Source organism: Candidatus Kryptoniota bacterium, from assembly GCA_036567965.1.
In the GTDB taxonomy this organism is placed as follows: domain Bacteria; phylum Bacteroidota; class Ignavibacteria; order Kryptoniales; family JAKASW01; genus JAKASW01.
Genome location: DATCTN010000031.1, coordinates 288,357 through 403,699, shown reverse-complemented (window position 1 = coordinate 403,699; position 115,343 = coordinate 288,357). Strand labels below are relative to the sequence as shown.

Below are 115,343 nucleotides of genomic sequence, written 5' to 3'. Positions count from 1 at the left end.
CCTCCTTCCTTAACCACCTTACCACAGCAGCCTCCACATCGAGAGGTTCTCCTTTAAACCTCTTTACCTTGATGATGTCCTCTTGGGGAAATGGCTTATCGCAGATCGCTTTCGGATGGAGGTGCTTGAAACCGCTTTGCTTCAAGTATCGATTAACATTCGGGTAAGTGGAGACGAGATTTTTCCGCCTCTGAGCACCCTTGTCGTATAACATCATCTGGTCGAGATAAGCCACTCCGTAGGGTCTCAGGAATTTGACCTTCAGTTCAACAACTCTTTCTTCACACTGACATATTTGACGACCCAAAACTCCGAGTTGACCGAGCGATTCAGGTTTGATGCCGTAGTAGAGCAATTCTATTGTTGCCCTTTGTCTATCGCCTGCAGCTCTTTATTCATCCACATCTCCGCCTCCTTCTCATTCTTTTCAATCGCCATCTCGACGCCACGCTTGGCAATCTCAAGAAGACGCTTTGAGAGTGCCCTGGTTTCATACATTTCTGTAATTTTGGACCTGATAGCTTGCTGTACCTTGACAGGAATAAGCGGAAACGGTAAACCTAAAATGTCGGTCTCGTCAATAACGGGATATGAGGTGCCTGCATTATACTTCAAAGACAGGTTTAAAATGGGAGCAGACTTAAAAAACACATAAGCTGTCTCTTTGTTAATTTTCTTGGACTCCTGCAACACAGTGAAAGCTCCACTTCCGATGAGGTCGTCACTCTGGACAATCGCAACCGCACCTCGATAAGTGCGAACCTTCGAAATTATCAGATCACCTTTATTCAATTTGATTTTTGCATTTGCCGGCAAATCTTTTTCGTACAAAGAAAGTGGCTCGATTTGTCCTGAAGAAGTATCTACCGAGCCGATTTCCACATACTGATACAGTGCATCCCGTTTTACTTTGAAACCGGCTTTGTTTGATTTGAATAACTCCGATACGAATCCAAACCCGTGTCTGTAATTCTTAATTGTTCTTAGAGTCTCATCGTACATTGGCTGGAAGTACTCGGCGTCGATACGATGACCTTCAGTCGACATGGAGAAATTCCGGACGAATGAGAGTTGCTTTCGAGGTCTCCAATTTGCAAACCCTAACAGCTTCAGTAGACGTTGCTCTTCGGCCTTGTACACTTGGGTTGAACTGGCAATCATGGAGTGCGCCTTTGTGGCAACTTCGTGAATCTGACACTCAAACTCTTTTTCGAATCGAACGACCACAAGTTTCTTCAAATCCGGCAAAATCAGACCAGTCTGACCACCTCCGCGAATTGACCTAAACACTTGGCTCTGGCCATACCTGCCTGCGAGAAACGAATAAAGATAGCCGGGAAGAATACTCTTCGTGGGTCTGATTATTCCGAGTTTACAGCTTGCGACGAGTTTTTGCGGCGGTGAGAAAACTAGGCCAACAAGGCCCGTGTTCGCCCCAACAATTGTAATCAGAATATCATTTCTAAATATGTGTGAACGCTTGAGCCTACGGAAGAAGTCGTCTGGAATAAACACAACGTTCCTATCACTCAATACCATATCCGTAGATAGATCCTGTCCTCGCAGGTACCTTACTCCAGGAGAGTCGGTAAACTCTTCGGCGATTTTCAAGTGATTCCCATCCGAAACAGAAGCGACCGACCTAATACTATCACACCGCTTTCCCGAGACCATCGATACGTCTTTGACGTAATCGTCCCTGAAGAACTCAGAGTCAATTCTATCATTTCTTGAGGATTCAGAAAATCGAGCAACCGAGACTTTCATTGATTACTTCCAGAAGCTCAGTTTTTCTTTCTTCGCCCACTCGACAAACTCTTCCGCAATTCCCTTTGGCAACTCCCCTCCCTGATCGTGGAGGTCATGATCCACTATGAAGTGTCCGTTTAGATCTAATTTGGGTTTGCCTTCGCCGTTCTTGACATAGACATACTCACCCGAATTATCCTTGCCGGACTTTTCCGATACGGCAAAGAAGATCGGGTAGTCTTCCTTCTTCGGGCAGAGCCTTTCGTCCCACTTCTGCAGGAACAGAACGCTCGTCTTCGTTCCTGTGTGAGGCTTGAAAGTATTCACATGTAAGCCAACCACGGCGATGATGCGTGCGCGTTCAGAAATGAATTCCCTTATCTCTTTGTCCGAAGTGTTGTTGAACCTTCCCTGGGGCAGGACTATCGCCATCCGGCCGCCTGGTTTTATCAAGTCAAGGTTCCTTTCGATGAACAGGATGTCGCGCCCAACTTTCGACTTCGGCTTATTCTTTTCATTATAGCCGAGCTCGTATTTGTGAATGATGCGAGATTCTTTTATGTCGCCAGCAAATGGTGGATTTGCCATAAGCATGTCGAACTTGAATTCTTTGTATCCGCTTGGATCCTTTCTGAGCGCTTCCAACCTCTTGAACCCTGAGCCATACGTCGCCGACCAGTCGCGGTTGTTAACGGTCTCGTTTCACCTGTCGTAGTCGAGAGAGTTGAGGTGAAGAACGTTCGTCTCGCCGTCGCCGGCTATCAGGTTCAGCGTCCTGGCAACACGCACGACTTTTTCGTCAAAATCGATCCCGAACACCTTCAACACATCTTTCTTTTCCTCTTCGGATATATCCCTGCTGTCGAAGAGATGGCCCGTAATCTTGAAGATCGTGTGTACCGTGAACCCGCAGGAGCCAGCTGCCGAATCTATCATGTACTCACCTGGTTTCGGGTTAAGCATCTTGATGCACATGTCTATCACGTGGCGCGGAGTGAAGTATTGGCCTTTCTCTCCCTTCGCCGATTTGCTCACTAAATATTCGAAGGCTTCATCGATCACCTGCAGGTTTGAATTGAACAGCTTGATGTCCTGAAGACTTGCAACGCAAACGGAAAGATGAGAAGGGCTGAGATCAATCTTGCTGCTGTCCGGAAATACACCCGGCCATTTCTGCTTCGCATCGTCAAACAGTCTTTGAATCTTATTTTTCAAATCCCCTTCTGACTGCCCTGTGTTTCTAAACTCAAGCACTCGGAACGTGGTATCGTCAATCCTTTCGACGACCTTTTTCATCGACTCGAATGAATCGTTCTTGTTCCTGCTGGTGGACCGGCGGCGCTCTGAAACCCTCGGAGCAGAAGCACCATTTAGATTCCAGTTGATGACGGCTTTATCTTTCTGACTGAGGTATTCGTCATACAGTTTTGTGAAGATGAGCTTGAACACTTCTTCGAACACATCGACGCCCGCATTCGCGAGTACCTCGTCTTCCATCTCAGTTATGATGTCTTTGAGCGATTTCCCTTCGTTAGGAATCTTGTCCCGGATCACCAAATCCTTGAGCGTGAATCGCTCCTTCAAAATATCCTGGAGAGTCTGATCTGATTTGGGAATATCCGTAATGTCCTCGAAGAAATTGGGGTCTTTGCGGTTATAGTGAGAAATCTGGCCGCCGTTTGTCCAGACACCAATAGGCGCCCCGGTCGCGTTGCAATAAGAACGGAGCTGTTCCTTTCCGTCCTTGAGTTTGGGCTTTTTAACCTCTACGATGATATACTCGACAGTTGGCCTGTCCCTGTCAAAGACCACAATGTCAGCCGATTTTGTTTCCCTTCCAAACTGCACGGGATGCTCAAACCTGATGCGTTTCTTAGGATAACCATAATCCTTCATCAACTTCATTGTGTAAAGCTGGCGAACAATTTCCTCCGGCTTAAGCTGGACATCCTTTTCACGAATTATACACTCGACATAAGGTTTGCTCTTCACTACTGTGATTTTTGCTTCCAACCCTTTGATGTCCTCGTCTGCAAAGATGGAAAGATTGTAATCTGAGTCCTTGAGGATTTGTGCCAGCACCGTCGTAGTTGCTTCAGTTTTCATTGTTCGCCCCCAAATTTTGCAACGTGTTGAGTTTCAGTCACCCAAGTTACAAACAGTGCCATTTCCACTTTATCAAACTAACCCGCATTGCCTAAGAAATCAACCTTGCGGTCATCTCTCCCATGTCGCTTCAGCCCCTCGGCAGTTCGATTTGCACATCATAAAAATTTTTCCGTTTCATTCTCCATAAACCGTCACGACTACTTCCCTGTTCCGCGGCTTGATGTCCAGCTCAATCAAAAAAATCTGTTGCCAAGTCCCGACTAATAATCTTCCATCGCTTATCGGCAGAGTTAAACTCGGCCCGAGCATCGTCGCCTGCAAATGCGAGTGTCCGTTTCCATCGTGCCACGCCTGTTCGTGCCCGTAGTTTCTCCCTGGCGGTATCAGCCTGTCAAGAAGTTCCGGCAGATCGCGTTCCAGTCCCGGCTCAAATTCTATTGTTCCCACTGCAGCCGTGCTCCCGACAACAGAAACGTTTACGGTGCCGACAGAAATCTTTGATTCAGAAACTATCGACTGTACTCTTTCGGTCAGATCGTGCATTTCAGAATGCCGACGTGTAGCGATTTGAATTTCACGTTGAACGAACATTTATAGTCTACAATTCAAGATTTGTCACCCGGCGAGAGCCGTCCGTCTTCAATTCCATCTTTATTCGTCAATCAATTTCCCCTGACACCATATGGATCATAAATCGTAAATTAAGAGTTATGGATTCGTTTTAGAAATACTCGCCTTTCTCGTCGAACCGAGGCAGCGCTTTGTCTTTGCTGGAGACTACCGGGTTGAAAACACGCCATTCGATTGCCAGCTTCGGGTCGTCAAATCTGATTCCGCGCTCGTCTTCACGCGAATAAAACTCGTCGACCTTGTAAACCACCTCCGCAATATCAGAGAGCGTGGAGTAGCCGTGGGCAAAACCTCTCGGAACGTGGAACATCTTCTTGTTTTCTTCAGAGAGAACCAGACCGTACCATTCACCGAAAGTCGGCGATTTCATCCTCAGATCTAGCGCCACGTCGAATATTTCGCCCCGAACGCACCGGACCAGCTTCGATTGTTCGCTCGGGTCTACCTGATAATGAAGTCCGCGAATCACACCCTTGGCGGATCTCGAATGGTTGTCCTGGATAAACTTGTCTTCGATGCCCGCTTTCGCAAACTCATCCTGACGATATGTCTCCATGAAGAACCCGCGTTCGTCACCGAACGTGTACGGTTCGATTATCGTCAGCCCTTCCGGACTTCTTACCGATGTAAAATGAAACGGCATTTTTGAGGCTCAACTTTTCATGTTGACAAATTGGAGCGGTATCCCGAGGTCGTGGCCGCGAAGCATCTTAATCACATCCTGAAGATCATCGATCTTCTTGCCGCTGACACGGACTTGTTCGTCCTGGATCGCCGCCTGCACTTTTAGTTTCTCATCTTTGATCATCTTTACAATTTTCTTCGCGATCTCCGTCTCGATTCCTTCCTGTATAGTTATATCTCTCTTCACATGACCCTGTGACGTCGGCTCGATAGCTTTGAGCTTCAGCACCTTCGGGTCGACTTTTCGTTTTATCAAATGAGTCATCAGCATATCCATTACCGCGTCCATCCTCATCTCGTGTTCAGCTACGACATGGATCACCTTTTCCTTCTTGTCCAGGTTGACCTCGGCGGGCGAGCCGCGAAAATCGTAACGTGTCGCAATCTCTTTCTTCGTATTATTTATCGCATTGTCGACTTCCTGCAGGTCAACGCGGTTCACGATATCGAATGAAGGCATAAGTCCTCCGTATAAATCAAATTGAAAAAGTCAAAATGTGGACGAATTGAAAGTAAGGAGAGCATTGACGGCTCGCCGTCGACTATTTGATTGCCTGATAGTTCTGTTCAAGTTTGGCGAGACTCCCTTTCATTGAATCGAGTTTAATCTTTTCCTTATCAATTACATTTGCCGGTGCGCGCTGTACGAACTGTTCATTCTTCAGCTTCGCCTCAATTCCAGAAATGGCGCTTTTCAGGCGATTCATTTCCTTTTCCAGCCGGCTACGCTCCGCGTCGGCGTTCACGAGACCCTCGAGGGAAACAAAAATCTCAGTGCCTCTGATGACCGTGCTGGCAGAAGTCGCGGGCTTATGCAAAGTGAAACCGATGCTCAGCGACTCGACCTTCGCGAGTCGCCTGATATACGCCTGGTTAACTGACAACGTATCCAGGGTCGAATCATCATTAGGTTTTATCACTATGTCCACCAGAACACCAGGCGGCACGTCAGCTTCTTTTCGGATCGATCTTATCGCAGTGATAGTCTCCTGCACGAGACTCATTTCGTTATCTACAGCATCGCTGATGAATCGCCCATCCGCCTCGGGAAATTCGGCTACGGTTATGCTTTCCTGTCCGGTCTGCATAACGTTGTACAGCTCTTCCGTTATGAAGGGCATGATCGGATGCAGGAGCTTAAGCGCGTTTTCAAATACAGAAATTGCATTGGCAGTAATTATGGCTCGCGTCATCGCGGCAGGTTCCAGGTTCAACCGTTCCTTAACCATTTCTACATACCAGTCACAGTAATCATGCCATACGAAGTCATAAATGATCTTCGCCGCTTCGTTGATCCGGAAAACCCCGAGCGCGTCGTTGAGGTCGCGGATCGTGCGGTTCATTCTGCTGATGATCCATCGGTCGGCGAAATCAAAAACGGAATTATCGGGTGCCGCAGATACTTCAAGCTTGTCGCGGTTCATAAGAAGAAATCGCCCGGCATTCCAGATCTTGTTAGCAAAGTTGCGACCGATCTCGCACTTCTCGGCTGAAAACAAAACGTCCTGACCGAGTGGGGCGAGATAGAGTATTGTGAACCTGAGCGCGTCGGCTCCGTACTTTTCTATCACATCGAGCGGATCGGGAGAATTGCCGAGCGACTTGGACATCTTTCTCCCCTGCATATCGCGGATGATACTCGTGAAATAAACATCTTTGAACGGTATGTCGCCCATGAACTCGATCCCCGACATCACCATCCGCGCAACCCAGAAGAAAATTATGTCCGGCGCGGTGACCAGCGTGTCGGTCGGATAGAAATATTTTACATCGTCCATTTTGTCCGGCCAGCCAAAAACGGAGAACGGCCACAGCCACGAAGAGAACCAGGTGTCCAGAACATCTTCGTCCTGCTTGTAAGATCTTTTTCCGCATTTCGGACATGCCACCGAAGGCTCGCTTGTGCTAACAGTGAGTTCACCGCACTCCTTGCAGTACCAAACCGGGATCCTGTGGCCCCACCAGAGCTGCCGGCTTATGCACCAATCCCTTATATTTTCCATCCAGTTTTCATATGTCTTCAGCCAGTGCTCCGGGTAGAATTTGATTTTCCTCTCACGAACGGCTTTCAACGCCGGCTCCGCGAGAGGGCGCATCTTCACGAACCACTGATCGGAAAGATACGGTTCTACGACAGTGTGGCACCTGTAGCATTCACCGACTGACAAATTGTAATCGACGATTTTCTCAACGAGTCCGAGTGCATCGAGATCCTCGACCACCTGTTTTCTTGCTTTGAATCGATCCAGACCTCTGTATTTTGCGGGAGCATTCTCATTGACCTTAGCCGAGATATCGAGGACCACAACCTTCTCAAGGCCGTGGCGTTCAGCGACCCGGAAATCGTTCGGATCGTGAGCGGGAGTGATCTTGACAGCGCCTGTCCCGAACTCCCTGTCAACATAGTCATCAGCGATTACTCTCATCTTTCTGCCGACCAGGGGAAGGACGAGATTTTGTCCCACATACTTCTTATACCGTTCATCGGCGGGATTAACCGCAACCGCTACGTCTCCAAGCATCGTCTCAGGACGAGTTGTAGCGACAGTGATATGCCCGCTTCCATCCTCAAGCGGATACTTCAGGAAATAGAGTTTGCCGTTCTTTTCCTGGTATTCGACTTCGTCGTCACTTATCGCCGTATGATCCTTCGGGCACCAGTTGACGATGTATTTTCCACGATAGACAAGTCCCTTCTTGTACAATCTCACAAAAACTTCCTGAACCGCATGCGACAAACCGGAGTCCATCGTAAATCTTTCGCGTGTCCAATCGCATGAAACGCCGAGCTTTTTCAACTGTTTGATAATTGCCCCGCCGTAATTCTCTCTCCATTTCCAGACGAGCTCGACAAATTTCTCTCTTCCCAGTGCGTGGCGATCCTTCCCCTCTTTAGCGAGACTTTTCTCCACGACGTTTTGAGTTGCTATGCCTGCATGATCGGTGCCCGGAACCCAGCAGGCCTCATAGCCCTTCATTCTCTTCCAGCGGACAAATGCATCCTGGATGGAATTGTTGAGGACATGTCCCATGGTAAGGATGCCGGTGATGTTAGGTGGGGGGATGACTACTGTATATGGTTTCTTTTCAGGATTTACTCTCGCTTCGAATAATTTTTTGTCGAGCCAGAATTTGTACCACTTGTCTTCGATTTCGGAAGGTGAATATGTTTTGGGAATTTCTCTGCTCATTTAAAAACGTCTTTCGAATTATTGCGGCCCTTTGGAGTTTATCTCTCCAGTGCGATGCCGAGGGCGGTAGTCACTTTCAGCAAATCGTTATTCGTCTTGTTGAGCCGATCGCTCAACACCCATGCCACATTGAGCATGGTTCTGTATCCGATTTCATAATCGGATTCCGCCAGCTTGACGAAATCCGCGAGATTGATCACGGCGAACCTGGACGGGGCCGAAGTACGAACCGTTGCGCTCCTCGCGCTCTCCTTATCGAAGAGAGACATCTCTCCGAAGAACGGAAAATTTTTTGCCGAGAGCCGGAGCAGCGACTTGTCGCGGGGATCGACCGCGGCACCGGATGAGTGAATGACGAGCGACTTGGAAACTTCGACTTCACCGGAAAGAAGGATGAAAATGCTGTCGCCGCTTTCGCCTTCCTTGAAAACCAACTGGTCGGCCGGAAAGTTCTTTACTGTGACGATGCTGGCGATCTTCGCGAGCTTGTCTTCGGCAAGACCGGCAAACACCGTTGTCTTGCCCAGATCGATATCAAGCGATTGAGTTCTCATCCTATCACGATCGCGTCTTCTTTTTCCTGTACGACATAATCGAGAGGCGGATTCAGATTCAGGCGGACGCCGCCCTTCTCGAGCATATCAAGACCCGCGGCCTTGAATTTTCTTTCGATGAATGCGTCTATCGCGCTGTAATCCGCCGATAAAAGATCGGTCAGCTTCACGGACTCTTCTTCCACAACCATCCCGATGGCTATGCTGTTCTGATGCGACTTGAAATAATCCTGGAGCTCGCGAAAACTTTTTCCGACAAGCTCCCGCGGGACGTGGACTCGCGCCAAACTCGTCCCGGCTTCACTGCTCAATAAAATCGCGGCTGTCTGTGCCACGCCTGGCGACGATATGTCCGAAGCCAGGAGGTAGCCGATATGATCGTCGCTGACAATAACGTCGTCGACATTCGCTCGCCGCAGATGCGAGAGGTTCTCTTTGTCGATAATGTGCGCGTAAACTTTCAAATCTCGCTTCATCGACTTAATGGCTAGCGCGGCGGGAAGCGTTTTGTCGTCACGAGGAGAGGAAGTCGTCGACATGTCCGGGATTATTATCGCCGCCCGCGCTTCTTTGATATTCGCCCTTGAAAGCGTCGGTTCTTTCGTGTAGTCACCGTGGACATACTTGACTGTCAGATTACGATAACCGGACATGACTTCCTCCATACGCTCCGGAGGCATCTCGTTAACAAGAACGACGGTATCCTTCCTTCCGGCCGACGTCCTGTCGAGCGTCTCAAGGAGGCTGTCGAGCCTCTCGTTCCACCCGCAAACGATTATGTGTCCTTTAATCTTTACCTGTCTCAATCCCTGGCTCTCTCTTATTCTTTGCGCTACGAATAACGAGGAGATCGTCGCCGTTAGAAGCGAGATGACGGAAATTCCCGCCAGCATTACGAACATCCCGACGATCCGCCCGAGGACGGTATGCGGAACGATGTCGCCGTAACCCACTGTCGTCATGGTGACCACCGCCCACCAGATCGCGTCCCAGAACGAATGAATCTGACCACGATGCCATTCGGCAAAATACGCGAGGCACGCTCCGACGAGAACCAGCCCGATGAGTGCGGCGGTAACCGGAACAAGATTTACACTTACTCCAGTGTCCCGTCGTTTCCAGAATCTTTTCATCAGACCCTTTTCCCAAAGGAACCCGCTCTCGTCCTAGATACGATCCTTCTCTCATTCCCTGCGTTGTCATGTACGGACAATTCCACCTTTTTCGCCGCCAGCAGTCTTTCTCTGCTCACACTGCAAAATGCTGAATGCTTGTCGACATCGTACTCACACAAATATGTCCGGTCACCGACTTTGAGTAATATATGGTCCGTGTCGACTCCTGACATGCTGTCTGACACTTTAAAATATACAAAAACTCGACTTAAGTCGTTCGGCGCGACGGAAATGTAAAAGGGATTCTTCCTGGCAAACCGGATTTTCCCCACCGTCGGCGGCGTTTTATCTTTTTGCAACGAGAATTCGCCTGTTTTGTAGGCAATTTCAGCGGTGAGGACTTTTCCGTCGTTCTTGCTGAAGACCGGTGTCCAATGATTTCTAACTCTGCGAAAGAGAGTGACATCGCGATCATCAACTTTCCAGACGACGTCAATTCTTCTTCTGAGCTGCCGGTTTGCCGGGAGAATCGAAAAGGATGTAGGAGAGTTCTGGTCGACAGTGACATCCACGTCTCTATCGAAGCAATTCGTCGGGAAATTCAAAGTCAGGCTGGTTGAAGGCGAAATAGTTCTCTCATCGAAAGGTTGGAGGGACAGCATGAAGTTCCCGCCGGCGTTGGCGTTCTTACCAGCAGAGGAGGGAATATCAAGGAAGAACGTTCCCGCCACGCTTACCCTGTTGCCGTCCTCGTCTTCGATGGAAATTTCGTAGGTGTGTTTTCCGTTTCTGAAATTTCCGCCGATGACTCCGCTGCCGGGCGAACCGGGAGTAAAAACGGAAAACGGGATCGCGCGGTCCACGCAAAGTTTGTAGTACGTCTTAGATCGGCGGGAGAGGGAGAGATCGACAAGAGAACTTATGTCGAGATCGTCATCGACATCAACCCGCGTCAGATCGAGGCTGAGTACCTGGAGATCGTCGACTTTCAGCTGTATGAACTTCGGCGGACGCTTGTAAGCTCCATGCCCGTATGAATCCGCCGCGTGAACAATAAAGTAAAAGGGTTCCCGCATTCGGAACTCACCTCGTGATCGATATTCCTTCCCGGATCTCACTACGCGTGCGACTCTTGCTACGTCCGAATTGAATCCACGAACGGCAACTCCGAATATTTTCGGGGTCCGGAATCCGGACACATCAAGGGAACTGTAGATCAGCGGATCGATCGGAGAAAAATCTTTTCCCCTTATTTCAAAATGAAGATGGGGACCTCCTACACCGGTCGCTCCTGTGCGAGCAATTATTTTTCCGCGTTCAACCTTTATTTCGGAGGATGAGAGATAGATATTCACTCCGTACTTCCCTGCCTCGCTTTGTTTAGCGTCAACTTTCTTTTCGATATCGCTGCTGAATTCCGAGAGATGTCCGTAAACCGTGAAAGTCGAATCATCATGCCTGAGGACGATCATCTTTCCATACCCGAACGGAGACACAGATATTCGGTAGACATATCCCGCTCTCGCGGCATACACGGGATAACCGATCTTCCTGTTCGTGGAAATATCTATCCCCGCGTGAAAATGGGAGGAACGATAGTCGGCAAACCCCGAGTTTATCTTATGTGAAGCGTCAGTCGGAAATAGATAAGAATTGCCTCCCGAATTGGAGATGATGTGATTTGTCGAGGCGACGGGGTCAGCGACAGTTAAGGAAAGACAGAGGAATAGGAGACCGCGAGAAGCAACACCCATCAGGCGGGATTCACCCCTGAAGCGCCCGGGCTCTCATTGGCTGCCACCGCCGGGATCTCGCCCGTTCCGGCAGAGAGAGATTCACGCGAAATGAGTTCAGTGGCAAGTTCAAAGTACGCTTGAGCCCCTTTGGAATTTATGTTGTACAGAAGCACAGGTCTTCCATAGAATGCGGCTTCAGCAAGCGTTGAATTTTTCGGTATGACAATCTTGAAAAGAAATTTGGAATACCTTGAACGCAGCTCGCGCCCGGTTATGTCGGAGATCTTAGTGTTGGGCTCGAACATCGTGAGGAGAATACCCTCGACAAAAATCTGCGGGTTCGCCACTTCGCGAATCCATTTGAGGTAGCGCATCAGCCGCATCACCGCATCGAGCGAAAAATGACTGGCGCGCATAGGGATGATGACTGAGTTCGACGCACATAGAGCGTTCGTTGTGATCCCGCGCAGAGTGGGCGGACAATCGATGATGACATAATCGTACTGGCGTTCTATATCCCTGAGCGCCATACGCATGACAGTCCTGTTCTCGCTCAATCTTAGGAGGCGTTCCTCCATTTGGACCGTGGATATATTCGATGGGACGAAATCGAGATAAGTCAGCTCGGTTTTGTAAATGACGCGGCTGAGCGAATGGGTATAGTTGAACACGTCGTATAATCCGCTCTTCACCTGGTCCGCTGTGTAGCCGAGTGAGATACCGCTCGCGCCCAGCGTATCGGCGTCTATGAGGAGAGTTTTCTTTTCCGCAGCGGCCAGACTTGCCGCCAGATTCACTGCTGTCGTGGTTTTGCCCTCTCCCCCTTTGGGAATTGCAATAGAAATTACGCGCATGATCAGATAACCGACATATCCAGTGAAGTCAGACCGACTAGTTCCGCATGAAGCCTGTCACCCGCCACGAGCCGGGAAACACCTTCAGGCGTGCCCGTGAATATCAAATCTCCCCTTTCAAGCGTAAACAGTTCGGAGATAAATGCGATGACATCCTCAATCTTGAAAATCGTATCGGTATAATATCCGTGCTGACGCTGCTGGTCGTTGACTGAGAGCTGAAGTTGAAGTGAATTGAAATCAAGTCCGTCAGTTGGGACGGCGTCGGATATGGGCGCCGATCCGTCGAACCCTTTTGAAATCAGCCACGGATTCCCTTTTTCTTTTAGCTCGTCTTGAATATCACGGAGGGTCAGGTCAAGTCCGATCCCGACGCCGGATAAATATGATCGCGCGTCAGATTTTTGAATCTTTCTTCCCTCTCTACCGATCACGAAAAAAATTTCGGTCTCGTGGTGAAGGTTCTTTGTCATTGCAGGGATCTTGACTTTTGCGCCGTTGTGTACGATCGCGCTCGAGGGTTTCATGAAGACAACAGGCCGACCAGGAACCTCGGACTTCATTTCGGCTGCATGTTTCGCGTAATTCTTGCCGAGACAGAAGATCTTCGGCACGATCACATCTTCATTAAATTTAGAGAGATGCACGGTTTTCATCAAGTGGAATATAAAAGAGGGTGGGTTATAGTTCAAGAATTCGTTGGCTCATTCCGCTGTTTCTGCTGCTGACTTCATTGCCAAGCTGTGATGTTAATGCAGATCGAACCCCAATTCCGGCGGAACCGCGAACTTAGAATTTAATGTCGACCTGAGAATGTATTATCAAACCAGTTCTTTCTTGTAACATCGCCGCCTCTTGTGCTGTCGTCGCTGGAAGAACTTCCATTGTGCCTGAACCTTTGTGTTCCCTTCCAGCTCGCGGTTCGTCTCGACAGTCTTTATCCCGTTTTTTATGAACGTCTCCATGACCTGTTTCATGAGGATCGCATTGACTCCTTTGTTCTGCAAGTCGGGGCGCACAGCGGTCAGGTAGAGATCTGCCTTCGGGTTCTTTTTCATGGCCCTGAGCAACGGGATGAATCCCAGCGGGAAGAGTCTTCCCCTGTTCTTCTGGAGCGCCGCGGATAGTGACGGCATAGTGATGCCAAAGGCGACTACGTTGTTGTTCGCATCCAACACGATCGGAACATACTCGGGTATTATGTAGCCGAAATATTGCTTGACATACACGTCGATTTGTTTATCCGACAGTTCGACAAATCCATAGAGATCTTTATATGCCGCATTGAGAACATAGAAAACCTCTTTAGCGTAGGGAAGCATTTCTTTCGGCTTCTTCGCTACCAGAACGTGGAGGTTATTTCTCTTGAGTGCAATGTCGGCGACGCGCGCGATCTCATCGTTGAATTCGGTTGGGGTCAAGACTTCGTACTCCACCCAGTCAGCGTCTTTACAGTAACCGGCCGACTCAATATGGCCAGCATAATAGGGATAGTTATAGAGAGCTCCAAGCGTACTGACCTCTTCGAATCCCTCGATGAGTACGCCCTCACCGTCCATGTCGGTGAAGCCCAGCGGGCCGTGGATCGACTTCATTCCGTTTTCCCTGGCCCATTTTTCAGCGGTGCTTAGAAGTGCCGAAGAAACCTCCCGGTCGTCTACAAAGTCGAACCATCCGAATCGCGCCGACTTAGCGCACCATCTTTCGTTGTATTTCTTGTTGATTATGCCTGCAATCCGGCCGACGATCTTGCCATCTTTATAAGCAAGCCAGTATCTCGCGTCACAGAAATCAAACGCCGGGTTCTTGTCGGGTCTCAGGGATTTCAACTCGTCGCCCCATAACGGGGGGACCCAGTATTTGTTGTCGCGATAAAGAGAATATTGGAACATGACAAACCGTTTCATGTCCCTGATGCCATCTACATCCTTTATTTGCATCCGACTGCCTCCATTTCATCCAGCCACAGAAATGTCCCGCGGCCTCATTACAAAGTTAAGTCGAATTCATTTAAGAATCCTTTCATAGAATAAAATTTTACAGGGCCCGGACTTAGACTTGTTCCAAAGATGACGGGGAAAGTTCGGAGCGCTATGGCAAAGACAGAGGGGTGAGAAGTAAAGAGCGAAACGTTAAAAATTTATAAAGCAAAGAAATGTGTAAGTGACTTGGCAAAAAGGCTCAGCGAAAAAAGATTTGAAATTCACAATCAAATGATTTTTCGGGGTGGCGGTTCAAAGAGAACCGAGTCGGATGCGATCGAGATCCGCTCCCGTTGTCTCTCATTCTTCAGCCGAGATGAACGGAACTCAAAGTATCGGATAGTTTCTCCCTCCAGAAATCGAAAGTGAGCCAGTCGTCGATGATCTGCGCGTCGGTTTCGTTGGGCTCCAGATAAAATTTCCTCACGGTCGTGTCCAATGAAACATGGTCATACAGCTCGCATTTCTCCACATCAGTCGAGTGGATTCTATCCAGAATAAATTCGCGCAGAAGGAGAAGCGTATTAAGACGGAACGATCTTTCCGTCTCGTGATTGCGCGATAAGAATTCTCTCTTGATTTTTCCAATCAACCTCGACAGTGAGATATTTCTGCAGGTCCAGTATGGCACCACGACACCATAGCTGAGAAGTGGAATCTTTGTAAGTCGTTTGTCGCCTTCTAAGATCATTTGCCGGTTGATCCTGTTATTCCTTCTTTTTTGGAGCGCGATTGAGAAAGATGCATTCAAAATCGACGGCTGTGCAAATGGCATGTAGTTAGGTATATGTGAATCATAAAGTCCCTGGCTGCCGCCCGCATAATTTTTCAGCCTGTACCTGAGATGAAACAGGTCTATCCAATTTTCAGGATCGTCCTCCAGCTCGTGGGGCATAGAGCGAATCGCATTTTCCATTTGTGCCATGATCGCATGACCAAAGGTCTCGCGGATTTCCCGCGCAAAGAACGCGGACCTTGGTGAGGCAAGGCGATTAATCATGGGCAGGAAGTTATTCTCCCGGAGAGCCAGTTTAACGGCCGGAAGAAGTGTATGTCCGTAAGATCGGCGGAGAAGCTCGCCATACGCGCCATCGATCATCCAGAAGCCGCGCCTGCCCATGTCGTCAAAGAGATCCAGCTTCGGATAACCGAACGGAGAGTCGGACATCTCAGTCCTCATTGAGTAGTCGCGAAGTTTAGCCGCAACTTTCTCCGCGGAATCGTTCTGGTTGGGCGTGTAATAGCAGATTTGATGTTTGACCGCGAACTCTTTCGCGAGCATTGCGGCGACAGAGATATCCCGATTATTTGTATCGCCAATCGAATGTACCTGCCAGGTTTCAGCCGGCGAACCCAGCAAAATTGCAAGGAGAGTCCTCGAATCGATTCCTCCGGACAATCCAAGGGTAAGTCTTTTCCCGTCGCGCAAAGGAAGCGCGACCATTTCCCGCAAGAGTGAAGTCACGTCAACTTCAGGAGATACTGTCGGAGTCCAATGGTGCCATGTATGATTCAAGCTGCCATTGATTATCGAAAGATGCCCCGACGGACCAAGCCTACTCACGCCGCGAACAAAACACTTATCGGACAGTGAATTGATCAGGGTCCAGGCGCTTGCGATTTCTTCAGGATCAATTGAGCATCCGGGTAAAAGCGAAACCATCCAATCGAGTCTCGAAGAAAAGGCGTGAAGATTTCCGATCCTGGTGAAATAGACTCTGCTCAGTTCCAGGACATCGCAAAAGATTTCAATGCGATTTTCGCTCCAACTGATAGCGGTGAAATGTCCGCCCAGGGCATGGACTTTTTCCTCCGACGGAGCGCCGGAAAGGAGCGCGTCCCAATCCTTTTCGTGCATGAGTGAAGGAACGCTGTCACCGCTTCTAATTCCGACACCGCCTGCAAGCCAGCCGGCGTTTGTGTCAGGCGTGATTTGGGATTTGAAGAGGTCCGGGAGACCGCCACCCAGAAGCAACAACCTGTCGTTCGAGACGGCAAAGACAGGATCTTCGCCCAACAATTTGATCAAACGATTTTTGAGGGATTTTCTTTCCGAGCGATCAATTATTCCGGTCGCAGGCGTCAACCCGATGAACCAACCCATTTACACGACTCGCTTTTTGAGAATTGCCCTGGTCAAATCTAGCGAGTCGGAATGAATTTTCAAATCCCTGCGTGCGATGCATGCCTCAGTACGTGAGGCGGTGATTGAAATGTGAATTTAGTCCGACTTGGCGGCGCAGAAAAATTACTTCGAGCTGTCCGGTACGAAGATTAAGGCGGCCGAATTCATGCAGTAGCGCTTGCCGGTGGGCGGCGGGCCGTCATCGAAAACGTGACCGAGGTGGCTTCCGCTTCTGTCGAGGACCTCCAGCCGCGGCTCGCCCGGAACGCTGTAATCCCATCGGAGCACAACTATGTCGGGGCTGATCGGCGCCCAAAAGCTCGGCCAGCCTGTGCCCGAATCAAATTTCTGCTCCGAGCGAAAGAGCGGCTGATGCGTCGCCGCGCTGTAGTACGTTCCTTTTCTCGTTTCGTGATCCAGCGCGCCCGTGAACGGCGCTTCCGTGCCGGCCTCTCGCAAAATATAATATTGCATCGGAGAGAGAACTTTTTTCCATTCCGCGTCGGTCCTGAATTGAGTAGAATCAAACGTGCCCGACACAATTTTGCCTCCCGGGTCCGATGGTCCCCCGGATTTCGCCGGGTGCCTGTATAGCCCCGCCGCTACTGCCGCAATAATCGTGACGCCGAGAATCAAACCCAAATTCTTTTTCATGCTCTTCTTCCTTTCCTCAACCAAACGTGAACGCAAAAGCTTCGATTCCGGGGGTCTCGAATTTCAGGAGTAGAATATGTCCACCCGATTTTCCCTTGAGATCGACAAGATTGTACAGCCGGTCGGCATTCACCGTTACTGTACCATCATGCACATCGGCACCTGCATTAGTGACATCGACCGGATTGCCGTCCATGAGGACCCGGACCTTTGCTGCTGAACCGGCGCTCCCGGGGCGGAGAACGAGATACACTTTGTCCGCGTAGAAATGATAGTTGAGCTCTGCATTTTTACCCGCCACGGCGTCTTCGCTCCGGATTTCCCATTCTCCGCCGAGGGTAAATGAATCTTGTTTCAAGCGATCCGAAAGTACAAACGTCCTCTTCCCGGTGTCGAGTTTATGAGACGGGAAAAAATATTCCATTCTTTCCGCGCCCACGTACGTTTCGGGCGACTGCATTCCGGTCGGTGTCTGATCAGGCATGTTGTCTATCGAAGACGCCAGCGACTGGCCGTTTTCTTTCAGGAGCTCCTGGATCGCGAGTTCCATTTCGTCATATTCACCTTCACCAAAATGTGTCCTCCTGATTTTTCCGTTCGCGTCGATCAAATATTCAGCAGGCCAGTACTCGTTGTTGAAATTGTTCCACGTCGAATAATCGTTGTCCTGAGCGACGGGGTAATGGATACCGTACATTTTGATCGCATCCTCCACATTACTGGTATTGTGCTCGAACTGAAATTCGGGAGTGTGGACGCCGACCACTACGAATCCCTTATCCTTATACTTCTCGTACCATGACGTAATGTGGGGAAGAGTCCTGATACAATTAATGCAGGTGTAAGTCCAGAAGTCAACTAGCACAACCTTCCCGCGGAGATCTTTCATGGTGAGCGGCTTGTCGGTGTTCAGCCATTTCGTTACGCCGACAAAATCGGGAGCCGGCGTATCCGCGTTGAAGTACAGGCTCTTCTTCGCCACGGGTATGATTTCCGTTTCGTTTTTTCCCTTGAGAACATTTAACTGCTGTGCGACCGCCTCATTAGACTCGAACCCGCGCAGGCTCGCGCTGAATTGCGGAAACGCATTCAATAATTTTGTCTCTATCAGCCTGTCGTAGCTCGTGTAAATTGCCAGGGCAGTCAGTACCATGATGACTCCAAATCCCTGCTGGATTCGCCCGAGATGCGCAGAAAGAAATCGTGTCCTTGTAATTACTTTCTGCCCGCCATAAGCGAAGAGGAACAGCGGTATTCCGACTCCTGTCACGTAGGCCACTGTGACTAATACGACTGCGAAGGTAACCTTGCCGGTAGCGGCAAGAGTGGCGATAGCTGCGAGTATCGGTCCTGCGCACGGAGACCAGACTATTCCAAGCGATAGGCCCGTCAGGAATCCCGCGCCGAATCCGCTCCCCGCTTTACCCCTTTGACCGAAATAGCTGCTAAGCCGGCTTATGAATCCCTCGATCACCTTGGAAAGTGCCGGAATGATCATAGTCAGCCCGAGAAAAGCGATCACGACCACCGCGAGGAAACGGAGTGCGTTCGGGTCGAAATGGAAAACTTTCACGAGGTATGATATCGCCAATGTAAAGAATGCGAAGCTGAGCATGATCCCAAGTGTGATGCCCATTGGCCTTTTGTGTCCCTTGGCCGCGACCGACGAAGAGAGAATTACAGGCAGAATCGGCCAGATACAGGGCGCGAGGATCGTAACCAATCCCGCAAGAAAAGCAAATCCGAGAAGTATAAGCATTATAATTTCTCTAACTTTGTTTTCAGATTAAAGTTCCGCCGTTCGGCAGGTGGAACGGCTCACTATCATATTTGTCGATGAATCGGCCCGCATCCTTACACAAAGCGATGCTTCTAATAATTCCAGGTCGACGAATTTCTGAGATCTTCCTTCTCATTTGACAGGAAGAAAACGAACTCCTGCTTTCACTCCTTTTCGAGGAGCTTGCGGATGGATTTGAGTTCCTCTCGTCTTTCGCGTGACGTTTTCGGATAATCCGATTTGAATGACCTGAGCGTATCAACGACGATCTGCGAAACAATTACGCGCGCATTTTCCTTGTCGTCCGCAGGAACTATGTACCAGGGAGAATCATTAGTACTCGTCGCACTTATGCATTCCTCATAAGCCTTCATATATTCCTTCCAGTGGCGCCTCTCTTTGATGTCCGCCTCACTGAATTTCCAGTTCTTTTCCGGATCATCGATTCGTTGGAGGAAGCGATTCTTTTGCTCGTCTTTGGACAAATGCAGAAAGAATTTGACAATCCTTGTTCCGTTCCTGTAAAGATGATTCTCAAATTGAGTTATCGACCGATAGCGGTGTTCCCAGAATTTTCCTTCGGAGGCAATATTCTCAGAAAAGCCTTCGCCATGGAGAAGGTCCGGATGGACTCGCACGATCAAGACTTCTTCGTAATAGGAACGATTGAAGATACCGATCTTCCCTTTTTCGGGGAGACATTTCGTGGTTCGCCACAAAAAGTCGTGATTAAGCTCCTCGGCGCTCGGTTGCTTGAAGCTGAAAACCTGGCAGCCTTGTGGATTGACTCCGGACAATACGTGTCGGATGGTGCCATCCTTCCCGGCAGCGTCCATCGCCTGGAAAATAAGGAGAACGGCATTTCGGCCCGATGCATAGTGGACATTCTGGAGCGCGCTTAATTTGGCCACATGCTCATCAAGCAGATTTCGATATTCCTTCTTAGATTTATAAATGGGATTCACCCTGGTCGGCCATTTCCTCAAATCTATCGTTTCGCCTTCAGGCGCCCGAAAGTCAGCTGATCTGATTTTCATTTATCTCCCTTCGTTCTTTCAAGTTTTTTCCACTAAAATATGATTTTGGTCAGCATCACACCCTGTAATTTTTCCAAAACATTACTCATGCTTTTCCGTTGGAACTAATGTCGTGTTTCATTTTGCGAATATGAAAAATACTTACGAGGGCAACCATGAAAGCAATTTCCTTCATCGTCGTGTCTTTTTTTATTTCAATGAGCGCGTGCGCACAAGAACAGACTCTGATCAGCGGGCCGATTGAAAGCGGCGGTTACGGCGGACCAGCTGTTAGGTTCTCGACCATCGACAACCATTTCGCGGTGATGGTCGGCGGGTACGGAGGATGGCTCATCAACCATACATTTCTCCTCGGGGGCGGCGGATATGGACTCGTGAACAGCATTTCCGCGCCGCAGGCCGCTACACTCTATTACAGCGCCGGACAGGATTTCCGTTTCAATTTCGGGTACGGAGGACTTTTCCTCGAATACATCGGAGCGCCGGATAATTTGTTTCACTTTTCCATCTCAACTCTTATTGGTGCAGGCGGAGTCGGATACGGCTATTGGAATAACTATTCGAATTCCTTATGGGGGATAAGTTCACCCACATCGGCCTTTTTTGTCCTCGAACCCGGCGCCGGAGTTGAATTGAATATTACACCATTCTTCAGGTTGAACGCCGGAGGGAGTTACCGGCTCGTGAGAGGAAGCGACCTTGTAGGCATAACTGATTCCGAATTGTCGGACCTTTCGATTTACCTTACTTTCAAGTTCGGGAAATTCTGAAGAAGTCTTCCATTAAGCGGAATCGACCGACGAGCCTGGTCGAAGGTGATCATATTATCAAGTCAGCCATTCCGGGCGGATTCATGATCTGATGAAAGAATTTTTTCGGTCAAATCGTCATCGGCGCTCAACAGAATCGCGACAAGCGACACACCGTAGTACATGAACTCATGGACAAGGGTTCTCCCGACAAAATGTTTGCGGTCTGACGCGCCTAGAGAAATGTAGAGCGGGTTAAGATTCCCTTCCGGCGCTGCAGCCCGGAAGAGCGACGGGTTGTCATCGCGAATCCTCAATATCTTTTCGAAATCACCAGCCGCGACGGTTTCTATCAGCTGATTGTCGAGCTTCTCGCCGGGCTCAAATCTGTCAGGACCGTAGTAACCGAATCTTATAAGATCAAGCCTGTGAAGAGGCGATCCCGTTCCTATAACGGCGGCAGTACAATCGCTCTTTTCAACTGCGCTCTTAATTGCATCGCCGAAGAGGAAATGTTCTTCCGGAGACCGGCCGGTAATCGATACCGGAACAACCTTCACGTTGCTCTCAGGGAACATGAAATAAAGCGGCAGCCACGCACCGTGATCAAGTCCCCACGAGTCCGAACCGGACACGGCTATACCTTTCGACGCCGCCTCACTCTCGATCAGAGCGACAAGAGTCAGATTGTTCTTCGCATTATATGAATATTTATAAAGCTCGTCGGGAAATCCATAATAGTCCTGTATGCAGGGTATATCCTCCCGCGATTCAATTTGGAATTCACTTTTTGACAGATAGTGCGGCGAGGAGATGACAATGGTGTCGACACCCTTTTCGACGAGGGCGTGACCGAATTTGGTATACACATCGTGAATCTTTGTTCTCTCGATGAGCGAAGTCGGTGCGCCGTGAGAGAGGTATGACGTCAGAACGACATTACCCATTTTTCGCACCGATCCCGGAACCATCGATGAACTTCTTTAATTCCTCTTTTGCGTTCCGTATCAACCATCGTCCCCCGTGACCGGCCAGGATGAATTGAAAATCATACTCGAGAATTTTTCTCCCGCTCAGAATTTGCAGTTCATAATCGTATGTCCACGAGAAATCCTCGGCGACAGGTTTGCCCCCGTCGGCGGTTATATGATCACCCGTGAACATGACGCGACCCGCCGGAAAATAGAGACAAGACGAGCCGGGAGAATGACCGGGTGTATGAATTATTTCGACGCCATTCAATTTCAAGGAGTTCTGGAATGTAATGTCCGGCGATTTAACGGCATATTTCTCAGACTGATGAATAATGAGTTTCGTGCCGAATTCTCTCCTGAATAAGTCTGCATCTGCGACGTCGTCTCTGTGAGTGAGAAATACAAATTCGGGAATCCCGGTGTTTTCAATGAAGCCGATATTCTGACGAATATACTCGGGTACATCGACCATAAAAGAGTTTGACTGAGTCTTGACAAGATATGAAATTCCGCCGAAACTGTCCGGATTCGGCGGAAAAGCAAATACTCGCGGAATCAACTCTTTCGGAGGAAGAGGAGATTTTGTGTCTATCGCTCCACCGCTCCTGGTGAGTGTCCCGTAGTTCGTTTCGAAAGGATTCATGTACTCATAAAACTGTTGACGATAGCTTAACGTTCCCCAGGTGAATGGGCCTTTCGTCCAAGAGTCTCGCGCGCAGAAAAATCAGGCCGCGTCTGATTCGAGTCGCGGATAGCGGCTCACTGGCTTAGTGTTCATGTTCCTCCACCGATCGTAGCAGATTTGTATCGAGACTTCACCTGGACTCCATTCCGATTTGTTAAGTTTAATTCCATCTCTACCGAATCACAAAAACAAGTTCACTTTGGTCAATATAAGAATCGAGCATTAGAAGAGTTTGAAGATCCGATGGTGTACCACGATGTAATTAGAAGAAAGCTCTTACTTCTGCCGTCATTGTGTGAATGGGCGCACCGCCCGGTTGGCTCCTCCCGGTGTAATCGGCGTTCGCCTGGATAAACGAGCTGATCCTGTATTCGAATCCGACTTCCCAGATATAGGTCTGCCCCGGAAGAAATCCGCCCGTCAACTCGAACGGGAGATAAATGTTTTGCGGCTGGTTGCTGATCGCGACTTCATCCCTCTCGAGTTGAAATCTCAATCTTCCTTTTGTCAGGATCGAGTAGGCAATCTTCAGCAACTCGGTATTCATCGAATTGGTAAGACCCGACCGGTAATCATCCACCGATTTCGAGAGCTGGACTCTGAAGGACGATTCCACGTTTATGTCTGGACGATAAGACAATTCGGAAGAGGCAGTAGAGGAGCCGATTTCATGTGCCCTATCGGTGTAAGTGGTGCGAACGTTGTCGTCGTTGAGCGCTACATCGAGCTCCTCGTAAAACGTGTCCGTTAATTTGGTTCTCAGCCTCGCACTTTGCTCGCGTTTGAAGCCGCGCTCGGTTGAGATCGAATACTGGTTCAGCGATTTAGTCTGAAGAAACCGCAGCCGCAGTGAAAAGTCACGGTTGTTCTGTAGAACGTAAACGTCCTGTTGAAACAGCTGCGAGCCGTTAATCGTCAGACTGTCGTTGAGGAACTTAGAAAGTCGAAGAAGATAAATATCGCTGACGTTCGAGGTCTGGTTATTCTCGGCTACCTGCCACATAGTGACCGTCGAGAGCGCTCGCAGGATCGAACTGGAGATGCTGCCGTTATTGTTAACAAATCTTTCCGGCGTCAATCCGACCCTGAAATTTGTCTTCAGGTCGACTACCGGATAGAGAGTTGCTGTCGGCCTGGTTAGCAGCGTATAATCTCCGTTGAAGTTGACTTGCTGGAAGTCCAGTGGGTTTGTAATATCGACCTGCCCATTGTGGTTTCCATCGATCCATTGGTACTGTCCTTGACCCGGCAGAACCTTCCAGAAGATTTGTTCGAGCCGGGCTGCCCGCTCGGTGGTTACCTGGTAGAAGAGATTGGTCTCAAGCCCGCGGGCGAGCGGATTGTAGTTGGTTTCCCACTTTGACAACACCGATTCGTTGTCGGAGTTGCCGAGATTTCTAAAACTCTCCGTGTATGTTTTCTTCCTGTAAGTCAATGTGAGATTTGACGAGAGGTCATTCCATTCGTTGAGGCGGACAGACAACTGGTCGGTCAAGGAGTTTGACGACGGCAATAGCGAGCCGCCGATGATGCCGCTCTCCTGTCTCTCGTAGATCTCTGCATCGAAATCGAAATGGTAAATCTGGCTTAACGTTACGCTCGGGCCGTACTCGACATACTTGTAGGAATTCGACCACAGCGAATCCGTGCCGGTCCCGGCAAGTCGCCTGTCCTCCGATGAAAGTCTGAAGCCGGGCGAGAACTTACCGAAAGAGAATTTCACGTCTCCGTTTTGCCTGAACCATTTTCCGGTATTGGAGAGCGCTTCGTCTTTGCTGTCAACGATAGTCGCCTGGTAATTGACGGACGGTATCCAGGCGGAGTCGCCGCCGAGGCTGGCGAGCGCAGAATACCTCCCCGAGCTGAAATCAGTGCCGCGGGTAATTCTGCCGACGTCGCCGCCGATTGTGAGCTTCGCAGCTTTCATGGCTGGCGAGAAATCAAGATGAGCTTGATTCAACAATTCATCTTCGGGGAGAAGGGAGTCGATCCCCCACTCCCGGTTAAACTCGACGTCATTGGTGCGGTCCATCGGGTTGAAATCCCGGTTCACAAATCTGGTCAACTCGTTGAAGTTGAGTGCGCCGATGTCCGCATCTCCCAGTTGAAGTCGCTTTGGAGAGTAACCGAATCCGAATTTCATTCCGTACCCGTCGGAAGTGACTCCGGGAAGCGAAGAGAGGCGGTTGACATCAAGACTGCTCGCGGAATATTCCAGGCTTAAAGAACCTTCGCTGTTGAATCTGTAGGTGGCGGCAACGTCCGCGAGCTGCTGGAACTGCGGCATAGGGAGAATCTCTATCGGGGCATAGTCTCCCTGCCCGACGCCGACAAAGTCAAACTCGCCGAACCCGACGGACTGGTAGTCGCCTTTTCCGCTGCCGACCTCGGAGAATGCGACGCTATACACAGCGTTATCGAGATTTGCCGTATCGGTGGGTTGCACAAATCTGTAGATATAGTATGGCTTGCCGGAGATCAGGAGAGAGTCGCTCCGGTACTGCCCCTTCCCGACTCCAGTTATTGAATCTCTACCGGCGTAGCTCACTCCGCTCCTGGACGCGGCGATCCTGTTCTTTCCCGCCGTGCTCAGGAGCGCTTTATCGGAGTCCGACAGGGTCACGCCGAAAGAAGTTGTCGGATCGTCTCCCTCCTGATAATACGAGACGTCGAGCTCGAGTTTGTTGTCCGCTAGTTTCGTTGAAGCATTTCCACCGGCGAAGGTTCTCTGGAAATCTCCGTTAGAGTACTCGAAGTCGACGAAAATCCTGCTTAGGTTAGTGATTAGATGTTTCGGTGTGAATGTGAGCTGCGCGTTTGAGTAGTCAATCACGTAATCGTTCGTTTCTCCCCTGGTCATCTGGATTCCGTCAAGATAGACTTTTTCAGTTCCCGCGATGATTATTATTTCTGCGCTTCCGTCGTCCCCAACAAGCTGGTACGGCCCCTGGCTTCCGTCGATAGGAGTTACCTGCTGCGTCCGGAATTTCCCCCTGCTCACGGCGCCGCTCAGCATGACTGACGATTCGCCGTAATTCGCGACACCCATTGCTCCTTGCAGCTTTCTGTGAATTATCCCGAACTCCGTACCGGTCTGAGTCATCTCAAAATCGCCGAGCGTGCCGGAGATATGAGGGGACTTTATATTCACAAATACTTTGTCGAACTCCTGCAAAGTTTTCGTGTTCCCTTCCGGCTGGATCGGACTCGATTCGTCCGTCAACGCCGCAGTAACCTCAACATCATTCGTGAGATTGCCCGCAAGCTGCATACGGAAACCCGAATTCAGGGTGAGGTCCTGGTTCGATCCGATGGTAAATCCGCGCACGATGCTTCCGCTCTTCTGTATCCCGCCTCCGAAAAGTTCGGAAGGACTGAGGGGTGCACTCTGCTCAATATACGTTACGTTTTTTTTCGAAGTCGTGTCGTACCTGACAATTGTCGTGTGCATGCTGTATTCGGTCGGGATGTCGAAGGGAAAATTCCTGTAGCTTATGCGGATCGTAAATGCGGAATCTTTTCTTCCTGAAAAGAATATTCCCGTCTTCTTGAATCTAATTGTGCCCGCGGTATAATCCATGACGTAATCCGAATCGCGCCTGAGCGTTATGGAATCCACAACCACGCAGTCGGAATTTCTGAATATGAATTTCTGCGGAAGGCGGATGAGGGTATCCGCGGAGGAGATGTGAGCCACGATCGAGTTGGATGTCGCCTGCCCGAAACACACGCCGAGCGCGCCCCATAGCGGAGAGGTCGCAACGGCGAAAAGGAGAATAAAGAATCCGGACTTAACACGAGACATCGTATCAGTCGGGCAGGCGTCACCTTATCTTGAAGCTGGAGAACTTTTCACGATCTTCGCGAAAGAATCTGCAGTGAGGCTTGCGCCGCCGACGAGTGCCCCATCCACGTCAGGTTGCGAAAGGAGCTGTGCAGCGTTGTCCGGTTTTACACTTCCTCCGTATTGAATCGTCAATTGTGCGGCAGTGTCCTTGTCGAAAATTTTCGCGACGGTCGTTCTGATGAACGCGTGGGCGTCCTGAGCCTGTTGAGGAGTTGCGTTGCGCCCGGTCCCGATGGCCCAAATGGGCTCGTATGCAATCACGAGAGACGAAACCTGCTGGGTCGTAATGCCGTTGAGCGCTGCTTTCACCTGGCGTTCCAGCACCTTCTCGGTAACGCCGCCGTCCCGCTCGCTTAAGCTTTCTCCGACACAGAGTATAACTTTGAGATCGCCGCTCAAAGCCTTCTTCACTTTCTTTGAAACAATTTCGTCCGTCTCCCCGAAATACTGGCGGCGCTCCGAATGGCCGACAATTACGTATTGCACACCGACGGACTTCAGCATTCTCACCGAAATTTCACCGGTGTACGCGCCGTCGTTTTCGTAGTGAAGATTCTGCGCACCCAATTTGAACTTCGTGCCCTGCAGCGATTTCGCCGCGACATCAAGCGCGACAAAAGGCGGACAGATAACCGACTCCGCAGCTGCATTATAATCGTTCATCTCTTTCCTGAACGCCGAGATGAAATCTGAAGTCTCATTTAAGTCTTTGTTCATCTTCCAATTAGCAGCAATGATTTTCTTTCTCATAATTCCTCGATAGTCAAGTTAGTTAGATTAGTTTGCGATTTTTCAGATAAGAATCAATTGAGAAACAGCGGACTATCATTTCCCCCTGCGCGCCCGGCACGGAAACACGAGTCAATTCCTCATTTTCTCCAGTTTTTGCCTGAGAAGGTCGTTAAGAATCTTAGGATTCGCTTTGCCCCGTGTCTTCTTCATGATCTCGCCGACAAAAAATCCGAACAACTTATCTTTTCCACCCAGAAACCGGCGGACCTCTTCCGGATTTGACTCGAGCACCTCCTGAACTGCTTTGTCGATTGCTGATTCGTCCGACACCTGGCGCAAGCCGTTCTTCTCCACGATGGCATCGGGAGATTGTCCGGACACGACCATTTCCTCGAAGACTTCCTTCGCGATCTTTGTCGAGATTGTCCCCTCGTTGATCAGGTCGATCATGCGCGCAAGGTTTTCTGGCTGGATCGAGAACTGATGTATCTTTATGAGCCGCTCGTTGACAACGCGCAGGACATCCGTCATCACGTAATTACTCGCCTGCTTGTACGCGTCGCGCGATTTCAGCCTTAGGCTCTCGACTGCAGTTTCGTAATAGTCCGCAATCTCTTTGTCTCCGGTGAGAATCGACGCGTCATATTTCGGGAGGGAATATTCCACGATGAACCTCTCTCTTCGCGCGCTCGGAAGTTCGGGGAGGTCGGATTTCAATTTCTGCTTCCATTCTTCGCTCACGAGGATGGGGACCAAGTCGGGATCAGGAAAATATCTGTAGTCATTCGCCTCTTCCTTCGAGCGCATCGGGCGTACTTCGTTCGTGTTCGCGTCATAGAGAAGCGTTTCCTGCACGACGTGCCCGCCGGATTCAAGAAGGAGATACTGTCTTTCGATTTCGACATCGAGGGCGCGCTCAACGTTGCGAAACGAGTTCATGTTTTTTATTTCGGCCTTCGTCCCCAGTTTGGTTTCTCCCCTGTGCCGAATTGAGACATTAGCGTCACATCGAAGCGAGCCCTCTTCCATGTTACCGTCACAGATCCCGAGGTATGTCACAATCTGTTTTATCTGTTGAAGATACAGGTGAGCTTCCTCCGCATTGCTGATATCGGGTTCGCTCACGATTTCAAGCAGCGGGACCCCGCACCTGTTCAGGTCGACAAGCGTATCGACGTCCTGGTCATGGATGGATTTCCCGGCATCTTCCTCCATGTGAATTCTGACCAGTCTGATTTTCTTCCTCGTCCCGTCCGGCTTTTCTATTTCAATGGATCCGCCGGAACAGATGGGTTGTTCAAACTGTGAGATCTGGTAGCCCTTTGGAAGGTCCGGATAGAAATAATTCTTTCGGGCGAAAATTGAATACGGAGCGATCGTACTTCCTGCGGCGAGGCCCATCCTGACCGCGAACTCGACGAGTTTCTTGTTGAGAACGGGAAGGACTCCAGGCATACCGAGGCAGACCGGGCACACGTTTGAGTTCGGCGGTTTACCGAACTTCGTGGAGCAGCCGCAAAAGGTTTTTGTCTCAGTGAGCATCTGGGAATGCACTTCGAGACCGATGACCGCTTCGAATTTGTTCCAGTTCAACCTTAATTACCTTGTGCGTAATAATGAACCTTCAATTGTGAACCGCTAACTGCAAATGAAGGCTCAAAATTGGGAAATTGAAATAAGTTTCTAGTTCCTGAGTGCTGCCGCCACTTTTTCCGCGGCATCTTTTAATCCTGTGGCGACCGCGAAATTCAATCCGGAATTTTTCAAAATTTCGGCGCCCTCCTTAGCGTTTGTTCCTTCGAGCCTGACCACGACCGGAAGCGCGACCGACACGCGGTTTGCCGCCTCGATCACACCCTGCGCGACCCGGTCGCACCTGACGATGCCGCCGAAAATATTTATCAGGATCGCTTTAACGTTCTTGTCGGAAAGTATGATCCTGAATCCGCTAGAGACCGTCTCCACGTTTGCGCCGCCGCCGACGTCGAGGAAGTTAGCGGGTTCACCGCCGGTGAGTTTAATGATGTCCATTGTCGCCATTGCCAGCCCGGCGCCATTCACCATACATCCGACGTTGCCGTCGAGCTTGATGTAATTCAGATGCGACTTTGACGCTTCGACCTCGAGAGGCGATTCTTCGTCGAGATCTCTCATCTCCACGATTTCAGGATGACGGTAGAGTGCATTGTCGTCGAAATTTATCTTCGCGTCGAGCGCCATTACTGCTCCCTCTTTTGTCAGCACCAGAGGGTTTATCTCTGCAAGGCTCGCGTCCGTCTCCACGTACGCTTTATACAAACCAGTCAGGAATTTTATGCCGTTCTTGTTCGCTTCGCCCTCGAGGCCAAGCCCGAACGCGAGCTTCTTCGCCTGATAAGGCATCAGACCTAACCCGGGATCGATTGTCTCCTTCATGATTTTCTCGGGTGATTCCGCAGCAACTTTCTCTATTTCAACTCCGCCTTCTGTCGAAGCCATCAACACATCCTTCGACGATGACCTGTCGAGTACGATTCCCGCGTAAAGCTCGCGCGCGATATTAATTCCCTGCTCGATCAAAAGCCGCTTCACGACTTTTCCTTCAGGACCCGTCTGATGGGTGACCAGAGTCATCCCGAGCATTTGCTTCGCGAGCTGTTTTACCTCTTCTATACTCTTCGCGATCTTTACGCCGCCGCCTTTGCCTCTACCGCCCGCATGGATCTGTGCCTTGACAACCCAAACGCTTCCGCCTATCTCGACCGCGGCCCTGACTGCTTCATCGACACTGAATGCGACCTTTCCTTTGGGAATGGCGACATTAAATTTTTTCAGAATCTCTTTTGCCTGGTACTCGTGTATCTTCATTAAGTCACCTCAGAAGGACAAAATTGTGGTAAGTCAATATATGAAAAGGGGTTTATGAACTCAAGAAATCCGAGTTAAAGAAGGAACACAGATGAAACGGATGGGACGAATGAGCACCAATTTCATAATATTATTTCTCTTCCGTGAGAATCCGTGACCGTCCGTGATATCCGTGTGCTGCCTTTTTGCCTTACCTCTAGCACGCTGAAGACACGGAGGGGACGGATGAGCAGGGATTCTACAATATTATTTCTCTTCCGTGAGAATCCGTGGCCGTCCGTGATTCCCGTGTGCTGTCTTTTTGCCTTACCTCTAGCACGCTGAAGACACGGAGGGTACGGAAGATTAGCTCATTCCTCGATCTTTATTTCGGGGGGCACCTCTTCTTCCGTCTTCTTATCGCTAAAGAGGGGACGCTTGGTGCTAAGGGACAAGACGGCTACTAACAATACAGCGACGTCGCCCACATACAGGATGGGTTGCATTTGATAAAACGCGATCGGTCTCAATGCGTGGGCACGAAGCAGCAGAAGTATCCACACGCCCACCAGTGCCACCGAGAACACCCGCTCGAGTATTTTGAGTTTCATACAGTTTCCTCCTGGAGAAAATATAGACGGACTATCCTGTAGAATCAAACTGCAGGCTTCAGTGGTAATGGCTCGGTTGCAAATCTTGGGGCAAGCCTTGACTTCTTTTAACGGCAGAGGGCGCAACCTCCCGACATGAACATCCGATGTACATCATACGATGGGGCACGGCGCCAGATCCGCCGAGAATGCAGAGAATAAATATATTTCCCTCAGCGATTTTTGCGCTTTCGGCGCGGAGCGCCGTCCCGATATGGATTAAGTGTCACTCGGGACTCCGCGTTCTTTGCGGCCTTTGCGGTAAAACAAGCTCGGGGCTCGCCCGGAGAGATCAGTCGCCAGAATCTATTTGCCCCTTAACCTATTAACCTCTTTACCTCTTAACCTTCTTACCTTTCTTCCCTCTCCGCCGTTCTTCCGGTAGTACCCGCACACAGAACTCACCACACACTCCCTACAATGCGGATTCTTCGGTCTGCAGACCTCACGTCCGAGAATAGTCATTCCCATGCCCGCCTCCGTCCAATATTTTTGGGGGATGAATCGCATAAGCTCGGCTTCGATCTTGTCCGGCGCATTGCCACGCGCAATCCCGATTCTCGGCGCAACTCGCGCCACGTGCAGGTCGACAATCACTCCTTCAGGCTTTCCACCCGATTGGCTTATGATGACGTTTGCTGATTTTCTTCCAATCCCCGGAAGTTTCACGAGCTCTTCCATTGTCTCCGGTACATTCGAATCATCTCCGAGGATTCTGGCGATCGAAACGAGCCACTCAGATTTATGCCTGAAGTTGGTGATACCGTGGACATACGGAAAGAGATCTTCCGGAGATGCTTTGGATAACTCCTTCATCGATGGAAAGGCCGCAAAGAGTGCGGGTGCTATTTTGTTTATGAAAACGTCGGCACTTCGGGAAGAAAGAATCACGAGAACAACCAACTGGTATCTGTTTTTGAAATCGAGCGGGTGTTTCCTTCCCGAGTATTTCTGGAAAAGCGGGCGAAGGGCCCTGCCCCAATCAATGTCTTCCCGTTTCCGTCGTTGCTTCAGTTTGAAATCTCCACATCAATTTCGTAACCGAGGACTTTCGACATCCGATCGGACATTAACGACATCTGCAAATAAGTCGAGCTCAACACCTGAGCCTGCAGGCCGCATGCATCGCTTACGACTTGGGAAAGACCGGCCTTGTGCTGTCCCAGAAGGCGATGACGCCGCAGACGAAACGCCAGAACGTTCGACTCGCCGAATGTTTTGCTGGAAGACGGATTATTCCTCGCCACGAGATCCCTTTCCCATATCCAACCGCCGGATTAAACGGTCAAGATGAGACTTTGGTGATTCTATTCCTGTCTATCCAATACGCCCACGCGACGAGAAGCCACATGAAGATCCCTACAATTGCGAGCGCCTCGGTTGAAGGAGGGGGTGGACTCATAAGATCCGATGCGTAAGCAAGACCGAGAAAAAGCAAGAGTCCCCATAGCGCAAGTTTCCCTCTGAGATTTTTCGATTTTGTCGAGGCAATATAGATCCATGCACCCGCAACGAAAATAAATCCTTCGACGACGATCGTCAGAACCGTGGAGTTCCACATTCCGAGTCCCACTTTGACTTCGCTACCGGGATAGAGCGGGAGATCGGGAATGTGAGTAAGAAAATCGAGGATCCAGTGGCTAAACACAAGCAGCCCAAGAACAATTGATCCCCTCATATTTTTCCTGATCAGATAGTACGCGAAAGCGAACAGGAGCGACCATACAATAGAAGCGAGCAGGCTGTGGGAGAATGGATAGTAGGTAAAATGCAATGTGAGAAATGCGTCGTTGACGGGTGCGATCCGGACGCGCTCTATGCCCAGAAGCAGGAATACAGGCCAAAGGACATCGAGGAGTTGAGCGGCCAGAAACATTGTGCCGAGAGAGGGTCTGCTGTCAACCCTTTTTGCGGCAAACCCGACTCCGAAATGTCCAATGAACATATCCTTCTCCTTTTGTGTTCTCCTAACGACGCGACAATTTAACGAACAAAGTTTCTGGCGTCAACAATTGTCGAATTCCGGTCTTGCATCAAAAAAACACCGTTTGCCTGAAAGACCAGCATATCGCCGGTCGGCAAAATCTTGATTCTCAACAGGTGAGGTTATATTTTTTTGCTTAATGACTATAGACCCTTCGCGGATGAGTTTTCTCACAAACCAGTCTAAAGAGCTCTCAGCAGCGTCTCGCTCCATGCGAAGAACTGTCGTAATTCCCGTGCGACTCGGGAAATATTCCTACGGCCTGCGGTAGTACTAATTTGCGGCTGCCTGTCAGACCCGGAAGGGATTAAAAGCAGAGGAGAAAATGAAGTACAGTATTGAATCAATCAGGGCTGTCGATACGGACGTCGCCAGTGAGCTGGATCAGATAAAGAGCATTCTTCTCTTCACAGCTCTTACGACAATCGGCGCAAAAGTTTACATTCCACATGAGCCGGTCCCGTTTACTCTTCAGACACTTTTCGTAGTACTGTCCGGTGCATTTCTCGGGTGGCGCAACGGGATGATAAGCATGCTCCTCTATCTTCTCATCGGTGCAGCGGGGATTCCGATATTCGCCGGAGCCGGCGCAGGACTTCCGATTCTTTTTGGATCGACCGCGGGTTACCTTTTTGGTTTCGTGATCAGCGCGCTCGTCGTTGGCGTTATCATCGATTATAGTCCGTCGCTTGCATGGACGGTCATCTCCATGTTCGCGGGGTTCCTTATAATTTTCACGTGCGGCACGGTGTATTTAAATGCTGCGGTCTTTCACAACTGGCAGGTCTCAGTCACTCAGGGCTTTCTGATTTTCTCATACTGGGATTTAGTCAAGCTTGTTTCCGCTGTCGCGATATACCGCACACTCAGTCCGCGTTTCAAACAAATTCAACCGGAGGAATAATGGCATCAGAGCTTCTCGCCACAAAACCAATCGACCAAATACTCAAGGAGACGACCGACACCGAGCACGGGCTGAAACGATCCCTGGGACCGCTCAACCTCACAACTCTCGGCATTGGTGCAATCATAGGCGCAGGGATATTTGTTTTGACCGGAGCAGCGGCGGCAAAGTATGCCGGACCTGCAATCGTCCTTTCGTTCGTGCTTGCCGCAACCGCGTGCGTCTTCGCGGGTCTTTGTTACGCCGAATTTGCGTCCCTTATCCCGATTGCCGGCTCGGCTTACACTTACGGTTATGCGACCCTCGGAGAAATATTCGCGTGGATAATCGGGTGGGATTTGATACTTGAATACGCTTTCGGTGCGGCAACTGTCGCTTCCGGTTGGAGCGGATATCTGCTTAGCTTGCTCGGGGACTTTGGCATTTTTCTTCCGCCGCAATTATCCGGCGCGCACGGTGAGATGATGGTAATGTTCAATGGACACTGGGAGAGGCTTGCTCGCGTGAAAGACAGTCTCGCTTCAATGCATATAGATCCGATGACTCTTCCGCATCTTGCAGCTCAATTCAACATTCTCGCCGCAATAGGCATTATAGGTGTGACTATAATTCTCGTGATCGGAATTAAAGAGTCGGCAAATTTCAATACTACCATCGTGATTGTAAAAGTCGCGATCGTACTGGTGTTCATCGCGATTGCAGGCGCGTTTGTTATTCAGCATCCTGACACGACCATCAAAGTGAACTGGAAGCCGTTCATTCCTCCAAACGCGGGCGAGTTCGGCAAATACGGCTGGTCGGGAATTGCGAGAGCGGCAAGCGTAATTTTCTTCGCGTATATAGGCTTTGATGCTGTATCCACCGCAGCCCAGGAAGCCAAAAACCCTCAGAAAGACATGCCAATCGGCATAATGGGATCTCTGATCATCTGCACAATCCTATATATAGTCGTATCCGGGTTGCTGACGGCCATCGTCCCATATACGAGCCTGAATGTTTCCGATCCGGTCGCGATCGGGATCGACGCCACAGGTGTAAGATGGGGAAGCCTCCTGGTAAAAGTTGGCGCGATCTTCGGCCTTGCGACGGTAATGCTCGTCATGCTCCTCGGGCAGTCGCGGGTGTTTTACTCCATGTCCAATGACGGTCTTCTCCCGAAGTGGGCGAGTAAAGTTCACCCGAAGTTTCGCACACCGTGGATCTCTACGATGGTGGTAGGCGCGTTTGTGGCGATATTCGCCGCGTTAATACCGATCGATCTTCTTGGTGAACTTGTAAGTATCGGAACTCTTCTCGCTTTTGTAATTGTTAGCGCAGGCGTGTGGATCCTTCGCAGGAGGAGACCTGAAATTCCGCGGCCGTTCAAAACTCCATGGGTACCGTTCGTTCCGATAATGGGAATAGTCGTTTCGGGTCTCTTGATGCTCAGCCTTCCGATCGATACATGGATCCGGCTCGTCGTCTGGCTGATTGTGGGTCTACTGATATATTTCCTGTATGGTCGAAACCACAGCAAAGTGAGAGCAGCGCTGCATAAATCAAACTGAGGCGAGGGAGAAATTCGGAGTGATAAACTCTAAATCCGATTTTCCAAATCATAGACAAACTCAAATTCTTAAACGGTAAGATCCAAAACACCTTGCGTTTCATATTTCTGTCATTTGAATTTTGATTTTGTTTGGACTTTAGCGCTTTAGATTTAGTATTTAATCGCTGGTCTCAGTTTCCCGTTCAATTAATCACCGATGAGGCGTAATATGAGCGCGGTAGATCCTCTTCCTCAGAAGGAGTTTAAGCGCGAGCTGAAACTTCTCGACTCTACTATGATTGTGATCGGGTCGATGATCGGATCGGGGATTTTCATCGTGAGCGCCGACATCGCGAGAACGGTAGGCTCTCCCGGCTACTTGCTCCTTGTCTGGATCATCACCGGAGCCGTGACGGTGATCGGTGCGCTGAGTTATGGCGAGCTCGCCGGCATGATGCCGCATGTCGGCGGACAGTACGCTTACCTTCGCGAAGCATATAATCCTCTTACGGGATTCTTATACGGATGGACGCTCTTCCTCGTCATACAGACAGGAACGATCGCAGCTGTCGCGGTCGCATTCGCAAAGTTTACGGCCGTCCTCATTCCATGGTTCAGTGACTCGAACGTAATTCTCGCAGTCGGCTCGTTGAAGATTTCAGCCGGCCAGCTCCTCGCAATAGCGAGCATAGCGCTTCTCACGTTTATCAACGCTAACGGTATCCGACAGGGAAAAATTCTTCAGAACATTTTTACGATTACTAAAACCGCCGCGCTGATCGGACTCATCTTGCTCGGCATCTTTATCGGAAGGAACGCCGGAGCTGTCGCGCAAAATCTTGCGAACTTTTGGAGTGCATCGTGGACGCACATGGAAGGCGGAAAGATCGTTCTCATCGAATCTCTCTCCGGTCCCATGCTTCTCGCAGCAATCGGCGTCGCGATGGTGGGATCCCTCTTTTCAAGCGACGCGTGGTACGACATTACGTACGCTGCAGGAGAAGTCGTCAATCCGAAGAAGACGATTCCACTCAGTCTCCTCTTAGGTACACTGACAGTGTCAATACTTTACCTCCTCGCGAACGTTGCCTATATCTTCTCACTTCCTTTGATCGGATCATCGGAAGGTCATGGAGTACTCGCACAGGGGATCCAGTTCGCGGCGGACGACAGAGTTGGAACTGCAGCAGCAGCGATGGTATTTGGCGCTCCGGCCGCGATAATCATGGCGATCCTAATAATGATTTCGACGTTCGGCTGCAATAACGGCCTGATACTTGCCGGACCGAGAGTCTACTACGCGATGGCAAGAGACAAGGTATTCTTTAGTGGAGCCGGAAGACTTAATTCGAAGTCTGTGCCCGGTATCGCACTTGTCGTACAGGGAATCTGGGCGAGTCTTCTATGTCTGTCCGGCACGTACAGCGATCTACTCGACTACGTGATTTTCGCTGTCCTCATTTTCTTCATACTCACCATCTCCGCGATATTCGTACTCAGGAAGAAGCGGCCTGATACCGAACGGCCGTATAAAGCTTTCGGCTACCCGGTTGTACCCGGCTTGTACATTATCGTTGCCGCTGCGATTGCGGTCGATCTGCTCATTTTCAAACCGCGCTATACGTGGCCGGGTGTAATAATCGTCCTCTGCGGAATTCCTGCTTATTATCTCTGGAAGAATTTGAGGAAGAATCCTGACAGCGAGAAAAACGCTTAGCCAGTAGTCGCGATCGTATCGAGCCTGACGTTACATCAGGCCGTGCTAATCGCGTAGGCTGCCCGGTCGTTCCAACGGCGTCCTACATTTGTATTTCAAACTTCGGGAGGTCCTTCGAATGAAGATGACCGCTCAAATAAAAAACAGCTCAGGAATCCACGAGGTCAGCTTAAAGACAAACGAGAACGCGCGCGCGCTAGATGTTCCGCCGAAGTCAAACAGTTTTGGCTCGAGCGTAAACGGTGGCGAGTTTCTTTTCCTCGCGCTTGCCACGTGCTATTGCAACGACATTTACCGGGAGGCGGCAAAAAAGGGCATGAAGGTCGAAGGCGTGGAAGTAAGTGTGACCGGCGATTTCGGTGCGGAGGGCGAACCGGCGAAGAACGTTACATACGATGCCAAGGTACGCGCTCACGCGAGCGAAGAGGATATATTAGAACTGATGAAGTACACAGACACAGCGGCAGAGATACACAATACACTTCGGGCCAAAACGCAGATGTCGCCGGGTCGTTTTGAGGCGGTCTCGGTTCAATGAACCGAAGGTGGAAAGGAGATGCAGATGTCCGACAATTATCCAGGAGTCATCCCGATGGTTGCTTACGAGGACGGCCCCGCCGCGCTTGACTGGCTCGCAAGAGCATTTGGTTTCAAGGAACGAACGCGGCACTTCGCGCCGGACGGTAGAATGGACCACGGCGAGATGGACACCGGCTCGGGAGTAATAATGTTGGCCACACCGACCCGAGATTACGAAAGTCCGCGTCATCATCGCGAGCATTGCGACACGGCGAGAACGTGGGCGACAGTACCATGGATTGTCGACGGTGTTCTTGTTTATGTCGAAGACGTGGACGCGCATTACCGGCGCGCGAAACAGGAAAGCGCGAGAATACTCACCGAGCCGGAAGGTGACTTCCCCGGCCGTCGATATAGAGTTGAGGATATCGAAGGACACCGCTGGATGTTCATGGAGCGCGAAAAGAAATGAAAGTCAGCAAAAGTGATGCAAGCGAAGCGTCTTCGCGAGTAACGCGGGAACAATGGGATTAGCGACACGTGAGCGGATTGAAATTATTTCTGAGTTATCATTCTTCAGACAAAAAGATTGCAGGCGAGATCAAGACTTCCCTCAAGGAATACGGACTTGATGTCTTTCTTGCGCACGAGGACATAGAGCCTGCGGAAGAATGGCAGAGCCGTATTCTATCGGAACTGAAAAAGACAGACATATTTCTTCCTCTCCTTACCGGAAAATTCACAACTTCCAAGTGGACTGCCCAGGAATGCGGTGTTGCGGTAGCAAGCGGGACATTCATTGTGTCACTTAAAGTTGACATCGACCCTTTCGGTTTCCTGTCAAGATACCAGGCTTTCAATTTCCGGACTGAGAATATCGCCAGGTCATGCGCCGGGATTGCGAGGGTCATACACAAGAACACGAGCTTTCGGAAGCGGTTCCTCGATGGCCTGATACACTCTTTCTCGCGTTCAGACACATTCGAAGAAGCAAAAGAAAGAGCAACCCTCCTGAACGATTTTGCAGGTTACAACAGCAGGCAGGTAAACGATGTCTTCAGAGCAGCGGTGGATAATTCACAGATTCGCCGGTCATTCGGCGCCCGGAGACAACTTGACATTTTCCTTAAACGGAATAGTGGGAAAGCAGATGAGGCTTTGTTAAGGTCGTACGAGAAGACGAGGTCTTAGCGGGGATCCGGACTACCCGATGCGACTAAGAATTTTGCTCCTCGCCTTCGTTATGCCTGCGATCTCAATGGCGCAGACTGGTTCGACACAGTCCGTGCTCATTTTTGTTTCCGACACCCAGTCACCGCTCCCCTTCGAGCGTCTGTATCCCAATTACTCGGACAATGAACGCGCCACTCAGATGATCCTAGCAGATATTCTCGATGAGAAGAACGTCGAAGCAGTCATTCACGCCGGCGACATAACCGGATATGGCTCCTCAAGAAAACAATGGCTTCCTGTATTGCCTTTTCTTGACACACTTCATTCGAGAAGAATTCCTTTCGTTTCAGCAAAAGGCAACCATGATTACTATTTCCTCCCTTCTGAAGCTATGAAGTTCTTCAAGAAATATGTCCCCGAAAGTTCTTCCGATTATTCAATGCACCAGTTCGGACCCGTCGCGATAGTAATTCTCAATTCAAACTTTGACCGGCTGAAGAAAAGTGAAATTGCAGCAGAGGAATCCTGGTATTCCTACGCTCTTAAGACGTGCGAGTCTGATACGGCAATTCGATTCGTAATAAGCGTCGACCACCATCCTCCACACACAAACAGCGCCGCGGTCTCCGGCTCGAACGATGTTCGAAAATATTTTCTTCCCGCTTTTTTCAGCTCGCGCAAATCGGTACTCTTCGTCTCCGGCCACGCGCACCGGTTCGAGCATTTTCAGCTAAACGGAAAGGACTTCCTTGTCATTGGAGGAGGGGGCGGCGTGTTTCAAGACGAGAGATCAAAACCGGTTGAGAAAGATCTGTACACAGGAAGCGATCAAGGAAAATTCTTCCACTATGTCAGGTGCATTACTTCAAGCGACTCTCTCATTTTTCAGGTTATCCGAGTTATCCCGAAATCGGGTTTGACCGAGAGCGCGTACACCTTCACATTAAGGAATCAAGAGGGTTCTAATTAAAACCCGTTGGATTATTCTCCGACCGCCGCTTCGTCTACAGCCCGGAAACCATCGTGCGTTATTAATGCGATTGACCAGAAGTTTGACTCTTCCACAGGTGATGTTTAACATCATTCGTGGTAACGATTGAAGTAATTCACAACATATCAATTGTCAGTTGCGGCCGTGATCTCTGAGACCTGCAGGGAATACGGGAAGAAACCGTTTACTGTGGTGGTAGTGCACGGCGGCCCGGGTGCTGTCGGCGATATGTCTGACCTTGCGGAAAAGTTGGCGGAACGGTTCGGCATTATAGAGCCACTCCTATGCTCGGATTCCATCCAAGCACAAGTCCAGGAACTATCCTATCATATTCAGGAGAGATGCGATTACCGACCCGTTATTCTAATCGGCCACTCATGGGGAGCATGGTTGAGTTTTATATTCACCGGTAGATTTTCCAGGGAGGTGCGCAAGCTGATCCTTGTCAGCGCCGGCGCTTTCGAAAAGAAATATAGTTCCAATCTGACAAAGTTGAGATTGAGTCGCTTGTCGCAAAAGGAAAGACTTGAGACCTTAGAGCTCATGGATAGAATCGCAAATCCTGTCCCCGATCCTGAGATTTCAGGCAGCTTCAGAAGATTCGGCGAGCTGATGACCAAGGCTGATTCATTCGATCCCGAGATGGGAGTGGAAAATGTCGACTTCCGATCGAGTGTTTACAGATCCGTCTGGGCGGAAGCCGAAGTGCTGAGGGACAGCGGAACACTTCTCGAGATGGGGCGGAGAATCTCATGTCCGGTTTCAGCCATTCACGGCGACTACGATCCCCATCAAGCTGCCGGCGTCTGCGAACCGCTCTCAAAGGTGCTCCTCGATTTTAGATTCCATCTTCTGGAAAGATGCGGCCACTAACCCTGGAGAGAAAAGGAAGCCTCAAAACAATTCTATGACATCCTTGCGCGCGAGATTGAGAATTCGTAGGACTGGGATCTTAAAATGTTGAAATGGAATCCTCACGAGTATCTGAAGTTTGCGGGTGAACGGACGCGCCCCTCAGTTGACTTAGCCGCAAGGATTGAAATCGAGAATCCTCGCTCGATCATAGATATAGGCTGCGGCCCGGGGAACAGCACACAGGTCCTCCGCAGCCGCTGGCCCGCCGCGAAGATCATCGGACTCGACAGTTCAGCCGAGATGATCGCACGTGCCTCGAAAGATTTTCCCGAATCGGAATGGATCACGGCTGACGTTTCGAGCTACAGTTTTCCGACGAAACACGATATTGTATTTTCCAATGCGGCGATCCAGTGGATACCTGATCACGATGAGCTTCTTCCACGACTGATGGATGCCGTTTCGAGTGGCGGCGTATTTGCAGTACAGGTTCCTTCCGACGCTGGTTCGCCTTTGCGGCTGGCTCTTCTCGAAGTTTCGGCACGACCGGAGTGGAACCGGTTCGTGGCGGGCGCGGAGAAACTCGCCGCGTACCATGATGCAGACTATTATTACAATATCCTCGCACCGATCTCTTCGAAGTTCGATCTCTGGGAAACGACTTATTACCACTTGCTCGATTTCCATAAAGGACTCGTGGAATGGTATAAAGGCACCGGGATGAGACCATTTCTCGAAAGAATTCCTGACGAAAAGATGAAAATCGAATTTCAAAACCAAATTCTCAATGAATGCGTTAAAGCTTATCGGATCCAGGATAACGGGAAACTCCTCTACCCGTTCAAAAGGACTTTCTTTATTGCCACGAAGTAGAGGAGTTTACTCATGAATCGGGAGGAAGCGACTACATGAAACGGGTCACAGGAATCGGAGGAGTGTTTTTCAAGTGCGAGAATCCCGCTACGGTTCTCGAATGGTACAACAAGCATCTCGGAATATCACCCGTGGGAATTGGAACTGTTTTTGAGTGGCGGGAGAAAGAAGATCCGGGCAGGATTGGCCATAGCGTGCTCGCCTTTTTCGATAAGGACAATGAGTACTTCCTTCCGGGTAAAAAGGAATTCATGCTGAACTATCGGGTAGAAGAAATCGAGACGCTTATCGAGCAGCTCAGGTCCGAAGGCGTGGAGATCGCCGAAGGTATTGAGACTTACGACTACGGAAAGTTTGCCTGGATAATTGACCCGGAAGGCAATAAGATCGAGTTATGGGAGCCGAACGACATGGAGTTTCGCAAGGCCAACGGCCTGAAGGATTGAGGCCCAGACCGGAAGTCGGATGGAAAGTACCGCCGTTTAAAACGGATTTAGAGGATTATCGGCACAGCGGCCAGATAATGTGCATTGTCACATCACATAACGTCATTATTTCCTCAGGAATCAAATCGCGCTGATCGCACGTCGGAGGCACAAGAGGTTTGCTTGATATTTACTGCAGGCTTTGATATTTTTTTCACACAAACTTTCTATCAAAACCGACGGAGCTGGACACATACAGATTGCTAAGGAATTAGAAACTAGAACTCACTGAGGTATCAACTTAGCACTCTGCATGGTGGAAGGTTTCAGGAACCACATAAGCCGTATTGCGTTTCCAACGCTACTGGTTCTGGGCATCGGCTCGGGGGCGGGGTCATTTCTCGATTCATCAATCTCAAAGAGTCCCCCGAGATTAGCCGAGAATAAGTCGGGCTCGGATTTCGAGAAGAAAGCGTACGACGTTCCTGACGGAACCGGATTCGTGAGCAATGAATATCGCGACGCTTACGCGCTCCCCGTTGCATACCATCCAGAAGCGGGGCTCGATTTTCCGGCCAGGGACACAAGTATCGCTGCTCCTCGTAACACCACGAGACAGAGCACGCATCCTGACACATCGGTTTCGAAACCAGCCGGTCGGCAAGCGATCCAGCAGGCCTCACCCGATACTACTTCTCGCCTGCCGGTCGGTCGCTCTAACCTCGACTCGCTATCGGCGCATTTCAGAACCGACACGCTGGCGGCGAGAACCGACACGACTTCCCTAGATTCACTAAAGCTTTCGGTATGGCTCTCAACGATAAGACGCGATCATCCCCAGGCGAATACCTTTGAGGGTTACCATTATCCGCTTTTTCTCTATTCCAACATCATTCAGCATACCGCCACTTTTGACAGCAGCGGCGAATACGCGGAAGTACGACAGACCCTCCTAGGCAAAGACATCAGGATGCCGATCGACGTGCCACTCGATGAGTACGTCAAACTCGAAGAGAATCAATTCATCAAAAGGAATTGGGAAGATCTCGCGCATGCTTATACTGCTAAGACCTCCGACCAGCTCGGTTCTCTCATGGCCGGTATGACAAATATAGATATTCCCATTCCGCCCAACCCGGTCCTGAGCATTTTTGGTCCCCCCAGGATCAACCTCAAGATTTCAGGCGCTGTAGACATACACGGGGCTTGGCGGAATCAAAAGACAAACACACAGACGTTGTCTGCGCTCGGCAATGTGACGAACCAGCCCGACTTCAAGCAGGACGTGCAGATCAACGTCGACGGCACGGTTGGCGACAAGCTCGCGATCGGTGCGAACTGGGACACACAAAATCAATTCGATTATGAGAACCAGCTGCACATAAAGTACACAGGTTACGACGACGAAATTGTAAAAAGCGTAGAGGCCGGGAACGTTTCGATGAGCACAAACTCTTCATTCATCGGGAGCAGCCAGGCACTATTCGGCATTAAGTCTCAAATGCAATTCGGGCCAATGACACTGACGGCGCTCGCGAGCCAGCAGAAAGCGCAGGGAAAGACTTTAACTGTTAGTGGCGGGTCGCAAGCACAGACGTTCACTCTTCACGCGTATGATTTTGCTCAGAACCATTTCTTCCTCGACACAATTTACATTCACGGCACGGCGCCCAATACCGGATATGAAAACCACTACACACTACCCGGACAGCCTTTCGACCAAAACCTCTACGTCACGGAATATGAAGTGTGGATTCAGATTCCGACCCAGCAGCCCGGCAATACCGATTTGAGAGATGGAGTGGCGGTTATGGATCTTCCTCCCATAACCAACTACAGCCTTTACGATTCTCTCCGCAGAGCGCTGACGATCACGCAGGTCAACGGATCCATTGAGGCCGGAAAATTCATAAAGCTTCTTTCCAACCAGTTTTTGATCGACCCTCAAACCGGTGTTCTCACTCTACTCACGTCGGTGCAACCAGGTCAGGCAGTAGCTGTTGCATACAAGAGGCAGAACGGCGATGTTTTTGGAACATTTACTTACCTCGATTCAAGCTCCACGAAACCGCAGCGACTGGTACTGAAACTGGTGAAGCCAGGATACCCACAGTCAACTTTCAAGGAAGCGTGGGAGATGCAGCTCAGGAATATTTATCCTACCGGCGGCCTCAATCTGTCACCGACGTCGCTTGAAAAAGTCCAGATCAACTACATGGCTGCAGGTCAGACCGGCCAGACTACCGTCACTGGCAATACTCTGAACCTGCTGCAGATATTCGGAGTAGACAAGACCGGTCAAGGTGGTACAGGCGGACCGGATGGCAACTTCGACATAAATTCAGGCATTGATATCGATCTTACGTCCGGTGAAATAATCTTCCCTTTCCTTCGGCCTTTCGATGAGGCGTTCAGACAAAGTGGTGACCTTGCAATACCAGGTGGCGACACGCTGGCTTATACTTCGATCTACGATACGACCCTTGAGGTGGCCCAGAACGACGGTGTCCACGATAAGTTTACAATTACCGGACAGTACACCAGTTCGGTTTCCTCGCATTACACTCTCGGATTCAATCTTGTGCAGGGCAGTGTTAAAGTCCTTTTGAACGGCAACGCTCTCACCCCCGACCAGGATTACACGGTAGATTATATAACCGGAGATGTAAATATAAAGAACCAAGGCGCACTCCAACCCGGTGCCAACGTGCAGATCCAATATGAAACAAACGACATTTTCCAGATCGCGTCGAAATCGCTCGTCGGTTTGCGGGGCGATCTGAAGATAAACGACCAGACCAACCTCGGCCTGACATTGATGAATTTCTCACAGCAATCGCCGAACGACAAAGTGAGACTCGGCGAGGAGCCGATGAGCAATACAATCATGGGCGCCGACGCTGGAACTACGATAGACATGCCGTTCGTTACGAAAGCGCTCGACGCACTTCCGCTTATACAGACCGCTGCTCCGTCAAGACTCACGCTCCACGGAGAGGCCGCCTATATGCTCCCCAATCCTAACACTCGCACCAGCGTGATTGCCTCCGACAATGGTCAGGGAATTGCATACATAGACGATTTCGAAGGAGCGAAGAGGATAATATCTCTGCCGATATCGTATTCCAGCTGGACCCTTGCAAGTCCGCCTACAGCTTCCCCGCTCGATTCCCTTTTTCCCGGAATACCCGACTCGGTCAAGAATGACTACAGAACATGGACATACTGGTACAACGTAACACCTGCCGACGTTTACGCTAAGGACATTTGGCCCCAGAAGAATCTTCCCGCCGATCAGCAATTCCAGACTGTAATGAACGTTTCTATTGACGACACTGTCAGAGGCCAGTACAACCGGGCTGTCAATCTGGATGCGACAATGAGGAAAGACCGGACTCTCGATTGGGGCGGCATGATGACGCTGCTCTCAGGTAACGCGACAAATCTTACGACTCAGAATATCAACTACATTGAGATATGGATGCAGATTAACAGCGCCCCGGGAAACGGAACTATGTACATCGATCTGGGACAGGTCAGTGAAGACATAATTGGAGACCATGTGCTTCACACTGAAGACGCCACGGGCAATCAAACACTTCAGAGCGGGTTTGATTTGGGAATCGATCTTCAAAAAGACAACCAGGAGGAACAGAACTATCCGTGGATCACTGACCGTCCGATCACGCTTCCCGACGGGACTATTACGAATGATCCCGAAGGTGATGACTATTACTTTTATCTTAAAAGTCCTCCAGAAAACTCTGACTTCACCCATGTAAACGGAACAGAAGGAAACAGCGTCAACGAGGCAGGAAAATTCCCAGACACGGAAGACTTGAACCATAATGGCCAGCTCGATGTCGCAAACAACTACTACAGGTATGCGGTCAGGCTTGACACGACGAAGAACCAGTTTATTGCGGGAGGCGGATCAAAAGGATGGTACCAGTATATCATTCCGTTGCAAGACTATCAGAAAATCGTCGGGAGCCCGAGTTTGGATCTTGTCCAATTCATCCGCGTTTGGTTTTCGGGAATGACAGGACCGATGAAGATCAGGATTGCAGAGATGAACTTTATCGGAAATTACTGGAGGACTCCGGACCAGAATGATACGACCATGCAGGCGTCAGTCGTCAATGTGTTCGACAATCCGGGATACACCCCTCCCGCTCCGGGACTTCAACCGGTGGACCATTCCAATCCGACACAGAACGTGCTTCTTAATGAGCAATCGCTCTCGCTTGTCTTGAACGGTCTGAAGGATGGCGACAACCGGTACGTTTACAAGACTTTTCCGCAGGCGCTCGACATGTTCAACTACCACACGATGAAGTTCTTCGTACACGGAGACCCGAAATTTAATTATATCGATTCTACAAATTACGACGCGGATGTATATGTAAGGTTCGGAGGGGACTCGCTGAATTTCTACGAGTACAGGCAGCCGGTCAGGAAGGGCTGGCAGGATATCAGCATCGATTTCGCCAAACTCACCGCAAAGAAACAGACCCGGGACACAGTCACCGCGGTTCTTGCACATTCGCCTGCTGAAAACGGCATAGTCGGGTCGACATACTGGCTCCAGGGAAATCCATCGCTGCAGAGCATCTCTTATTTTCAAATTGGAATTGAAAATCCGAGGAATTCCGGCACGACATCTCCGCTCTACGGCGCAGTCTGGATCGACGAGCTGCGCCTTACAAACGTGGACAACACACCCGGCGGAGCGTACCGGTTCGATTCGAATATTCTTTTCGCCGACGTCGGTAGTTTGAGTTTCAATTACTCGAAGACCGACCCGTATTTCCATTCGCTCACGAACCAGTTCGGTTCCAGGAACACCACAAGCAACTGGGGGATCAGCGGCTCGTTCAGTCTTGAAAGACTGCTTCCGCGCGAATGGGTCGGCACGTCGATACCTTTCACGTACACGCACAACGAGAACTTCTCGAATCCGCTGTACCTGCCGAACAGCGATATACTTGTCAGCGCTGCAGTCGCGCAGCGCGCCGATTATCTCGTGACGCAGAAAGGATACTCCAGAAGCGCAGCAGCGGCAGCAGCCGACAGTCTCCTCGTCAGCTCACAGGCCCTCACAGTAAACGATTCCTGGGCGATTCCAGGAATGAAGATCGCCTTCCCAAGTTCAAAGTGGTACGTGAAAGATATTCTCGACGCTCTCACTTTCGGATTCAACTGGAACGGATCCAATTACCGCGACCCGCAAAGAAAAAGCGGGAACAGCTGGGCATGGAATTTTAACAGCGGATATTCGGTCTCACTCGATCCGCTTGCGTATTTCACGCCGTTCCCGTCGAAGACACTCAACAAAGGAACACCATCATCAGATTTCCAGATCAGGTATCTCCCCAACACTATCAACTTCTCCATGTCCGCGAGCAGGAGTCTCACGACCGAACAGTACTGGGTTCAGTCGGCTGAGAGAATCTCGCCTAACTTTACAGCTCAGAGGTCCGGCGGAATCAACTGGCGGCTGACGAACAACGGGCTACTGAACCCGACATTCGATTACAGGTTCAACGTCGGGAGTTCTCTTCTCTATGCCGACGCCGACACCTTGAATCATCCGTACAGAAATTCTTACGTGTTCAGACAGATTTTCCTGAATAATGGGCTGATAAACTTTGGCCAGGACAACAATTTCAGCGAAAGCTTTTCCATAGCGACACAGCCAAAACTCCCGTTCGACATGGGGAAATATTTCGATCTACAGAGCGGATACAGCTCGCAATACCAGTGGATTTATTCCCCTCAACAGGGCGCCCTCGGCAGAGGAGCTGGCGTGAACTCGTCGCTTCAACTGGGGACGTCCGTGAGACTGAAAATGTTGTCGGACTCGTGGTTCGGGGGCGAAACTGCGGCGACGCAGCAGCAGCCAACCCAGCCGGCGCCCCAGCAGCCGCAACAGCCACAACAGCCTACAAGACGCGGACATGGACGCGAAGAATTTTCAAGCGTGGATACCACTACTTCCACATCAGGGAAGGGCGGAGGCATCGGAGGAATACTCAACGTCATAATAAAAGAACCGTTCCTGAATTTCGATAACATATCCATAAACTTCTCATCGGCGAATTCATCGCAGAATGGCGGGCTGCCGAGTCTCCGGCCGGGCATGGGCAATTTCTTCAGGTTCCCTTTCATACAGGAAAGCACACCCGAGCTCGGACCTTCCCAACTGTACCAGCTTGGTCTCATATCCGACCCGTACGGTAAACTGAACCTCATCAGGACAAAAGGTTTCCCGTTCTTCGTGTTCGACATGACACCGGGGAGAAGATTGCATCAAAACGGAATAAGTATCACAGACAACTTCTCCAATAATAACAACGTCGACCTGAAGACCTCACGGGATTTGTGGAAAGGCGCAAGGATCGACCTGTCATGGCACCTGGCATGGACATATACGAGAAACACAGTTTATGTCACCGACTCGCTCGGGAACCTCACTCCCCAGTCCGTAATGGTCACCGGCCAGGTCACACGCAGCTTCTTGACGATTCCGCCGGTCCTTATATTCTCTTCCTTCAAGAGCGGTATTGGACAGGTTGCCACGATCTACAAGAACTTGCTGGCGGATCCGACCGACACTCGCACTGGCGATCAGAAATTATCTCAGGCATTCGTCCAGGGATTCGAGACGCTGCCGATACTGGACAAGATCTTCGGATCATACATGCCGCGTGTGAATTATGCTTTTCACTGGGACGGTCTCGAACAGCTTCCGCTTTTCAGCAATTTCGCCTCGCGCGTCAGTATCGATCACTCATACCAATCGACCTACTCACAGAACTGGCACAGTACTTCGGGCACTCAAGTGACCGACGCCCAAACGCTCTCATACGGTTTCCAGCCGCTCCTTGGTCTGAATATCGCGTACAAAATTTTCGGAGACGCCTCAGTGACGAGCTCGATACTGTACAACACCAGCACGCAATTCAACCTCAGCCCGTCGGCGCAAACGATCGCGCAGTCAAATACCAGCCAGCTAACGATCACTGCGGACTATTCCAAGAGAGGAATGTCTATTCCCCTTTTCGGTTTAAATCTCCAAAACGATATTGACATAAGCGTGAGTATCTCAAGCTCGCTGACGAACCGCTCGTCGTACAATTCTGATAATATCGGTTCCGGCGGTACGCCGATCGACGGCACCAACCAGACTACCATCGAGATAAGATTCAAGTACGCCATAAGCCAGAGGGTTACGGCCGCGGTGTTTTACACGAACACCAAAACAACTCCGACGGTACCTGCATCGCCGATACCCGGCACGACGACAAACGAAGCGGGCGTCGATGTCCACGTTTCAATCGCGGGATAAACGGATGACCGATCACCAACGGTTCATGTCACTTGCTCTCGAAGAGGCGGAACGCGCGCTCGAAAGAAACGAAGTTCCGGTCGGCGCAGTAATCGTCCGCAACGGTGTTGTGATTGCGCGAGGGCACAACCAGGTTGAGCAGCTCCAGGACCCCACCGCTCACGCTGAGATCATTGCCATCGGCGCGGCAGCGAATTACCTCGGCAGCTGGAGACTCAAAGGCTGCACCCTGTACGTCACGCTCGAACCCTGCCCGATGTGCGCCGGCGCGATCGTACTTTCTAGGATCGACCGGCTTGTCTTCGGCGCGCACGATCCGAAAATGGGAGCATGCTCGACACTTTTCAACATCGTCCAGGATCAACGACTCAACCACCGTGTCGAATTGATCGAAGGTGTGAGCGACGAAGAATCGAGATCACTTCTCCGAACGTTTTTCGAAAAGCAGAGATCGCCCGGCAGTAATTAGCTGTAACTTCTTCATCGTGTCCCTTGTCCGGTTCGATCGGGTTTTTTTCTTATCAAAAAATATTTCTCTAAATTCAAATGATTCGATGAACCAACTCATCCGCTAACGAGGACGAAAAATGATCTTGAAAACTCGGGATTCCAGTATCGCATACGAGACGTACGGTTCTAATAAAACCAAAGCGGTCACATTCATCCACGGATTTCCCTTCAGCAAATCGATGTGGGACGAACAGGCTGCTCTCCTCTCGGGTGATCACTTCGTCCTGACATTCGACGTGCGCGGGCACGGCGGGAGCGAAGTCGGGAACGGGCAATATCTCATCGAGTTTTTCGTCGACGACCTGATACGTTTGTTGGACCATTTGCAGATAAAAAAGACGATTCTGTGCGGGCTCTCGATGGGTGGATATGTTGCTCTTCGCGCGGTCGATCGTGAGCCGTCAAGATTTTCCGGGCTCGTACTCTCCGACACCAAAGCAACTCCCGACACAAACGCAGCGAAGCTGAATCGCGTCAACCAGATAAGAACAATTCTAAGCGGGAACAAATCTCAATTTGCCGAGGAACAGGTAAAAGCTCTCTTCGCCCCGGAGAGCATCGAGAACAAGAAGAGTGAAGTGAAGAAAATCAGAACGACGATACTCTCGACGGACGAAAATGGATTGGTGGGAGCACTCATCGCGCTAGCATCAAGAATGGATATGACGGAGAATCTCGGAAAGATTTCCGTACCGACATTGATACTTGTCGGCGAAAAGGACAAAGTGACTCCGCCGTCGGATGCGGAATTTATGCGTTCAAGAATTCCAAACTCCAAGCTCATGGTGATTCACGGAGCTGGCCATATCTCGAATATGGAGAATTCCCCCGGGTTCAACTCAGCTCTGGTAGACTTCCTTTCGGAAAACAACCTCTAGGCTGCATTTAAGTCACGATTCGCGCCCCCGGTACCGCTGAATCTGGATCCCATTTTCTACTGAACCCATTCATCTCTTCCCCGATACACTTATGAACTGATTACACTATTACCCCTTCAGCTCTTTCCCGTTTTTTCCTTTACAATTTTTTTTCGATTAGTCTCATCCCTCAGTACGGATTGTTGATGAACAAGTAGAAGAATATGGACACGCACACGTACTGCACTATCCGCGACATCCTGAGATCATTGTGTTTCAAATTGTTCCATACGACCGCCGCGATATACATGATGACAGAAAGCGCGACGAATATTCCGAGACATTCGAGATAGCCAAGCGTCGGACCGATCCTCGCGACGAGAGATGGCACCTTCACGCTGGAACCGTAGACCACAAGGAGATGCGCAGTGTAGACGAGGAAAGACTCTCGCCCAAAAAGTTTCATCGGAGAGAGATCTGACCTGCGTGACTGTTCGTGGATAGTGATTCCATAGAGAATCAAAAGGAGGATCCCGAACCGAAGGAGAAACCACGAAGGCGAGTAGTCCACGAAATGATATGTGTGAAGAATTTGCGTTTCGACAATCGTAAAGACGAGACCGACGGCCGCGATTACTATTCCGGTCCGCACCACCCTCTTCAGCGCGTCCCTTCCGATTTTCCCGGTCGACATTGCATCTATATGTTTTATTAAAAATTGCGACGCGATTGTCCCTCCGATGAGGAAACTCGACCATGGAAAGAGCGGGAAGAGGGATCCGTGCATTCTGTTGAAGTACTGCGCGAGCCAAACCGGGAACACGTTCAAGAAGTCGATCCCGCCAGCGACCGGCGCGATCAGCACGAAAAAAACGAAAAGGATGTACATTGTAAAATTGAATTTCCTGTCGTCCTTTATGAGGACGCGCAGTATGTGAAGGAGGAAGAGTGTGGCCGCGATACACTGGAGTATGTCAACCGCCGAGAAGGACACCAGGTCTGTTGGAGTGCTTTCATGAACTGTTTTGCGGAGAGAAAAGTAAGGTACGTGGAGGAGGTAGCCGGTTATCCAGATAAACATGAGGCGCTTCAGATGTCTCACCAGCTCGACGGAAAATTTCCGGTACGAGTCTCCCTTCCTGGTGAGTGCCAGGGTAAATGAAAATCCGGCGACGAAAAGGAATGACGGCGCCACGAAGCCGTTCATGAAGTCGATTGCCTTGAAGGGGAAATATTCTCTGAGGGGAACAAGGAGGAGCGCGTTAAGGACGTGAGTTTCGATCATGAACAGCGTCGCAAGCCCCCTGAACTGGTCGACAAAACCCAGTCTGCGCGCGGCCATTACCCGAAGAACGCCTCCTTATCGTAGCGGCGCCCGAGCTCATCCATGCTGTCACCTCCGAATTTCTCAAGCACGGCATTCGCCAGGACAGGTGCAATCACGTTCTCCACCACGACCCCCGCGGCAGGAACCGCACAAAAGTCCGAGCGTTCCCTCCGAGCTTCCACAGTTTTCATTTCGGATAAGTCTACACTTTTCAGCGGTTTCATTAACGTTGAGATCGGTTTCATGGCGGCACGAACCCACAGCGGCTGACCGTTCGTGACTCCACCTTCAAGTCCACCCGCCCTGTTGGTGGGTCGCACGATCTTCTTAGACTTCAGGAGTATCTCGTCATGAACTTCCGAGCCGAATTTCGCAGCGTTCCTGAAGCCCTCGCCGATCTCAACTCCTTTGATCGCGTGAACGGACATGACCGCCTGGGCAAGCTGGCCGTCGAGCTTCCTGTCGAACTCGACGTAGCTCCCTAATCCGATCGGAAGGCCAGAAACGTACGCTTCCACAACACCGCCGAGCGTGTCGCCCAGTTTCTTGGCGCGCTTTATCTGCTGTACCATCTTGTCAGCGAGTCCATTATCGAGACATCTCACTTCGGATTTGTCCGACTCATCCGCAATTTCCTCGGCACCGTGTTTTTTCGCAATCAAATTCCGGATGATCGCATCGACATCTTCCCTGTTCTTGTAGCCTGCAGATCCGATTGAAAACACGTGCCCGCCGATTCTTATTCCAATTTCCTGAAGGAGTCGTCTCGCAATCGTGCTCAATGCGACTCGCATCGCCGTCTCGCGCGCGCTCGACCGCTCGATTACATTTCTTATGTCGCCGTGCGCATACTTGAATTTCCCGACAAGATCAGCATGACCCGGACGAGGTATGACGACCTTTTCGATATCTTTAGCTATCGCCTCGGCCGACATTTTCTCTCCCCAGTTCTGGAAATCGCGGTTCCAGAGAACGAGAGAGATAGGCGAGCCGAGTGTCCTGCCGTGTCTCACGCCGGTCAGTATTTCCACTTTGTCGGTTTCAATTTTCATCCTACCGCCGCGGCCGTATCCTTGCTGGCGGCGGTGAAGCTGCTTGTTTATATAGTCGGCCGTCAATTCGAGATTTGATGGTACGCCCTCGATAATCCCGACGAGCGCCCTTCCGTGCGATTCACCTGCGGTAAGTAGTCTCAACATGATGAAATCAATATAAGAAAATTGTCATTGGAGTAGAAAGCGGCGCGAGGCAGATTGCCGGCGTTGAAGAGTGTGGTAGTTAATGGTCGCGATCGAAAAGGCCGGCTCGCTTTACTGCTGACGCGAAGAGTTGTTCGCAAGCCGGATTTCAGCCCTCGGTCGGGACTTCAACTACAGGCACGTCCCAATGAGCTTCAAGGATTTCGAACCGACGTTTTTCTTCTTCGTAAAACTTCGTCTGATCGGGAAAAAGTCGGCGTGCAAGATCAGGTTCGCTGAATCCGTCATTCGTCGTCTGAATGTTCTTCCAAACTATCGTCACGCGGAAATCCCAGCGAGCGTCCTCCGTCGCGTGGAAACGAGGCCTTGCGATAGTCAGCTCCACTATTCTTCCCATCTCGATTTCTTTTTTCATAACGGGAAGGTGATTCTTCCTGTAAAGGCGCAGAAACTCATCGGCGTGCCCCCAACGAACTTTGTAATAATACTCGACCGTGTACGGTTTATCGCCTGTAGAAGCTACGACTTTTCTCTTCGAAACTTTGGCCATGACTGGGTCCTTTGCTGGATTCATTAATCTTCGTCCGAACAGAAATTACTTCCCATCAATTTATTTCACTACCTGCTGAACAGCAAACTTTCGTCAGTTCAGACCGTCTGTTAAACTACCGCTCTGTGTCGCGAGTCAAAAGAATTGATGTACTCATGAAGAATGTTTTGCTGCTGTCAGTCCTATTATCGATGATATTCTGCTTTCAGGAAGCGCGGAGTCAAGGTGTTACCGTCAAGGGAAAAGTCATTGACGAGAATGCCGCTTCTCTTCCGGGGGCCCTTGTGCGACTCGTGGACAGGTCCGACTCATCGAGATTTTTTATTGCCATAACTGACCTCGAAGGCAATTTCGCCCTGTTGCACATCCCCCCGCACACTTACCGGCTCGACGCAAGCGCGGTGGGAAGGAGAACGACATCGGTTCCGGTGACCGTGGAGAACCGAAATCTCGATGTCGGTCGGATCTCCATGGGTGAAGCAGTCATACCGATGAGAGGAGTGACGGTAGAAGGACGAGTCCCCCCGGCCGTGCAAAATGGCGACACGACCGAGTACGTCGCGGCGGGGGTAAAAATCAACCGCGATGCAACCGCCGAAGATCTGTTGAGCAAGCTTCCGGGTGTTATCGTGTCCAACGGGACAATCACTGCAGGCGGAGAGACGGTTCAGCGCGTGCTGGTCGATGGAAGACCGTTTTTCGGTGATGACCCGACAGTCGCCGTTCGCACTCTCCCCGCCGAAGTGATCGACCGGATCCAGGTGTTCGACCAGATGAGCGATCAGGCGCAGTTCACCGGGTTCGACGACGGACAATCCGTGAAGGCGATTAACATTATAACGAGACGAAACAGACAGGGGATGAATTTCGGAAAGTTGACTGCAGGATACGGCGACAACCAGAGGTATGACGCAGCAGGAAATGTAAACTTCTTCGACGGAAACAGCCGCCTTTCATTTCTAGGCTCATCGAACAATGTTAACCAGCAGGACTTTTCTACGCAGGATATTCTCGGTGTAATCTCGAACCGCAGTGTGGCGTTCACGCCCGGGAGCGGAGGATTCAGAGGGGGCGGACAACGGCGTGCGAACCCGTTCGGACGTTCCGGCGCAATAAGTTCCAACAATCAGTTCGTGGGCCAGCAGCAAGGGATCAACAATACGAGCATGGCCGGAACGAACGCTTCCGACAGTCTGTCCGACAATCTTTTCGCTCAGGGAAGCTACTTCTTCAACCGGGTCGGGAACCAGAATAACCAGCTCGATCATCGGCAGTATCTTCTCGGAGGTGACTCGACAAGTCTGTACGACCAGAACTCCAACGCGGCGAGCACGAATTACAACAATAGGTTAAGCGGCCGCATCGATTATGCCGCCGACGAATCGAACAAGCTTACGGTCCTCCCTGTCATTTATTTCCAGTCGAACCGCGCGGACAATCTTCTCAACGCAGTGACAACACAGAACGCATCGGGCTCACAGTCCCTGACAAATTCCGGCGGATTGAACGACGGATATAACATAACGGGTCACGTCGTTTACAGACACGCGTTCGATTTACCCGGGAGGACACTCTCGATAGACGTCGGCGGCGGCGCGAACAAGAAGATGACGAACGGAAATCTGTCGGCGGCGAACGACTACTCCGGGACGAACTCTCCGCCGGACGATTCGCTGAATCAGGTTTCAAATTACAATTCGGACGTAAAGACTGTGAGCGCGAACCTGATCTATACCCAGGCGACAGACGTAAACGCGATGTTCGAGCTGATCTACAACCCTTCTTTTACACGCAACTCGGCAGACAAGAGTACATATGACTTTAATCCGGGAACAGATTCATACTCGTCATTCGACGCACCTCTTTCAAATTCTTACTATGACGATTACATGACGCAGCGGGTGGGAATCGGCTACAGGTGGAGGGGAACCGGCACAAATTTCATGGGAAACCTGTCGTACCAGTATGCCGATCTAACAGGCGATGGAAGCGCGTTCACGAATTCCAGGATTACACGAAGCTTCGGTGACTTTCTCCCAAGCGCGCTGTTCATGTACACGACGCCCGAACACAGAACTCTGAGGATATTCTACAGGACTTATACTGTCGCACCGGCGGTAACACAGCTACAGCAAGTCGTGGACAATTCAAATCCGCTCCTTCTTTCGACAGGAAATCCCAACCTTGTCCAGTCATATACACACTCGCTTCTCGCGCGATACGCAATCACGACTCCGGGCAGAGCTTCAAGCATGTTCCTGTTCCTCATTGCGAATTACACGAACGCTTACGTCGCTGACGCAACTGTCATCCCGTCACGCGACACGGTTCTTTCCAACGGGACTTCACTAACACCCGGCACCCAGTTAACCTATCCGGTTAATCTTGACGGTTATTGGAATGTAAGATCCTTCTTCACCTACGGTTTACCATTCGATCTGATAAGCAGCGCACTCAACCTGAACGCGGGCCTGACATTTACTCGGACGCCCGGACAATTGAATGACGTCGTCAGCAAAACAAACTCTATCGGACCCACTGCCGGGTTCGTAATCGGAAGCAACATCAGTCAGAATTTCGATTTCACGATTTCATACATGGGGAGTTATAATTTCGCACGCAATTCGATTCAGCCCATCTCAAACAGCAATTACTATTCGCACACTGCTTCTGTGAAGTGGGTGTGGGAATTCTGGAGCGGCATAGTCCTCGACAACCAGTTGAGCAACGCTCTGACAAATGGCCTCTCGGCTGGATACGACCAAAACATAATACTCTGGAATCTCGGTGTGGCGAAAAAATTCTTCGCCAATGAAAGCGGGGAGCTGAGGATCGCGGTCAACGACCTCCTCGGGGAGAACAAGAGCGTGAACAGGTCCATCACCGACACTTACATTGACGACACGCGCAACGAAGTGCTGACGCGGTATGTCCTGGTCAGTTTCTCCTACACACTCAGGTGAATTAGATCGGGGCATTTAACTTGATAGGATGCACATGCCCCTTCCGAACCGGCGTTCAATTCTTTATTTCAAATATGACCGTGACTTCACTGGTGACGGAAATTGTCTGCGCGAAGATACCGGATCCGCTGCTCTCGTCGACTTGCGGGAGTTCCCCGGACAAAGTCACTACCGACGAAGGGTTAAACGGGCTGGAGACGTTGTAATCAATCGGAACATACCCAAATCTTCGGACTTGTTGGGCTTGAGGCTGAATCACTCTTGTAGGCTTAGTTTCTTCGATAGAAAGCACGCGACCCAAAGTGACTCCCAGTGCGCCGGTAATATCCTGGGCTTTTTCCTTCGCTTTAAGCGTGGCGGCTATCCTGGCTTTCCTTCTCATACCCAACTCGTCCTTCAACCCGAAAGAAACATTCGATACGTTTGATATTTCACCCTCACTCAAAGCAAACAGGACGGACTCGACCATTCCGATGCTGTCGACAGTGACGAGAGTAGTGAGTACCGCCTGGTAATCGCGCTTCGAAGACCAGAAAGATTTGTCCCCGTAGTTTTCGCCGCTGTAGAACTGAGATGTCGCAATCTTGCTTGATGGAACACCAAGTTTGAGGAGCTTGTCGGTCACTGCTTTTACTTTCGCATTTGCGTCCTCGACAGCAAGACGAAGAGTCTCGCCCACGCCCTTCACCGAGAATGTGAAAGACGCCTGGTCGGCGACCTCCTTCAACTCAACCGCTCCGAGAACTGAGATCTGATTCTCCTTGAGTTGTGATTCCTGCGCGTAAGACGAGAGAGCTAGAGACATAAACAAAAGTATCGACACACAGCCCCGTGACATTGAATGATTCTCCTTTCCAGTTTGACATGTGATGTGAATTTAAATTGACAACCTTTAAAAGAGGGTCAACCCGTCAGCCTTCTAAAAAGCTTCTCATTCCTTTCAGCATCATTTCCCAGTTACTCTCCGAATGCTTTCGGGCTTCATCCGTGGGATTATTGGCCTGAGAGAGCGATAACCGCACGCCGCCCGCAGCAGGAGACAATTCAACGGTAACCGTATGATAGTTCTCAGGCACATCTGGGACACCCGAGAGCGGACTGAAATGAGTATACTCGATGAGTCGCTCAGGCTCTATCCTCAAGATGATTCCCCTGTCCTCGTAAGATTTTCCCTGCCATTCGCCTTTCCACACTATCGGACTTCCCTGCTTCCAATCTGAAACGACATCCGTTCCGAACATGTATTGCTTGATGAGTTTTGGATTCACGAGCGCGTCCCACACCCTCGAGATCGGAACATTTATGGTGATCGATTTTTTCGCCACGAAATCTTTGCTCATATGCTCCTCTTAATTGAATACTCATGTGGTCACCTGCAACGAGAAGCTTACTTCTCCCGAAAATAGATCGCAGGAGACAGTTGCTGACGATCCGGTTCAGCATCTGTTGAATTGTAAATGACACAAATATCTTTATCAATGATCTTAACTGTGGTATCGATGATGATGCGGGTTGCTGCTGGGGTTGGGAAATGGAAATACGGGGACTACTTCCCGGATAAGATCCCCCTTACTCTCATCCACTTCACACACAGGTCTCCCCAGCTGACAACTTCACCGCGGTCTTCCTCCAGCCCGAACCCGTGCCCACCTTGCTCATATATGTGCATCTCGCAAGGCACTCCGCCCGCGTGGAGAGCTTCAAAGAAATCGATGCTCTGCTGCACCGGCACCGTCTGATCGTCTCCGGCGTGTGCGATAAATGTGGGAGGCGTATTTGCGTTGACCAGCTTGTAAAACTGGACGAACCCATCTTTCTTCCCCGTATCGCCTGCCGCCATGTGAAGCCAGTCGAGTGCCGGGTAGACAAGTACCATGAAGTCGGGTCTACAGTCGACTGAATCGACAGCATCTCTCATCGAAGTGCGAGTAAAATGCGTGGACAAATTCGCGGCGACCTGGCCTCCCGCTGAAAACCCGAGAACACCAACACGTTTCGGATCGATACTGTACTCATTAGATTTCGATCTCACAAAACTGACGGCTCTTTGAGCATCCTGCAACGCTTCGTCGGGATTCAGCCTGTATTTCAGGACAAACGCAGCAACACCGTTGTCGTTCAGCCATCCGGCGATCTTAGTCCCCTCTTTGACATACGCGAGAAGCGTGTATCCACCTCCCGGCAGTACGACGACCGCAAGGTGATGCTGGTCGGGATGAGAAGGAAGAAATATTTCGACATCGGGCTGGTAAACTTTGTAAATCGACCCGTCGTCTCTCTTCTCTTCATTCTTCATGTCTTCAGTACCCGGCGCGAGTCCATTCCAGATTCTCGTTACAGGTTGCTGGGCAAAAAGTTGTACCGCACTCCCCGCGATGCAAAAGAGCACGCAAATGAATCTTAATCTCATTTTCATTTCCTCTCTTCGGAGAATTCTCGATTGATTCCGAAATTCAAGAAGTCGCAACTAATCATCTGTGCTCAAGCACGCTTTCGCCTGGTGCCCATCTCTTTTGCCATTCCGGATAAGCAGCAATTACTTCGTCAGGGATAAAACCATAGTACCTGTAGCCGGTTCTCCTCTCCCTGCTCACTTCCGCGAGCGTGTAGACGATTTTTCTGTGCCTGTCGCAAAACAAAGGCCTGTTAGTTCCAAGCTCGTAAAATCTTGTCCAGATCGCCGGTGCCGAAGTGTCTTTCACTACCAAAACGTCGAATCCAGTGGAATGATACTGGTACACAGCCTCCGGCGCCGGAACAGAGTCGACACGGATTCCGAATATTCTCGAATCATAAATCCATTTTACCGCTGCCTGAATCGATCGTCTGATGTTCTCGTCCGGATTATCGACCTTCATTAGCATCATAACCATATCCGCACTTTCAAAGCTGCAAACCGATGGAGGTTCAAACGTCCGCGCCCACACTGGCTTGAGCGTTACATTGTCATGCTGTTGGCACCACGCCGTCAGTTTGCCTCCCTCCTTGATCTGGCACTTCAAAATGCAGTCGAGTCCTTTCCTGAAAGCTTCCTTTATCCTCGACTTCTGGGCATGATCTATAAATACGTACTTCTTTTCACCTGCGATCACGTGCTGGAGCATTTCCAGCACGCCGATCATCGCATCGTCGTTGAATGTTATTTCCTTCGCGTATCCAATTGTATCCGGAAAAAACTGGGGCCAACCTCCGTTCGGATATTGGGCGGAAAGAACAAAATCAATTCCCCTAAGGCATGCGCTTTTGTATCTCTCGTCCTGGGTCTCCGTATATGCCGCAGCGAGGTATTCAACCTGCGAATGCGTGGCACCGTTATCAAATGTCGTGTTCTTATCGTGCCTCGACGCAGCCAGCTTCTTCTTCTGCATCTTTGACAGAACAGCAAGCATGTCATAATTCTTCGGCCATCCGCCGTTGTCTTTCTGGAAGAGAAGTATGTTGTCGGCTATCTCCTTTACGTCAGCGGGAGAATATCTCTTCTGATCCTTAAGAGGATAAATAACGTGAGTTTCGTCCCGGATGTCGTACCAGTGGTGCGCGCTATCGAAGAATCCGGACACATCGATAGGAGGATATTCCTTTCCCACTCCCGACCGTTGCATAGTCGAGATAGCCGCCACAAAAATAGTTGTGGAGACAATTGCGAGATAGATTAACCCTGACTTCATTCCCAAACCAACTGAAATTTACCCGGCTATACTCTTATCCGCAATTGCTCACTCGACATTTATGAATTCGGGATTGGTATTCGCTTTAATGTATTGACAGACAAAAAAAGTCCCGCACTTGGCGGGACTTTAATCCGATGTGACTTTACTCGACTCTTACCCGCCGATTTCGACCGCGATAAATCTTGACGAATAGGAGCTGCCCTGCTTGGTTAGGACTCTCAACATTACGTAATCACCGCTGTTCTTCGATTTCAAAATGTCGGTCAATTCCTTCACTGAACCGACAGCGTGATGGTCCACTTCGGTGATAATGTCGTTCGGAAGGAGTGTTCTGTCGGCAGCCGGCCCGTTGGGAGCAACTTCAGAGACGAGGACCCCGCCATCGACCTTCGCGTCCTTCTTTGTATTCTTGTCGAGCGGTTGAATTGTTATGCCAAGCTTGGGCACATTTACCTGTCCCGTTTCGCTCGGCTCTTTGTCTTCCTTTTCGTTAGATTGCGCCGAACTTGCGAGATCAGTCTGGGAAAGCTCGGTCAGCGTAACCTCCTTCGTGATCGATTTCCCGTCTCTGAAGATCTTAAGTACCACAACGTCACCAGGCTTGTGTTCCGCGATGAGCACCTGTAGTTCATTTGCAGCGTTGACGTCTTTGCCGTCAACGGAGAGTATCACGTCTCCCGCTTTCACACCTGCAGCTTCGGCCGGACTTCCACCGATCACATCCTGGACCCAGACACCTTCGGGCTTCGGGAGTCCGAGCGCGTGCGCGTCTGTCTCGTCGATACCCGATTTGAGCTGCACTCCAAGCATCGGACGCTTTACCCTTCCGAATGAGATCAGGTCCTCAGCAGTCTTCCTGACGAGATTCATTGGGATGGCGAATCCATATCCCTGGAAGTAACCTGTCCGCGTTGCGATCGCAGAATTTATCCCGATTACTTCGCCGCGAATGTTTACGAGAGCGCCGCCGCTGTTACCCGGATTTATCGCCGCGTCAGTCTGAATGAAATTCCTAATCCCCCACCTGTCGAGAGAAACATCTATGTCTCTTCCCTGCGCGCTGATGATCCCGGCAGTGACGGTTGAATTCAGCCCGAGCGGATTGCCTATCGCGAGGACCCACTGACCGACTTCCACACTGTCCGAGTTTCCGAGCGCCGCCACCGGCAGGTCCGACGCGCTTATCTTTATCACTGCGACGTCCGTGGTGGGATCTGTCCCGATCAGCTTCCCATCGAATTCGCGCTTGTCATACAATTTCACTTTGATGCCGTTCTTGTCGGCGCCGTCGACAACATGATTGTTCGTTATGATGTAACCATCCTGCGTCACGATCACTCCGGAACCCATCCCTTTCTCTGGCTGCTGATCCGGCATCTTAAATTGAAAATCGTGAAAGAACGGTATGTCGGGCATCTTCGATTTAGGAGTCGAAATCACCGTAACACTAACGACCGTCGGGGTGACAGCTTTCGCGATCTTCACGAACGCTTCCTGGGTCGCCATCAGGTTCATGTCGGTCTTTCCGAGAGGTGCGGGACCGCCGAGTCTCACCTTCTCGCCCGAAAATCCGAAACTGGGTCCGACGCCGTTGAAGCTCGTGACCAACAACGCACCGAAGACAACTCCGACCGCAACCAAAAGCGCCGCCCCGATTAATGTCCTGCTCCTCATGCTTTCCTCCAATTCATTTAGAAGCCGAGAGGAATTTCAACGACTTCAGTTCTCTCAAATTCTCCGAGTGCTTTCTTAAATAAACAAAAACGAAATTCGAAAGTTCATTTTGAAGTCTCTGCTCGATAACCATCGATCCCGCTTCTTCCGAACTCATTCGAATGAAATGTCGCAGAATCGCCATAGCTGCCGCAGAAACTATGTAGCCTTCATTTACATTGGCTGAACAATTCTCGCATAGCGCGTTTCCCTTCCGGACAACATATGTAATCCGCTTCTCCTTCTCAAGGTCGATCCTCTTCCCGCAGATGAGGCAGTTGTCAAATCCCGGCTCGAATCCCAGGTTTACGGAAAGATGCAGTCCGAAGTGAGCGAAAACATTCTGTGGTTGGACGTCCTTTGTGTCCAACATGTTTAAGGACTCGACGAGAAGCGTAAACACTCGCTCGTTTTCTTCCTCGTCGTGCATGAGCCGGTCGACGATCTCGACAAGCGACATCGCAATTGCAAGCCGCTCAATACTGGTTCCGAGCTTCTTGAAGTACTTGACAAACTCACTGGAGGAGACGTACTGCATTTCGCGGTTTTCGCGGCGGTAGAAAACAATCTGAAGATAATTCGTTGGCTGGAAAAGCGAGCCGTACTTACTCTTGGGATTGCGCACGCCTTTGGCAATCGCGCTCATTTTGCCGTAACGCCGTGTGTAAAATGTCACGACCTTGCTCGTGTCGCGAAAATTAACCGCCCTCAACACGATCGCTTCAGATTTTTCGATTGACACGGACTAATTTAACACCAAGGAGAGGAGGAGACAAAAGCGAACTCAAAGTTCAAGTTGCGACCGGATAAAAAGGTCTCGGGACCGAGCGCGATTGAGTTAGTCTTTGATGGTGTGTCTCTTCATATTCGATAATCAATTACACGCTGATGATTTCCTCGATGCTGTCACTTCGTTCCCGTTCAATTTCCATGTCAGATTCTTCCCGTTGAAAACCACACTGAACACCCTGTCCTTTTTCCCGGGTTCGAAGAGCGTGGGTTGAGTCCTGTCGTTTGGCACCGGAGAGAATTTGTTCTGCGCACCAACTGGAACGAAAATCGATGTCGTATCATCATTCTCATATCCGAACCATGCAGTGTAAGTAGAGTCGTTGACCCGTGTTACACAGTCCAAAATCGGCTGAAGCGATTGTTGCGGCAGAGAAACAACATTAAGTGCCGAAGAATCTGTCGCTGCATGAGATGAAGGGGCAATGCTGTCTCTCACGGCTATGTATGCCACGGTCACAGTATCGATATCTCCAGCACGGACAGTCGCTTGCAAAAGTGTATCAGAAACAAATGCTGTCGCCCGGTTTGTGCCGTTCAGCTGGACTTTGGAGGCGGTTGTGAAATTCTTGCCTGGGACGGAAAGAGTAAATGATCCGCTGCCCACAAGAACGTTCTGCGGGCTGATAGTCCCGATGGTTGCAAGTTTGGTGAGATCGATGTTAATGGATTTCCGTTTCGCCTCAAGGTAGTAATACAGCATATTCGGATAATTATCGAACAACAAGATTTTCCCTTCGGGCGGAAGCTTCAATCGCTCCAGCAACGTTCCTGCGTGTGCATCGAACACATAGACATTGCCCGGCCGGTATTCGCCACCTGTGCGAGTTGTATCGAAATTCGCTTGCTCAATTACTACATGTCTGGTGTCAACTGTCAGGAAACCATCAGAACGGAATGGAATTCCTATCGGCGTGTAGATTGCATTCTGATCCACATTACATAGCACATACTTTTGATTTGAGAATGCATATGATAAATCTTGTGATGCCAGATTCATGTTTAAGCTATCCGTATAACTTACGAGTGCATATCCCGACCGAGTGTCCTCCTGCGCCGGACTTCCCGCGAAGGGACCCACATTTCCGCAGCGCCGGGGTTTTCCTTGCTGTTTCTGATCTATATAATATTCCGAAAAGAAAATCCCTGTGGAATCGTCTTCAAGCCGATAAAGACCATTCTGGTCATAAGACGAAAATGAATCATAAGCGGTATTCTGATCAAAAATTGTGTCAATCGGCTCCAGCGTCATGCGATTCACGGCAACTGTTGTGGTATTGTCTCGCATATCCATAAATGAAACGTAATACCGATTCGTTTTAGGTGAGTCCATTATGTGAACGACTTCGTTCATACCATCGAGAACATATTTAGTATTATGAGATGGGTCATTTACCTCAATTGTTGCGAGCGAGAATCTTACCTGAAAAAATATTCTAGATTGATCTGAATTGCGGAGAATTGGTCCGTTAACGCGACCCGCATCCCTGGCAAAAAGTTCGTTTCCATTTGTCGCTAAATTTACTCGGTAAATATCGCCGCTATACCCTGGTACATTGTAGGCAGCGTTATACTTGAAGTAGTAATAGTACGGCTGTGAGTACGCTGCAGAAGCCACCACTACCATCAGAAACACTATTGCTTTCATGATAATTATCTCCTAATGAATTTGAATCACCAGGCTGCCGGCGGATTGCCGTTGACTACGTCATCATACACTTGCATCGCGGGCCCACCGTAATCTCTTCCATAGCCGCCTTCTGCTTTGGGCTTTCCTAAGTTAGGATCCTTTATCCAATGACCACCTAACGACGGCACTGTTTTAACAATGGGAGCCCAAATCCAATAATGATATCCATTATACAATTGAAACGCATCCGTTAATTCTTCTTCCTGAGTATATTCTAACGCATAGCGATACTTACCTCCCCAGTTCCTAACCGTCTCAGGATGTGCGGTGGCCAGCTCCTTCTTCCCGGCAAACCGTCTCTGCCCTTCTTTTCTATTTTCCACCCAATTCCACACCTGCTCGTCTGTTGCGCGCGGATTGTCCAATTGCATCAAGCCGTATCCATGCTGCCTTCCCCAAATTGGAAAATCGTGGTCCTTCTTGAAATGGTGCCACCTCGGTTTGCTTTCCATGTAAGCTATTACCTGTTCCTCAATACTCATTCCACTCTTGATCTGATCCTTCGTAGGATTGATACCTACTACCTTGAACGGATGATTGACTGTCTTGTCATATACCTTGCCTCCGGCAGTCGCAGTTACATCAAGAGTGATCTCGTCGCCGCCACTGATCATCTTTTGCCAATCGATGTGCCACAAACTCACATCGGAATTCTCTGCCGTCGTGTTTCCTGGAAACTCATCGTCAAATTGTCTCCCGTCTTCTCCTTGATACTGGATCCGCAGGTTCCATTGAAAATTAACCGTCCCACCGCTGTAGTTTTCCAGTTTAGCTTTAGCTGTAATCTCGGGCATCTTCGGTTCGGCGGTTATGTCCTTCCGGTCCAGCTGCTCATCCATGGGATAAATCACTACCAGTTCAGGCTCGCTTCCTTTTATCACGAGATTCCCCGTCCCCTTCTTTGCCGGCTCATCGACAGACGTGACCGTGAACGTTATTGCGACTTCATCTGCCGGCTTCGTGCCGTCGCTTATGAAGCTCACATACCCGTAGTTCGCGGCGAAATAAGGTACATCGATTCCATCATCAGAAACTCGATGTGTCGACCCGAGGCTTTGAACGGCATGTACCGGTGTCTTTGGTTTGATATCTCCTGCTCTACCGGGTATCTCATAAGTCATCTCACCGTATCCTCCCGGTTCTGCGCTTATGAGTATATCCCCACCCAGGAAGAAATCCTGGTTGTCTGCGTCTTTCGCCTGCACGATTATCTTCGAGGCCTCTGAGTACGCTATCGTATCTGGCTCAAGCTGCACTGTGAAATGATCGAGTTCCGGAGGCGCTGTAACGAGCACGGAATCGATTTTCCCCATCCCATCGCTCGATGCTTGCACTACGACCCACTCTCCCTGAGACCCTGGCACCGCTCGCTGAGCCGATAGCAGTATATTCCCAGTGATGTCTGCCGGCGTTCCTTTTACTTCGCTCCCGAACTCTATGTCGTATGTCCCGTTGGATATGTCGTATCCGTAAAATGACGCGTATTCCGTGCCCGAAATTATTGTGAGTGTCACCGAGTCAGCAGGCATCCACGATCCTCCGCTGCAGTCGTTTATCCCTGATATAGTTGGGTGTGAATCTGTCAAATATGGTATTGATTTGGGGTCCAGGTTGAAATTGAATCCGCTATTCCAGGGCGGTGTATAGTAGATCCATCCGCTCGGCCACACTGCATATACTCCATCGCCGGAGCCGACTAATGCAGCAGACCGCTGGTATACAATGTTTGTATCGATGTATATCGAGAACTTCGCGTGGATCGTCTCGCCATTCGGAACGAACCCTATCCCGACCTGCGGGTCGAAGGCATATTGACCCGAATATCCCCCGGGTACATCGACCACAATGCTGTCACTCCCGTAACGAGGATTGTCTGACGGTCCGGCATCGCAAGGTGCGATCGGGACGTACAGCCTGCTCATACTGTGCGTGTCCCATGCAAAGACGAAACGAAGATTATGCACGGCCGATCCATGAAATCTCTCCGCAGGCAATATAACCACGTGTTCGTGTATATGTACCTGACACATAGCTCCACTAACCGGCCACACCACAAGTAGGCCGACAATAAAAGGAAATAACCTTTGTGCTTTGCCCTGACTCGCCATGCCCTCCTCCCGAATATGCCCTGCACAGAAACATACCGGTTAGCGCGGTTCATGTCAAGAGGAAAAAAACAGAAACAGCCCACGTCGATTCTGAATAGAACAGACGCCCTGTTCGGGCGGTTCTCGGTAATTAAGTTCTCAGAGATCTGTTCCTAGTGTCTTGGAAATGTTCGTCCCAAACGGCTTCCCGATAATGCCCTTCTCAGTCACGAACGCTGCGATGTTGTCGGAGGGAGTTACGTCGAATGCGGGTGAGTAGACATCCGTATTCTCGGGAGCAGTCCTGCAATTTTGGAAACCGGTGACTTCTCCGGCGCCGCGTTCTTCTATCGGAATGTCCTCGCCCGATTCCGCTGTTAAATCGAAACTCGATGAAGGAGCGGCGACATAAAACGGCACTCCGTTTTCTTTGCAGACAGCTGATAGGTTGTACGTTCCGATTTTGTTCGCGGTATCGCCATTCGAAGCGATCCTGTCGGCACCGACGATAGCTAGATCAACTTTAAATTTCTTAATAGCGATTCCGGACGCACCGTCTACTATCAATTTGAATTTTATACCGAGTTTCTGGAGCTCGTAAGTAGTAAGTCTCGCACCCTGGAGCAACGGCCTCGTTTCGTCTACAATTACCATGACGTCTTTGCCTGCTTCATGCGCGGCTCGAATCACTCCGAGCGCGGTGCCATAGCCGCCTGTCGCGAGCCCCCCCGTGTGGCAGTGCGTCAATATCACCGCTTTGTCCGGAACCAACCCGAGACCGAATTGCCCAATCCTCTTGCAGGCGTCTATCTCTTGTGCGAGTATCGCATGTGCCTCGGAAAGGAAAACATCACTGACTTTCCTTCCGCGAATGTCCGTTGCCCTCAGCCGGTTTAAAACATTTGAGAGATTTACAGCCGTCGGTCGTGTCGATCTTATTTCGACGATGGCGGAATCAAGTTGAGAGTCTATCTTGTCGGAAGAATCAAACTCGACCGCCGCGAGTACAGCCGCATAGGCCGCCGCAATACCGATTGCCGGCGCCCCGCGGATCTTGAGAGTCTTTATCCACTCACAGACGTCCCTGTAGTCTTTAGATGAAATGAATCTTTCTTCGTGAGGAAGCCGGGTCTGATCGAGGATCTTTACGTTCCCGTTATCCCAGCTGATAGGATCGGGAATATCACTCATCGAATTTGGAGAGCCTGATGAAGTCGCGGTAACGATCCAGGATTTGCAGGTCGGAAAGGTCTTTCAGCGCATCGACACCGAATTTTCCCACACAGAATGACGCCATCACGCTTCCGTATACGACTGCGCGCTTGAGGTTTTCGTCGGAAAGATCTTCAGTCCTTGCGATATGCCCTATGAATCCGCCGGCAAACGAGTCGCCCGCGCCTGTGGGATCAAATATGAATTCGAGCGGAAACGCCGGCGCGGAAAATACCGTGGTTGGCGTGAAGAGAAGTGCGCCGTGTTCCCCTTTCTTGATGATCACGATCCGCGGACCCATGCCCATAATCTTCTTCGCTGCCTTTATGAGATTCGGTTCTGAAACCAGCAGCCGCGCCTCCGAGTCGTTAACGATCAGGACGTCGACCATCGCGAGGGTACTGTGCAGCTCCTCGGGCATCCCTTTTATCCAGAAGTTCATCGTGTCGCACACGACCAGCTCGGGCTTCTTTTCCAGCGACTCGATGACGCGCCGCTGCAATACCGGATCAATGTTTCCCAGAACCACGTAGTCACTCTTCCTGTACGACTGCGGGAGGACCGGGTTGAATTTCTCGAACACATTCAACTGCGTATCCAGCGTATCGCGTTCGTTCAAATCGTAATGGTAACGCCCGCTCCAGTGAAAGGTCTTCCCCCCTTCAATTATCTGGAGACCCTCGAGGTTGATTCCTCGAGATTGGAGCAGTTCGATTTGAGATTTGGGAAAATCGCTCCCGACCACTCCGACAAGCCTGATCGGGGCGGAAAAATATGACGCAGCCATCGAGATGTAGACGGCACTTCCACCGGCGACCATGTCAGCCCGCCCGAATGGCGTCTCGATCGTGTCGAGCGCAAGCGACCCTACCACTAGTAAACTCATCCCTCTACTTCCTTGAATTTGAATCGCGGAAATCAATTTAACAATGATGACAGGAAGTTCAAAGATGAGATGTGGTTTGCGGCGTCTTTGGATTTCTCTTGAATAGCACCGCGTCGTCAGTTAACCTAATTAGTACCAGACAGCGGAGGATGTTATGCACCGATCATCAAGTATAATTGCATTCGCGTTTATACTGGTTTCAACCCTGTCGTTCGATGGAATTCCCCCTTCCAAAAAACCGATCCCCGTGAGATTCTCCAGGCCTGACCTTGTCCGTTACGACCGTGACGGATTCACCATCGGGGGAAAAAACGTTCTCATTTACAGCGGAAGCTTCCACTACTTCAGGTGCGATACGTCTGACTGGATCGACCGGCTCGAAAAAATCAAAGCGGCGGGCTTCAATACGATTGAAACGTATGTCGCCTGGAACTGGCATGAACGCGAACAAGGCAAAGCAGACTTGAGCGAGCTCGACAATTTCCTGACGAAATGCGAGGGGCTTGGCTTCTATATAATTGTGAGGCCCGGTCCTTACATCTGCGCGGAATGGGACGTCGGCGGATTTCCCCAATGGCTTGCCGGCAAAGGCATCGGATTCAGGGGCGCTTCATCCGACGATATCAAATGGTCGAGATACTGGTACGACGAGGTTCTCCCTGTTATCCGTCGTCATCTGATTTCAAACGGAGGCGGCGTGATAATGATGCAGATCGAAAATGAATACGACTACTATGACCTCCCCGACAGCGAGAAGGTGATTTATCTCAAGTCATTGTACGAAAGTGCGGTGAGGAACGGGATAGACGTGCCTATAATTACGTGCTGGACAAGACAATCTCGTGACAAAGCTGACTCTATCTTCTCTCAGATTCTGGACGCCTGCAACTTCTATCCCGCATGGAACATCGAGGGCACGCTGCCCGCCATTGAAAAAGTCAAGTCTGATCAGCCGGACGCGCCACCGATGATCAACGAGCTGCAAGGAGGTTGGTTCTCAAGTGTGGGAGACTCAAGCGTGAGGGTTGTGGACAAGTACGGGTCCGATCAGATCGATGATCTCACGAAGTTCGTAATCGGTCACGGAGTGAAGGCGCTCAACTATTATATGCTTTACGGCGGCACGAACTTCGGCTACTGGGGATCGAAGGGGAGAACAACAAGCTACGATTACACCGCACCGATCTCGGAACCAGGCGGTCTTTGGAGCAAATACAGATCGGTGAAACTCATCGGTGATTTCATCAGACTCGGTGGAGAACAGCTCGCCCGGGCGCGAGAAGTGAAAGGCGGTTGCCTCTGCGAGACGAAAGGGGTCGAGGCTCTTCTTCGATCGGATGGATATGTCAGCTTCCTCTACGTCTGGAATACTACCAATAAATCCGTCGAAGCGCATGTACAGGTCAATGCGCCCCGGAGCTCACAGTTCTCGCTGACTATTCCGATGCGCGGGATGGATGCTTATATGCTTCCCGTAAATTACCCGCTTCCTGGCGGCACGAGTTTGAAATACACGAACGTGCAGATAGAAGACATTTCAGAATTCAATGGCAAACCTCTTGTTATCGCATACGGCATTCCGGGCGACGAGGCGTTCATAAGCCTCGAAGGGTCCATGAACATTGTAACGGTGAAGAACACCGACCAGCTTTTTAATTGGGAAGGCGTCTATTTCCTTCTTACATCGAAAGAAAGAGCTGCACGGGCCTGTGAGCTGGGCGGAAATCGAGCGCTGGGATCTCTTATTTCTGATTCCTATCTTGCAATTTCTCACTCACAAGAGGGCAAGACGGTTTCTGTCGACTTTCAGACACGTCCCGGTAATGATGCCTTTTCTCTACTCGCAAAGTCGCCCGTGCGCGGCGTGACAATTGACGGCACACCGACGAAAACATCTTCAGATCCAAAATCGGGTATGATCACCTTTGCGATCAACACCCCGCAGATGAAGATGCCGAGTGTCCCGATCACGGATGTCCGCATGAGTGCCGATCCCGAGTTCACCTCTGGTGTATCTGAAGTCAAGAAGGCGGGAGATGAATTCGCGCCGCTTGAAAGCGAGGGCGACTTTCAGAGCGGCTATACAATTTACTCCGGCACTTTGACCACAGGCGGCGATAAGCTTTTGAAAATGACTTATTACGATGACGATTGGCATTCCGTCTTCATCGACGGCAGGCAAATACCCGGTCTGACGGGGAACGCCGAAGAGGACATCGCACACGTGAACATTCCCCTTGGGACACACAAGCTGACAGTCGTGTACGAAAACCAGGGGAGACCAAACGGAAGTTTCATGGAACAGAATAAAGGCGTAAAATCGATCACCGTTCTGAAAGATGGAGAGCGCGTCTATCTGAATAAATGGAAATACGCTCCTTCAGCTGCACCATTTCCGGGCAGCAATCCGCAAGAAGCTTCTCTCTCTTTTGACGATTCCAACTGGGAGGAGACCCTTGTAGGAAATGCACCGCAGAAATTCATGGCAGAAAATGAAGGCCGGTGGTTCAGGACCATTATCAAGATGAACGATGAAGAGCTGAAACAGAATCCCGAGCTGTTATTCTATGGAGTTGATGACAATGCTGTCGTTTATGTAAACGGCAAACTCGTCGTTGAACATCATGGGTGGGACTCTCGCTTCTCATTCACCCTCTCAAGCTGCGCGAAGCCCGGTGACAACGTTGTTGCCGTGTATGTGCAGAATAACGGTGGCCAGGGCGGCATTTACAAGCCTGTCAGACTTGAATGGGGTACACCCGAGTCAGTGCCCATGTCGTTGTCATTTCATCGGTCGCTCGTTGGCGAACTCGATGGTTGGCAAAGCGTTCAATATGACGACTCGAAATGGATGAGTAGCCCTCACTGGGAAACTGTTCCATCATGGAACGGCATATTGTGGTACAGGGGGCAGTTCATTCTACCCGTAGAAAGAGACCTGGTAATCCCCCGCTATCTTCACATCGAATCGACGGGCGACATCCAGATTTGGCTGAACGGAATGCTCCTCGGCCGTTTCTTCGCGGAAGGACCGCAGCAGGACTTTTATCTCCCACCAGGCTGGATCCGAAGTGACGCAAAGAATTTCCTCGTTCTGGTCATGAGGCCGTCAGGAGCCGGACAACCGGCTCCGGTTATCAAAAGCGTATATGTCGCATCCTACCGCGACTACGCCGTCCGGAAACACAAGATGGTCATTTTTCTGAAATGAAACCTGGAGGGCCGCTTCTGTCCTCAACAGCGGCCCATCCCTACTTCCAGAATACCCGCACTGCTGCCAGGAAGAAAAGGGATTGCAACACCAACGCTATTCCTAGCCGGCTGAAGTCAAGCTTCCCCTTCTTGAATAGGAGCCCAAATGTTGCTTGAGCTATCATTGGTGCGAATGCGAGAAGCATGAGGATACTTGTCGATCCGCAGATGCTCAGAAGTAGCACCACGACGACGAGGACTATGTGATAGATTACTGTCACAAATCCGGAGAGTCTGGTATCTCGAGTCGAAACCCCCTTTGCTTTCAGGAATTCTATCCTCGTCCTGACATAGAAAATGCTGCTGCCGAAGAACAGGAAGTTCAGGATATAGAGCTGGACCGCATTGATGTCGACTGTTCCCGTGATGGCATAGTAGGCGGCGGGCCCGGTGAAAGTAAGTGCAGCAGCGACAGTGAATTCATTCAGATACGTCCTCTGCTCACGGGCTACGAACGCTTTCACACTCAGAACGAAAAGAGCCAGTTCAATCATGCCGAAGCAAATCAACCAGTAAAGTTCAAAAAATAGCACAAGGGACAAAGCAATTATCAGCGCCGGAATTCCCGCTAGCAGGACAAACTTCTTCTCATCCCGATTGGAGAATTTTCCCGTCTTTATCAACCTGACAACGGGATGATGAACGAGATACAAAAGGCCAAATGACACAAACAGCAGCAGCAGACTCAAGCGGAATTGCGAGACGAGAGCAGCCGTAATCATCGGCACGATCCACATCGCCCATGCTCCATGTTCGCGGGGCACCACCTCTCTCATCTTCATATGATCGCCAGGTTCCTGGTGGCAAATTTTATCTTCAGAATATCGGATTTCGCCGGCGTTAAAATAATCTGGGCGTTTTCAAAGATCTTCGATTCTTCCTTTTCGAAGTGCTTCTTGAGTTCGTCTTTGAGACTCATGAGCACAGGCACGAGCTCTTTGATTTCATGAGTTGTGGCGGTCGATTGTATCACATCAGAACTCCGGAAAAGAGATGCGTGCTCAACTCTCAAAGATGAAATGAGAGATTCGTCCACTTCGGACATTAACGGAAAGAGAAAGCGTTCCTCGGCCTCCTGGTGAAGCTCCTGCAGCTTCAGCAGCCTTCCAGTCTGCGATCGAATCATAAATGTCTTGACGCACGGCGCTTCACTCGCCCTGGAGAGGAGATCATCAAGCCTGCTCAGGATCAACTCATGTTCCCACTTCAGAACGTCAATCGGTTGTGAGGGCATCCTGCTATAATACATGGCCGGCGGAATCAATATCATCGAAAATATGGTACACTATTCCAGTGAGGAGCAAGCAGCGTAAACCGACAAGTGCACTTACTGGGAGAAGGCCCTCGACGCCTGGCAGGTGATTGATTGTGGCAACTTCTCCGTGCTCCAATTTTCTTTTGAAAAGATAAAACTCTGTTCCGATCCAGGGAGTCATCGGTAAGAAGGAAAGCCGGACGTAACTTCGGATATCTGCTCGTGTCATGTTTAGATACGAGCGGCCGGAAGTTTTTTTCACGATCTTACAGTTATCGGTCCCGCCGATTCCCACGGGCGTCTCACGAAATATTTCAGATGTTTTTATCCTAAATATGTCCATAAAAATCACGTGAGTCTCAGTTTTGTCCGCATCTGTTTGCTCGCTTTGATCTCTCTGGAGATCTGGGAAATCGTCTTGTTAGCCAGCATTTGATAAACTTTGTCCCGAAGTACTCCCCATTCTGAATGCATCGGACAGGGATTTCTTGTCGAACATTCCGGGAAACCAAGGACACATGAGGTGAGGAAATCGGTTCCATCGATTGCATCAACGATATGGAACAGAGCTATTTCTTCCGGGTCCCTTTCCAGCCTGAATCCGCCCTTCGGGCCTTTCTGCGAGGAAAGTATTTTGCCCTGCACGAGCAACTGCAGAGTCTTGCCGAGAAAAGGCATCGGGATTCCAAGTCGATCACTCATCTCGATTATGTTTGTAAATCTCTTGTCAGGCTGTGCGGACATGTACAGCACAGCCTGAAGAGCGTATTCACATTGCCTGCTAAATATTAAGGACATATATCAGATGGTTATGTCCGAAATATAACCTCGAGAGTCCTTTATGTCAAGTGGAAATAACGAGCGTTTTCGGAAGTTCTCAGTTCGCTGGCAACTTAGAATGATGTGCCGCCCGTGCAGTCGACGGTGAGGAAATAGTGAAGAGACTGCGGATAATGATCGTTGACGATGAGGAAGATGTTCGGCAGCTTGGGCTTGAGATTCTTGGCGGGAATGGGTTTGACGTCGTGACGGCGGCAAATGGCAAGCTTGCTATAGATCGCCTCGACGAGTCAGGAGATGTAGATCTGGTTGTGCTCGACATGATCATGCCTGTCATGGGCGGTAGAGAAACATGTGTGGAGTTGAAGAAGAGAGCCCGACCGTCGAAGGTGCTTATATCTACAGGTTACAGTCAGCTATCGGACCTCGAAGATGTTTTGGAGAATTACGCGGATGGGCTCCTTCAAAAACCCTACACGACCGGGGAGCTTCTCGAAGCCGTGAACAAACTTATCTGACGACTCGACCGATCTTATGTCCGAATCAGAAACATCTGTATCATGGTACAGATAAATATGCTTGCTCAAAATCGTCCGTTCAGGCATCGAGCCGCCAGAAGATTGCAGACTCCATTTGTTCGTGCCGCCAGCCCATACCTGCGAATACATGGCATAGTCAGATATAAACGCAACTGCCATGCCCAAGCACACGATTTTTAGGGAAAGGACTCAATCAATTTATCATTTAAAGTAATTTCTCGGGGACTGGAGTTACTGGAGTTTTGAGACCAATAAAACACCAAACAAACTTTGCGTTGAAGTCAATTCTCGGGCTTAATCTCTTGACTTTGCTCGATTTCAGGGATAATTTGGACACCGATTCTCAGCTAAGTTGAGCGCTGGAAATTTGAAATTGATTGCCGTCTGGCACAGCAGGATACCCTCGAGGCCAGCCTCAGGGCGGGCTCAAACCAATTCAGTCTGCAGTACGAGACGGCATTTTCTTCAATATAAAAGGAGAAGTCTAGATGGGATACACCGATGCGTTCGTTTCTGATGATACACTGGCTCGGTCCGCGTGGGGCGGGCTGTCTGTTCGGCGTCACTTCACAAAGAAGGGACTCCATCCGTTTGACGAAATAAAATGGGAGAAACGAACCGCTTCGATCTCAAACGAAAAGGGCGAGGTAATATTCCAGCAGGATGACGTGGAAGTTCCTGAGTTCTGGAGCATGACTGCGACCAACGTAGTGGTCTCGAAGTATTTTCACGGCCAGCTTGGCACACCTGAGCGAGAGAGCAGCGTTAAGCAGATTGTCGACCGCGTTGCAAGGACTTTCACCACATGGGGAATCAAGGGCGGCTACTTCGCTTCCCATGACGACGCTTCTGCTTTTTACGACGAACTGGCATACCTCTTGGTGAACCAGTATGTCTCTTTCAACAGCCCGGTTTGGTTCAATGTGGGTGTGGAAGACAAACCCCAATGTTCGGCGTGTTTCATCAACTCCGTCAAAGATACGATGGAATCGATACTCGACCTAGCCAAGACGGAAGGTATGCTTTTCAAGTGGGGGAGCGGAACCGGGACGAATTTTTCATCACTCCGCTCTTCAAAGGAGAGATTATCAGGTGGTGGTACAGCTTCTGGTCCTGTCTCATTTCTGCGAGGCTTCGATTCCTTCGCGGGAGTGATCAAGTCCGGCGGGAAAACGCGCCGCGCCGCAAAGATGGTGATTTTGAACGCAGAGCATCCCGACGTATTGGACTTCATCAGGAGCAAAGCAGAGGAAGAAAAGAAAGCCTGGGCATTGATTGACGCGGGTTACGATTCCGGCTTCAATGTCCCAGGCGGTGCTTACGATTCTGTCCAATTTCAAAACGCCAACCACAGCGTCAGGGCGACAGACGACTTCATGCGGGCGGTGCTTGAAGATAAGGAATGGTCAACAAAGAATGTGAGAGACGGCAAACCGGCAGGAACGTATCGGGCTCGCGAGCTAATGAGAGAGATTGCTACCGCTGCCTGGATTAGTGGTGATCCGGGAATGCAGTTCCACACCACAGTCAACAGCTGGCATACATCCTCCAACACAGCTCCGATTAACGCCTCGAATCCTTGCAGCGAGTATATGTTTCTGGACGACAGCGCATGCAACCTGGCTTCTTTGAACCTGATGAAGTACAGGAGAGACGACGGTTCGTTCGACGTCGAGGCGTATATTCACTCGGTCGATATTACCATTACTGCTCAGGAAATCATTGTCGGGAACGCAAGCTATCCCACGAAGTCTATTGAGAAAAACAGTTTCGCGTTTCGACCACTCGGAATCGGGTACGCGAATCTTGGCGCGCTGCTAATGTCACTGGGATTGCCATATGACAGCGATGCAGGAAGAGCATATGCCGGCGCGCTAACCGCGATCATGACCGGCGAGGGCTACAGGCAGAGCGCTCTCATCGCCCAGAATATTCGACCCTTTGAAGGGTTCGAAACAAATCGCGAACCTATGCTTGGAGTTATCAGAAAACACAGAGCTCATGTAGACAAGATCAATCATGACATTATTCCGGAATATTTGGTCGACTCCGCAAAGCAAGTGTGGGACGATGCACTCACCATCGGCAAGGAGTATGGCTATAGAAATTCGCAAATATCGGTACTCGCCCCGACCGGAACGATCGGATTCATGATGGATTGCGACACGACCGGAGTCGAACCGGACATTGCACTGGTGAAATACAAAAAACTCGTCGGCGGCGGATATCTGAAGATCGTTAACAACACGGTCCCTCTGGCACTGAGCACACTCGGATACAATGAACAGCAGATAGACGAAATAGTGAAGTACATCGATGCGAACGCCACTATTGAAGGTGCCCCGCATCTGAAGGATAAACACCTTCCCATCTTCGACTGCGCGTTCAAGGCTGTGAACGGAACCCGATCAATACATTATATGGGTCACATAAAGATGATGTCCGCGGTTCAGCCGTTCCTCTCGGGAGCTATTTCAAAGACTGTCAACCTTCCAGCCGAGGCCACCGTCGATGATATCGAGCAGGCATATATCGAAGCATGGAAGCTCGGCCTGAAGGCGATTGCCGTTTATCGGGACGGATCCAAGAGAACTCAGCCCTTGAGCACGAAGAAAGATACCGGAAAATCGGAGCCGGTCCCCCAGGCTAAGGACGAGAAGGCCCCGACACGAGTCATACGCCGTCGATTGCCGGATGAGCGCAACGCAGTAACTCATAAGTTCAGCATCAGCGGACATGAGGGTTACATAACGGTCGGCCTTTACGAGGATGGAACTCCTGGCGAGCTCTTCATCACGATGTCAAAAGAGGGGTCGACGATCAGCGGTCTGATGGATGGATTCGCCACTGGAATATCGCTCGCCCTTCAATACGGCGTGCCTCTGAAGGTATTGGTCGACAAGTTCAGCCATATGCGCTTCGAGCCGTCCGGCTTCACAAACAGCAAGGATGTCCCGATCGCAAAGTCGGTACTCGATTATATCTTCAGGTGGATGGGACTGAAATTCCTCCCCCGGGAAGAACAGCCCGCTTCTGTCGTCGTCGACTCGATCGTTGCCGAGCCAAAGACGGAAGGAAAAAAGGAATTCAAGATATCGCTGGAACAAACTGAGAAGAAGGTCTTCCAGGAACAGGCAGACGCACCTCCGTGTCATGAATGTGGTTCCATTATGATCCGGAGCGGTTCATGCTACAAATGCCTCAACTGTGGCTCCACAAGCGGTTGCTCCTGATAGTAGGTTGTTCTTACCTCAGGCCGCCGGTAAATCCCTTCCGGCGGCTTTTTTATTTTTTTCTCTTGTCATATACTGTCCGCTGATATGTTATCGCTGATCATGTTTCTACTTCTTACCCCGCAGCAGCAAACCGTTTCGGCGGACTCTACGAAGTCCATGCATTTGATGATCATCGACCATCTGATCGACTGGGGCCACAAAAAGTCCGATTGGCCGCGCAAGGTCGAAGCAATTATTATCCATTCTTCATTCAACGCGCTCACACCCGATTCGTTCAGCCTCAACGGCATACTCGACGAGTATAAGGAGATAAACGTCTCACCGCATTTTATCATCGATCGAGAAGGAGGTATTCACAGACTCGTTAAAGAGGAAGATGTAGCCTACCACGCGGGAAAGAGCCGCCTTCCGGACGGCGTCACCAACGTCAATCAGGTTTCGATAGGAATAGAAATCATAAATACCGAAACCGACGGTCCCACCGAAGGCCAGTACTCGTCACTCGCGAAACTTGTATCTCATCTCAAAGCGGAATACACTATTAAATTCATTTTGGGTCACAGCGATATCGCTCCCGGAAGGAAAACGGATCCCTGGTTGTTCGATTGGAATAAATTTAACTCGTTGCTCCGTGGATACCGATAACTCGCGCTGGATAGCGGCAGTCAATAACGAATTCCACGCTTATCCATTTCAGTGAACAGTTCCCCGTTGCCCGTGAACTGGACTGCGTCCCAGCCGAGAAGTCTGGCACCAGCAATGTATTCCGCAATGTCGTCCGTATAGAAATGTTCCTCAGGCTGAGCCGAGGTATACGCCTCAACTGCCTTATAGATTGCCGGCTCAGGCTTGACGGCGCCCGCTTCATGCGAAAGAACAAGCTTGTCGAAGACTTTGAGAAACTCATACTTCCCCCATCCGTACCGCTGGTGGATTCCATTCGTGTTCGACATCAGAACCAGTTTGTAGTTCTTCTTCAGTGCAGGCAAAATGCGCACAAGCTCATTGTTTACCGTAAAGATATTCGAATACAATTCGCAGAAATCTTCTTTCGATAATTTGTTGTCGAGTGCACCGAGTACGATCTCAAGGAATTTCCCCTCGGACAGCTTTCCGCACTCGAGTTCTCTGTGCAATTCGTAATTGGTTCTGTAGAAACGCTTGAATTTTTCCCCGAGTCCAATCTCAATCCTATCCAGACCAGAAAGGATTATCTCATAATTAAATGGGAGAAGCACATTCCCAAGATCAAATACCAATGCAGAATATGTAGGTTTCACTTATGCGTACTCATGAATAGATGAAATTTTTCCGCTTCGATCACGCTATTCGAGCCGATCAGCAGACTTTGTGATAAATTCAAAACACAATTTATTAATAATAGAAATTTCCGCCGAAAGATGAAAACAATTCGTAAGACCAGAATGCAATTCCGACCGCATGGGAGGCACCTGGTGAAATGAGATTGACCCAAAGAAAGGCGGGTTCACCCCTCTGGATTTGTCTCAGCGGAACTTGAAGCTTAACTCGAAGCCCACATACGTCAGGGCCGGGAAGAAATTGGAAATTTTGCCGAGAGAGACTTCACGCTTCGCGTTGAAGACGTCCCTTGAAAGTTTGCAGCTGACCGAAACAGCTCTCGACACAGAATACAATGCAAGAAGAGACATCCTGGCGCCGTCTCCATATAGAACCACCAGCTGACTTACACCCGGCAAATCTTTTTCCGAAACGTAAATTCCTGACAAGTATGAGTCGGTCCTGTAAACCGAGATCGCAGAGGTTATCTTCAGTGGAGCCGAACTAAAGTCAGTTGTGAGAAGCAACATTTCTCCTGATTCTCCGGATGAAACAAAAATCTTATCAAATCTTAACTTCGCGGAGTACGACGCCGAGAATCTATCGGCGATTTCTATCCTGACAGATTGATTCGAGCCCTCCATGGTCGATTGAGCTGCCGGTAAATCGTCCACGATCAGGTAGTAGTCCTCCTTTGATTTGTACCTGTAGCGAAAGTAGAGCGTCCCGCCATCGAGAAGATCTCTTTCAGAGAGGTTGATGTATGATTCAGCAAGTATCTCTTCGCCGTTCCGATCGGGTTTGCCCGACAGAGAAATCAGGCGGAATCGATCATAATAAAATCCGATCTTGACATGCTTGACGGGACGTAACGTGGTCCCAAGATATATTCCCTCCTCCGGAGACAGCGGGTAAGTCTCGGATATGACACCGGCATAGACCGGGGCAATCTCCATTCTCAGATTCCGCAAGCCGACGCAAAACTCCGCGTCCTGATAATCAAGGTCTAGGTTCGCTGTGAATGATGTCGTCCTGGCCGATACTACTTCACCTGAAATCTCTGCGTTATCGAACTGCGACCGCAGATACATCTCAAGGTCGAGATTCCTCTCTCTGTAATAGTTTTGAAATGGGTGATCATAATCGAAATATGCCGCTGCCATTCCACAGTATGTCAAGCCCGAGTTAAATCCGGCTATACCGCCGTAAACTGATTCGCCAAGTTTCCTTTCGGTTCCATTTCCTGACGTGGCCGTGGACAATCCAGTGTAATCAATCGACGAGACTCTGCCGCTGGTGTCGAATGAGGCGCTTAGGCTTTTTCTCGAAACAAAGCATGTAAAATCAAAATCGCCTGACGGCATTTCAACTGCAGCGCCCCTGAGGAAACCATTTTCCGATCGCGACCAGTATGGCTTGAGTGAGTAAGGCTCTCCTTCAAAAAGCGGCGATACCGGTTCGAATGACTTCGTAGCCATCCCGGGTTTGGAAAAAAGCATCCCGTTTCCCAGGCTCAGTGTGTAGTCTCCCACATCGAACGCCGAAAAGCAGAGAACATTCCGGACAAGAACCGATGCGGAGAAGAAATCGAGGTAATCTCTCTCTCCCGCATCCTTGTCCGTGACACTATACGCTTCGATGTTCCCATATTTGATCCCGAACTTCTGAAAATTTCTGAAGCCGCTCTCGCCATCCGCGTCACGATAAATCGCAATCTTTTCGGGCGAGAAAGCGGCATACGTTGAAAGCTCGGTCGTTGGACCATTGTACAAAGCGATCTTAGCGTGTTGTCGCAACATGGAGATCAAGTCCGGCGTTGAACCCTCAAGCGCCCTCAGCTCATCAAATGACCGGATGGGACCGTTGCTTACCCGGTAGCTGATTATTGCACGAGCAAATTGCCGGGTCATGGATGGAATCGATAGAAGTTCGGGCTCGGAGATAGTATTTAGGTTGAACTCTTCATCTCGCTCATCCGCGTCTACCTTTGCCGATTGAAGCGACTCTTGTAAGTTCTCCATCTTTATCTCGTCTTCCCCTGTTTGGGCGATCGCCGCAGCTTGAAGGAAAGAGACGAGAATGAAAACCAGCGGACGTTTCATTCACCCCTTAATATCTTCCTCCGGTCAAGAATCTTTTCGAATTCGGAGCCGAAGACGTCCTGCAATCTGATGGACAAACCGAACGAGTGAGTCGTCCCCAGCACTTGATGAAAAGCGGCTCCATACTCGAATTCGAAAGATAGAAACTTCAGAGAGACTCCTGCGTTGAAAGTATTCATCCCGCTGGCTGAGCCGCACCGGAGTATAAGGAATTTTGTCGGGGAGTACTCCGCGGCTATTCTTGCAGATGAGGGAAAGCCGAGCTCTTTGAAATACTCGATCCCGACATTAAGCTGGCCGGACTGGAACGCAATTCCAGCCGAAAAAGTTTGAGGCAGTCTGTCATTCGACAGGGTCATCGACGCGGAATTTACATTCGTCGCGCCGAAGGCAAAGGAAAAGTGGTCTGACAAGAACATTCGTGCACCGGCGTCAACGCTGACGGAGAAATCAGTACCGTACCCGTCGATGTATAGGTGATTTCCATTTAGGTTCATTCCCACAAACAAAAATTCGTAAACCGGCATTGACACGTTAAGGCTGAAGACAGATTCCCTGTACAGATCGAATCCGAAAGTCTGCGCAGAGGCACCGATATCAACATTTCCTAAATAGTCGCGGTAGGCCAGGCCGGTGGCCTTCACTTCCTCGACACCAAGGACGGAGGGGACATAAAAGATGTTCAATTCCCTGATCTGGGCAGCGCGTGCCGGATTGAAATAGAACGACCACGGATCTTCTCCCACCGAACACAGCGCCCCGCCGGTTCCAAGTGACCTCGCACCGGCGAATCTCCTTTCAAAGCCTGCACGCGATTCGGTAGGAAGACACAAAACGATAGCTACGAAAAGAGTTACCCACGATGCACGACCAGCGTTTGACATATCACAATGCCCTTTGTGACAGGCGGCAGATTCCGCCGACCGAGATTAAAGTTTGACCTTGACGCGGATCAGTTCACGTATTTCAGGTAAGTACTCTGATGTGATTGGTCCGCAACCGAAAGTTTTTGAAGTATTCCCTTATCCGGATAATCTCTTAAAGCATCTGCAATTTCGGAATACTTCGCGTCAAAGAAGACTTTCGCCAGTGCGCTGCGGGATCCGTTCTGGATTACAACATCAGCGATTTTATTTAATGCCGCGGCTAATGCGGCCTGAGCCGTATCCTTTTGAGTGGAAAGAAGATCTATTCCGTTGTATTCGTAATCACAAAATGCTTTCCTGAACTCTTCATATTTTCCCGACAGCACGTCGGCGGCGAGAGCATTCCGCGAGTAAGTTCCGGAACCTCCGGGTTGCCAGCCTGTCGGATAATCGCCATTCTGTCCCTGTGCCACTATGTTGGAGGCGCGCTGAAAGAACTTGCTCCCTCCCAACGGATCATACGAATCGTAATCAAATCCGAGAACGACATACATATAATAATCTACGAATCCAGTGAGCGCGTTGAAATGAAACTCATCGTGATATAACGACTGATCTTTGGCATAATTGAACTGCCATGCGTTATCCAGAATTCTGACCATCGGAGACATGTCGTTCGACTTGAAGATCGGACGTTGGCTTGCGACGAATGCTTGCGCAGTGTATACCCCGTTGGAGGCCGTCTGGAGCTGGATTGAAAGCGTGACTTTGATCTTGGGCCCTTTGAATTCCTCGCCGGTCCACCTGTAGCTGTTGATGTAATTCTGGAGATCGCGGGCTAGATTTGCTATGTTGTCTTTATCGGTTCCGCTCGGCAGCGCGTCTGAGTTTATGGTAACAGTGCTCTCGATTTCCTGGGCTGAGACAGTCCAGGACAACCCGAACATGAGGAGCCAAAGCATCCATTTCATAGACTAACCTCCGATCAGAATTTAGCTTAAGGCACTATCGAAGGCAACTTTTCGTTGATTTTTGCTGTTAGTGGTAATCGTGGGACGTGGCAGATTCCGCTTGCCTATGTCCCTAAGACAGGTTAGCTTATCGGAAATTTGTGGCATGGACAACTAATAACACATTCAAAATAAGAGGAGGTAATTAAATGTCAAAATTCGTAGCGGGAGTCGGCACGGCAATTATAGCCGGCCTTCTTCTGGTAGGTTGCTCAAAGAGTACCAGCCCTTCCGGAACTGCGCCGGTCCTAAAGGCACCCACATTCGCCGGCCCGACCTCAACTTCCGCAAGTGCAGACACGAGCCAAGGAGCCGTAACAGCAAAAAGTTATGCCAGCTTATTCAATGCATACGTAACCGGATACCTTGGATTTTACACAGCCAACGGCGGAACTCAATCCGGCAATACCTGGACCTGGACGTACGCGGCGATTCAAGGATTCACGGCTACCTGGTCCGCCACTTCGAGTAGTAACGGGTACGATTGGAAGCTTGTTTACAATGGAACCCTCACCAGCAGTGGGTCGAGCGAAACGTTCAGCAACTGGACTGTTCTGAACGGGTCTGAGACCACTGACGGCAAATCAGGGAGCTGGACACTCTACTATGTCAATTCCACCATAGCGGCATACGCGGTGACCTGGTCGACAGGTTCCACTGGGACCCTGACCGGGACCATCATTGTCAACGACACCACCGGCGCTCAGGTCGCCAAGCAAGTGTTCACTAACAATACGGACAAGAGCGGAGAACTGGTGGTATACGAAGGCCCGGCATCAGGAGCTGTTCAGGTGCTAGACGTAAAATGGACCTCAACTGGATCAGGCACATGGACGTCCTTTGATCCCACCACTGGCGAGACAAACTCAGGAAGCTGGAGCTGATAGTTAGGTTTTGAAATCGGTGGATGAACAAAAAGCCCCGCTCGTGCGGGGCTTTTTCTTTTCGCAGATCAGAGCAAGTCAGCTCGTCCGACTACTTCTTCACTCCGAGACCCTTTTCCAAGAATGGCGTCAACAAATCAATTGGGACCGGGAATATTGTCGTTGAATTGTTCTCAGTCGCAATTTCACGGAGGGTCTGGAGATATCGCAACGTAAGAGCGCTCGGCTGTTCGCTCAGTATCTTTGCTGCATCCGCCAAACGCTGAGACGCCTGGAATTCTCCTTCTGCGGCTATAACTTTTGAACGGCGTTCCCTCTCAGCCTCCGCCTGCTTCGCCATAGCTCTTTGCATTTCCTGCGGAAGGTCGATTTGTTTCACCTCTACATTCGACACCTTTATGCCCCAAGGCTCGGTATGACTGTCAATGATTCCCTGAAGTTCCTTGTTGATCTTATCGCGCTCCGCAAGAAGCTCGTCCAACTCAGATTGTCCCAGAATACTTCTCAGTGTGGTCTGAGACATCTGGCTCGTGGCAAATAAATAGTCCTCCACTTCGACGACCGCCTTGTTGGCGTCCAGAACCCTGAAGTAGATCACCGCGCTTACTTTGATGCTGACGTTGTCGCGTGTAATGATATCTTGCGGCGGGACGTCCATTGCAATCGTCCTCAGGCTCACACGTACCATCCTGTCGACAATGGGAACAAGTATAATCAGACCCGGGCCTTTCGCCCCGATGAGTCGTCCAAGTCTGAAGATGACTGCGCGTTCATACTCTCTCAAGACGCGTATTGCGCTGGCGAGAAAGAACACCGCGAAAATTACTATAATGGTCAAGATCGGTGTAGCCATATAATCCTCTACTTTGATTGTTTGACTTTCAGAACCAGTTCGACGCAGGATTCTACGATGATTGACTCCCCTGATTTCACGTTTTCATCCGACGTAGCTTTCCATATCTCTCCGTGAACACTGACCTGTCCGACGGTTCCAGGACTCAAGTCGGTCATAGCGAGGCCTTTCTCTCCTACCAACCCCTCAACTCCAGTTGTCGGCTTGCGTCTCTGAGCTTTTAATCCGACACCAACAATACCCAGGAAGAAAGCTGCAGCTACAACGACAGTTGTGATAATCACCGTCAGCGAGATGCTGACCAGTTCGAACGGCGAACTTATGAGCATGATCGAGCCCAGGAAGAGCGAGATGACCCCGCCGATTGCCAGCAAGCCGTGAGTCACTATTTTTATTTCCGCGACGAAAAGGATAATCGAGAGAACAATCAGGGCAAGACCGGCAAAATTAATTGGGAGGGTTTGAAAAGCGTAGAACGCCAGTATGAGCGAGATCGCGCCGACGACACCGGGGAGTATCGATCCGGGATTGAAGAGTTCGAACATTATCCCGAAAATCCCGACCATCATCAGGATATACGTGATATTCGGGTCGCTGATGATCCCCAGAAACTGCTCGCGCCAGTTCATGGGCACAAATTGGATTCTGGCATTCTCTGTGGAGAGGACGACTTTTCCCGCGCTTGTCTCCACCGTCTCGCCGTTGATCTCATGGAGAAGGGAATCGAGATTCGGGGAGACAAGATCGATAACGCCATCTTTGAGCGCCTCAGTCTCAGAATTCGAGATGCTCCGCCTTACCGCATTCTCAGCCCAGGAGACATTCCGGTGTCTTTTTTCGGCAATCGCCCGGACAAAAGCTGCCGCGTCGTTCGTGATCTTCTCGAACATCACCGATGACGTGTCTTCGCTCCCGGTGCCGACGGGGTGAGCGGCGCCAATGTTTGTTCCAGGCGCCATGGCTGCAATATTTGCAGACAGAGTAATAAACACACCTGCCGAACCCGCCCGTGAGCCGCTCGGAGCAACATACACAATCACGGGCACTGATGATCCCAGGATTCCCTGGACTATTTTCCTGGTGGATTCCAGCAGCCCGCCCGGCGTATTCAATTCAATCACCAGAGCCGAAACGTTCCCTTTTTCCGCGTCGGAGATCGAGTTCACGATGTATTCCGCCGCCGCCGGAGTAATCGCTGCATCGACGCGAATCATCATGACTACTTTTTCACGAGAATCTGCTTTGCCCAATCCCACAAGAAGAATTACAAGCGCTGCTATCGTCTTCACTTTGTAATCTTAACAAACGAACCGTCAATTATCAATCTAGGAAACGGCTGCCGCCGTTGCGATATTTCGAGTCAGATTGTCTAAATTACCCGTGAAATGAAGAGATCCCCCACCCAGGACATTGAAAAGCTCCTGTACCATCATGGCATCAAGTACATCGCGGGCGTGGACGAAGCCGGGAGGGGCCCGGTTGCGGGACCGGTCACGGCGGCAGCTGTCATCCTACCTGTTGATAAGTTCTTGACCGATATCCGCGATTCGAAATCACTCCCGGCAAACCGGCGTGAGGCTGCAGCGGAATGTATTAAAGAGACTGCACTCGCATTCTCCATCGTTCACATCCCCAACGACATAATCGATTCAATCAACATATTGAACGCCACCCGCCTTGCCGTGAGGAAGGTAATAGAATTTCTGAACACGGTTCCGCAGGTCATCCTGATAGACGGGAAATTCCTGAACGTAAGCGGTCGTACCTGCATCTCTGTGGTCAAAGGAGATGCGACCGTGTATTCAATCGCTGCTGCCTCAATTCTCGCGAAGACGTCGCGGGACAGGCTGATGCTACAGTACGCGAACGAATACCCGGAGTATTCGTTCGAAAAGAACAAGGGATACCTTACGTCACAACATCTTGAGGCCATTCGCAGTCACGGCTATTCACCGATACACAGGAGGAGCTTCACGATTCCGTCGTTCGGAGCTGCAGGTGAATAAAGTCGTAGGAGCCAGAGGTGAGAAACTCGCTTCCGAATTTCTCCAAAGGAGGGGTTACGAAATCCTGGAAAGAAATTTTAAATATGACCGCGGAGAAATAGACCTTATAGCGAAAAAGGATGACCTGATTGTCTTCTGCGAGGTGAAGACGAGACGAAGCAAAACCTACGGAGGCGGTGAGGAAGCGGTGGATTCGAGGAAACAAGGTCAAATAAGAAAAGTCGCGGAAGGATTTATCTCATCAAGAGAGCCTGGAGATTTTGATTACAGGTTCGACGTGATAGTCGTGGAACAAAGCGGTAAAACGACAAAGATTCGTCTTATCGAAGATGCTTTTCACTGAATTCCTATCTCCGCGAGTGCGGTCATAGAAATAAAAAAGTCCGTCACGATATTCTCACGACGGACTCTTTTCATCGAATCTATTCCTGGTTACTTCAACAGTACCATCTTCATCGAGCTAGTATAATCTTTAGTAGCAAGTTTGTAGAAATACACTCCGCTAGCAACGGAGGTTCCTGACTGGTTCAATCCATTCCAGGTAATCTGGTACGTTCCCGGAACATAATTGTTGTTCGTCAGGACTTTCACAAGCTGTCCGATCGAATTGTAAACTGCGACGTTTACAATTCCGGTCTTCGGTACCGAAAAGTTGATGGTCGTGGTAGGATTGAACGGGTTCGGATAGTTTTGTTCCAGCGAATAGGTGTTAGGAACCTTGTCGCTTACAACTTTCACTCCTGTGAGTAGGCCAAGGGCTCTCGTGAGAAGGGCGAAAGTGTATTTGGCGTTATGAACACCGTGACTTCCATCTTTGAGCACCAGCATATAATTCCAGTATGCGCCCAGCTGGTCCTTCGTGAGTTTCTTGGCACCGCTCGTGCTTATCGTTCCTGCGACCAGAGAGTCGGGAAGTTTGGAGCCCAGCTTGCTCATCAGCGAATCGACTTCAGTCTGAACTCCCGGAACCTGTCCACTGCCGGCAATCCCGGCGTAGTCATAAGGAGCAGGAATCTGATCAAAGTCGGTTATGGGTCCGTGGCACGACTGGCAAGCCGTGGTATTGTCGACCATAGCTCCCGTGCTGTCGGGACCGCTCATCTTCCAGGTGTGACCGCCGAGCATGTTGACAGCCTTCGGATCGACGCCAACGCTTGACATGTGGCATGTCACGCACGCATCAGAAACCTGAGTGTGCGTGTTGAGCCCGGTGATTGAGTTGTCTCCGAATTGATACCCGTTCTGTCCCCAGAACATATCGGTCTGAGGACCGTTGTGAGGACCGAAGTGCGACTTATAGCCTGCAGCAACAGTCGACGTGACCGACGAGCGCGATCTGTGACAATTCATGCAGAGTTGTCCGTTCCCACCGCCGGTTATTTCAAACCCGTTCGTTAAAGTATCAGCCGTGACCTTCCTGAGCTGATAAGGCTTGGACGCGTCATGCGGGTCGTGGCACGCAGCGCAAGCCAGAGGAACTCCAGCATAGCTAGACTGAGTTACTTTGCCATTCATTGCATAGTCAGCAAAACCAGCGCCGTTATGGCATTGTGCACACGAGGCCGAATTCGGCGAGGGCGCATCATCGATTTGGATCTGGGTGTACGCACTGTCGTGCGGACTGTTCAGCCACATTCTCCCCTCGATCTCGTTCGGAGGAGAATCGTGACACTGCAAACAGACGGATGCGTTCAGAGAAACGGAAATCTTCGAAGCATCTCCCCAGTGCTGATCGCCCGGGCCGTGGCAGCTTTCGCACCCGATCGTCCCCAGTTGTGCAAGCTGGGCAGACGTGTGATAGAGATGTGCAAAGTTACTGTCACCCAATGTGGACGGGAAGGTCCATCCGGACTGAGCCTTTACGTCCGCGAAATTTCCGTTCTTCGCATTGGAGTTGTAACCGGTTGTATGACATTTCAAACAACTCTGTCCATAGTGCGAGCTTATGTGCCCGTTCACACCCAATTTAAACATCGAGGCATGTTCTGTTTGCATCCAGTTTGAATAAGACGCATTCGGATCCAACCCTAAGCCCGTAAGCGCACCCTGATGGCATGTTCCGCACTGGGGGACGGTCGCCGTCGCACTGTCATTGGTGACAATGCCCATTGAACCAACACCGACATAATTTGCAGAAGTAATAACAGTCGATGTTTGTGAGTTGCCACCGGCGGTGTTTATGGTGAGATTAATCGTATACGCGCCAGTAGTGTCAAGGGTAATTGTAGTAAATGGAACGGAAGGGCTGTCTACAGCGGCGTGTCCGCCAGCAGGATTATCGACAGACCATGTTACAGTCTGGATCGTGCCTCCCGCAGAATCGATCGCCTGAAGGTAAACTATGGTCTTCTCCCCGATAGTATTGAGCCCGGTAGTCGCATACATTGAGCTACCACTGGAACCATAATGTTGCGTTAGCATGTAGGGGGACATCCCGACTATCTGAATGCCAGCCTTCGGTGTCGTTTGCGAGTAAGCCAATCCAGCTGAGAGGAAGATCATCGCTGAAACAGTTAGCAAGCTTTTCCTCATAGCTTAAATCTCCTTTTCTTGTGCTTTTGGCAGTAATTAAGAATTCTCAAATAATGTCATGACAAAAGAAAGCAAGGATAATGCCAAGAGCGACTCCCGTGATCGCACCCAAAACGATGAAAAAACGAATTATTCCATTCGTCGTGGCGTTGAAATGCTCAACAGCACCACTAACCTACACCCACCACAGGGCATTTTTGGACAGATGGCTGGTCCTGATCGGCGCTCTCTAACATGCCTCATGAAAGAAGTTGAATCCCGGGTATTTTTGAATCAAGCCTGTAGGGCCCCAAAACAGGCCGGCAGGTGGCTTCCACCCAAGTGTTGAACTGGCGGGCGTTGGTCCCTCTACGCTACGAGCCCTGATGTCAACTGAGATGGCAAGATTTACGGTAGCTAAATGATCAAAGATCTCATAGTGAAACTCACTGCCATTTCACCGGAAGGGTTCTCCCTTCGATTCAGATACCACTGCCCGATTGAACGCTATCTGAATCCCGTCCTAGAAGTATCGCAAAGCGAGAGAAGTTGAAACGGCCGATTGGATTGCGGAACCAATTTTTGTTGCTTGGCTGGCCGCAAATAAAAAAGCAGGACGGATAATTCCATCCTGCTTTTATTGATCTCAGAATTTCAACTCAATAGAGGAACATAGGTTTGTTGAGCAAGTGAGCTACTTTAGGTTTATACTGATCGGTGTCGTACAGCTCGCCGACATCTACGCGCTTCAATCCTTCCGTTATGGTGTCGATGGGTATGTGAGTATACTTTCCTTCCTTCAACGCAACCATTTGGCCGAATTGTTTTTTAATCACGAGATCTGTCGCCAGGTTCGCATAGCTTGTTGCGACCATTCTATCCAGGGCGTCCGGCTCTCCGCTACGCATGAGATAGGCAACTTGCTGATAAATGATATCGGAGCCGGTAATTTGTTTCAAAGCGTCACCCGTAATTTGACCGATGCCGCCAAGCTTTTTGTGGCCGTAAGCGTCTGCCTGCCCGTACTCGACGATCTTGCCACCGACCATTTGTGCCCCTTCAGAAATCGTCATGATAGCGTAGTCGCTCGGATTCCTTTTCTTGTCCTCCAGAAGGAGTTTCGCCAGTTTCTCGGGATCGAAGGCCACTTCTGAAATTATGGCACGATCGACTCCGGCGAGATAGGCCGAGATGAGAGAAGTTTCTCCGGAGTTCCTGCCAAAAAGCTCAACAACCGCGATACGCTCGTGCGAACCTGCGGGAGTGCGAAGAGCAGTAATGAAATTTACGCTTCTCGTCACAGCGGTGGAGAACCCGATGCAGTAGTCAGTTCCGAACACGTCGTTATCCATCGTCTTAGGAATAGCGACAACCGGGTATCCTTCCTTGTGGAGACGAACGCCATAACTCAAAGTGTCGTCACCACCGATCGGGAGAAGCGCATCGATCTTCAGTTTCTCCAACACTTGCAAGACGTGCGGAGTAAAATCGAGACGGGCGTCATCTTTCTTTGGTGGATTTTTCGGATCCCTAAGAAAATCCGGAACGTCTTTCGGTTTCACCTTACTGGGATTTGTCCTCGACGTATGAAGGAATGTTCCGCCCGACCTATCGACAGTTCTTGTGTTCTGCTTATTGAGAGGAATGATCCATTCATCATTGTTCTTTGAATCAACGTTGTAATAGAGCAGCCCGGCCCAGCCTCTCCTAATTCCGATTACTTCGACCCCCGCATCTTCGGCTCTGTAGACCGCCGCTTTGATGCAGGGATTCAGACCGGGTACATCACCACCGCCCGTGAGAATTCCAATTCTCATACTTTCACTCCTTTTGATTAAGAATTGCCATGTCGTATTTGTCTATTTTAATGGCGCAATAGTGCCCTGGTTTGATTCAGCTAATCTTCAACACGACCTTACGTTCATATTCCGAATGAAAAAGAGGCGACGAGATCAGGAAATCGGCCGAGGATCTGTTCGATGCCACGGGAATGTTCCACACCACCGCAATGCGGAGCAGAGCTTTGACATCCGGATCATGTGGTTGAGGCTCGAGGGGATCCCAGAAAAAAATCAGTATGTCTATTTTTCCTTCAGCGATCTTTGCGCCCACCTCCTGATCGCCTCCAATGGGTCCGCTCAGCATCCTCTTGATCCGGAGCTTGAGCGTGTCCACGAGCAGCTTGCCAGTGGTCCCAGTCGCAAAGAGTTCATGTTCCTTGAGAACATCCTTATTGAATTTCGCCCACTCCAGAAGCTCTTCCTTCTTGTTGTCATGCGCGACGAGTGCTATTCTCTTCCTCGAGTGCATCCTGAATTTTTCTTTTTTCATCGTCATCCTCCGACTTCTGGAGTGCATTTCAAAATCTTCGAACTCAAGCAAGCTGTTTCAACCCTGACTCCCAGGCTGAAGGTCGAGCCCTAAGCACCGATTCGGGATTCACGCCGGTCACGAGAGCGAAAGCGTTCCTCCGCCGCGATTTCAATTGCAGAAAAATAATCGACGTGATTCAGCAACAACATTCTCTCTTCCGATGCTACGATTTGAATTCTTCCGTCACGTCTTTCTTCTCGGAGAAGGAGTAGAGCTTATAAGAATTGACGGGAATCTTGGAATCGGACTCGAGTTTGATGTAAATTTTATTCTTCCACATCAATTTTATAAGATTATTCGGTTTCCCTTCTTTAAGATACGAAGCAAGATATGGATGGACCGTCAATTTCGCGGTATTGCCATGGCCCTCGCCCTTGTACCTGCCGAGTCTTCCTGCAATCTCAGAGAAGACTGTCGCCCGGCTTTGAACGATTCCCGTTCCGGCACATATGGGGCATGCCTCGCTGAAAGACTGCATGATACTCTGCCTTATGCGCTGCCTCGTGATCTGCACGAGACCGAATTCGGTCATGGGAAGTATTGTTGCTTTCGCCCTGTCCCTCCGGAATTCTCTGCGGAGTTCTTCGTACACCTTGCGCTTGTTGCGCTCGTCGTCAAGGTCGATGAAATCGACCACAATAATTCCTCCGATATCACGGAGTCTGAGCTGCCTGACGATCTCACGCGATGCTTCGAGGTTTGTCCGGAGTGAATTCTGTTCCTGCTCCTTGTTCGCCGCGTAGCGGCCGCTGTTGACATCGATGACTGTCATGGCTTCGGTGACGTCGATTACGATATAGCCGCCTGTCTTAAGGGCCACCCTGCGTCCGAGCGAGTCCTGCATGTCCTTCCCGACGCCGAACACATCGAAGATCGGCTGCTTCCCGCGATAAAACTCAATCTTGTCGACAAGCGTCGGCGCAAACCATTTCACGTAAGTAGTGATCTCTTTGTACAAGCGCCTCGAATCGACGACGACTCTCTGGACCTCATTGTTGAAGAGGTCCCGAATGACACTCGAAACTGTCGACAGGTCTTTATAGAGAAGGATCGGAGGCTGTTCAGACTTCACGCTCTTTTCTATCTCACGCCATGTCTTGATCAACTGTTCGAGATCGTTCTTCAGGAGCTCTTCCTCTTTTCCTTCGGCCACAGTTCTTATAATGACGCCGAAGCCCTCGGGGAGCATGCTTCTGATTATCCTTCTGAGTCTTTTCTTTTCCCGAAAATTGTAAAGCTTCTTCGAGACTCCGATGCGGCCGTCGAACGGGAGGAGGACCACATATCTTCCGGGCAGCGACACCTTACTGGTGACACGCACGCCCTTCTTTCCAACGGGCTCTTTCGTGACCTGGACGATGATGCTCTTTCCGCGGTCGAGATGGATTTCGCGCGGCGCGGGACGATATGGTCGTTGCGCGATCTGTGCTCGCGGCGCATTATGCTGCTGTGATTGTTGCTGACCCTGCGGCTGACCTGCCGGCGGCGCTGTCTCTAGCTCGTCATCCTCTTCGTGATCGACATCCGAATCATCTTCGCCGATCAGCGATGAGTACTCGTCTATGTTCGGGTCTACATCCGAGAAATGGAGAAACGCATCCTGCTTGTGCCCGATATCGATGAATGCCGCCCTGATCCCGGACATGACTCTCGCGACACGGCCGAGATAAATGTCCCCGACCATACGCTCCTTGCCGGGAGTATCGACGAAAATCTCCGCGAGCCTGCCGTCTTCGGTAATAGCAATCCGAACCTGGTCAGCAGTCTCATTGATTACAATCTCCTTTTTCATATACACCTGCTCTGTTTTTTTGTCGCGGAGAACAGTTCAGGCGATCGACCAGAATTTCGACCCGGTGTTGACCGGTATTGTGTTTCAATAGGAGATTGGAGTGTATGATTGCTGAATCATTTGGTGGACCACCTTTCGGAGGCGATATCCTGACTCGCGTATTGTCTCCCGAAAATAATTCGGCCGAGACAAGAAATGAAGCTGCGAGGAGTGGGATTCCCACACTCGCCGGCAAATAACTAACACTCCTGATAACACTCTGGAGGAAGTCTGAAGCGACTCCGCAACTTGGAATGGAAAATAGTTTAGGATGAACAGGGATGGCGTCATCCCTGAAAACTGGAATGCGAAATGCGACCAGCGACATAAGCCAAGCTTCGAGAACAATCATCCGCCGGAGACGGACAGGATGAGAATCCGAGCTTTGAGTATTATGTCTGTTTAACACCTTTACGCCGATTATTAAATCAAAACTGAACCAAACATGAACCTATCGCCTTGAAATTCCAACCGTAACTGAAGGCGAATAATGAAAGCGAAAAAAAACGAGGTCAAGCTTGCTGTGTCACACGGTCAGTACGCTTACCGTTGCTTCCTTCCGGACCTGGCGGGGTTCGGCAACTTTCCGTTGCACAGGACTTGACCTCAAAAACTCATTCCGTCGCTTTCGGCAAATTGTACAAACTTTCTGTGGAGCAGAGGGGAGTCGAACCCCCGACCTCCAGAGTGCGATTCTGGCGCTCTCCCAACTGAGCTACTGCCCCGTAAGCGAGCTTCGTCTTCCACGGGCCAAAAAGCCCATAGAACATGCCTTTTTCAACAATTTTCAATAACAATTTAACACGGTCATCGACGCTGTGCAAATGGACGACATGATATCCGAATGTCCGTATGGTTATCCTGCGGACGCTGCGGGAGGCTCAAGGGCTGAGGGAGATCAAGCCTTGGGGAACTACTGTTGTGCACTGGATGACATGGCCTTTGATACGGTAATTATTCGGGTAACCGCACGCGGAACACCGACGTCAGAAAGGATTCGCGGAGCAAATTAGAAAGGTCGCGAAATTGAAATCGCGGCCTAATTCGTCCATGGTTTAAACGGTGAAGTGATCGCCGCCTGGAGTAACAGCGACCACGTCGAATATTTTCGGATCGGGACTACTTGACCAACAACATCTTGTTTACCATGACATGACCATCAAGGTCCAATCGCGCAAAGTACGTAATGCTGGCAAAGCCCCACACGTTGAGGAGGGCCTCGTAGGCTCCCGCTTCCTTCCATGAACGGAAGAGCAAGCTCCGTTCATTTCATTAAAATCATCTTCCTGATTTGCCTTTGAGAACCATTTTCCAGAACCGAGAGATACAAGCCGGACGACAGACCGGAGGAATTGAACCGGACGACATACTTCCGCCCTGGGTCGGCAGTTCCCATAAAAAGTGTAGCAACGCGTTGGCCCAGGATGTTGTAAACTTTCAACGCGGTTAATCCTCTCTTCGCGACGGTAAAATCTATTTCAGTGGACGGATTAAACGGGTTGGGAAAATTCTGATAAAGTTGAAACGCGAGCGGGACATTTGGAGATTCGTTGACACCGGTGGTGCGACCGAATTTCCCGACACCAAACCATCCGAGGGCCGTAATATTTCCCCGCGAGATTGTATAAGGCTGACTGGAAAGCTGGAATGTGTAATTGCCGGAACCCGCATCCGAATCAGGCTGGGAAAGGAGAAATATCCTCGAATCATTATCGCGATTAGCTGCGAAGGGTGTATTCTCTTCCGCTGACATCCATCCGAGTTTTATGGCACAGTCGGAAGTCCCCGCTGACTGTTCGGTGATATCCCATTTTACATTCACTCTCCCCCCGTCGCCGCCAGCGTATTCGGGCAGACTTGAGTCAGGAATTACAGACACGGAGAAGGCATCCGGACCGTTTCCGTTTGTGATCCAGACAGGCGAATAAGCTTCATGCGTGCCGACGGGGAATAACGTCTGGGCAGATCCCACACTGGCAATCGTCATTTGACCACCCGAGGTATCGGTCATTGCATAAGTTGTTGCGGATCCTCCGACTACAGAGGCAGCGACGACATTCTTCCGGCCGAGAAGGAGCTGACCGTTTACGAATGCAATTCTACCCTTGACAACTACGGAATTTGTCAGAGAAACGCCGGATGAGTTTATGATTGTAAGGTTGTTAACACTGTCGGGAAGATTATCGCCCGTAATCTGCGGCAACGATCCGCTGTAGACGTAGTTGGCGTTCTTGCTGTAACTCCGGGCCCCTGTTACCTGGACAACTCCGTTCGAAGCAACTCCGTCGTGATAAGTAATTGAAAACGTTGCACCATCGTCTAAAGAAAATGACTGGCTTCCCTTCAGGGTGTCGCTCGGGGCCAGAGTCAACCCGCCATTGACGACAAATTTTCCGCCGCCTGCGCCGCCTGACCACGATGTGCTGTCCGTAACGAAGGTAAGGGAGGAGGACGCGGCAACTGTGTCAAAGACGACCGGTTGCATCGTGAGAGATGACATCGCGAACGGCTTGCCAAGTATAACAGATTGTCCACCCGCGCCGGTAAAATTGAAAGCGAATGCTCCGATGGAGTTCGTGGCGTATGAGACGGTGTTGTCTGTTGTGAAGTTCCCTTTCAGGTTCAGTATGCCAGTTTCACTGGTGGACGTAGAACCGGTGCTGCCGCCCGCCTGGAGGGTGGCGCCGTTTGCCATCGAGAGATTTCCTCCGATGTTGATAATTCCTGTTCGACTACCAGCAGCTGTCGTTCCCGAGAACGGTCCGAGCCTGGCCGAATTGGGACTCAGAGCGCTCCCGACGAAAACATTTCCGTCAACATTCCATACTCCGACTACATTCGCGGTACCGTTCGTGTCGACGGCAGACCATTCACCGCTGTTTACAAACACGCTGCCATGAATAGTGTGTGCGAGACTGACAGTCGCACATCCGCTGAAGATGGCGGCAGGTCCCCCTGTTTGTATTATCAGGTTTCCGTTAATGGTAAGATTTGTCCCGGCGACAGTACCGCCTCTTGACACGATCACATTGCCGAAAGTGGAGTCGTAACCGGGGCTTCCGAGAAGATTTCCCGCGCCGGAAGTGTGAACATAGAAGCTCGACGGGCTGATGTAATACTCCCCGGCCTGGACAAAAGACGGTTGAGTTGGCAGACTGTTGTAATACCAGGCGCCGGATTGGACAGAGATGGATCCCGACACCGAAAGAGGCGCCTCCACGTTCAGCTTCGAGTTCGACTGAAGAATCAGACTTCTGCAAGTGGCGGGTGGAGAGGACGTGACAATCACGGAATCGCCTCCGGAGATTACGACATCCGAAGTATCGACAGGTATTGCGCCGGACTTCCAGGTCGAGCCGGAGTTCCAATCGCCGCCGCCGGTGCCGTTTGTCTCAGAGTAAGTCGAGCCGATACCGCTCTCGAACGCGCCGAGGTCGGGCGCGCTGCCCGCGAATCGAAGACCGACATCAATGCCGGCGTCGATCAGCGAACTGGATGGGGCAAGTCGAAACAAAGGCGTGGAAGGAAGGGATCCGTCCGGCAATCTTGTGACTCTCGCCAGAGAAGTATCGAGGCTGAGAAAATCGGAAGCCATGACGGAATGATTCGTCCAGCTGTTCGAATCGATCACTGCATCCGCATTGAGCCTCGCGTCACCCCCGCTTCCCGCAGAAGAATTCCACCCTCCGGCATAAGAGAGATCGTTCTTCAACGTGTCTTCGGCAACCAGAGGGACGGAGGGAAAAGAAAAATTGTAAGTGCCGTTACGATACGATGTGCAGTTATAGAGGGTGACACCGCCCATGTTGTTGTTCTGGTCGAAACCCTTCACGACATTGTCGAAAGACACGCAGTTCGTGACTACGTGGAGACCGATGGAGTCGGCGCCGCCGAGCTTAAACCCGTTTCCGTTGCCGGTGAAGCCCGATATGCCCCAGAGATTGTAACCGTTGTGGAACGCCCAGCAGCTGTCGAATATCACGGGAAAGCCGGTCCCGTAACAATCGTAGCCGTCATCGGCGTTGTCGTACACTCTGCAGCCGCGGATGACATTTCCCGGTCCAGCCACAAGTTTCGCGTCGATGCCGTCGGCATTCTGTCCTTGAGTTGCGGGATCGTTATTACCGAACGAGTCGCAATTATGAATGTAATTGTAACTTCCTCCATTGCTTATCTGGATGCCTGAGTCTTTACAATTTGAGATCTGACAATTCTCTACGATGTTGTAAAAACCGCTGATGTAAATGCCGTTGTCGCCGGCATTCCTGATGACGAGTCCCTTCAAGTACCAGTAATTTCTTTTCAGTTCGATTCCCCTAGACGAGGATGAATACGACTCGCCGGCAAAATCGAGGATGGGGGTCTCTCCCGGATATGCCCAGAGATTTATATAATTTCCCGCCGTACCGCTGACACCGGTGCCTAATGTGCTGGAGATATTATATACGCCTTCTCTCAGATATATTGTCGTCCCGGCTGTTGCCATCGACATCGCCTTTGAAATCGTCTGTAGTGGTGCTCCGATCGTGCCCGCGTTTGAATCGCTTCCGCTTGGTGAAACATATATCTGTCCGTACGCGGCAGCGGAAAGAGAAAGAAGAGCCGCAAATGCAATATTGATTTTCACTCAATTATCCCTTCGGGAACAATTTAATTGGATTCATTTATTTAAGAGTCGACCATTCAGGTACGAGTTGTCAAATGTCACACCCGCTGCATTCACTATATAATTCCCCTTGGAGACTCCGTTGAATTTACAATTGACCAGGTCTATGTTTTCCACTTTTGAGCTGTCGAGCCCTGCAACGTAGAGGCCGTACTTGCTCTTTTCACTTTCAACATTATCAAGAAAAATATTTTTCATCACTGGAAAGTAGCTATACCCTTCGGCCTCTCCCGGATCGTATTGCATATCGAGTCTGACAATTGATTCGCTTACCCGACCGACGTGTATGTCTTTGACGTAAATGTCCTTAACCATTCCGCCTCGTTTCGCATTCGACTTCATTCTCAGCACCTGGTTGAGGTTCGGGCTGTCCATTGTGCAGCTATCTACATAGACGTTCCAGCACCCGCCGCTTACCTCGCTCCCGATTGAAACTCCGCCGTGGCCGTTCTCCATTCTGCAACCGGTGATTACCAGGTCCGTGCTGGGCACATCGACCCGCCGTCCATCGTTATTCCTGCCGGACTTTATTGCAATGCAATCGTCTCCGTCATTGAAGACACAATTTTTAATGAGGACATCGGAACACGATTCAGGGTCACAACCGTCAGTATTCGGACCATCACTGCTCACGCTGACACCTTCTATAGTCACGTTGTTGCACAAAGTCGGATGGAGAAACCAGAACGGGGCGTTCTTCAGAGACACTCCGCTGATGAGCACATTCTCACAATCGTAGAACTCCACAAATGTAGGCCGGAGGTAATGGCCATCTCCGAAGACTCTCTCTTTGACGGGAACATTTTCATCGCCCATTTTCATGAGAAGCGGTCGGCAAGTGCTGTCCAGCTGGCTCGGCGTGCCGGGTTTCCATCCGAACTCTTTGCTTCCTTTCCATGGCCACCAGTGTTCATTGTCTCCCTGCCCGTCCAGCGTTCCGCCGCCAGTTAGCGCCACATTCTTCCGGCCAAACGCGTAGATAAGCGGCGAATAGTTCATCAACTCAACGCCTTCCCATCTCGTGTACACCAACGGGAGATAATCCGACGGATTCGTGCTGAAGCGGATCACGGCATCTTTTGATAAATGTAAATCGATATTGCTGACCAGATGAATTGCGCCGGTTAGGAAAACCCCTTTAGGAACTACCACGTGTCCGCCGCCGGCGTCAGCGCATGCCTTTATGGCTTTTGAGAATGCCTCGGTGCAAAGAGACTTCCCATCACCAACGGCGCCAAATTCGGTGACGTCGAAATTGCGGTCAGGAAACGACGGCCGAATAATTTTGTGGACAATTTCCGAGGCACGCCACCAGCCGGAGTCCCTTAATTGCGGGCCTGCCTGAAGCGCTCGCGGAGTGAATCCGCCGGCGAATGCAACAGAGAGAATCAGACTTGATAACGCTAATCGAAAAATTTCGCGACCGCGTTCTTTCAAATTTCTTTCAGGAAAAGACATGTGTGGTTATCCCGATATCAATGTTAGTGCGGATTTCGTGTCTCTTATTTTATCGTTACAGCATCCGCGGCTGCATCGGATCCATACTTTACAGGCGTCTTCGCACCATCGGTTGGAGTCCCGATCAGTCTTATGCCTGCGGAATTCTTTCCGGCAACTATCAGGAAGACGTCTGTGGCCGGCGGACAATAGCCGTTCTCGATTACGACGCCCTTGCTTTCGGTCAGCGAATAAACCGGTCCTTTCTGTGGTATGATCCTGACATTTTCCAAATTGAAGCCGGATACGTTGCTGGATTCAAAACCTTTTTCCGTGGAGAAAGTCGAATTGGTAATCGTAATACTGTCAACCGGCATCTCGGGCAGACCGAACGCCCGTACAGCCTGCTTCGCACCGTCGCAGTGAATATTGTTCAGATGAAAATCTTTGAATTCCGGAGTCTTGTCGGTTACCGCCTGAGGAGCGCTTTCTTCATCTCCCTTTTCCTCGTAGTACGTATCAAAGAGCACTGCTTCGTTGACGATGTTCTTCATGTACACGCTATCGACAAATATATTCCGGACAGCTCCACCTTTGCCTCTCGCGCTCTTGAACCTCAGCCCGATATCGGTCCCCACAAAGTCACAGTTTCTTACCGAAATGTTCTCGATCCCGCCGTCGACGTTACTTCCGATTACGAAGCCGCCGTGAGCGTGATATACGACGCACTCCGAGATCACCACATTCTTCAGCGTAGGACCGGATGCATTTTTGTCCGGACTCGATTTCATGCAGATACCATCGTCTCCGGCAGTGACCGTAGATTTAAAGATGACAACATTCTTCGACGAGCTGATGTCTATGCCGTCGCCGTTCTGTGCCCAATACTCGTTATTGATTCTCGCATTTCTAATTACAACATTTTCACACCAATTCGGATAAAGAGCATATGACGGAGAATTTTCAAATGTCGGACCGTCGATCAACACCTTCTTGCAGTTGACAAGGAGGACAAGCATGGGTCTCATGAAGTCTCTCGCCGGGAGAAAGTCCGCAGCCGTCAGATCTTTTTTATTCTTCGCCGATTTCAGGTTCTTCACATACTCTGCCCCTTTTTCAGCGGCCTCAGACGGCCACCACATCGAGCCGTCCTCACTTACGACGCCGCCAGACTTCGTCAACTCCTTCCACAGCGTCGGTGAAGCTTTCTCGTGCTTTACAGGGCGCCACGTGATTCCGCTGCCGTCGATGAGACCGGGACCGGTGAGTGCGATGTTTTCAAGATCGACTCCCATAATCGGGGATTCTACAATCCAACCGCGGCGCGGGATATTGACAATCTGATAGTCAGAATGGTTCCGGCTGAACTCGATCAACGCTCCCGCATCGAGATGGAAGTCGACGTTACTCTTAAGGCGGAGTGGTCCGGTGAGCCACAGACCCTGGGGGATTTCCACTCTTCCCCCACCTGCCGCGGAACAAGCGTCGATCGCTTTCTGAATAGCTCCGGTGTTCATTGTAAGTCCGTCACCGATGCCCCCATAATCGAGTACGTTGAAATTCCTGTCCGCGAATTCCGGAAGCATTACCTCAGGCATTTGGAACGCGAGACCCGAAGTCACTTTTCGAAGTTCCTGCCTCAAGAGGTCCCGGGAATCAGGGAAAGTTGCGGCTTCGCCCATCATTGCGATCGCAGCGGCGGTGAGGAAGAGCACGATCTTTCGGCGATTGTTAAAATTCATTTCTGTTTGTTCCCCAAATGATTTCGTGGTGTGAAGATGGAAAAATCACGGGCTCCGCCGCATCTGTAGCGGCGGAGCACCGGGCGAATGAATCAATTACGTCTTCACTTGTATTCCGGCCATGACATCGGCATGGACGAATTACTTGATCATCAACATTTTTCCGACGAGCGTCTTATCACCGACCCCAAGACGTGTGAAGTAGACACCGCTTGATAGCGTCGAGCCGTCAAATATCCTGTTGTAGACTCCGGGATTCATTACCTGATCCACGAGAGTGGCAACTTTCTGTCCGACGTAATTGTAAATCACAAGCGTAACGCGGGCTGTCTTAGGAACCGAGAACTCGATATCTGTGGTCGGGTTGAAAGGATTCGGGTAATTCCCGAGAGAAACTGTCGTCGGCACCAAATTATTTTTGTCCTTCACGGCAGTCAGCTTTCCATAGCCGACACCGACGATCCCGTATGTTGTGACTCCTGATTCAGTGATCAGATTTCCCGACACGGTGGACCCGTGAGTCGCAGTTGGGTTCAGTGCGACCCATGGAACGGCCAGAGATGGTTTTCCGATGAGTGTAACTGAGCCGGTATCGATATTAGGAACGCCTTTCGCGTAAACAGTAAGATCATAAGTCCCGGTAGGCGTACCGCTTGCGGCAAGAGTCCAATATCCGCCGTTCCAGTAACTTCCGATTCCGGCCGGCAATCCAGCTGAAGTAGGATCTGCGGCGGTAAATGAAGCAGAGAGATTTGACGAAGCTGTTGGAGCGGCTGTGTAGTTCAGTGTTACACCGTGGTAGCCGGATCCATCGCCTATCGGGAACAGGTAAGCACCCGTCGCGCTGTCGGCGCGGGTGAGTGTGCCGATGACATAAGAAACGCTGTCGCCGACAACTGCGCCTGTTTTCTTTCCGCTCACAAGAATTGTGTTAGTACCCAGATTTAGTTTTCCGCCGCCATTCATCGTCAACGTTCCTGAGACAGTATCGCTCGCTGTCAATGTCACGCCTGCTGTATCGCTGATTGTAAGATTACTCATCGTGGTCGGACAACCGTTTCCTGTTACCTGAGCGGTCGTGCCGTTGAAAAGGTAGCCGGCAGCGGTCGAGAACGACTCTGCACCTTTCACCTGGATGTTACCTGCATTCGAAGTGTCAACTCCAACCGCCGCAGAAATTCCCAGAGTGCCGCCGGGGGCCACCACAAAGTCCTGATTTCCCATCAGCGTGTCGGTCGGGCTGAATTTCAAAGTTCCTTTCACCACGAACGCTCCCCAGCCATTCGCCGGCAAGCTGGGTGGTGTCGATCCGCCGACTCTTCCCCATGGCCGCCCGCCTGTGAAGACGGCGGTGGCACCTGACGCAACCGTATCACAGAAAGTGGGATACGCGCCGGTCGATCCTTGCGAAAAACCCAGCGGCACTCTGAGGGTGATGTTCTGGGTGCCGGTGCCGACGAAGTTCAATGCAAACTTGCCGAACGTATTACCCGCGACTGCAGCCGTAGTGTCAAGAATCAGGTCACCCTTCAGGTTGATCTCGCCAACTTCGTTTACCGCGTTATCGCTCGAGCTGCTGCCGCACTGGAGTCTCGCGCCGTTAATCACTTTCAGGTATCCGCCGATATCGAATGTACCATATTTGGTGTTGGCGTTCGAGCTCGTGAACGGGCCGTACCTTGCCTGTCCCGATGCAGTTGATGGATCTCCGATGGTGACGTTTCCATCGATGGTCCATGTACAAGACATTGGAACGCCGGTACCCAGATCGCCGTCAACAGCCGACCAAACACCGGTGATCAACTTTACATTTCCCATTACATGATGAGTGAGTGTTGGACCGGCACTCGCGGCAGTGGTCGCGCTGATACCCCTGAAAGTGTTTGAAGTGGAACCAGTCATTATAGTCAGGTCACCTTTGATTGTCAGGTTCGCACCGCAGCTAGTGCCGCCGTTCGTTTTGTTGTCGATGTAATTGCCGAAAGTGGAATCGGCCTGACTCGAACCGACGGTACTGCTTCCGGCGGCTGTAAGGACATAAGTGCTTGCCGCATCGATATTGTAAGCCGTCGCACCGTTCGGCCAGCCGGTCAGCGAGCTGTTGCTATTGTAGAACCAGGCTCCTGCATCGATCGTGAAAGCGCCTGCCACACCAAATGTTCCGCCAGACGATCCACCAAGTACGTTCAGTTTTGCTCCGGATTGGATCTCGATATTATTCGCGGTTACTCGCGTTGAAGAAATTGTATAAACAGAATCACCTACCGCGATCACCACGTCATAGGTCGAATCAGGCACGACGCCGCCCGCCCATGTTGAAGTGGAAGTCCACAATCCTCCGCCTGTACCGTTGCTTGTTATTTGTGCCGATGCGGGGCGCGCGCAGATTACAACTGCCAGCGCGGCGATAGCGAATGAGAACAGAAGGTATTCATAGAAACTCCTCGCGGTTCCCGCTATCAATGTGGAGTATCGATTTTTCATTCCGAACATGGTCGGCTCCTTTCGATTTTTTATCCGGTTATACAATATTGAAATCAACCTTCTATTTTTCATTGCCTCACTTAAAGAGTTTGTCGAGAAACGTGACCGTGTATTGAAGTGTTTGATCGAACCAGGGATGAAACAGCCAGAATGGGTGCGGCGTATCCGGGATCGTGTGCACTTCAAAATAGACACCCCAATTTCTCAGCCGTAATATCGTTTCGTCTTGACCCGCATGATAGTGTGGAAGAGAGCTGTTTATGAAAATCATCGGAGGCGTGCCGCCATCGACATATTCTATCGGTGACGCTTCCTTCCATTTTTCAGGAATGGTCCTGAACGATCCACCAAACCAGTTGTCGGCAGCGGAAGGGCTGGCAGAGTTGGTATCGTACTTTGTTGAATTTGGGTTCATAAAATCAAGGAGGCCATCCACATCGACCACCGCCTGGACTCTGCTGGATCGGTCGAGGAATGATCCGCTCCCCTCAAACTTTCCGACATTCCCCGTGGCACCCAGGAAGGCTGCCAGCTCTCCTCCTGAGGAGCACCCGTATGCTGCAATTTTGGTCGTATCGAGATGGTACTTCACTGAATTCGCGCGCATCCACCTGACCGCGGACTTCAAGTCGTAGACAGCGGCAGGAAATCCAGCCTCCGGAGCAAGGCGGTACTCAACCGTCGCCGCGACATATCCATGCGCGGCCAGCTGTTGTGCCATTGGGACTTCCATCGATTTGTCTCCCGAGCTCCATCCACCGCCGTGAATCAGGATCACACCCGGGTACAACGAATCTGACCGGGACTCAGGATAATAAACGTCAAGCGTAAGCGCACGCGAACCGGAAGAATCGAAGACAACATTTTCGTCAGCGACGACACCCCGGGGAAGATCCGGGAGTACCAGTTTCGCTGACGGGAATTTCTTCTGCACTTTTGCGGCAGCGCTGTAGACCGTGAACGATGTATCCACGCGTAGAGTTGAACTGTCGCCGGTCTGCGCCGCGACACACGAGCAATAAGCAAGAAGGAAAAAGAATATTCTTTTCATCCAGATGACACTCCCCCCGTCAACAGTAACAATGCAAACATATCAACACTACCAGACCTTTTCGCCTTATTATGATACGCCGGGGTTTGGCTTTATGCAATCTCTGAATTTCCGCCTGTGTCTCAGACTACAAAGAAGAATCCCGCCCGGTCCGCCTGACCATAAGGGCACGACCGGACGGGATCCGTTAAAAAATAACGATGACCTTATTTAACCAGCAGCATTTTAGTGAACATGGCTGAGTTGTCAACCTTCAACCTTGCCATATAGAGGCCGCTCGGAAGCGATGATGCGTCGAATGTTGTTTCGAAAATCCCCGCTTCCATATTCCTGTCAACGAGAGTTGTGACGAGCTGACCGATCGCGTTGTAGATCTCTAGTGTGACTCTACCTCCCTTGGGGAGAGCGAACCGGAGAGTAGCTGTCGGATTGAACGGGTTCGGGAAACTTCCGAGCTCGATGGTCTTCGGAAGCACGAGCTGGGAAACCTTTATTGTGTTCGACAGTTTCGAATCTCCGTTCACATCGATTTGTCTCAGCCTGTATTCATACGAACCGTAGAGCGCTTTCTTATCGAGGAATGAATAGTTCGTAGTGGAGACACTGTTTGTCTCGCCCTTGATGTAACCGATCTTCGCATAAGCGCCGGCATTGCCGCTCGCGTCGATTGCCGCTCTTTCGACATCCCAGCCGGTGTTATTGAGCTCGGAGGCCATCGACCAGTGAAGAGTTACTCCATCCTGATCCGTAGATGCGGTGAATGAAGTCATCTCGACGGGGAGAGGATTGTCGCTTGTGTTTGTGAGGCTACCTAAAGTGAAAATGACATCCGTCGTGAGATCGGTAAATGCTGTGGTGGATGTTACGGTGTTTGTCTGTGGTGATCCTGAACCTACCGATACTACACCAGGTCCAAGATCAACCCACGAACCTCCACTGACCGGCCCCTGAGCTACACTTGTTGCCGTTGGATCCCATACGCCATCATTGACGCCCTGCGTACCGTAGCTCAAAGTGACGGCGCCAGCAGTAAATGCCGAGCCACCGCCTGACTCAGCAATATTGTAGTAGTCTACGTATGAGACATGATCCAAGCCGCTTGATCCAACAGAATTCAGTGTGTTCGCATTGCCAAGGAACATCTCGGCGGTGTAGGTAGACAGAGTTGCGGCGGTCTGACTCAAGCTGAGGGTCACAGGACGATAGGCACTACCTTTGCCAATGGGGTAAGTAAAACTCTTTCCGGCAGCGCTATTATACAAGTAGCTCATCGGTCCCTCAACAAAGCTCGTGGGACTCCCCGCCTGCACGATTGCTGTGTCGGGCGATGCGCCTAATGCTCCAGAGTATAAAACCGAGCCAGTGTACCAACCCATTATGAGCGGATTTGCACTTGATGAGACAATTTTGCCACCATTCAGAAAAAGCTTGCTTACGATGTGGGTTGGCGCGAGAAGTTCAACTGTCGACCCCGTATCAACCTGAACGTTGAATGCTCTGTTGCTGCTCACAGCCGTGGGATTGAACTTGAGGTATTGCGTGCCTGCCTTCTTGAACACCCATGAAGTATATGCAACGTAACCTGTGTCAGAGTTCTGCATCGCCGCAGCCGTTATTGATACGGTGTCACCAAAGAACCAGTAATATAGATTTCCAACGTTGCCAACGCTTCCCCTTGAAATAGAGAAGTTCCCGGTCGTATTTACGTTAACGTTGCCGTAGATCATAGCTGTATCATTCTGGCTACTTGAGGAGCCAGTCATGGTAACGTTAGAAGATCCTGAGATAATGAACTTGCCCATGACCTTAAATGAACCGCCGGTACTTGTGAAGTACTGGCAGCGGCCGGTTCCCGTATTCAGAAAAGATAGGTTGCCGCCAATTACCATTGGCTGTCCGTTCACGAGACTGCCAAATCCCATTCCCAAGCTAACGCTCTGGCTGGTGGCATTGAACGTATAGTTGTAGAAATTCTGAGCCGCTCCGCCATCGAAGGAGCTTCCGGTAGCTGTGCCCGTTATGAGGATCGTTGATCCAGTCAGCCATGTAGCACTTGGAATTAATCCGCTCTTGGCGCCGGTTGAAGCGGCGGGCATCACATGGTTGTAAGTCCCGCCATTTTCCACATTCATAGTCCCGTATGGCGTATGGGTAGTCGAAATCAAGAGCTTCGTAGTTCCGAGCGTGGCAACGGTCCCGAATACATACAACCTGCCGCCTGAGTAGACCGAATCAGCGGCAACGTCGATAGTCACGGTGTGTCCCGCCTGGATTGCGATGCTTTCAGTCCCGGTCGGACCATTCGACGCCGCTCCCCAAGTTGAAGAATCAGTGGATGTCTGCCAGGTCCCACTCGCCGACCAGTTTCCACTTGTTATTGATCTGTAATACTGTGCCGAAGACTGCGCACCCAACACCATCAGGCTTGCTGCCACCGCGCAAAGAATCATTAACCTTCTTTTCATTTTACCTCCAAGTTTTATTTTTTAGAAATTCGTTTCGTGCAATTTGCGTATCGATTCAGAATCACCGGGAATCTTATCGCCATCGAATATCTGAAGCAGGCTCGTGATATCATTTTGTTCTTTGTTTTCAGCTGTCGGTAACTCGATTTCAGAATTACTTTCTCCAATTTTCGAACCGACCACCGCGTTAGACCAGCCCTCGATCAAAGACTCGAGCATAGAAGCGCTAATCATAATATCTCCTTCGAAATAAATTCACGTATGCTATTCTCTCCTGATGTCGAAGTTCGCATCACGCTCGTGAATGCCTGCAGTATTTCCCTCAACCCTGGATGCGGATGCACCTTCGGCTGTCATCACCTGAAGTCCTTCCAGGTCCCTTTCCATCAAATCGTTGACTGAGTCGAAGCGGAGCGTGTTAGAGCCGCTTCCTGAACTGTAAGTCAACTCGGTCGCGTTCGCTGAAATCAGGACGGGCTTCCCGATGACCGTCATCGGTTCCGGGAAATGGAACAGCACGTATCTTGTGTGGAGTTCATGGTCAACCAATCCCGGGCCGACCGTGGATTCGGGATCCCACTTTCCCCCGAAGGTCCAGAACGGCGTGATGTCTCCGGGCATCGGAGATCCGTCGGCGGAGGCCAGGTTCTCGGAGAACCACTTATAATCGCCGCTGTCGCCGCTCGAAAGATTGCCTCGATGGCAGTTGTAGTAATAATCCCGCTCGCCCCAGTTGAACGACCTGTTCTCTGAAGAGTCCTCGTACGTTACTCTATTGATCGGCTTGTCTGCCATGCTGTCGGAGAAAGTGCAATTCAAAATAAAAAACTGCGCTTCGTAGTGGTGCCTCCCGAGTTCGAATCCTTTCACACCGTCAAACGATGAATTCACCACTACAAATTTCTGACTCCTGTCGTAGCCGCCTGCATGCCAGATAGTTGCCGAACCTTCTTTCATCTCAAAGAATTTCGAATCTCTTATGAAGCACCAGCCTCTCGGGCAGACGCAATCCACCGCTCCCTGGAAAGTGCAGTTGGAACAGTAATACATTCCCGTCTTGTAATTCCACAGCGAGACGGTATCGCCTCCATTGCTGAGGACGTTGCAGTCGGTCATGACCGTGCGCGTGCCGTCTCCGTACACAGCGAATGCATGCGGACCAATTTCAGGTTGAATGTTATCGATCGTAAGGTTGTCAAGCACCACGTCATCCGCGTGAATATTCACGACGGCCGGACCAATCGAATCGGGATTCTTTATCCAGTCCGTATGTAATTGGTAATAGCTGATGATTGTACTGTCTCTGCTTTGGCCGAGTAGTGTCACGTTGTCGCGGTCGATTTTGATCTTCTCGCTGTAAATGCCGTTCTCGATATAAATGACAACGCGCTCGTAGTTGAACATGGGGAGGGAGGAAATGGCCTGCGAGATCGTCTTAAATGTTCCGTCTTTCCCAACCGCAAGAAAATGATTGTCGGCGGAAATCGCTTTTGTCGTGATCGCGGAAAGCAGGAGTAGTGACAAAGAAATTCTTCTACACATCCTTCCTCAGTCTTTCAGTGCGCTTCCGAATCAACTAATTGCTTCAAGGCGGAGCGCGAATTGCATCTACCTCGACATTCTCGCAGTGGCCGTTGATCCCACCGCTTATACTTTATCGGCAAGCCAGGATCAAAGCTAAGTCCAGGAACGACACACCGGAGCCAGCAATTGCAACCCGGCGGATATCGACGACGACCCGAGCGAACGAGTGTCGCAGACCGAAAGTACCCGGTGAAGATTCAGTGTTTTGGCCACTTGACCGATAACTTAATCGTTTACTCTCGAATGGCAATTTATCTCCGCAGAATGCAAATGTCAAGACACCCGGCTCGTTTCATTTCGTCCGATTCTGCCCGAAAGCGTTGAGTTTTCATTGAATTCGATGAATCCCGCACTCATGCACCCTCATACAGAAGCCATTCGTACTCATCCTGCCAATTCTCCAACCCCGCGAGGCTCTCCGGGATAAGATTGGACGGCGACGCTCAAGAGAGAATGTGTCAGAAGCTCGCGCATGCCGCTAGTTGTGGTTTTTGATAAGTTCGGGTTTCCGGTTCGGTTCGCGCCTGACGCAGGTCTCTCGCTGGACAATTCTGGTCGGGACTTCAATATTCTTCGGCTCATGTTCATCGACGGCCTTGAGATGTTCCAGCATAAGCTCAACCGATGTCCTTCCGAGAACATCGGTAGGCTGATCGACATAAGTCAAGGAGGGTTTTATGAACCGGTGGAATCCGCTTGTGCCGAAACAAATGACGTCGACATCCTCCGGTATTCTGAGTCCCGCTTCCTCTGCAGCCGCGTACATGCCGAGCGCGACGGGATAGGTCACTGCAAAAATGAATTCGGGCAGGTTCTTGTTCTGAAGGATCTGCTTGAATCCCCTGTAGCCGTCGTCTTCACCGAATCCGCCGTGAACTATCCAATCGGGATTTATGGGAAGGTCATGCTTTTTCATTGCGTCGACAAATCCTTCATACCTTTTCCTCCCGATGTTTATGTCCTGGTAGCCTGCGAGGTGACCGATCTTTTTGTACCCTGCCTGTATGGCGAGCTCGATGGCGTTCGACGCCCCTCCGCGGTCGTCCACGGTCACTTTACTCGTGCCGGGGATTTCGAGAACCCTGTCCATGAATACCACGGGTACGCTGAGGTCCCTTGCCTTTTCGATCGCAGCACTCGTGCGCGTATGTTCAGTGACTGAGATTATCAGACCGTCCACTCTCATGGCGAGAAGTGTTTCTATGTGCTTCCTCTCGCGTTCAACATTTTCCTGTGAGACCATCAGAGCTATCTCGTAGTTGTTGTGGAAAGCCGTGTCGTAAATCGATTCGATCAGCGCGCTGAAGAAGAAGTGCGCGATCTTCGGAACGACCACGCCGATCATGTTAGTCCGTTTTGAGGAGAGGTTTCTCGCCATATAGTTCGGTGAATAACCAAGCTCCTCGGCGATTTTCTTGACGCGTCTCGTGGTTTCCCTTGAAATATCGGGATGTCCTCTGAGTGCCTTGGACACTGTCACCTTGGAAACGTTCAGCCTCTTTGCAATGTCGTCCAGAGTAACCTGTTGCCGCTTATTCAATGTATTTCTCCTCTCTCAAGTTGGACCGGCCTTCGCCGTTTATCAACGCTTCAACGCATGGCGGGACAGATAGGCTTGACTTCCGGGTGGCGCGTGCGATCGAATGGCCTCGCAACCGAATTCGGCCAAGCACAACTCCATCTGTCAAAGTTATAGAAGTTTTAATAAAGGAACCGCATGCCCGGTGTTCTCTAAACTTCATAATGGCTCTCAAAGCTTATAAGTTTTCTTGGCGAGATCGTACGCTAAAGACATGCCGATCTTGCGTGCGTCGTCTTTACTCAGGATATGCCTGGCCACCAGGCCTGCGAGGAAATTGGAATCCATCCTCCGGGCCAAATCGTGCCTCGCGGGGATTGAAAGGAAAGCGCGAGTGTCGTCGGTGAAACCGACCGTGTTGTAAAAGCCTGCCGTCTCCGTCACTTCGTCCCGGTACCTTCTCATCCCGCCGATGCTGTCATGGAACCACCACGAAGCGCCGAGCTTCATCCCGGGATAGTGACCCGCAAGAGGTGCAAGCTCCCTTGAGTACGCAGACTCATCAAGTGTGAAAACCACCATAGTGAAGTCTGGATTATTACCGAATTCGTTCAGGAGGTCATGCAGGTTTCGCGTGAACTCGGTGCGTACCGGGATATCGCCTCCCCTGTCGGAACCGAAACGCTCGAAGACCTTTGCGTTGTGGTTCCTGAATGCTCCCGCGTGTATCTGCATGACAAGACCGTCCTCGGAGCTCATTCTCGCCATCTCCATGAGCATGTGTGGCGTGAAAGCCGCAAGGTCGTCGTCGGTCGCCTTACACTTCAGCGCTCTTTTAAATAAGTCTTCGGCCTCCAGGGAAGGAAGCCTGTGAGTATACGGACTCTCCACTCCGTGGTCCGTAGAGACTGCGCCCATCGACTTGAAGTATTCCCTCCGGTTCTCAAGTGCTCTGATGAAGTTCTTATACGAACTCACATCTATACCGGAAGCGGCACCGAGAGCATCGATCTCCGCCTTCCATGAGTTCTTTGTTATGTTGATCAACGCATCGGGGCGGAAACAAGGCACCACTTTTCCTTTCAACCCGGATTCCCTGATCTTCCAGTGGAACTTCAAGCTATCCGAAGGCGAATCCGTCGTTGTAAGCACTTCTATTTTGAATTTCTCAAACAACGCTCTCGGCAAATACTTCGGCGTCTGAAGTTTGTTGTTTATTTTGTCGTAAAACTTCATCGCGTTCTTAGAATTCAGAATCTCGTTTATTCCGAAGACTTCGACGAACTCATGTGTAAGCCATATCCCCGTCGGCGTTCCTGCAAAGAGATAGTAATTATCCGCGAATGTCTGCCAAATTTTCCTGTGATCGGTTTCGACCCGTGCGCCATCCGAGGAAGGTATTCCCAGCGACTCGAGCGGGATCCCCCGCGAGTAAAGCATCCTGTAAATGTAGTGGTCAGGAATTATGATGAGCTCGGTGGGATCAGGAAAAGGAAGATTGTCCGCAAGAGTCGCCGGATCTACATGACCATGCGGACTTATAATCGGAAGATTTCTTACACTCGAATACAAATCAAACGCTATTTTCCTGACAACAGGATCGGAATCAAAAAAACGATATTCGTTCAGAATAGACTTTTTCATTTCTCAATTGACTTTCATTTATGAATTCAAATTCTAATTTTCTTTTATAGACATCGATCTTTCAATAAGGAACCGGAAAAGACTCCTCGCGGCTTTGTAGTTCTCGAATCCGACCGGGAGTTTCTTATTGTCCAGATACTCGTTATAAAGCCATGGATCGCCCACGGCAAATACCAGGCCTTTGCCCACATGAGAGGTCGCCATGATCACATCTCCGTTGTCGCGCAGGAGAGGAGTGGCAGGCGATTGAACTGTGAGCGTACTGATTTCCTTCAGAAATATTTTGTGAACTCCTCTGAACACCGGATGATCGGGAAGATTGTCGAATTTTCCCGTATCGTAGTCCTGGCCGACCACATCGTTTCGGCTGTCTTCATTGAAATGAATTCCGAATTGTTCGGCAAGTTGGTTGAGATGGAAAAACTCGCAGTTTCCTTTGTCGTTCGCGAACAGTAACAGGACTCCTCCCGATTCGACCCAGCTCGTTATTGTTTTGACCTGGTCGGGTTCAATGTATTTGGGATCCTTCGTCTCCGACGGGGTATCGGGATCCACGATAATGAAGACGCTGTAATGCCGCAACAGTTCTGCGGACGGAGCTGTCGCGAGTTCGGACAGGCGCGCGTTCAGGTTTGTTATTATTCCTCCAAGCTCAGAATAGCCCGAGTTCTCTTCGTCTTCCCAGATGTAGTGGTATCTGATTTCCTTTCCATCTTTATCTGTCTTCCATTCATTGTTGTGGTAGCAATCCAATCCGACCACTTTATCAACGCCTCCGCCAATTATCGAATTGACCGTATCCCGCGAAAGGATGTCGTGTGAAAGCGGCAGGGCCGATTTCCTGATCGCGTCAACTACGAGATTCGCGATTCGTATCGCGCCTCCCTGTTGAAAATGTGTGTTGTCTTCCTTTCCGTCAGGCAATCTCTTATACTCGTTTTTGCTAACCGACAGGAATATTTTCTTGGAAGAGTCGGGGCCAACCGCATCGAAAAGGGCTTTACTTGAACTGTCCAGGTCAATAAGGAAAACATTTTCCTCTGTGGCAAGACTGCGTACCGCGCGGGAATATTCGAGATGAGTTTCAATTATATGGTTGCTCTTATCATACTCCCGCCTGTTGACCGGTGTTATGAGGACGGGGACCGCTCCCTTCTCGCGTGCGCCCTCGACAAACCTGATGAGGTTCCCGCGGAAGCTGGTCTCAGGGTCGGTGTATCTCGTTGAATCTGATCTCTTTTCGTCATTGTGGCCGAATTGTATGAAGAGGTAGCTTCCGGGATGAAGTTGCTTATACACTTCGTCCCATTCGCCGCGGTCTATGAAACTTCGAGTGCTTCTCCCGTTGTGCGCGTAGTTCCTCACTGTAACGCTGTCGTTGAAGAACATCGGAAGCATCTGTCCCCATCCGCGTTCGGGATAATCGGCAAGCGGCTTGTCCGCCATCGTGGAGTCACCGATAAGAAACACGTCAACGGGTCCGCCAGGCACGAAGCTGACGGAGAGAATCGAGAGGACTAGAGCTGGAAGAAGATATCTATTCGCGTGATTCATTTTTGAACTCAGCCGTTCGGCAGTATCAGCAATCAGCATTTATTTTATCAAGCCCGCCTTCTCGAGCTCAACAGCACCCAGTATAAAGGCGCCGTCTCCTTTGAAATCGTCATCACTCTTCGGAACGCTGACATAATATTCATAACTCCCATCTCTGTAGGGGTCGCCGCCGAGTCCTGCGCCGGTGCAGACATTGGAAAGCGACGGTAGTCCGCTCGAATCAAGTCTCATCAGGTTCGACACAAGACCGTCGAACACACCCAGCGATATTGTAAAGTATTTTCGAGGCAGGTAGCCCTTTGTCGCTCCCTTCGCGAACGCGTACATAAACATCGCGGACGCCGAAGCTTCCGGATAATTTCCAGATCTTGAGGGTTGATCCACAACCTGATACCAGAGGTGAGTCCGATTATCCTGAAACTTACATATCGATTCCGAAAGATTGCGTAGAATTGTGAGAAGTTTCCTCCGGTCAGGATGATCTTTGGGAAAATAATCGAGAACGTCGACAAGTCCCATGATATACCAACCCATCGCGCGTCCCCAGAAAACCCGCGAGCAGCCCGTTGTCGAATCAGACCATTTTTGTTTCCGGCTGTAGTCCCAGCCATGATATATCAGACCGGTAACAGCATCGAGGGAATTCTTGGACATAAGAATGAATTGTCTGGCGACGTCGTCGAAATCACGATGTTCATCGAATACTTCGGCATATTCAGAATAGAATGGCTCGGCCATGTACAGTCCGTCGAGCCACATTTGATCAGGGTAAATTTCTTTGTGCCAAAATCCACCTTCCGGTGTGCGCGGCTGCTCTGCGATTTGCTTCCTCAGAGTATCGACAGCGTTCTTGTATTTTCGGTCCCCTGTCAACTTGTACAGATCGAGCAAGGTCCTCCCGTGCAGCAAGTCGTCGAGTCTGAATTGGTTGAAATTGTAAGTCTTCAAATTCCCATCGGGGGTCAAGAAATAGTCGATGTTCCTCTTCAAATAGTTCAGGTACCTGCGGTCTCCTGTTTTATTCCAAACATTCCAGAGAGCATGTTCAACTAGCGCCTGATCGTAGTCCCACTTTATGTTCGACGTATCATAAACCGCATACTTAGGATACCTGCTCATCAGGGCGTCAGCGATCCAGGCACACCAGGGCGTATCTCCTTTCGCCTTCTCCAGATTTATTTTTAAAGAATCTCCGGCGGTCGAGTCAGGCGAGGCAGCCGCTGCGACCGCCAGAGGGATACAGAAGGAGATAAGGAGGAGACGATGAATCAAATATTTAGAGAATCGAATCTGCATTTGTCCTTCTAGAAAGAGAAGTCAACGGAGAACCGGTTGACGTTGTTGAACAGGTCCATTTTCGAAAAGGAGTAATTCACCTCGACGTTGTTGCCGGCCACATCGGAATTCAGGCCGATTCCTGCGGACCACGATTGGACATCGCGGTTTGTCTGATAGCCGCCGCGAAGTGCGACGATGCCCAGATATCTCAATTCCAGTCCCATGTTGATGCGTTCGGAATAATTATTCGAGTGAAGATAGTCGACCGCCAGCGTGGCGGAATTACCCTTGTCGTGGTTCTCGTCGAAGAAATCCAAAAGGTCGATGGCTGTTCCGAGTGTGAAAGTAGCCGGAAGTTCCTGGGATTGGTAAATGTATCTGGCGTCCGAGGAGAAATTCCGGTACGCCATTGAGAACCTGAAGTCCTTGAAGCCCGTAAGATATTTGACACCCAGATCGAAAGCCAGTTTTCCGATTCTGTTATTCGATGTGGTACCGTCGTAAAAAGTGTTTTGACCCAGGCTTTGGCCCACGTATCGGATGCTGCCGCCGGCCAGGAACTGAGTGTTGATGTATTTAGCATAAGTGAGTCCCAGCGAATAGGCGCCGACATTCTGCACCGGTCCGTTGTCTATGTATCCGCCGAGTGGATTCAGGCTTGTGCCATTTATGGTACCGTAATCGA

General features: G+C 50.4%; 87 protein-coding genes, 1 tRNA gene, 1 other RNA gene and 1 pseudogene (2 of these 90 cut by a window edge). 22 read left to right on the top strand and 68 right to left on the bottom strand.

Annotated features, from left to right (window positions below):
* The 17 genes and pseudogenes from VIS48_16450 to VIS48_16370 form a co-directional block, all read right to left on the bottom strand.
* Positions 1-235, bottom strand: the start of a protein-coding gene (locus tag VIS48_16450; protein HEY9167745.1) for a hypothetical protein. It extends 503 nt beyond the left edge of the window; 235 of the gene's 738 nt are visible here — the first part of the coding sequence; it begins with the start codon at positions 233-235; the stop codon falls past the left edge of the window.
* Between the two features lie 122 nt (positions 236-357).
* A complete protein-coding gene (locus VIS48_16445) occupies positions 358-1,767 on the bottom strand; it encodes a restriction endonuclease subunit S (GenBank protein HEY9167744.1) in 1,410 nt (469 codons plus the stop codon).
* A gap of 3 nt (positions 1,768-1,770) precedes the next feature.
* Positions 1,771-3,855: pseudogene (locus VIS48_16440) on the bottom strand (N-6 DNA methylase).
* Between the two features lie 177 nt (positions 3,856-4,032).
* Complete coding sequence (locus VIS48_16435) at positions 4,033-4,449, bottom strand: secondary thiamine-phosphate synthase enzyme YjbQ (GenBank protein ID HEY9167743.1); 417 nt, start codon at positions 4,447-4,449, stop codon at positions 4,033-4,035.
* Positions 4,450-4,579: 130 nt separating this feature from the next.
* Positions 4,580-5,131, bottom strand: a complete 552-nt coding sequence (rfbC, locus tag VIS48_16430; GenBank protein HEY9167742.1) for a dTDP-4-dehydrorhamnose 3,5-epimerase — start codon at positions 5,129-5,131, stop codon at positions 4,580-4,582.
* 9 nt (positions 5,132-5,140) lie between these two features.
* Positions 5,141-5,632: a YajQ family cyclic di-GMP-binding protein gene (locus tag VIS48_16425; protein ID HEY9167741.1), complete on the bottom strand. Its 492-nt coding sequence runs from the start codon at positions 5,630-5,632 to the stop codon at positions 5,141-5,143.
* Positions 5,633-5,714: 82 nt separating this feature from the next.
* Entirely contained in the window at positions 5,715-8,363 is a 2,649-nt protein-coding gene (locus VIS48_16420; protein HEY9167740.1) for a valine--tRNA ligase, read from the bottom strand.
* Positions 8,364-8,401: 38 nt separating this feature from the next.
* Positions 8,402-8,917, bottom strand: coding sequence for a cyclic nucleotide-binding domain-containing protein (locus tag VIS48_16415; GenBank protein ID HEY9167739.1), 516 nt, complete (start codon positions 8,915-8,917; stop codon positions 8,402-8,404).
* On the bottom strand, positions 8,914-10,050 hold the full coding sequence (locus VIS48_16410) for an ion channel (GenBank protein ID HEY9167738.1): 1,137 nt from the start codon (positions 10,048-10,050) through the stop codon (positions 8,914-8,916). The genes VIS48_16415 and VIS48_16410 overlap by 4 nt, the downstream gene beginning before the upstream one ends.
* The gene (locus VIS48_16405; protein ID HEY9167737.1) at positions 10,050-11,786 is read right to left on the bottom strand and encodes a M23 family metallopeptidase; all 1,737 of its coding nucleotides are present in this window, start codon (positions 11,784-11,786) and stop codon (positions 10,050-10,052) included. Before VIS48_16405 ends, VIS48_16410 begins: the two co-directional genes overlap by 1 nt.
* Complete coding sequence (locus tag VIS48_16400; protein HEY9167736.1) at positions 11,786-12,622, bottom strand: ParA family protein; 837 nt, start codon at positions 12,620-12,622, stop codon at positions 11,786-11,788. Before VIS48_16400 ends, VIS48_16405 begins: the two co-directional genes overlap by 1 nt.
* 2 nt (positions 12,623-12,624) lie before the next feature.
* A complete protein-coding gene (locus VIS48_16395; protein ID HEY9167735.1) occupies positions 12,625-13,269 on the bottom strand; it encodes a fumarylacetoacetate hydrolase family protein in 645 nt (214 codons plus the stop codon).
* A gap of 174 nt (positions 13,270-13,443) precedes the next feature.
* Positions 13,444-14,562 (bottom strand): GNAT family N-acetyltransferase, encoded by a 1,119-nt coding sequence (locus VIS48_16390; GenBank protein ID HEY9167734.1) that lies wholly within the window; start codon positions 14,560-14,562, stop codon positions 13,444-13,446.
* 349 nt (positions 14,563-14,911) lie between these two features.
* Positions 14,912-16,708, bottom strand: coding sequence for an asparagine synthase-related protein (locus tag VIS48_16385; GenBank protein ID HEY9167733.1), 1,797 nt, complete (start codon positions 16,706-16,708; stop codon positions 14,912-14,914).
* A gap of 144 nt (positions 16,709-16,852) precedes the next feature.
* On the bottom strand, positions 16,853-17,383 hold the full coding sequence (msrB, locus tag VIS48_16380; GenBank protein ID HEY9167732.1) for a peptide-methionine (R)-S-oxide reductase MsrB: 531 nt from the start codon (positions 17,381-17,383) through the stop codon (positions 16,853-16,855).
* Positions 17,384-17,399: 16 nt separating this feature from the next.
* Entirely contained in the window at positions 17,400-19,142 is a 1,743-nt protein-coding gene (locus tag VIS48_16375; protein ID HEY9167731.1) for a cytochrome c biogenesis protein DipZ, read from the bottom strand.
* Positions 19,143-19,327: 185 nt separating this feature from the next.
* Positions 19,328-20,200, bottom strand: coding sequence for an ADP-polyphosphate phosphotransferase (locus tag VIS48_16370; GenBank protein ID HEY9167730.1), 873 nt, complete (start codon positions 20,198-20,200; stop codon positions 19,328-19,330).
* Between the two features lie 155 nt (positions 20,201-20,355).
* Between VIS48_16370 and VIS48_16365 the strand changes: the two genes are divergently transcribed.
* Complete coding sequence (locus VIS48_16365; GenBank protein HEY9167729.1) at positions 20,356-20,970, top strand: hypothetical protein; 615 nt, start codon at positions 20,356-20,358, stop codon at positions 20,968-20,970.
* A gap of 62 nt (positions 20,971-21,032) precedes the next feature.
* Here VIS48_16365 and VIS48_16360 read toward each other — a convergent pair whose 3' ends face one another.
* The 10 genes from VIS48_16360 to VIS48_16315 all read right to left on the bottom strand — a co-directional run bounded on the left by VIS48_16360 (position 21,033) and on the right by VIS48_16315 (position 32,608).
* Positions 21,033-21,896, bottom strand: coding sequence for a dioxygenase (locus VIS48_16360; GenBank protein ID HEY9167728.1), 864 nt, complete (start codon positions 21,894-21,896; stop codon positions 21,033-21,035).
* Positions 21,889-22,566 (bottom strand): MBL fold metallo-hydrolase, encoded by a 678-nt coding sequence (locus VIS48_16355; protein ID HEY9167727.1) that lies wholly within the window; start codon positions 22,564-22,566, stop codon positions 21,889-21,891. Before VIS48_16355 ends, VIS48_16360 begins: the two co-directional genes overlap by 8 nt.
* Before the next feature lie 304 nt (positions 22,567-22,870).
* The gene (locus VIS48_16350; GenBank protein HEY9167726.1) at positions 22,871-26,413 is read right to left on the bottom strand and encodes a hypothetical protein; all 3,543 of its coding nucleotides are present in this window, start codon (positions 26,411-26,413) and stop codon (positions 22,871-22,873) included.
* Between the two features lie 24 nt (positions 26,414-26,437).
* Positions 26,438-27,205 (bottom strand): triose-phosphate isomerase, encoded by a 768-nt coding sequence (tpiA, locus tag VIS48_16345; GenBank protein ID HEY9167725.1) that lies wholly within the window; start codon positions 27,203-27,205, stop codon positions 26,438-26,440.
* 111 nt (positions 27,206-27,316) lie between these two features.
* Positions 27,317-28,780, bottom strand: a complete 1,464-nt coding sequence (gene gatB / locus VIS48_16340; GenBank protein ID HEY9167724.1) for an Asp-tRNA(Asn)/Glu-tRNA(Gln) amidotransferase subunit GatB — start codon at positions 28,778-28,780, stop codon at positions 27,317-27,319.
* A gap of 90 nt (positions 28,781-28,870) precedes the next feature.
* Positions 28,871-30,034 (bottom strand): ADP-forming succinate--CoA ligase subunit beta, encoded by a 1,164-nt coding sequence (gene sucC, locus VIS48_16335; protein ID HEY9167723.1) that lies wholly within the window; start codon positions 30,032-30,034, stop codon positions 28,871-28,873.
* 350 nt (positions 30,035-30,384) lie between these two features.
* Positions 30,385-30,624, bottom strand: coding sequence for a hypothetical protein (locus VIS48_16330; GenBank protein ID HEY9167722.1), 240 nt, complete (start codon positions 30,622-30,624; stop codon positions 30,385-30,387).
* 345 nt (positions 30,625-30,969) lie between these two features.
* Positions 30,970-31,566 (bottom strand): endonuclease III, encoded by a 597-nt coding sequence (gene nth / locus VIS48_16325; GenBank protein ID HEY9167721.1) that lies wholly within the window; start codon positions 31,564-31,566, stop codon positions 30,970-30,972.
* 107 nt (positions 31,567-31,673) lie between these two features.
* Positions 31,674-31,910 (bottom strand): hypothetical protein, encoded by a 237-nt coding sequence (locus tag VIS48_16320; GenBank protein HEY9167720.1) that lies wholly within the window; start codon positions 31,908-31,910, stop codon positions 31,674-31,676.
* Positions 31,911-31,948: 38 nt separating this feature from the next.
* On the bottom strand, positions 31,949-32,608 hold the full coding sequence (locus tag VIS48_16315; GenBank protein ID HEY9167719.1) for a hypothetical protein: 660 nt from the start codon (positions 32,606-32,608) through the stop codon (positions 31,949-31,951).
* Between the two features lie 364 nt (positions 32,609-32,972).
* Between VIS48_16315 and VIS48_16310 the strand changes: the two genes are divergently transcribed.
* The 13 genes from VIS48_16310 (at position 32,973) to VIS48_16250 (ending at position 50,371) form a co-directional block, all read left to right on the top strand.
* A complete protein-coding gene (locus VIS48_16310; protein ID HEY9167718.1) occupies positions 32,973-33,551 on the top strand; it encodes a biotin transporter BioY in 579 nt (192 codons plus the stop codon).
* Positions 33,551-35,098 carry an amino acid permease gene (locus VIS48_16305; protein HEY9167717.1) on the top strand — a complete coding sequence of 516 codons (1,548 nt, stop codon included), beginning with the start codon at positions 33,551-33,553 and terminating at the stop codon, positions 35,096-35,098. The genes VIS48_16310 and VIS48_16305 overlap by 1 nt, the downstream gene beginning before the upstream one ends.
* A 210-nt stretch (positions 35,099-35,308) precedes the next feature.
* The gene (locus tag VIS48_16300; GenBank protein HEY9167716.1) at positions 35,309-36,796 is read left to right on the top strand and encodes an amino acid permease; all 1,488 of its coding nucleotides are present in this window, start codon (positions 35,309-35,311) and stop codon (positions 36,794-36,796) included.
* A 118-nt stretch (positions 36,797-36,914) separates the two neighbouring features.
* A complete protein-coding gene (locus VIS48_16295) occupies positions 36,915-37,334 on the top strand; it encodes an OsmC family protein (GenBank protein HEY9167715.1) in 420 nt (139 codons plus the stop codon).
* 24 nt (positions 37,335-37,358) lie between these two features.
* The gene (locus VIS48_16290; GenBank protein HEY9167714.1) at positions 37,359-37,787 is read left to right on the top strand and encodes a VOC family protein; all 429 of its coding nucleotides are present in this window, start codon (positions 37,359-37,361) and stop codon (positions 37,785-37,787) included.
* A 77-nt stretch (positions 37,788-37,864) separates the two neighbouring features.
* Positions 37,865-38,506, top strand: a complete 642-nt coding sequence (locus VIS48_16285) for a toll/interleukin-1 receptor domain-containing protein (GenBank protein HEY9167713.1) — start codon at positions 37,865-37,867, stop codon at positions 38,504-38,506.
* Between the two features lie 19 nt (positions 38,507-38,525).
* Entirely contained in the window at positions 38,526-39,458 is a 933-nt protein-coding gene (locus tag VIS48_16280) for a metallophosphoesterase (protein HEY9167712.1), read from the top strand.
* Positions 39,459-39,623: 165 nt separating this feature from the next.
* On the top strand, positions 39,624-40,352 hold the full coding sequence (locus VIS48_16275; GenBank protein ID HEY9167711.1) for an alpha/beta hydrolase: 729 nt from the start codon (positions 39,624-39,626) through the stop codon (positions 40,350-40,352).
* Positions 40,353-40,436: 84 nt separating this feature from the next.
* Entirely contained in the window at positions 40,437-41,207 is a 771-nt protein-coding gene (locus VIS48_16270) for a methyltransferase domain-containing protein (GenBank protein HEY9167710.1), read from the top strand.
* A gap of 35 nt (positions 41,208-41,242) precedes the next feature.
* Positions 41,243-41,653, top strand: a complete 411-nt coding sequence (locus VIS48_16265) for a VOC family protein (GenBank protein ID HEY9167709.1) — start codon at positions 41,243-41,245, stop codon at positions 41,651-41,653.
* 292 nt (positions 41,654-41,945) lie between these two features.
* Positions 41,946-48,983: a cell surface protein SprA gene (gene sprA, locus VIS48_16260; protein HEY9167708.1), complete on the top strand. Its 7,038-nt coding sequence runs from the start codon at positions 41,946-41,948 to the stop codon at positions 48,981-48,983.
* Between the two features lie 4 nt (positions 48,984-48,987).
* Complete coding sequence (gene tadA / locus VIS48_16255) at positions 48,988-49,452, top strand: tRNA adenosine(34) deaminase TadA (protein ID HEY9167707.1); 465 nt, start codon at positions 48,988-48,990, stop codon at positions 49,450-49,452.
* 118 nt (positions 49,453-49,570) lie between these two features.
* Positions 49,571-50,371 (top strand): alpha/beta fold hydrolase, encoded by an 801-nt coding sequence (locus VIS48_16250; GenBank protein ID HEY9167706.1) that lies wholly within the window; start codon positions 49,571-49,573, stop codon positions 50,369-50,371.
* Positions 50,372-50,540: 169 nt separating this feature from the next.
* Here VIS48_16250 and VIS48_16245 read toward each other — a convergent pair whose 3' ends face one another.
* The 3 genes from VIS48_16245 to VIS48_16235 all read right to left on the bottom strand — a co-directional run bounded on the left by VIS48_16245 (position 50,541) and on the right by VIS48_16235 (position 53,426).
* Positions 50,541-51,692 (bottom strand): heparan-alpha-glucosaminide N-acetyltransferase domain-containing protein, encoded by a 1,152-nt coding sequence (locus tag VIS48_16245; GenBank protein ID HEY9167705.1) that lies wholly within the window; start codon positions 51,690-51,692, stop codon positions 50,541-50,543.
* Positions 51,692-52,876, bottom strand: coding sequence for a chorismate synthase (aroC, locus tag VIS48_16240; GenBank protein ID HEY9167704.1), 1,185 nt, complete (start codon positions 52,874-52,876; stop codon positions 51,692-51,694). The genes VIS48_16245 and aroC overlap by 1 nt, the downstream gene beginning before the upstream one ends.
* Before the next feature lie 148 nt (positions 52,877-53,024).
* A complete protein-coding gene (locus tag VIS48_16235; GenBank protein ID HEY9167703.1) occupies positions 53,025-53,426 on the bottom strand; it encodes a hypothetical protein in 402 nt (133 codons plus the stop codon).
* Between the two features lie 155 nt (positions 53,427-53,581).
* Here VIS48_16235 and VIS48_16230 point away from each other — a divergent pair, with 155 nt between their 5' ends.
* On the top strand, positions 53,582-56,389 hold the full coding sequence (locus VIS48_16230) for an outer membrane beta-barrel protein (GenBank protein ID HEY9167702.1): 2,808 nt from the start codon (positions 53,582-53,584) through the stop codon (positions 56,387-56,389).
* Positions 56,390-56,444: 55 nt separating this feature from the next.
* On the opposite strand, the gene VIS48_16225 is transcribed toward VIS48_16230, so the two are convergent.
* The 10 genes from VIS48_16225 to VIS48_16180 form a co-directional block, all read right to left on the bottom strand.
* Positions 56,445-57,227 carry an SIMPL domain-containing protein gene (locus VIS48_16225; GenBank protein ID HEY9167701.1) on the bottom strand — a complete coding sequence of 261 codons (783 nt, stop codon included), beginning with the start codon at positions 57,225-57,227 and terminating at the stop codon, positions 56,445-56,447.
* Positions 57,228-57,300: 73 nt separating this feature from the next.
* Positions 57,301-57,729, bottom strand: a complete 429-nt coding sequence (locus VIS48_16220) for an SRPBCC family protein (GenBank protein HEY9167700.1) — start codon at positions 57,727-57,729, stop codon at positions 57,301-57,303.
* Between the two features lie 206 nt (positions 57,730-57,935).
* Positions 57,936-58,799: an alpha/beta hydrolase gene (locus VIS48_16215; protein ID HEY9167699.1), complete on the bottom strand. Its 864-nt coding sequence runs from the start codon at positions 58,797-58,799 to the stop codon at positions 57,936-57,938.
* Positions 58,800-58,860: 61 nt separating this feature from the next.
* Positions 58,861-60,057, bottom strand: a complete 1,197-nt coding sequence (gene pelA, locus VIS48_16210; protein HEY9167698.1) for a pectate lyase — start codon at positions 60,055-60,057, stop codon at positions 58,861-58,863.
* A 156-nt stretch (positions 60,058-60,213) separates the two neighbouring features.
* The gene (locus VIS48_16205) at positions 60,214-61,734 is read right to left on the bottom strand and encodes a Do family serine endopeptidase (protein ID HEY9167697.1); all 1,521 of its coding nucleotides are present in this window, start codon (positions 61,732-61,734) and stop codon (positions 60,214-60,216) included.
* Positions 61,735-61,747: 13 nt separating this feature from the next.
* Complete coding sequence (gene recO, locus VIS48_16200; protein HEY9167696.1) at positions 61,748-62,515, bottom strand: DNA repair protein RecO; 768 nt, start codon at positions 62,513-62,515, stop codon at positions 61,748-61,750.
* Between the two features lie 132 nt (positions 62,516-62,647).
* On the bottom strand, positions 62,648-64,210 hold the full coding sequence (locus VIS48_16195; protein ID HEY9167695.1) for a hypothetical protein: 1,563 nt from the start codon (positions 64,208-64,210) through the stop codon (positions 62,648-62,650).
* 26 nt (positions 64,211-64,236) lie between these two features.
* On the bottom strand, positions 64,237-66,360 hold the full coding sequence (locus VIS48_16190; GenBank protein HEY9167694.1) for a hypothetical protein: 2,124 nt from the start codon (positions 66,358-66,360) through the stop codon (positions 64,237-64,239).
* Positions 66,361-66,498: 138 nt separating this feature from the next.
* On the bottom strand, positions 66,499-67,530 hold the full coding sequence (gene mtnA / locus VIS48_16185) for an S-methyl-5-thioribose-1-phosphate isomerase (GenBank protein HEY9167693.1): 1,032 nt from the start codon (positions 67,528-67,530) through the stop codon (positions 66,499-66,501).
* On the bottom strand, positions 67,523-68,437 hold the full coding sequence (locus VIS48_16180) for a PfkB family carbohydrate kinase (GenBank protein HEY9167692.1): 915 nt from the start codon (positions 68,435-68,437) through the stop codon (positions 67,523-67,525). The genes mtnA and VIS48_16180 overlap by 8 nt, the downstream gene beginning before the upstream one ends.
* Positions 68,438-68,591: 154 nt before the next feature.
* Here VIS48_16180 and VIS48_16175 point away from each other — a divergent pair, with 154 nt between their 5' ends.
* Positions 68,592-71,648, top strand: a complete 3,057-nt coding sequence (locus VIS48_16175) for a beta-galactosidase (protein ID HEY9167691.1) — start codon at positions 68,592-68,594, stop codon at positions 71,646-71,648.
* Between the two features lie 40 nt (positions 71,649-71,688).
* On the opposite strand, the gene VIS48_16170 is transcribed toward VIS48_16175, so the two are convergent.
* The 3 genes from VIS48_16170 to VIS48_16160 all read right to left on the bottom strand — a co-directional run bounded on the left by VIS48_16170 (position 71,689) and on the right by VIS48_16160 (position 73,742).
* Positions 71,689-72,471 (bottom strand): YwiC-like family protein, encoded by a 783-nt coding sequence (locus tag VIS48_16170; protein ID HEY9167690.1) that lies wholly within the window; start codon positions 72,469-72,471, stop codon positions 71,689-71,691.
* Positions 72,468-72,938, bottom strand: coding sequence for a hemerythrin domain-containing protein (locus VIS48_16165; protein HEY9167689.1), 471 nt, complete (start codon positions 72,936-72,938; stop codon positions 72,468-72,470). Before VIS48_16165 ends, VIS48_16170 begins: the two co-directional genes overlap by 4 nt.
* A 354-nt stretch (positions 72,939-73,292) precedes the next feature.
* Positions 73,293-73,742, bottom strand: a complete 450-nt coding sequence (locus tag VIS48_16160) for an Rrf2 family transcriptional regulator (GenBank protein ID HEY9167688.1) — start codon at positions 73,740-73,742, stop codon at positions 73,293-73,295.
* Between the two features lie 137 nt (positions 73,743-73,879).
* Between VIS48_16160 and VIS48_16155 the strand changes: the two genes are divergently transcribed.
* From VIS48_16155 to VIS48_16145, 3 genes are all read left to right on the top strand, one after another.
* Positions 73,880-74,242: a response regulator gene (locus tag VIS48_16155; GenBank protein HEY9167687.1), complete on the top strand. Its 363-nt coding sequence runs from the start codon at positions 73,880-73,882 to the stop codon at positions 74,240-74,242.
* A gap of 509 nt (positions 74,243-74,751) precedes the next feature.
* Positions 74,752-77,496 carry a vitamin B12-dependent ribonucleotide reductase gene (locus tag VIS48_16150; protein HEY9167686.1) on the top strand — a complete coding sequence of 915 codons (2,745 nt, stop codon included), beginning with the start codon at positions 74,752-74,754 and terminating at the stop codon, positions 77,494-77,496.
* Positions 77,497-77,598: 102 nt separating this feature from the next.
* The gene (locus VIS48_16145; protein ID HEY9167685.1) at positions 77,599-78,144 is read left to right on the top strand and encodes an N-acetylmuramoyl-L-alanine amidase; all 546 of its coding nucleotides are present in this window, start codon (positions 77,599-77,601) and stop codon (positions 78,142-78,144) included.
* Positions 78,145-78,164: 20 nt separating this feature from the next.
* On the opposite strand, the gene VIS48_16140 is transcribed toward VIS48_16145, so the two are convergent.
* The 4 genes from VIS48_16140 to VIS48_16125 all read right to left on the bottom strand — a co-directional run bounded on the left by VIS48_16140 (position 78,165) and on the right by VIS48_16125 (position 82,737).
* Positions 78,165-78,779 (bottom strand): HAD hydrolase-like protein, encoded by a 615-nt coding sequence (locus VIS48_16140; GenBank protein ID HEY9167684.1) that lies wholly within the window; start codon positions 78,777-78,779, stop codon positions 78,165-78,167.
* 225 nt (positions 78,780-79,004) lie between these two features.
* On the bottom strand, positions 79,005-80,900 hold the full coding sequence (locus tag VIS48_16135) for a helix-hairpin-helix domain-containing protein (protein HEY9167683.1): 1,896 nt from the start codon (positions 80,898-80,900) through the stop codon (positions 79,005-79,007).
* On the bottom strand, positions 80,897-81,784 hold the full coding sequence (locus tag VIS48_16130; protein HEY9167682.1) for a hypothetical protein: 888 nt from the start codon (positions 81,782-81,784) through the stop codon (positions 80,897-80,899). Before VIS48_16130 ends, VIS48_16135 begins: the two co-directional genes overlap by 4 nt.
* A 68-nt stretch (positions 81,785-81,852) precedes the next feature.
* Positions 81,853-82,737 (bottom strand): DUF4835 family protein, encoded by an 885-nt coding sequence (locus VIS48_16125; protein HEY9167681.1) that lies wholly within the window; start codon positions 82,735-82,737, stop codon positions 81,853-81,855.
* Between the two features lie 188 nt (positions 82,738-82,925).
* Between VIS48_16125 and VIS48_16120 the strand changes: the two genes are divergently transcribed.
* Positions 82,926-83,660 carry a hypothetical protein gene (locus VIS48_16120; protein HEY9167680.1) on the top strand — a complete coding sequence of 245 codons (735 nt, stop codon included), beginning with the start codon at positions 82,926-82,928 and terminating at the stop codon, positions 83,658-83,660.
* A 91-nt stretch (positions 83,661-83,751) separates the two neighbouring features.
* On the opposite strand, the gene VIS48_16115 is transcribed toward VIS48_16120, so the two are convergent.
* The gene (locus VIS48_16115) at positions 83,752-84,513 is read right to left on the bottom strand and encodes a slipin family protein (protein HEY9167679.1); all 762 of its coding nucleotides are present in this window, start codon (positions 84,511-84,513) and stop codon (positions 83,752-83,754) included.
* A gap of 8 nt (positions 84,514-84,521) precedes the next feature.
* Positions 84,522-85,802 carry a nodulation protein NfeD gene (locus VIS48_16110; protein ID HEY9167678.1) on the bottom strand — a complete coding sequence of 427 codons (1,281 nt, stop codon included), beginning with the start codon at positions 85,800-85,802 and terminating at the stop codon, positions 84,522-84,524.
* Positions 85,803-85,898: 96 nt separating this feature from the next.
* Between VIS48_16110 and VIS48_16105 the strand changes: the two genes are divergently transcribed.
* Together VIS48_16105 and VIS48_16100 are read left to right on the top strand one after the other, a co-directional pair.
* Positions 85,899-86,519 carry a ribonuclease HII gene (locus VIS48_16105; protein HEY9167677.1) on the top strand — a complete coding sequence of 207 codons (621 nt, stop codon included), beginning with the start codon at positions 85,899-85,901 and terminating at the stop codon, positions 86,517-86,519.
* Positions 86,512-86,862: a YraN family protein gene (locus tag VIS48_16100; protein ID HEY9167676.1), complete on the top strand. Its 351-nt coding sequence runs from the start codon at positions 86,512-86,514 to the stop codon at positions 86,860-86,862. The genes VIS48_16105 and VIS48_16100 overlap by 8 nt, the downstream gene beginning before the upstream one ends.
* An 89-nt stretch (positions 86,863-86,951) precedes the next feature.
* Here VIS48_16100 and VIS48_16095 read toward each other — a convergent pair whose 3' ends face one another.
* The 19 genes from VIS48_16095 to VIS48_16005 form a co-directional block, all read right to left on the bottom strand.
* The gene (locus tag VIS48_16095; protein ID HEY9167675.1) at positions 86,952-89,051 is read right to left on the bottom strand and encodes a T9SS type A sorting domain-containing protein; all 2,100 of its coding nucleotides are present in this window, start codon (positions 89,049-89,051) and stop codon (positions 86,952-86,954) included.
* Positions 89,052-89,689: 638 nt separating this feature from the next.
* Complete coding sequence (locus VIS48_16090; protein ID HEY9167674.1) at positions 89,690-90,847, bottom strand: 6-phosphofructokinase; 1,158 nt, start codon at positions 90,845-90,847, stop codon at positions 89,690-89,692.
* A 76-nt stretch (positions 90,848-90,923) separates the two neighbouring features.
* Positions 90,924-91,361 carry a methylglyoxal synthase gene (locus VIS48_16085; protein HEY9167673.1) on the bottom strand — a complete coding sequence of 146 codons (438 nt, stop codon included), beginning with the start codon at positions 91,359-91,361 and terminating at the stop codon, positions 90,924-90,926.
* Between the two features lie 205 nt (positions 91,362-91,566).
* Entirely contained in the window at positions 91,567-93,195 is a 1,629-nt protein-coding gene (locus VIS48_16080) for an Rne/Rng family ribonuclease (GenBank protein HEY9167672.1), read from the bottom strand.
* 546 nt (positions 93,196-93,741) lie between these two features.
* Positions 93,742-93,840: signal recognition particle sRNA small type (gene ffs, locus VIS48_16075), an RNA gene on the bottom strand.
* 46 nt (positions 93,841-93,886) lie between these two features.
* Positions 93,887-93,959 (bottom strand) — tRNA-Ala (locus VIS48_16070).
* Positions 93,960-94,498: 539 nt separating this feature from the next.
* The gene (locus VIS48_16065) at positions 94,499-97,861 is read right to left on the bottom strand and encodes a right-handed parallel beta-helix repeat-containing protein (protein ID HEY9167671.1); all 3,363 of its coding nucleotides are present in this window, start codon (positions 97,859-97,861) and stop codon (positions 94,499-94,501) included.
* A gap of 33 nt (positions 97,862-97,894) precedes the next feature.
* The gene (locus VIS48_16060; protein HEY9167670.1) at positions 97,895-99,358 is read right to left on the bottom strand and encodes a glycoside hydrolase family 28 protein; all 1,464 of its coding nucleotides are present in this window, start codon (positions 99,356-99,358) and stop codon (positions 97,895-97,897) included.
* Between the two features lie 44 nt (positions 99,359-99,402).
* Positions 99,403-101,079 carry a glycoside hydrolase family 28 protein gene (locus VIS48_16055; protein ID HEY9167669.1) on the bottom strand — a complete coding sequence of 559 codons (1,677 nt, stop codon included), beginning with the start codon at positions 101,077-101,079 and terminating at the stop codon, positions 99,403-99,405.
* Positions 101,080-101,220: 141 nt separating this feature from the next.
* Positions 101,221-103,572, bottom strand: coding sequence for a T9SS type A sorting domain-containing protein (locus tag VIS48_16050; protein ID HEY9167668.1), 2,352 nt, complete (start codon positions 103,570-103,572; stop codon positions 101,221-101,223).
* 67 nt (positions 103,573-103,639) lie between these two features.
* Positions 103,640-104,614, bottom strand: a complete 975-nt coding sequence (locus VIS48_16045) for an alpha/beta hydrolase (protein HEY9167667.1) — start codon at positions 104,612-104,614, stop codon at positions 103,640-103,642.
* Positions 104,615-104,820: 206 nt separating this feature from the next.
* Entirely contained in the window at positions 104,821-107,079 is a 2,259-nt protein-coding gene (locus tag VIS48_16040; protein ID HEY9167666.1) for a T9SS type A sorting domain-containing protein, read from the bottom strand.
* Positions 107,080-107,100: 21 nt separating this feature from the next.
* Positions 107,101-107,313 (bottom strand): hypothetical protein, encoded by a 213-nt coding sequence (locus tag VIS48_16035; protein ID HEY9167665.1) that lies wholly within the window; start codon positions 107,311-107,313, stop codon positions 107,101-107,103.
* A 30-nt stretch (positions 107,314-107,343) separates the two neighbouring features.
* On the bottom strand, positions 107,344-108,621 hold the full coding sequence (locus VIS48_16030) for a pectinesterase family protein (protein ID HEY9167664.1): 1,278 nt from the start codon (positions 108,619-108,621) through the stop codon (positions 107,344-107,346).
* A 520-nt stretch (positions 108,622-109,141) separates the two neighbouring features.
* Positions 109,142-110,203 carry a LacI family DNA-binding transcriptional regulator gene (locus VIS48_16025; GenBank protein ID HEY9167663.1) on the bottom strand — a complete coding sequence of 354 codons (1,062 nt, stop codon included), beginning with the start codon at positions 110,201-110,203 and terminating at the stop codon, positions 109,142-109,144.
* A 210-nt stretch (positions 110,204-110,413) separates the two neighbouring features.
* Positions 110,414-111,826: a glucuronate isomerase gene (gene uxaC / locus VIS48_16020; protein ID HEY9167662.1), complete on the bottom strand. Its 1,413-nt coding sequence runs from the start codon at positions 111,824-111,826 to the stop codon at positions 110,414-110,416.
* Positions 111,827-111,859: 33 nt separating this feature from the next.
* Positions 111,860-113,380, bottom strand: a complete 1,521-nt coding sequence (locus tag VIS48_16015; GenBank protein HEY9167661.1) for a GDSL-type esterase/lipase family protein — start codon at positions 113,378-113,380, stop codon at positions 111,860-111,862.
* Positions 113,381-113,419: 39 nt separating this feature from the next.
* Positions 113,420-114,676, bottom strand: coding sequence for a glycoside hydrolase family 88 protein (locus tag VIS48_16010; protein HEY9167660.1), 1,257 nt, complete (start codon positions 114,674-114,676; stop codon positions 113,420-113,422).
* 8 nt (positions 114,677-114,684) lie between these two features.
* A protein-coding gene (locus tag VIS48_16005) for a PorV/PorQ family protein (protein ID HEY9167659.1) crosses the window boundary here: on the bottom strand, positions 114,685-115,343 show its 3' portion. Its footprint extends 340 nt past the window's final position; 659 of the gene's 999 nt are visible here — the last part of the coding sequence; its start codon lies beyond the right edge, outside the window; its stop codon occupies positions 114,685-114,687.

Excerpts from the sequence above, each read along its gene's own strand:
- VIS48_16445 (HEY9167744.1), bottom strand. The coding sequence starts at position 1,767 with ATGAAAGTCTCGGTTGCTCGATTTTCTGAATCCTCAAGAAATGATAGA.
- VIS48_16435 (HEY9167743.1), bottom strand. The coding sequence starts at position 4,449 with ATGTTCGTTCAACGTGAAATTCAAATCGCTACACGTCGGCATTCTGAA.
- rfbC (HEY9167742.1), bottom strand. The coding sequence starts at position 5,131 with ATGCCGTTTCATTTTACATCGGTAAGAAGTCCGGAAGGGCTGACGATA.
- VIS48_16425 (HEY9167741.1), bottom strand. The coding sequence starts at position 5,632 with ATGCCTTCATTCGATATCGTGAACCGCGTTGACCTGCAGGAAGTCGAC.
- VIS48_16420 (HEY9167740.1), bottom strand. The coding sequence starts at position 8,363 with ATGAGCAGAGAAATTCCCAAAACATATTCACCTTCCGAAATCGAAGAC.
- VIS48_16415 (HEY9167739.1), bottom strand. The coding sequence starts at position 8,917 with ATGAGAACTCAATCGCTTGATATCGATCTGGGCAAGACAACGGTGTTT.
- VIS48_16410 (HEY9167738.1), bottom strand. The coding sequence starts at position 10,050 with ATGAAAAGATTCTGGAAACGACGGGACACTGGAGTAAGTGTAAATCTT.
- VIS48_16405 (HEY9167737.1), bottom strand. The coding sequence starts at position 11,786 with ATGGGTGTTGCTTCTCGCGGTCTCCTATTCCTCTGTCTTTCCTTAACT.
- VIS48_16400 (HEY9167736.1), bottom strand. The coding sequence starts at position 12,622 with ATGCGCGTAATTTCTATTGCAATTCCCAAAGGGGGAGAGGGCAAAACC.
- VIS48_16390 (HEY9167734.1), bottom strand. The coding sequence starts at position 14,562 with ATGCAAATAAAGGATGTAGATGGCATCAGGGACATGAAACGGTTTGTC.
- VIS48_16385 (HEY9167733.1), bottom strand. The coding sequence starts at position 16,708 with ATGGGTTGGTTCATCGGGTTGACGCCTGCGACCGGAATAATTGATCGC.
- msrB (HEY9167732.1), bottom strand. The coding sequence starts at position 17,383 with ATGAAAAAGAATTTGGGTTTGATTCTCGGCGTCACGATTATTGCGGCA.
- VIS48_16375 (HEY9167731.1), bottom strand. The coding sequence starts at position 19,142 with ATGCTTATACTTCTCGGATTTGCTTTTCTTGCGGGATTGGTTACGATC.
- VIS48_16370 (HEY9167730.1), bottom strand. The coding sequence starts at position 20,200 with ATGAAAATCAGATCAGCTGACTTTCGGGCGCCTGAAGGCGAAACGATA.
- VIS48_16365 (HEY9167729.1), top strand. The coding sequence starts at position 20,356 with ATGAAAGCAATTTCCTTCATCGTCGTGTCTTTTTTTATTTCAATGAGC.
- VIS48_16360 (HEY9167728.1), bottom strand. The coding sequence starts at position 21,896 with ATGGGTAATGTCGTTCTGACGTCATACCTCTCTCACGGCGCACCGACT.
- VIS48_16355 (HEY9167727.1), bottom strand. The coding sequence starts at position 22,566 with ATGAATCCTTTCGAAACGAACTACGGGACACTCACCAGGAGCGGTGGA.
- VIS48_16350 (HEY9167726.1), bottom strand. The coding sequence starts at position 26,413 with ATGTCTCGTGTTAAGTCCGGATTCTTTATTCTCCTTTTCGCCGTTGCG.
- tpiA (HEY9167725.1), bottom strand. The coding sequence starts at position 27,205 with ATGAGAAAGAAAATCATTGCTGCTAATTGGAAGATGAACAAAGACTTA.
- sucC (HEY9167723.1), bottom strand. The coding sequence starts at position 30,034 with ATGAAGATACACGAGTACCAGGCAAAAGAGATTCTGAAAAAATTTAAT.
- VIS48_16330 (HEY9167722.1), bottom strand. The coding sequence starts at position 30,624 with ATGAAACTCAAAATACTCGAGCGGGTGTTCTCGGTGGCACTGGTGGGC.
- VIS48_16315 (HEY9167719.1), bottom strand. The coding sequence starts at position 32,608 with ATGTTCATTGGACATTTCGGAGTCGGGTTTGCCGCAAAAAGGGTTGAC.
- VIS48_16310 (HEY9167718.1), top strand. The coding sequence starts at position 32,973 with ATGAAGTACAGTATTGAATCAATCAGGGCTGTCGATACGGACGTCGCC.
- VIS48_16305 (HEY9167717.1), top strand. The coding sequence starts at position 33,551 with ATGGCATCAGAGCTTCTCGCCACAAAACCAATCGACCAAATACTCAAG.
- VIS48_16300 (HEY9167716.1), top strand. The coding sequence starts at position 35,309 with ATGAGCGCGGTAGATCCTCTTCCTCAGAAGGAGTTTAAGCGCGAGCTG.
- VIS48_16295 (HEY9167715.1), top strand. The coding sequence starts at position 36,915 with ATGAAGATGACCGCTCAAATAAAAAACAGCTCAGGAATCCACGAGGTC.
- VIS48_16290 (HEY9167714.1), top strand. The coding sequence starts at position 37,359 with ATGTCCGACAATTATCCAGGAGTCATCCCGATGGTTGCTTACGAGGAC.
- VIS48_16280 (HEY9167712.1), top strand. The coding sequence starts at position 38,526 with ATGCGACTAAGAATTTTGCTCCTCGCCTTCGTTATGCCTGCGATCTCA.
- VIS48_16270 (HEY9167710.1), top strand. The coding sequence starts at position 40,437 with ATGTTGAAATGGAATCCTCACGAGTATCTGAAGTTTGCGGGTGAACGG.
- VIS48_16265 (HEY9167709.1), top strand. The coding sequence starts at position 41,243 with ATGAAACGGGTCACAGGAATCGGAGGAGTGTTTTTCAAGTGCGAGAAT.
- sprA (HEY9167708.1), top strand. The coding sequence starts at position 41,946 with ATGGTGGAAGGTTTCAGGAACCACATAAGCCGTATTGCGTTTCCAACG.
- tadA (HEY9167707.1), top strand. The coding sequence starts at position 48,988 with ATGACCGATCACCAACGGTTCATGTCACTTGCTCTCGAAGAGGCGGAA.
- VIS48_16250 (HEY9167706.1), top strand. The coding sequence starts at position 49,571 with ATGATCTTGAAAACTCGGGATTCCAGTATCGCATACGAGACGTACGGT.
- VIS48_16245 (HEY9167705.1), bottom strand. The coding sequence starts at position 51,692 with ATGGCCGCGCGCAGACTGGGTTTTGTCGACCAGTTCAGGGGGCTTGCG.
- aroC (HEY9167704.1), bottom strand. The coding sequence starts at position 52,876 with ATGTTGAGACTACTTACCGCAGGTGAATCGCACGGAAGGGCGCTCGTC.
- VIS48_16235 (HEY9167703.1), bottom strand. The coding sequence starts at position 53,426 with ATGGCCAAAGTTTCGAAGAGAAAAGTCGTAGCTTCTACAGGCGATAAA.
- VIS48_16230 (HEY9167702.1), top strand. The coding sequence starts at position 53,582 with ATGAAGAATGTTTTGCTGCTGTCAGTCCTATTATCGATGATATTCTGC.
- VIS48_16225 (HEY9167701.1), bottom strand. The coding sequence starts at position 57,227 with ATGTCACGGGGCTGTGTGTCGATACTTTTGTTTATGTCTCTAGCTCTC.
- VIS48_16220 (HEY9167700.1), bottom strand. The coding sequence starts at position 57,729 with ATGAGCAAAGATTTCGTGGCGAAAAAATCGATCACCATAAATGTTCCG.
- VIS48_16215 (HEY9167699.1), bottom strand. The coding sequence starts at position 58,799 with ATGAGATTAAGATTCATTTGCGTGCTCTTTTGCATCGCGGGGAGTGCG.
- pelA (HEY9167698.1), bottom strand. The coding sequence starts at position 60,057 with ATGAAGTCAGGGTTAATCTATCTCGCAATTGTCTCCACAACTATTTTT.
- VIS48_16205 (HEY9167697.1), bottom strand. The coding sequence starts at position 61,734 with ATGAGGAGCAGGACATTAATCGGGGCGGCGCTTTTGGTTGCGGTCGGA.
- VIS48_16195 (HEY9167695.1), bottom strand. The coding sequence starts at position 64,210 with ATGAAAGCAATAGTGTTTCTGATGGTAGTGGTGGCTTCTGCAGCGTAC.
- VIS48_16190 (HEY9167694.1), bottom strand. The coding sequence starts at position 66,360 with ATGGCGAGTCAGGGCAAAGCACAAAGGTTATTTCCTTTTATTGTCGGC.
- mtnA (HEY9167693.1), bottom strand. The coding sequence starts at position 67,530 with ATGAGTGATATTCCCGATCCTATCAGCTGGGATAACGGGAACGTAAAG.
- VIS48_16180 (HEY9167692.1), bottom strand. The coding sequence starts at position 68,437 with ATGAGTTTACTAGTGGTAGGGTCGCTTGCGCTCGACACGATCGAGACG.
- VIS48_16175 (HEY9167691.1), top strand. The coding sequence starts at position 68,592 with ATGCACCGATCATCAAGTATAATTGCATTCGCGTTTATACTGGTTTCA.
- VIS48_16170 (HEY9167690.1), bottom strand. The coding sequence starts at position 72,471 with ATGAAGATGAGAGAGGTGGTGCCCCGCGAACATGGAGCATGGGCGATG.
- VIS48_16165 (HEY9167689.1), bottom strand. The coding sequence starts at position 72,938 with ATGTATTATAGCAGGATGCCCTCACAACCGATTGACGTTCTGAAGTGG.
- VIS48_16160 (HEY9167688.1), bottom strand. The coding sequence starts at position 73,742 with ATGTCCTTAATATTTAGCAGGCAATGTGAATACGCTCTTCAGGCTGTG.
- VIS48_16150 (HEY9167686.1), top strand. The coding sequence starts at position 74,752 with ATGGGATACACCGATGCGTTCGTTTCTGATGATACACTGGCTCGGTCC.
- VIS48_16145 (HEY9167685.1), top strand. The coding sequence starts at position 77,599 with ATGTTTCTACTTCTTACCCCGCAGCAGCAAACCGTTTCGGCGGACTCT.
- VIS48_16135 (HEY9167683.1), bottom strand. The coding sequence starts at position 80,900 with ATGAAACGTCCGCTGGTTTTCATTCTCGTCTCTTTCCTTCAAGCTGCG.
- VIS48_16130 (HEY9167682.1), bottom strand. The coding sequence starts at position 81,784 with ATGTCAAACGCTGGTCGTGCATCGTGGGTAACTCTTTTCGTAGCTATC.
- VIS48_16125 (HEY9167681.1), bottom strand. The coding sequence starts at position 82,737 with ATGAAATGGATGCTTTGGCTCCTCATGTTCGGGTTGTCCTGGACTGTC.
- VIS48_16120 (HEY9167680.1), top strand. The coding sequence starts at position 82,926 with ATGTCAAAATTCGTAGCGGGAGTCGGCACGGCAATTATAGCCGGCCTT.
- VIS48_16115 (HEY9167679.1), bottom strand. The coding sequence starts at position 84,513 with ATGGCTACACCGATCTTGACCATTATAGTAATTTTCGCGGTGTTCTTT.
- VIS48_16105 (HEY9167677.1), top strand. The coding sequence starts at position 85,899 with ATGAAGAGATCCCCCACCCAGGACATTGAAAAGCTCCTGTACCATCAT.
- VIS48_16095 (HEY9167675.1), bottom strand. The coding sequence starts at position 89,051 with ATGAGGAAAAGCTTGCTAACTGTTTCAGCGATGATCTTCCTCTCAGCT.
- VIS48_16090 (HEY9167674.1), bottom strand. The coding sequence starts at position 90,847 with ATGAGAATTGGAATTCTCACGGGCGGTGGTGATGTACCCGGTCTGAAT.
- VIS48_16085 (HEY9167673.1), bottom strand. The coding sequence starts at position 91,361 with ATGAAAAAAGAAAAATTCAGGATGCACTCGAGGAAGAGAATAGCACTC.
- VIS48_16080 (HEY9167672.1), bottom strand. The coding sequence starts at position 93,195 with ATGAAAAAGGAGATTGTAATCAATGAGACTGCTGACCAGGTTCGGATT.
- VIS48_16060 (HEY9167670.1), bottom strand. The coding sequence starts at position 99,358 with ATGTCTTTTCCTGAAAGAAATTTGAAAGAACGCGGTCGCGAAATTTTT.
- VIS48_16055 (HEY9167669.1), bottom strand. The coding sequence starts at position 101,079 with ATGAATTTTAACAATCGCCGAAAGATCGTGCTCTTCCTCACCGCCGCT.
- VIS48_16050 (HEY9167668.1), bottom strand. The coding sequence starts at position 103,572 with ATGTTCGGAATGAAAAATCGATACTCCACATTGATAGCGGGAACCGCG.
- VIS48_16045 (HEY9167667.1), bottom strand. The coding sequence starts at position 104,614 with ATGAAAAGAATATTCTTTTTCCTTCTTGCTTATTGCTCGTGTGTCGCG.
- VIS48_16040 (HEY9167666.1), bottom strand. The coding sequence starts at position 107,079 with ATGAAAAGAAGGTTAATGATTCTTTGCGCGGTGGCAGCAAGCCTGATG.
- VIS48_16035 (HEY9167665.1), bottom strand. The coding sequence starts at position 107,313 with ATGATTAGCGCTTCTATGCTCGAGTCTTTGATCGAGGGCTGGTCTAAC.
- VIS48_16030 (HEY9167664.1), bottom strand. The coding sequence starts at position 108,621 with ATGTGTAGAAGAATTTCTTTGTCACTACTCCTGCTTTCCGCGATCACG.
- uxaC (HEY9167662.1), bottom strand. The coding sequence starts at position 111,826 with ATGAAAAAGTCTATTCTGAACGAATATCGTTTTTTTGATTCCGATCCT.
- VIS48_16015 (HEY9167661.1), bottom strand. The coding sequence starts at position 113,380 with ATGAATCACGCGAATAGATATCTTCTTCCAGCTCTAGTCCTCTCGATT.
- VIS48_16010 (HEY9167660.1), bottom strand. The coding sequence starts at position 114,676 with ATGCAGATTCGATTCTCTAAATATTTGATTCATCGTCTCCTCCTTATC.